This window comes from Vibrio rumoiensis 1S-45 (assembly GCF_000286955.2).
GTDB classification, from domain to species: domain Bacteria; phylum Pseudomonadota; class Gammaproteobacteria; order Enterobacterales; family Vibrionaceae; genus Vibrio; species Vibrio rumoiensis_A.
Genome location: NZ_AJYK02000020.1, coordinates 1 through 89,011, shown reverse-complemented (window position 1 = coordinate 89,011; position 89,011 = coordinate 1). Strand labels below are relative to the sequence as shown.

The window sequence follows — 89,011 nt, the reverse complement described above, 5'->3', positions numbered from 1 at the left end:
GGCCGTCGGCGCTTTTTGACTGCCACAACAGCAGTTGTTGGTGGGATTGGAGCAGTGGCAGTAGCCGTGCCTTTTATTAAATCTTGGAATCCAAGTGAAAGAGCGAAAGCTGCTGGTGCACCTGTAGAAGTGGATATTAGTAAGTTAGAAGAGGGCCAACTGGTTCGCGTTGAATGGCGTGGTAAACCAGTGTGGGTCGTTCGTCGTTCTAAATCTACTTTAGCTGAATTGGACTCTTTAGCTGATAAATTACGAGATCCTCAATCAGAACAAGAGCAGCAACCAGAATATGCTCATAATGTTTATCGTTCGATAAAACCTGAATATTTTGTTGCTGTTGGTATTTGTACTCACCTTGGTTGTTCACCAACCTACTTACCAGACACTTTTAGTGAACAAGTACAAGGTGTGCAATCCGGTTTCTTCTGTCCATGTCACGGTTCTAAATTTGATTTAGCCGGTCGCGTTTTCCAAGGCGTACCAGCACCTCTGAACCTTGTTGTGCCAGAGCACGGATATCTGACGGATACGCGTATTATCATTGGTGAGAGCCGTGGAGGGGAAGCCTGATGCAAGCCTTACTTGATTGGGTAGAAAAACGTCTACCTGTGATGGATGCTTATAAAAAGCATCTTTCTGAATACCCTATGCCTAAGAACTTCAACTTTTGGTACCTTTTTGGTTCTTTAGCTATGTTGGTATTGGTGAATCAGATCTTAACTGGGATCTGGTTAACTATGAATTACGTACCATCTGGTGATGGTGCATTTGCCTCTGTAGAATACATCATGCGTGATGTGGAATACGGCTGGTTATTACGTTATATGCATTCAACTGGTGCTTCTGCATTCTTTGTTGTGGTGTATTTACATATGTTCCGTGGATTGATCTACGGTTCATACCAAAAGCCACGTGAACTACTGTGGATCTTCGGCATGCTTATCTTCTTAGTGTTGATGGCTGAAGCTTTCATGGGTTACTTATTACCTTGGGGGCAAATGTCTTACTGGGGTGCACAGGTAATTATCTCACTGTTTGGCGCTATTCCAGTTATTGGTGATGATCTAACTTTGTGGATTCGTGGTGACTATGTTATCTCTGGCGCAACGTTAAACCGTTTCTTTGCTTTGCACGTCATAGCATTACCTATCGTATTATTACTATTAGTGGTACTGCATGTACTGGCCTTGCATGAAGTGGGCTCAAATAACCCAGATGGTATTGAAACTAAAATACCAAAAAAACCGGATGATAACGGCGAACATAAAACGCAGTTTGCATTCCACAAGCAATTTACAACGAAGTACAACATCCAAGACTCAGTACCGTTCCATCCATACGGAACCGTCAAAGATATGGTGGGTGTTGCTGGTTTCTTAATCCTTTTCTGTTATGTGCTGTTCTTTAACCCTGAGATGGGTGGGTACTTCCTTGAGCCGCCTAACTTTGAAGCTGCAAACCCGCTGAAAACTCCTGAGCATATTGCTCCGGTATGGTACTTCACACCGTTTTACGCCATCTTGCGTGCGGTTCCTGATAAGCTATTGGGCGTGGCAGCAATGGGCGCATCTATCGTGTTCTTGTTCCTATTACCTTGGTTTGACCGTTGTAAAGTTCGTTCATATCGTTACCGTAGCAAGTGGCACTTAGTGAATATTATTCAGTTTGTAATTTGCTTTATTGCTCTTGGTGTACTGGGTACCTTACCTGCAACTGCGCTCTACACATTGTTGGCACAGATTTTCAGCTTAGGTTATTTCATGTTCTTTATTTTGCTGTTTTTCTACAGTAAAAATGAAGCAACGAAACCATTACCAGAGAGGGTAACATTCAAATGAAAAAGTGGATTGTAGGACTTTTTAGTTTCATGCTGCCGTTATCTGTAATGGCAGCAGGTGGTAACGTTCACCTTGATAAAGCCAATAATGACTTAACGGATCAAGCGTCTTTGCAACGTGGTGCAAAGACTTTTATGAACTACTGTTCAGCTTGTCACTCAACCCAGTACCAGCGTTATCAGCGTGTTGCAACAGACTTAGGCATTCCAGATGATTTGATGAAAGAAAATCTGATGTTTGATCCTAAAGCAAAAATTGGTGATCTCATGACAAATGCGATCCCAGCCGATAGTGCTGCAAAATGGTTTGGTGCTCCACCACCTGATTTAACTTTGGTGGCTCGAGTTCGTGGTGTTGATTGGTTATATACTTATCTTCGTTCTTTCTATGCGGATCCTTCACGTCCATTTGGTGTGAATAACGTTACTTTCCCTAACGTTGGTATGCCGCATGTGTTAGAAGGATTACAAGGTATTCCTCAACCTGTGTACACCACCACGACTGTTGATGGTAAAGAACACCAAGCCGTGACAAGTACCAAAGTTGAGAAGCTTGGAGAGTTAACAGCAGAAGAGTATGACAATACGGTTCGCGACCTTGTTAACTTCTTAGAGTACTCTGGTGACCCAGTTAAATTAGAGCGTCATTCGCTTGGTTGGTGGGTTATGGCATTCTTAGCAATCTTCACTGTTATCGTGGTATTGCTGAAGAAAGAATACTGGCGCGACGTTCATTAATCGGGCTAAGAATAAAAATTAGCCTGAATGTGAACAGTTGTGGTAAAATTTCTTGCTAATTTTTGTGTAATGGAGGCATTAGCCTCCATTCTTTTTTATTTAAAGTATGCTGGAGGGCTTCTCAATGGCTGTAGCTGCCAATAAACGTTCTGTGATGACTCTATTTTCAAGTGCTTCAGACATGTATAGCCATCAGGTGCGTATTGTTTTAGCTGAAAAAGGCGTAAGTGTTGAAGTTGAACTTGTCGATGAAGATAACTTACCTGCTGAATTGATCGAACTGAACCCATACAAGTCTGTCCCAACGTTGATTGATCGTGAGCTTGCTCTTTACAATTCAAACATCATTATGGAATACCTTGATGAGCGTTTCCCTCATCCACCATTAATGCCTGTTTACCCGGTTGCCCGTGGTAACAGCCGTTTGATGATGTATCGTATTGAGCGTAATTGGTATTCACAAGCTGAGAAGATCGTTAAAGGTTCTCCTGAAGAAGCAGAAGCAGCACGTAATAAATTACGTAATGACTTACTGACACTTGCGCCTATTTTTGCTGAATATGAGCACTTCATGAGTGAAGAATTTAGCTTAATCGATTGCTACTTAGCTCCATTATTGTGGCGTTTACCTGCACTTGGCATTGAATTGTCAGGCCAAGGTTCAAAAGAATTGAAAATCTACATGAGCCGTGTATTTGAGCGTGATTCATTCCTTGCTTCTTTAACTGAAGCAGAACGAGAAATGCGATTGGTTCGATAGAAATGGATATAGATAAGATGACACCAAGGCGTCCCTATTTGGTACGTGCTTTTTATGAATGGTTAGTCGATAACGAATTGACGCCTCATCTTGTGGTTGAAGCTAATCTTCCAGGTGTACGTGTCCCGTTAGAGTTTGTACAAGATGGCCAAATTATTTTAAATGTTGCACCACGTGCAGTGGGTAATTTGGAAATCAGTAATGACACCATTATGTTCAATGCTCGTTTTAGTGGTCGTCCACATTCAGTTATTGTTCCAATGTATGCTGTACAAGCTATTTATGCGCGTGAAAATGGCGCAGGGACAATGTTTGAACCTGAAGACGGTTACGCTGCCGATATGGAAGCGAACATGGAAGAAGAACAAATATCTTCTTTAGCAAGTGTCGATACACAAGAAACGGAAGATGTTTCAGCAAAAGCATCTTCTGAAGAAGCGAAGCCAAAAGGTCGTCCTAGTCTTAAGATCGTTAAATAACGAATCCATAACAGTAAATAAGCAGCGCTATCAATGCGCTGCTTTTTTTTGTGTAAAAATCCTATCCTACGCCGAGAATATACGAATATTCTTTCTCGACTTTCGTTTTTTGATTGATATACTCATAGGTGTTTAGACGTCTAGATTGCTTATGGAGAGAGCGCAATGCCTATTAAGATTCCCGATCAGCTACCAGCCTCCGACATTTTAAGTCAGGAGCGTATCTTTATTATGTCGGAAAGCCGGGCGACAACTCAGATGATTCGTCCTCTCAAAGTGTTAATCCTTAATTTGATGCCTAAGAAGATTGAAACTGAAACTCAATTCCTTCGATTGCTTTCTAATAGCCCACTGCAAGTGGATATTGAACTATTACGCATTGATGACAGACCAAGTAAAAACACGCCTGAAGAGCATTTAAATAATTTCTATCGCCAATTTGATATGGTGAAAAATCGAAATTTTGATGGTCTGATTATTACCGGAGCACCATTGGGGTTAGTACAGTTTGAAGATGTTGCCTACTGGGATCATTTACAAACCATCATGGAATGGGCGAAAGATCATGTTACTTCCACTCTTTATGTTTGTTGGGCTGCTCAAGCAGGATTAAAACTGCTGTATAACCTACCTAAGCGTACACGCAAAGAAAAGTTGTCTGGTGTGTATTACCATAAAGTAATGAGTGAGTTTCATCCGGTAATGAGAGGGTTTGATGACAGCTTTCTTGCGCCTCATTCTCGTTATGCTGATTTTACAGCCGAGTACTTAAATCAACATACAGACTTGGATATTCTGGCAGTTTCTGATGATGCCGGTGTTTATCTCGCGAGTACCAAAGATAAACGGAATGTATTTGTCACCGGGCACCCTGAATACGATGCACACACCTTACACAATGAATATGTAAGGGATCTGGCGGAAGGGATGGATCCAACGATTCCAGTAAACTATTATCCGAATGACAATCCAGACAATCCACCGATTGCCAGTTGGAGAAGTCATGGGCATTTGTTGTTTGCTAACTGGTTAAATTATTGTGTTTACCAACAAACGCCATACGATCTGGAGCATTTTTCTGTCGATAATTTTACCAAAGATGATTGATTAGAAAGTGGTATGTAGCAGATACAAAAAAAGCAGCGAATTTCAAACTTCGCTGCTTTTTTAGATTTTAGCGTAGCTAAGTATTACGCTTCTTTATTTGTAGTCTCTTCGGAAACTTTCACTTGAGCCTGTAATTTTTCAGCTTCTTCCATCTGAGTTTGAACAACTTTGGCTTTATTGATCATTGGTGTAATCGTGGAGCCTTGTACTAAAATGGAGAACACCACTACAGCATAAGTCATCACCATGATGATTTCTTTTACATCAATATTTAAGTCTGTAACGAAGTATTGGCCTTGTGGGATCGATAATGCCATCGCTAAAGCCAAGCCACCACGTAATCCGCCCCAAGTTAAGATCTTAACAGACCAAGGGTTATACTTTCTATAACGCTTAAACCCAACATAAGGTATCCAAACACTTAAGAAACGGCTTAGTAATACTAATGGAACCGCAATTGCCATCATAATCCAATCTTCTGAGTGGAATTGGAATAACAACATAGAAAGGCCGATGAGTAAGAACAAAATACCATTTAAGAATTCATCGACCAGCTCCCAAAAGTGATCCATGTGCTCGGTACTTTCTTTTGAAAAGCCAACATAACGGGTCCAGTTACCAATCATAATACTCGATACCACCATCGCAAGAGGACCAGAAACTTCGAGTGTTTCAGCAAAAGCATAACCTGCGGTTGGAATACAGATCATCAAAAGTAGTTCCATTGAATGATCATTGGTGGAGCTGATGAGGTAATGGAATATTAATCCTAAAACAAAACCATAAGCAATACCGCCAACGGCTTCTTGCAAGAAGAGGGTGATAACACCACCAACGGTTGGAGCATGACCGCTAAATGCGACGGTGAATATGGTGACGAAAATTACTAAGCCAAAGCCATCATTAAACAATGACTCACCTTCAATTTGGGTTGAGATACGTTGAGGGGCGTGAAGCTTCTTAACGATAGCCAGTACAGCGATAGGATCGGTTGGGGAGATTAATGCGCCAAATAATAAACAGAAAACGAGGTCGATACGGATATTGATAAGGTCACAGATGCCGTAAAGAGCAAAGCCAATAAAGAAGGTAGAAAACAGTGTGGAGCCAAGGGCTAATATCGTAATTTCCCATTTTTGATCAGCAAAATGTGGAAGTTTAATTCCGAGTCCACCAGCAAATAATAAGAAGCCTAAAATACCATTTAATAAAAAGCTTTCGAAATTGATTTCAGCCATTGTCTTAGAGGCGATATCCACTAAGTTAAACCAACCACTATGGCCTGCAATTAAAATAAACAGTGACAGCACCATAGCACCGGCGGTAATTGCAATAGTGGTTTGCATGCGACCAAACTTACTATTGATTAAAGCAATGACCATCGCGGCAAACGATAGGAAACACAGGGTATTATAAACCGACATAATTAAACCTTGGCTAATGTAACAAATTGTAATGCAGTGATTTTCATGTCCCTGCGGTTAAAGATCAACACTTTTTATATATTATGAGAGGTTATTTTTTATGTTTGGGACATATCATGATGAAATGAGTTTTCTCATGTGATTTAAAGCGATTGAAGCGTATGGCTAATGATAGAGTAAATTGTCAGTAAAATAGGCATAAATCAGAAATAAAACTTATTTTAGACGTCTAGATTTCTATGGTAGGATGTGTAAAACAGTATGGAAAGAGGTTGCATTGTGGCTGGAAGCACTTTAAATAAACAAAAACATAATATTGAAGCGTTGCTCCAAGAGCGCATTTTATTGATTGATGGTGGCATGGGCACCATGATCCAATCTTATCAGTTAGAAGAAGCGGACTACCGTGGTGAGCGTTTTGCCGACTGGCACAGTGACCTTAAAGGTAATAACGACTTATTAGTTCTGACCAAGCCTCAGCTGATTAAAAAGATTCATTCTGATTATCTGGCAGCGGGCGCAGATATTTTAGAAACCAACACCTTCAATGCCACCACGATTGCCATGGCCGATTACGACATGGAAAGCTTAAGTGCTGAGATTAACTTTGCTGCTGCGAAATTGGCGCGTGAAGCGGCGGATGAGTGGACGGCGAAAACCCCAGATAAGCCTCGTTTTGTGGCTGGTGTATTAGGCCCAACCAACCGCACTTGTTCTATCTCTCCTGATGTGAACGACCCTGGCTTTCGTAACGTCAGCTTTGATGAGTTAGTGACTGCTTACTCCGAATCAACCAAAGCGTTAATCGATGGTGGTGCAGACATCATTATGATTGAAACCATCTTTGATACCTTAAATGCCAAAGCTTGTGCGTTTGCAGTATTGAGTGTCTTTGATGAGCTTGGTTTCAAATTACCCGTTATGATTTCAGGCACGATTACCGATGCCTCTGGCCGTACTCTCTCAGGCCAAACTACCGAAGCATTTTATAATGCGATGCGCCATATTGAGCCAATTTCGTTTGGTTTGAACTGTGCCTTAGGCCCTGATGAGCTTCGCCAATATGTGGCTGAACTTTCCCGTGTTTCTGAAACCTTTGTTTCGGCTCACCCCAATGCTGGTTTACCGAATGCTTTTGGTGAATACGATCTTGAGCCTCGTGAAATGGCAGGCCATATTCAAGAATGGGCGCAAAGTGGCTTTTTAAACTTAGTCGGCGGCTGCTGTGGTACAACGCCTGAGCATATTCGCCAAATGGCGCGAGTGGTCGAAGGGGTGAAACCTCGACAACTGCCTGATATTCCAAAAGCCTGTCGTCTATCTGGCTTAGAGCCCGTTACCATTGATACAGACTCGTTATTTGTCAATGTGGGTGAGCGTACAAACGTAACCGGTTCTGCGAAGTTCAAGCGTTTAATTGTCGATGAATTATACGATGAAGCATTAGATGTCGCGCGTGAGCAAGTCGAGAACGGCGCTCAGATTATCGATATCAACATGGATGAAGGCATGCTCGATGCCAAAGCATGCATGGAGCGATTCCTAAAGTTGTGTGCCTCTGAGCCTGAAATCTCTAAAGTGCCAATCATGGTCGATTCCTCTAAATGGGATGTGATTGAAGCGGGCTTAAAATGTATTCAAGGTAAAGGCATCGTTAACTCCATCTCAATGAAAGAAGGTCTTGAGCCTTTTATTGAGCAAGCTAAATTGATTCGTCGTTATGGCGCGGCGGTTATCGTTATGGCGTTTGATGAACAAGGCCAAGCCGATACGCGTGAGCGTAAAGTAGAGATCTGTACCAAGGCTTATCATATCTTGGTTGATGAGCTTGGCTTCCCACCAGAAGATGTCATTTTTGATCCGAACATTTTTGCGATTGCCACGGGGATTGATGAGCATAATAACTATGCAGTCGATTTCATTGAAGCGGTGGGCGAAATTAAAGAAACATTACCGTATGCCATGATCTCTGGTGGTGTATCGAACGTGTCATTCTCATTTCGTGGTAACAACTATGTGCGTGAAGCGATTCATGCGGTGTTCTTATATCACTGCTTTAAGCGTGGTATGGACATGGGGATTGTCAACGCCGGCCAGCTTGAGATTTACGATAACATTCCCGAAAAACTGCGTGATGCGGTTGAAGATGTGGTGCTAAACCGTCATTCAGACGCGACAGAAAATTTACTGGAATTGGCCGAAGAGTATCGTTCTAACGGTGTGGGTAAAGTTGAAGATCCCAATGCGTTAATTTGGCGGACTTGGGAAGTTGAAAAACGTATTGAACACGCCTTAGTGAAAGGTATTACTGAATTCATTATTGAAGATACCGAAGAAGCTCGCACGAAATTCGAGAAGCCGATTGATGTGATTGAAGGTCCATTGATGGACGGCATGAACGTGGTGGGTGACTTATTCGGTGAAGGTAAAATGTTCCTGCCGCAAGTGGTGAAATCTGCTCGGGTGATGAAGCAAGCGGTAGCTTATCTTGAACCTTTCATTAATGCCTTAAAAGAAGAAGGGCAAAGAAGTAACGGTAAGATATTGCTGGCGACCGTGAAAGGCGATGTACACGATATCGGTAAAAATATTGTGGGTGTGGTACTGCAATGCAATAACTACGACATTATTGACCTAGGTGTGATGGTGTCATGTGATACCATTTTTAAAGTTGCGCGTGAAGAAAACGTCGACATCATTGGCTTGTCAGGGCTTATTACACCATCGCTTGATGAAATGGTCTATGTTGCCAAAGAGATGGAGCGTCAAGGATTTGATATACCGTTATTGATTGGTGGTGCAACTACATCTAAAGCGCATACTGCGGTTAAGATTGAACAAAACTACAACCAACCTGTGGTATATGTAAATAATGCCTCACGTGCGGTAGGGGTGTGTTCAGCGTTGCTTTCTGATGAGTTGAAGCCTGCTTTTGTTGAAAAACTGAATTTAGATTATGATCGCACCCGCGATCAACATGCTCGTAAGCGTCCGCGAACCAAACCAATTACTTTAGAAGCGGCTCGCGCCAATAAAGTGGCGATTGATTGGCAAGCCTACACTCCACCGGCACCAGTCATGTCGGGCGTACAGGTTTTTGAAGATATTGATGTCTCACTGCTGCGTAACTACATTGATTGGACACCATTCTTCTTAACTTGGGGCTTGATGGGTAAATACCCTTCCATCTTTGAACATGAAGAAGTGGGTGAAGAAGCGAAACGTATTTTTGATGATGCGATTGCTTTGCTTGAAAAAGTGGAACAAGAAGGCATTTTAAAAGCCAGCGGCATGTGTGCTATGTTCCCAGCCAACAGCGTTGGGGATGACATTGAAGTGTACGCCGATGAATCACGCAGTGAAGTGATTAAGGTACTGCATAATTTACGCCAACAAACCGATAAGCCGAAAGGGCCAAATTACTGCCTATCGGATTACATTGCACCGAAAGACAGTGGTAAAGCAGACTGGATTGGTGGATTTGCGGTCACTGGTGGTATTGGTGAGCGCGATTTAGCTGATGCTTATAAAGCAGCGGGTGATGATTACAATGCGATTATGATCCAAGCGGTGGCTGATCGCTTAGCCGAAGCGTTTGCGGAATACATGCATGAGAAAGTGCGTAAGGAAATCTGGGGTTATGCGCCAGAAGAAAACCTAACCAACAATGATCTTATTCGCGAAAAATATCAAGGTACACGCCCAGCACCGGGTTACCCAGCTTGTCCTGAGCATACTGAAAAAGGCAGCTTATGGGAGCTTCTAAAAGTGGAAGAGACCATCGGCATGTCACTCACCACCAGCTATGCAATGTGGCCGGGCGCATCGGTGTCGGGATGGTATTTCTCACATCCAGAATCTAAATATTTTGCAATTGCTCAGATCCAACAAGATCAAGCGGAAGAATACGCAAAACGTAAAGGTTGGGATGAAGTGGAAATGGAGAAATGGCTAGGACCGAATTTGAGTTGATCATCGGTTTTCGAGCGCTTTGCTTCTAGAGCGCTCTGCCCTCGTTATACAAAAAATGTTATAAGAAAAAGAAAAGCGCTATCAGACTTCACTCTGCTAGCACTTTTTTATGTTCGAGTTACGAGAAATGCAGTTATCGAGTTTCAGCTTTATTCAAACAACTCTTGATGCAATACTTGAATCGCTCGTTTTGCTTCATCGGAGTCCACTAAAAAGCATAGGTTGTGTGGGCTTGCACCGTAACAGATCATGCGTAAGTTGAAATCTTCTAATGCGCTGAAAACTTGTTTTGCATAGCCTTTCTTAGCACTCATCTTATTACCGATAAGCGCGACCAAGCTTAGGTTGTGTTCTACTTCTACGATACATAACTCTTCAAGCTCTATACGAGCATCTAATGGAAGCTCTGGTGCTTTGCCTGATGTGTTGGTTTGATCAAGCGTTAACGACACACTGACTTCCGAAGTCGTGATTAAATCGACCGAAATTTGGTGCTTGGCTAAAATAGCAAAGACTTGTGCTAAGAAACCGTAAGCTTGGAACATGTTCGGGCTACGCAGTGTCACCATGGTTTGGTTGCCACGCAGTGCTAAAGCGCGATAAAGCGGCGCGCTCTCCACTTGTTTTCTTATCCAAGTGCCACCGAGTTCAGGTGCTTTTGATGAACCAACAAATACCGGGATCTGATGACGTAAAGCGGGAAGCAAAGTGGAAGGGTGCAGGATTTTTGCGCCAAAGTTGGCCATTTCCGAGGCTTCGCTGAAACTGATTTCTGGGATCGGAGTGGCTTTTGGTGCAATGCGAGGATCGGTGGTATAAATGCCAGGAACATCGGTCCAGATCTCAAGCCCACTGGCTTTTACTGATTCAGCAATCAATGCAGCGCTATAATCACTACCACCACGACCAAGTGTTGTGGTGTTACCTTCATCATCACTGCCAATAAAACCTTGGGTTATCACCACAAAATCTTGGCAAAGCGGTGCCAGTTTTTGCTCGGCTAATTGAGCTATTTTTTCCACATTCGGTTCAGCTTGGCCAAACTCAGAACTGGTACGTAGTACTTCACGAATATCAAAACGTACCGCATTAATTCTGCGCTCAATCATCAGTTGAGTTAAAATATGTGTCGACATCAACTCACCACACGCAACGATGTGATCCGTTAATTTATCACTGGACTGGAATGAAGCAGCTTCAGCCATGCTAGATAACGTATCTAAGATGCTATCAACAGCTTGTTTAGTTTTTTCTTGTTCAGCAAATTGTTCAATAATGCGGTAATGAATGACACGTAAATCATCTAGAATGGCATCACGATCATTGGGGTTTTGTACGCCAAGCGCAAGATCAACTAAAAGGTTGGTTACACCAGAACAAGCACTGCTCACAACTAATTTTGTTGATGGATTGTTTTCAATGATGGCGGCACAACGGCTCATGGCTTCAAAATCAGCCACACTGGTTCCACCAAACTTTGCTACATTAAATGCGCTCACGGCACAGTCTCCCATAATACTTTCATATAAGGTTTATCAAATGATAAACAAACGTCCATTGTTGAAGAGAGATTTCTTAGAGCAGGGCAATACATGAAGGTTACCGCTGAATAGCGTAACCATGCAAACCTTAGAAGCTCTTCATTAATACCATCAGGCTTTAATGACAGTTGTTAGGATTCAACCTAATATCAGTGCTCAGCATTGATATAACAACCGATGTGATAAATTCCCGGAAACTTACCCATCTCGGCATAACTCCCCCTGAATCATTCGTTTTGGATTACGGGATCCACGAATAATCTACCTGGGTTATGCTCCTCTTCTTAAATGCGAAGGTTTGATGGTTCAATGGCATGTTGAATATGATATTGAGCACGAAAACAAACCAACGCAGAGGTCACATTGAACGTTTTTGTTATAGAAAAGTCAATAACACTAAGTACCTCAATGAATAACTTTTTTAAACTTGTTATAACTAATCTATTATTTACGAGCTGAATCTATTATTTCTGTGCTGAATAGAACCCGATAGCTTTTGGTGAGGGAGTTCACAGCTTTGATTCTTGACTCTAAGGTCGATTGCTGAAAAGCGACAATTTGATTAGAGTGTAATTAATTAAATGTATACATTATTGTTCATAGTTAAGGATTGATATGAAAATACAACGTTTTTTCCCACCTCGTCGAATTTTAATGGGGCCAGGGCCTTCTGATATCTCATCGGATGTTTTACAGGCATTAAGCCGTCCAACCATCGGTCATTTAGACCCTCTTTTTATTGGCATGATGGATGAAGTAAAAGCGTTGCTTAAATATGCTTTTCAAACCGAAAATGAATTTACCATCCCGATTTCTGCTCCGGGAAGCGCCGGTATGGAAGCCTGTTTTGTTAATCTGATTGAAGCCGGTGATAAAGTTATAGTGTGTCGCAACGGTGTTTTTGGCGAACGTATGCGTGAAAATGCAATACGCAGCGGCGCTGAAGTGGTGCTGGTGGATGACGAATGGGGGCAACCGGTGAGTGTTTCTAAAGTCGAAGCTGCCTTTAAAGCCAACCCAGATGCTAAAATTTTAGCTTTTGTGCACGCTGAAACCTCAACCGGTGCATTGAGCGATGCTGAAGCGTTATCAAAAATCGCCAAGCAATATGATGCGTTAACGATTGTCGATGCCGTGACCTCATTAGGTGGCGTACCACTTAAAGTGGATGAGTGGAAATTGGACGCGGTTTATTCCGGTAGCCAAAAATGCTTATCTTGTGTACCGGGTTTATCACCCGTGACGTTCTCTGCGAAAGCCATTGAAAAGATCCAAGCGCGTCAATCTCCGATCCAAAGTTGGTTCCTTGATCAAAGTTTAGTGCTTGGCTACTGGAGCGGTGAAGGTAAGCGTAGCTATCACCATACCGCACCAGTAAACAGTTTATATGCTTTGCATGAAGCGCTTCTGGCACTTTATGAAGAAGGGCTAGAAAACGCGTGGAAACGCCATGCTGATATGCATCAGAAACTAAAAGTAGGTCTAGAAGGGATGGGCTTTAAGTATGTAGTGGATGAAGCTTATCGTTTACCACAACTGAACTCTGTTTATTTACCGGAAGGTGTTGATGATGCAGCCACACGTCAGCACTTATTGAATGAATATAACTTGGAAGTAGGTGGCGGTTTAGGCGCACTTGCGGGTAAGGTTTGGCGTATTGGGCTTATGGGCTACAGTGCGAAATCTGAAAATGTGGCTTTGTGCTTAAAAGCCTTAGAAGAAACGATTAAGCGTTGATTGTTTAAGTAAAAAATCTGACTTGATAGCAAATCAGATTTAATAACAGCTTTGATTAGATATGGATAAAGGCGACCAAGTGGTCGCCTTTGTTTTTTGGTTGTTTCTCATTCCGTTTATGTGAGGATCAATGAAACGTTATTTTGTAACTGCTGCACTACTTGCCTGAGCGGATGATAGTGCTTTAGACGCCCTTTCTTCTGGCGAAATAAAACGTACTTTTGAAAAATCTTGATCTGGGAATAAGAAGCTCGCTTCTTTTCTAATGTCTTCGGCTTTTTCCATTTTGCCTATTCCTTGATAGGCGACGATCAAGCTTGAATAAAATGCAGGCCTTGGTTTTCGTTTTATGATGCTGGTGGCCCAATCAATGTAAGGTTGTATGTATTCAGGCTTATTCATGTGTAGACCAATATTGAGTTGAGTGCTGTACACATCCCAGTCAAACCTATCTTTCCATACACTTGGGTTGGTCACTTTATTGAGTAATTCTGGATTCATTGGGCGCTGATATTCAAAACGGCTAAGCACAGAGTTGGTATGTAAGGCTGTGATCATAAAAAATGCAGTGATAATAGGCATCACTAATGAAAGCACACTGAGCAGACTTTTTGATATGTGGCTAAATGAGACGGTTTGATACTGCGACGTAAGCTGATCGATCCAATAAATGAAAACAATAAAAATCACCCAGTGAATTGAAGAGTGATAAAAAGGGTATTCCAGCTGAGTATGTAACACTATCGGGAAGAATAATGCAGATAACGCCAATCGCGTTCCAGACTGGGCTTTTAGGATCTTACGCAGCACAACTAAAGCGGCGAGTAGCAGCCCTAACAAAGGAACAATACCGCCTTCCACCGCCCAATATAATATTTCATTATGTGGGTGATCCATGGAAGCCAATCCTGCATGGTAGCTTGGGTTTAATTGATGCTGCCTTGCAGTATAAACAATATAAGCGGGTTCAAAGCGACCATAGCCATAACCAGACCATGGCTTTTCAATCACCATATCTAAAGTTTGCGGAAAGGTGTAGCGGCGAGGGCTTTCTAAATTTGATTTTTCTGTAATTAATTGATTACCACCAGTGCTAGAGGCTAACGTATAGCCGCCACCTAAGCCAATAATCAGCGCCAAGCACCATAGATAAAATGAACGTTTAGAGAGAAAGGTTTTTAGATAAGGCAAGATCAAAACGCTAGCGACAGCGGCACCTAACCAACCAGTACGCGAAGCCAACACCCAAAGCAAAGGGATCACTAAAATTGGAACAAGGTATAAAGCCTTGGTCATTATTGGGTGATGTTGGACATTAGTTTGCTTTTGCCTTGCCAGTAAATAAGCTGCAACTACTAATCCGGTAGCAAGAAAACTGGCCATGACATTCGGTTGTTGAAAAATGCCGTATGGGCGATTTTGCGCTGTGTTGTAGCCTAAAATATTGCCCGGTTGCAGTATTAAGTATTGAACGTAACCAAGAATGACCTCGATTAAGACAGCACCAATGATGAACCACAATAAGGTCTGTTTTTGTTTTATGGTGAAGTTATATTGTTGTAATACCAGCAGCAATAGCCATCCGCCCCACAAACCAATTAAGCGTAGCCAGGAATCTTCTAGATTGGAGTCATGGTAAAAGACCGGAATCGTTAAAATTACGCAGGCAAGCAGTAATGTAAGGGTTAAGCTAGAAAAGCGTAAAGTATGGCGATTGGCGGTGGCGTAAAGCCCTAATCCAAGTGTAAAGCTTAAGGCTAGCCAAGTTGTTGAATTAAAAGAAAGTGATAAACCAGCCCCACCGGGATTGGCTTGAAAAAAGTGCATGGCAATGAGAAAAACCACCCCAAAAGACCATAAAAAAGGCTTGGTAAGTGAGCTAGGCTCTGGTGCATCTTCAAGCTGTGTGCCTTGGGTGTGTAATATTGCCATGTGAACGAGACATCCTTGTTAAATGATATAAAGGCACCGAAAGCCAGAAACTTAACGGATACCTTTTTCAAAATCAATTACTTTAATAGTGGCTTTAGGAAATGGGCAGTATGCGATCCTTTTACTTTTGCTACCTGTTCTGGTGTGCCACAAGCAATGATTTCACCCCCGCCACTGCCACCTTCAGGGCCAAGATCAACAATCCAATCGGCTGTTTTAATGACATCTAAATTGTGTTCAATCACCACCACGGTATTGCCATGATCACGCAAGCGATGCAACACATTGAGCAATTGTTGAATGTCATGGAAATGAAGACCAGTCGTCGGCTCATCCAAAATATACAATGTCTTACCGGTATCACGTTTAGATAGCTCTTTCGCCAGTTTCACTCGTTGAGCCTCGCCACCCGATAACGTGGTCGCCGCTTGTCCTAAGCGAATGTAGGATAAACCAACATCCATTAAGGTTTTCAATTTACGAGCAATTACCGGAACTGGTTCAAAGAATTGGTGCGCATCTTCTACCGTCATGTCCAATACTTCATCAATGCTCTTGCCTTTATAGCGAACATCTAAAGTTTCACGGTTGTAGCGTTTACCTTTACACGCATCACAAGGTACATAGACATCAGGCAAAAAGTGCATTTCAACTTTGATGACACCATCTCCTTGGCAAGCTTCACAACGACCACCGCGAACGTTAAAGCTGAATCGTCCAGGCTTATAACCACGAGAACGCGACTCTTGAGTACCGGCAAATAATTCACGAATCGGGGTAAAGATCCCGGTGTAAGTGGCAGGGTTTGAACGAGGAGTTCGGCCAATCGGGCTTTGGTTGATATCGATGACTTTATCGAAATGCTCTAGACCGACAATCTTTTTGTATGGCGCTGCTTCTGCTGTGGTCGCGCCATTTAATCGAGCATGGGCGATCTTAAAGAAAGTATCGTTAATTAAGGTCGATTTACCAGAGCCAGAAACACCGGTCACACAAGTGAATAAGCCGACCGGAATCGAGAGATTTACATTTTGTAAGTTATTGCTGGTTGCCCCAATCAGTTCGACGGTTTTCTTTTTATCAACAGGAGTGCGCTTTTCGGGAATGGCAATTTGTTTCGCGCCGCTCAGGTATTGCCCTGTGAGTGAATCTGGGTTGGCAAGGATGTCTTCCATTGTGCCTTCGGCAATAATATTACCGCCATGCACACCAGCGCCTGGGCCGATATCAATGACATAATCAGCCGCGCGGATGGCATCTTCATCATGTTCAACCACAATCACGGTATTACCAAGGTCACGTAGATGCACTAAGGTTTTAAGTAAGCGTTCATTATCGCGTTGGTGCAAGCCGATAGAAGGTTCATCGAGAACATACATCACGCCCACAAGACCGGCGCCAATTTGGCTAGCAAGGCGAATACGTTGAGCCTCACCACCTGATAAAGTCTCTGCGCTGCGTGAAAGGTTTAAGTAATTTAACCCCACGTTGATTAAGAAATTTAATCGGTCACCGATTTCTTTTAATATTTTCTCAGCAATTTGCGCGCGTTGACCGGTCAGGTTCAATGATTGGAAAAACTCCATTGAACCAAAAATACTCATTTCGACAATCTCGGGTAAAGAAGTATCGTTGATGAAGACATGACGCGCTTCGGTTTTCAGACGAGCGCCACCACAACTTGAACAACACTTATTTGAAATGTATTTAGAAAGCTCTTCACGAACAGAGTTTGAATCGGTTTCATGGTAACGGCGGTTGAGGTTATTCAAAATGCCTTCAAATGCGTGGCGTTTTACTCGCATGTCACCACGGTCATTGACGTATTTAAACTCAATTTCCTCGCGTTTCGATCCATTAAGTACAATATCGCGAACCTTTTTCGGTAACTTATTGAAAGGCAGTTGTAAGTCGAAATTGTAATGGTCTGCTAATGCTGTGAGCATTTGAAAGTAATAGAAGTTCTTTTTATCCCAGCCTCGAATCGCGCCATTAGCAAGGCTTAAGCTTTCATCTTGGATCACACGTTCCGCATCGAAAAATTGCTGTACACCCAAGCCATCACAGGTTTCACAGGCTCCAGCCGGGTTATTAAATGAGAATAACCTAGGCTCAAGTTCCCGAACACTGTAGCCACAATGAGAACAAGCAAAGTTGGCAGAGAAAATAATGTCGTCTTGGGAGGCATCATCCATCCAAGTAATGGTTGCCGTACCGCCCGAAAGCTCTAAAGCGGTTTCAAATGATTCGGCTAAACGTTGCTGAATTCCATCACGGACTTTAAAGCGATCCACCACCACTTCAATGGTGTGCTTTTTATGAAGCTCTAATGTTGGTGGATCGGAGAGATCACAAGTTTCACCGTCAATTCGAGCGCGAATAAACCCTTGAGCCGCTAAGTTTTGCAGAGTCTTTACATGCTCACCTTTGCGCTCTTTGATGATAGGGGCAAGTAACATGAGCTTGCTATTTTCCGGCATCTCTAAGACTTTATCGACCATTTGAGAAATGGTTTGTGCTGCCAAAGGCGTGTTGTGATCCGGGCAACGAGGCTCGCCCACGCGAGCGTATAACAAGCGTAAGTAATCGTAGATTTCTGTAATGGTTCCCACGGTTGAGCGAGGGTTGTGTGAAGTAGACTTTTGCTCAATGGAAATCGCTGGTGATAATCCTTCAATATGGTCAACGTCAGGTTTTTCCATTAAGGATAAAAACTGGCGCGCATAAGCTGATAATGATTCAACATAACGGCGTTGCCCTTCGGCATAGAGCGTATCAAAAGCCAATGAGGATTTGCCTGAACCTGATAACCCGGTGATGACAATTAATTTGTCTCGAGGAATAGTGAGATTGATGTTTTTTAGGTTATGGGTTCTGGCTCCGCGAACTTCGATGGTTTCCATGCTTCACGCTCTCATAGTTAAGAAGGGGATAGAGTTTGTTTGCTTGTGGTGTTTTTTCCACGACCAAAGGTAAGCAAAAGCTAAGTATTACACACGTAATAAAAAGTGAAAATAGATTACTGTATAAAAAAACAGTCAAAGAAAAAAAAGAAAAGCCGCAATAAATAGACTTATTGCGGCTTAGGTTTGGTTATCGTTGTGATTGAATCATTTTTTACTTGTTTTGGTGTCATCTGACTTTAAGTAAAGATTTTCATAACAATAGTTTGTGGCTTCTATATAGCCTTCAACGCTACCACAGTCAAAGCGCTTACCTTTAAATTTATAAGCTAATACACAACCAGCTTTCGCTTGTTTTAGTAGTGCATCAGTAATCTGGATTTCGCCACCTTTACCCGGTTCTGTATTTTCAATAAGCTCGAAAATATCAGGCGTTAAGATGTAGCGTCCGATGATGGCTAGGTTACTTGGCTCGGTGCCCGGTTCTGGTTTTTCTACCATGTCATCAACGCGATAAAGATCATCTTTAATCATTTCCCCAGCAATCACACCATATTTATGAACGTCTTCACGAGGAACTTCTTGAACGGCAACGATAGAACAACGGAATTGCTTGTACAAAGCAACCATTTGAGATAATACGCCTTGGTCTGGATTGACGCATAAGTCATCGGCTAATACTACGGCAAAAGGTTCATCACCCACTAGTTCACGGCCGGTTAAGATTGCGTGTCCTAAGCCTTTCATCTCACGTTGACGAATATAAGTAAAATGAGCGCTATCAATGGTGTCACGAATATTAACTAATAAGTCTTCTTTATTCGTCCCGCTGATTTGGTGTTCAAGTTCGTAGTTTTTATCAAAGTGATCCGTTAACGAGTGCTTTCCACGACCCGTAACAATACACATGCCAGTCATGCCTGCTTGAATCGCTTCTTCAACACCGTATTCAATTAAAGGCTTGTTAACAACGGGCATCATTTCTTTTGGCATAGACTTCGTCGCAGGTAGAAAACGTGTACCGTAACCTGCAGCTGGGAAGAGACATTTCTTGATCATGGCTAAAACCTAATTGGATAATTAAATAGTTGATATTGATAAAATAGCACTTTTTATAAGAGAAAAACAAATATCACAGCTTTTAAATATCAAACTCTTGACCGTCATTTGATCTGAATATTTTTCAAATAACGATTAAAGATAAAGCTGCGCCCAATTGATGGCTTGTCTTCTATTGTTGACGCTAATTTTTCTAAATATACGATAAAGGTGTGACTTGATTGTGTGCTCACTGACAAATAAATTATCGGCAATGTCTAAGTTAGAATGACCGATTTGTAAATGCTCCAGAATTTCTAACTCTCTGCGCGTTAATGATAATTTTGCCTTCATGACCGTATTATGACTTTGACGACTAATGGTTTGCCAATGTTCAAACAGTTCGATGAGTAAAGCTCTTGGGAGGCGATTTTTCCCACTGATCATAGCTTTTGTATCAAGAAGGACTTTATCCATAGTATCGTCTTGATAAAAGTACCCAGCTAAATGGTACCACTGTGATAGCAACATTAAATTTGGGATAGCAGGGGCATTAAATAAAGCGGTCGCGCGAGATTGCTTTAGTAAAGGGTGAGTTTGTAATTCAAATAATTCATTCTCAGAAAACTGAGCATCAACTAACACTAAATAAGGGTGTGGGGATTGTCGAATAAAAGCAATGGTTGCAATGTTTAACGGTTTTACGCTGATTCCGAGATGACTTTGTAAATGAGATATGAGGGGATCTTGCTCAGAGAGTAAAGGCGACAAAAAATAAACCATGACTCTTTGATGCGTGCTTCTCATACCCTTTAATCCTGAATAAATAATAGTTAGCTGAACTTTTCAAACGATTGATTGAAAAATAACAGGGTGGCCTTTTGTTTTAATTATATGACTTTATTGGTTTTTTGGTGATTCAGATAGCTTCTTAATGATGGTTGTTTAAACGATTCTTAGGGTTGAGAATAACTTCATAGTGTGCAGGAGATAATGAATTGTGGATTGTAATTTTTTAACAAAATGAGTGACAAATAAGAGCTTTGCTATCGAACATGGATTCCTATCTCGTAAGAAAACATGATATCATCAAGCGCTATTTATAAATGCATAGAGACGGAGCAGAGCATGGCTAGCCGCGGAATAAATAAAGTAATATTAGTTGGAAATCTTGGTAATGATCCTGAAATCCGTTACCTACCGAGCGGTGGTGCTGTCGCAAACATTACCATTGCAACCTCTGAATCTTGGAGAGACAAAGCCACTGGTGAGCAACGTGAAAAAACAGAATGGCATCGTGTGTCTTTGTTTGGCAAGTTAGCTGAAGTGGCTGGTGAGTATTTACGTAAAGGTTCTCAAGTTTATGTTGAGGGTCAATTACAAACGCGTAAGTGGCAAGATCAAAGTGGTCAAGACCGCTTTACTACAGAAGTGGTTGTTCAAGGCTTTAATGGCGTGATGCAAATGCTAGGTGGTCGCGCTCAAGGCGGAGCTCAAGCTCCTGCAGGCAACCAAGGTGGAAATTGGGGACAGCCTCAGCAACCTCAAGCGCAACAATCGGCTCCTCGTGCACCACAGCAGCAAGCTCCTCAACAGCAGGCGCCGCAACAGCAAGCACCACAATACAATGAGCCACCAATGGATTTTGATGACGACATTCCGTTCTAGAAAGCAAAAAGGTGACGAGAGTCAGTAAAAGCCTTGGTGTTTTGTCAGATTAACCTTGAAAGTCGCATGATTATTGCGGCTTTTTGCTGTTATAATGCCTGTTAATTATACAAATATGCTGCCAGAAGCCTCTTTGGTGTTATTTGAGTCTGCTCTAAATGAGCATTGCTTTTAAAAATAGCAAGTAACTAAACGGAATTTAGTTTACATGAGATATACCCCAACCCTTAAACTTAGCACTCGACTGGTTTCTTTTGTCACAATGATTGTCGTCAGCGCCATGTTTATTCTTTTTGTTGGTGGTGTATTTACGTTTAAAAAAATGGGTGGGCAATACGTTGATCAAAACCTTGAGCGTATAACTGAAATCATTGATAACGAATTAGCGACCCCGCAAGACTTCGATGAGATACGACGTTGGTTACCGAAATTATTACAATCGAGTAATGTTGTTGAATTGCAATTAACCTCACCCGCCGGTGTGGTTTATTTATTTAAAGACGATGCATTAAAGCAACAGCAGCAAGATAAACTTTTACTGTATAAAAAAACGTATCCACTGCAGAGGAATGTTGACTATTTCGCTGAATTTCAAGCTGTGCCTCCATATACCAATAATAGTTATTCTTTTGAAGCTTTCTTCTCGTTAACGCTTGCCGTTCTATTGGTTGTATTTTGCTTAATGAAAGGCCTGCATTGGCTTAGATTGCAGCTATACGGTTCTGAATTACTGGAAGAGCGAGGGAGAATGATCCTTGCGGGCCAAGTGGAGAAATATGCCAAAGGTGATGAAAGAGAGTGGCCTTATACGGCAAGTGAAGCGTTAAATCGATTGATCATAGAGCTTAACGATGCAAGGCAAGAGCGAAGCCGCTTTGATACTTTTATTCGAACTCATACTTTCCTAGACCAACTGACTGGTGCAGCGAACCGAGTTTTGTTTGATAGTAGGCTAGAATCAGTATTACAAGAAACAGGGGCTTCGGGAGGAGTGCTTCTGGTTGATATTAATGGTTGGGATACATTAACTGAAGAAGTCAGCAAAAATGTCTATGAATCGTTTTTGGTTTCAGTTGGGCAAGTTTTAAATAATCTAACTCAAAAATACCCCAATGCGGTCTTTGCTCGTTATTATGATTCACAATTTGCCTTAATGATCCCACACCAATCGGAAAAAGAAATATCTCAATTTTGTCACCAATGTATTAATCAATTAGAAAAACTTGAACCACCCAAGCCGCTTGATATCGATAATTGGTGTCATTTAGGCGTCAGTATTTTTTCGCAAGGTGAAGGGTTGATTCGTATTATTGATGAAACGGAATCAGCGCTTAAAACCGCAAAATTAGAACGAGTGAATAATTGGGCTAAATATAAAAAGAAAGTGGATAATAGAATCGAATATCGCGGTGGAGTTCGTTGGCGTAATTTATTTGATTTGAGACTCAATGATAAGAATCTGTTTATTTATGAGCAGCCTTGTTATTTAATAGATAGTATTACTGAGAAAATTGTGCATTTTGAATTGTTTAGCCGAATCCAAGAAGAGAGTGGTATCGTCGTTAAAGCGTCACGTTTTTTAACCGCGATACAACAAGTAGGCTACGAACGTAAGATGGATCAAACCACACTTAAAATGGTTTTTGATCATTTAAAGCGTAATCAGCCTCAGCGGAATTATTCAATTAACTTATTTACTGTGCCGTTTAAAAAGAAAGAGTACTTGCGCTGGTTCCGTAATGAACTCTTACAATTGCCTAAAGCATTAAGACAACAGCTTAGTTTTGAATTCGTTGAAGGTAGCTTAATTAATGATCTTGACGTGATGAGGCCAATAATAAAAATGCTATCTGGTTTAGGTTGTACCATTATTGTGAATCAAGTTGGTAGAACGATTGTTAGCACTCACTATATAAAAGATTTGCCGATAACATTTTTGAAACTCCATCGTAGTTTGGTGAAACAGATTGATCGACGGAATGAAAATCAGCTATTTATACGTAGTCTCTTGGGTTCATGTGTGGATAGTGGTACTGCAGTGATTGCAGTTGGTGTAGAAACAAAAAATGAATGGGATATTCTGGCTCATTTAGGGTTAAGCGGTGGGCAAGGGCGTTATTTTGAAGAAGAAAAACAATTATTACCGAATATTGAAATAACGGCATCAATAAAGCCTGGTCGCAGAAATCGCTGGCGTAAATAAAGGAAAGAATTCACTTTATGAGTATGAACTCATTAATACAGAGGCTGACCTCAAAAGCTCCAACTCAATCTTCTCTTAGTATTGTCGTGCTGAGTGATGGTGTGTATTTGTCCAAAGTTGAGAGCGAATCAGGAATACAGGCTACCACGTATCACGAATTAAAAGAAAGTAGTTGGGACTTTGTACTTGATACGGCATTAGAGGCTGAATCGTGCACTAATCTGAATGCAACGGTCACTTTTGGTTCTCATTTTTATCAGAGCTATCAGATAGACAAACCCGCTATACCTGAAGATGAGTGGTCAGTAGCCTTACCATTTTTGCTGAAAGATCTTATTACTGATCGGGTGACCGAAATTGTCGCCGATGGTATTGCGGTTCCTCATAGCTCAAAAATTCAAGCGTATGTTCTAACTAAACGTTTGATTGAACAATTAAAAGAAGTATTAGAACGTCACCAGATCCAGCTACTACAAATTTTACCTGAAGATGAAGTGTGGTCACAAACACGCACCGATACTTCGGCGTTTATGTTGTTACATCGCTCGGCGAGTAGTGAATTTAAGATTGGCGCTTTTGTTGAAGAAAGTTCAGTCTTTCAAAGAACCGTTCGAGGTATTCACTCACCGATCACTGGTGAATATTCTAATACCATACAGCTAGATGGTTTAGCGCTGGAACTGCAGCGCTCGATGGACTATTTATCTTCACAATTAAAACAGGTTCAGATTAATAAGCTCTTCTTGTGTTGTGATGGTGAGCAAGAACATGAATTACAAGCCGCCTTACAAGAACGGTTAAATGTTTCGGTTGAACCTTTATTGCTTGGCGTTTTACCACAAAAGAGTGGCAATATTTTAGCGCTGGAAGCTTATCGACGCCAGTTACAAGGGGTTAACCTTTACCCTGCACACCTTAAGCCTAAAAAAGAAGCATTTAACTTGGGTTTAGTGGCAATAAGTTGGCTTGTGATTGCAGTGTTTATGCTTGGTATTTATGGCTTTTACAACTATAAGAATTACACCTTAGATAAACAAGTGGCAGAGCAGAAAAAGCAAGCGCAGCAACTGTCTGTACAAGTGAAATCGCTGCAGACAAAACTATCAGCCCATCAACCTTCGCCTGCAAAAGTGGCTTCTGTTGAGCGATTGAAAGCCGATGTTAAAACCAAGCAAGATTCCTTGAAAGTGATCAATAGTTTTGATGCCAAGCAACAAGTGGGTTACTCCGGTATTATGCATGGGCTTTCGACTATTGGGCGCAACGATATCTCTCTCACCAGTATTCAAATTGATAACGACAGAATGAATGTTCAAGGTCTCGCCAAGTCACCAGCAGTTGTGCCTAAATGGGTGCAACACTTTAAAACTGAAATGAACTTAGTTGGACGAACATTTGAAAGCTTGTCCATTGGGCGTAATGAAGATGACGTGGTTATTTTCTCTCTACGTTCCCATTCAGGAGATAAGTAATGGATGGTCTAAAAAGAAATTGGACAATATTGTGTGACAGGTTTGCTCAATTATCAGAAAGAGAGAAATGGCTAACCACTATTGCCGGATGGATAGCGGTTATTTTCTTACTATTTAGTTTTGTTATTGAGCCTGCTCAACTGGAAAATAATACACAAAAAGTACGTCTTGCCTCTCTGCAAGGTCAAGTTGGTGAGTTGCATGGGCAAATTGCCGAGATGAACCGCAAGCTGAAGCAAGATCCTAATGCTGAAATCGATAAAGAATATAAAGCGTTATTACAAACGAGCCAAGATTTATCCCAGCGTTTATCCAATGTCGTAGACAGTTTAGTCACGCCAACGGCAATGGCGGCGTTATTGGAGAAAGTATTAGATCAAACCCATAAACTGAAATTGGTTTCGTTAGTGTCGATGCCGAGTGAACCAATTACGCTGGAAAATTCATCAGACAACATTGGTTATTACATACACCCAGTAAAAATTGTGCTGACCGGTAATTATTTCGATATAGAAGAATACTTATCGCAATTAGAACAAATGTCGGTGAAATATTATTGGCGTAGTTTTAATTATGAAGTAGAAGAATACCCTCAAGCTAAGTTGGTATTGATTGTATATACACTTGGAGCAAAAGAGGAGTTTATCGGTGGATAGAGCGTTATTGTTCAGCCTTCTCGTGATGGTTTCGAGTAGTGTATTTGCAGAAAAAGATCCAACGGCTCCATTAGATTGGATGACGGGTCAATCTGCTAAACCAAGCAAACAAGTTTATTATAAAGTGCCCACTTTGCAGAGCATAGTATGTGACGCTGGTACTGATTGCCATGCCGTAGTGGATAATAAAATAGTGAGTAAAGGGCAGGTAGTAAGCGGCTATAAAGTGACTGATATTAACAGTCAACATGTCGCCTTAACTCGAGGTTCTAAAACGTGGAATTTAGAGCTCTTTTCTCAAGTGAAAAAAAACTAAGGTTTCAAGGTTAATATGCGCAAAATAATATTAAGTATCATGATTGCCTCATTAATGGGTTGCTCAATGGGACATCGTGATCCTGTTGAAATGAAGCGAGCTTTAAATGAAGCGGCGAACGATAACGCCAATAGTTCTATTGATGATTTACCTGATTCTGTTCAAGCGGATTTAATGCCTGATGTCGAAGGGGCGAAAAGCGGCAGTGAATCTTCAGTGAAGCGCTTTCGAGTTCAAGCACAGGCGGTGAACGCTAAAGTGTTTTTTGCCAGCTTAGTTCAAGGCACCGATTACAGTGTGATTGTACACCCAGATGTTGCAGGGCAAGTTACCTTAAACCTTTCTGATGTCACTTTAGAACAGGTACTTGATTCGGTGAGCGATATTTATGGCTACGACATTGTCAAAACAGGCAAAGTAATTCAAGTGTATCCAGCAGGGTTAAGAACAGAGACGATACCTGTCGATTACTTACAATTTAAGCGTCAAGGTTTGTCTTTAACGACGATTACAACAGGTTCAATTACTTCTGAATACGATAATGACAATGATAGTAGTAGCAGTAGCAGCAGTAGTAATTCAGGGAGTGATGATAGTGGCGATTCAACCTCAAGCGAAACAACCGCTACCGGTGGCACACGTATAGAAACAACCAATAAGAGTGACTTTTGGCCGCAGCTACAAAAAGCGGTGAGCGCTATGGTAGGTAAAGGCAATGGCCGTAGTGTGATTGTTTCACCACAAGCCGGGGTTATTACAGTTCGCGCTTACCCTAATGAGCTTCGTGAAATTAAAACCTTTTTAGGTATTTCAGAGAAACGCTTACACCGCCAAGTGGTACTGGAAGCTAAAATCATGGAAGTAACTCTTAGTGATGGTTACCAACAAGGTATCAATTGGTCGAATTTAAGTGGCTCTATTGGTGGTACGACGATTACTGGTGGCACATCTGGTGGTGGCATTATTTCAGGGTTAAATCCTATTGGTGACTTGCTTGGTGGTGGCACTAACATGGTTATTAGTGATGGTAACTTTAGTGCTGTGTTGAACTTCATGGCAACACAAGGTGACTTGAATGTGCTTTCTAGCCCACGCGTGACCGCTGCGAATAACCAAAAAGCAGTGATTAAAGTTGGTGAAGATCAGTATTTTGTTACTGGTGTTGATGGTGAGGTCGGCAGTGGTGATAACGCCAATGTAGCTCAAAATGTTGAATTAACGCCATTTTTCTCTGGTATTTCATTGGATGTCACTCCGCAAATTGATGATAAAGGTAATGTGCTGTTGCATGTTCACCCTGCAGTTATTGAAGTATCGACTGACAATCGTGTGATTGACCTTGGGGAAACTGGTGGCGTGCTTGACTTGCCATTAGCGAAAAGTTCAATTCGTGAGTCTGATTCTGTCGTACGTGCGAGAGATGGTGACGTAGTGGTTATTGGTGGCTTGATGAGCAGCAGCACGGTTGATCAAACCACTAAGGTTCCTTTGTTGGGAGATATTCCTGGAATTGGACATCTATTTAGAAATACCAATAAGCTAACGAGAAAAACCGAGTTGGTTATTTTGCTTAAACCAACCGTGGTTGGGGTGAATACGTGGTCACAAGAAGTCGAGAAATCTCGCGATCTCTTGCAAGAATGGTTCCCTGATTCTAAGTAATGGTTTATCAATCTTACTTTGGTTTGAGTCAGGCACCTTTTAGCCTGACTCCGACAACCGCACTCTTTCATGGCCTTGAACCTCATTTTGAGGCGATTCAAACAGTGCTAAGTGCGATTGATATGGGGGAGGGTATTATCAAAGTGACAGGTGAAGTCGGCACAGGCAAAACACTGGTGTGCCGAATGCTGATTAATCACTTAAAAGATAAAGTTCATTTGGTGTATTTGCCTAACCCTATTTTAAATGGTGTGGAATTAAAGCAAGCCGTGGCTCATGAATTGTCGTTAGCTTCCTCATTGGACTCAGTGAGTTTGGTCGATGCTATCCACACTCGTTTGTTGGAAATACATCAAAGTGGCAAAACAGTGGTCGCTTTGATTGATGAGGCTCAAGCGTTAAGTGATGAAGCGGTAGAGACGTTGCGTTTATTTGGCAATTTGGAGACCGAGCATCGAAAACTATTACAAATGGTGATTCTTGGGCAACCCGAATTAGATGAAAGATTGGCGCAACATAGCTTAAGACAGTTTCGTCAACGCATTACATTTAGTGCCAAACTACGTCCATTAACCTTAGCTGAAACGGTTGCTTATATTGATCATCGAATTGAAAAGAGTGGTGGTGATACTGCTATTTTCAGTTTGCGTTTAAAAAAGTCGATATGGAAAGCGACACAAGGTATTCCCAGAATGATTAATCAAGTGTGTCATAAGTCATTGCTAATGGCATTTATGGGGCAACAAAAACAAGTACAAACACAGCATTTGTTCAGCGCATTGCATGATACGTTTGATGTTAAAAAACCTAAATATAAGACGCCATATTTATGGGGTTGGAGTTGAAATGAGTACGATTAATAACGCTTTATCAAAATTAGCGGAACAGCAATCATCAACCGCTGATGCGCAAGAAAAATTAGTGCGAGCGAATATTACTCCAGTGAAATCATCTCGTTTAGTGTGGGCGATTGGTGGTTTTACATTAAGTTTAGGTATTGGTGCGTGGGCTGTGACGAGCACGCCAAATCCAATACAAACATCGATTGTTGATTTAACGCCAGCAGCAGATGCGCCTTTACATGCCACATCGTTGCAACCGGCCTCACCAAGTAACACCAGTAAAATTGTTCATCAATCCAATGCAATGATTTACGACGCACCTAAGGTGAAAGCACCACAAGTTCAATCTACGAATATTGCCTCTGTTGCTACAAATAAAGCTCAGGTTAGCTCTAGAAAAGAAAGTAACCAAACTCAAAATGCACAGCAAAAAACAGCCGTGAATCACTCAACAACAGTGGCCCAGGTTCAAACGGCCAAACCTGTCTATCAACCGATTAATTTGGCAGCCACCAGCAATAATACCGCCACTGGCTCCTCAATGAATGTTCAGCATGTGGAGTTAACACATCGACAAATGGCGGATCAAGCGATTGATCGAGCCAGTAAAGCATTAGAAGCCAATGACTTTGATACCGCCACGATGGAATATCAAAATGCGTTACGTTATGTGCCTCAAGATGAAACCACGCGTCGAAAATTAGCGGCATTGTATTATGGGAATCGTGAAGTTCGTAAGTCTGCTGAGTTATTAGAAGCCGGTATTAAAATCGATAAAAACAGTAATGAACTTCGCATGTCTTTAGCGACAATTTTAATAAAAGAAGATCAACCAGAAGCAGCGTTGAGCGCGTTGGGGTATCTGCCTGATCAGGTGTCAGATAAGTATTTAGCCATGCGCGCAGCTTTAGCTCAGCAAGTGAAAAATAACCAAGTGTCTCTACAAAGTTATCAAATGCTTACTAAGCGAGATCCTGAAAATGGCCGCTGGTGGTTAGGGCTTGGTATTCAACAAGAGCGGTTAGCTCAAACTAGCGATGCACTTAATTCGTACAACAAAGCGTTAACTATGGTTGGGCTGTCATCCCAATCCCAATCTTTCATTCGTGATCGTATTACGTTGTTGGCATCTCTTGAGCAAGGAGCGAAGTAAATATGGCGCAAGTTAAGTTACGCAAACGCCTAGGCGACTTGTTAGTTGAAGAGAGTGTGATATCTCAAGAACAACTCGATACTGCGTTAGAAAATCAAAAGTCGACCGGTCGAAAATTAGGTGACACATTAATTCGCTTAGGCTTTTTGACTGAGCAAAAGATGCTGACCTTCTTGTCACAGCAACTTGGTTTACCACTCATCGATCTGAGCCGTGCGCAAATTGATGTAGAAGCGGTTCAAGTGCTACCAGAAGTGCACGCAAGACGTTTACGGGCTCTGGTGATTGGTCGTAATGGTAATACGTTACGTGTAGCGATGAGTGATCCTGCAGATCTTGCTGCGCAAGAATCATTACTGACTCAATTGAACAATTACAGCTTAGAGTTTGTGGTTGCATCTGAAAAACAGTTAATCAGTTGCTTTGACCGTTTTTATCGCCGAACCAAAGAAATCGCCACTTTTGCTGAGCAGTTGCATGCTGAACACCAAGGCACGAATGCGTTTGATTTTGCTTTTCAAGAAGAAGACAGCGATGAAGTTACGGTTGTTAAGCTGATCAATTCTTTATTTGAAGATGCTATTCAAGTCGGCGCTTCGGATATTCACATTGAACCTGATTCAGACGTGTTGCGTTTACGTCAACGTATTGATGGCGTGCTACATGAAACTTTACTTAACGAAGTTAATGTTGCCTCAGCATTAGTGTTGCGTTTGAAATTGATGTCGAATATGGACATCTCAGAGAAACGTTTACCACAAGATGGTCGTTTTAACGTTCGAATTCGTGGCAGCTCCATCGATGTACGTATTTCAACCATGCCAGTTCAACATGGTGAATCGGTGGTGATGCGTTTGTTAAACCAGTCAAACGGCATTCAATCGTTAGACGAGTCTGGCTTGTCACCCGAATTATTAGCACGCTTTCGTAAACAGTTACATCGCCCGCATGGCATGATCTTAGTCACAGGGCCGACTGGTTCAGGTAAAACAACGACATTGTACGGCGCATTATCTGAACTGAATGAACCTGGCAAAAAAATCATTACTGCCGAAGATCCGGTTGAATATCGTTTGCCACGAGTGAATCAGGTTCAAGTAAATTCAAAAATTAATTTAGAATTTTCAACGATTTTAAGAACCTTCTTACGACAAGACCCCGATATTATTTTAGTCGGGGAAATGCGTGATCAAGAAACCGTTGAAATTGGGTTGCGTGCAGCCTTAACCGGTCACCTTGTGTTATCTACCTTACATACAAATGATGCGGTCGATAGTGCTCTGCGTATGATGGACATGGGGGCGCCGGGTTACCTGGTGGCGAGTGCTGTTCGAGCGGTGCTTGCTCAACGATTAATACGTAAAATATGCCCCGACTGTGGTGATGAGCACCATCTTGATGATTCAGCTAAACAATGGCTCGTAAGCCGCTTTCCTAATCAAGTAAATGCACAATTTAACAAAGGCCTAGGTTGCCAAAACTGTAACTTAACAGGCTATCGTGGGCGTGTGGGTGTGTTTGAATTTTTAGAGTTAAACCAACCAATGATGGATGCACTTCGTTGTAACGATGCGGTTGGTTTTTCGACTAAAGCACGACAAGCGGAAGGTTATAAGCCTCTTCTAGCCTCTGCAATGGAGCTTGCTCTGTCTGGCATGGTGAGTCTTGATGAAGTCATGGCGTTAGGCGAAGGGGATTTATCCTCTAACGTTGAACCGATCTTGATATAAGGGATAGTAAATGCCGACTTATCAATATCAAGGTAGAAACGCTCAAGGAAGCCAAGTCAGCGGTAAGGTGGATGCACCAACCGAAGAACTGGCGGCGGAATCTCTTTTTTCAAAAGGCGTTATACCGACTTCAATTACGAAAGGTTCAAGTAAGAATACCAAAGAGTTTGATCTGTCTGACTGGTTTACACCGGCAGTGCCATTGGAAGTTTTGGTGATTTTTTGTCGTCAATTATATAGCTTAACCAAAGCAGGCGTGCCGTTATTAAGAGCCATTAAAGGTTTGATTCAAAATTGCACCAATAAACAGTTAAAACAAGCGTTGGAAGATGTAAGCGCAGAGCTGACCAATGGCCGGAGTTTATCGGCTTCATTGCAGTTGTATCCTAATGTTTTTAGCCCGTTATTTGTGTCGATGATAAACGTAGGTGAGAATACGGGGCGTTTAGACGAAGCCTTGCTGCAACTTGCGCATTATTATGAAAAAGAACTAGAAACTCGCAAGCGTATTAAAGAAGCGATGCGTTACCCAATGTTTGTTATTGGGTTTATTAGTGTGGCTATGGTGATCTTAAACACCATGGTAATCCCTAAGTTTGCTTCTATGTTTGCGCGTTTTGGTGTGGATCTTCCTCTACCCACTCGCATGTTGATCGCGACATCGAATTTCTTTGTGGATTATTGGGCGTTATTGATCGCCATTGTCTTTGCGCTTATCTTTGCGTTTAAAGCTTGGGTGAGTCGTGCCGCCGGTCGTGAAAAGTGGGATAAGTTTCGCCTTCGCATGCCATTAGTTGGCAGTATTGTTAACCGAGCGCAAATGGCACGTTTTTCTCGCACCTTTGCTTTAATGCTTAGAGCCGGTGTGCCAATTAACCAATCCCTAGCTTTGTCAGCAGAAGCTTTAGGTAACCGGTTTTTAGAAGTTCGATTATTAGAAATGAAAGCGGCGATTGAAGCGGGCGGAAGTATTTCTAATGCTGCGATCAGTAGTGATGTTTTTACCCCACTAGTGATTCAAATGATCGCAGTTGGTGAAGAGACGGGTCGAATTGATGAACTGTTGATTGAAGTGGCTGATTTTTATGAGCGTGAAGTCGATTATGATCTGAAAACACTGACTGCACGCATAGAGCCTATTTTATTGGTAATTGTTGCTGGCATGGTATTAATACTGGCTCTTGGTATCTTCCTACCAATGTGGAACATGCTTGATGTAATTAAAGGCGCTGCATAAGAATGGATACCCGTAAGCGGTTACGTTTCTTTATATGGTGTACGGTAGTTTTCATTATTATGGCCAGTTGGTTGTATGTGTGGAAAGAAAAAACAGAGCCAGCTTCTGAACGAGCCGCTTTTGTTGTAGCTAAGCGCCAAATATTAAACAGTGCTAATACTTACCGACAAAATTGGTTGCTTAACAAACAACCTTCGATGATGGGTGTCGATGGTGTTGATATTCAATTTACCAAACAAGGTTGGCCAGTGATGTTGAAAAATGACCGCATTGACTGTGCTAAATGGTTATCTTTATTGTGGCCAGATGAAAACGTATTTGGAAAGAAATATAGCGTAATTGATATGCGTGATGATTCTAAATTAACATCGTGTGAATATATTTTTACCGGAGGTGTTGTGTTAGATTTACATCTAATTAACATGGCATTCGGTGCTGAGGTGAATTATCCTTAACTATCCGTTTTCTTTTGATTTTTTGCAACAAATAATAAACAAACTATGTATAATATCTAGTCGATTAATGCAAAGGTATAGGCAGAACATAATGAAAAAACAATGTGGGTTCTCTTTGCTAGAATTGATCATTGTGATTGTCGTTATTAGTTTGATTGCAATTATTGCATTACCTAAATACATTCATATTGTTGAAGAAGCGAAAAAAAGCAGTGTTGAGGGCGTTGCTGCTGGTTATAGCGCCGCGGTCATTTCGGCACGTTCTCAATGGGAAGTTGCTCGTCGCCCTAAGCAACTATCGGGAAAATATTACTATAATCATATAGAGTTAGATGGCTCGCAATTATGGTTAACAGATCGTTCGGCGAGCGGTTTTAAACAATACATTGAAGGCTACCCGATTTCGGTTAGCTCAGGTTCAAAAGGGTATACAACTTCAGTATCCAATGAAGATTGTGTGCGCCTTATGGAGAATCTACTACAAAATCCACCACTCACGCAAAGTGTGGATGTAGCAGAAAAAGACAAGAATCCGGATGTGCGCTATTTAGCAAAAGCACAATCTAATTCCTGTGTCTATTTTCAACAGGAAGGCGCTAATCACTCCTTTACCTATGAAATAAAAACTGGTCGTGTGACCGTAAATTTACAGCAGTAACGCTGCAGTATTGTTAACTTTAAAACATAGAGAGACGAAACTATGAAAAAACAAGGCGGTTTTACCCTAATCGAATTAGTGGTTGTAATTGTTATTCTAGGTATTTTGGCAGTAACAGCTGCACCTAAATTCCTAAACCTTCAAGATGATGCAAAAGTAAGTGCGGTTAAAGGCCTTGCGGGTGCAATGAAAGGCGCGGCTGGTATTACTTATGGTAAAGCTGCGGTAGCTGGTAAAGATGCTGTTTCATCAGCAAATCTGTCTATCCCAAGTGTATCTGGTGGTGTTGATATCATTTATGGCTATCCTACTGCTGATGAAAAAGGTATTGCAAAAGTGGTTGATGGTTTAGATACAGACTGGACTAAGGTTTCTTCTGCCGATGATTCAATTTCTTATGGCTATGAAGGCTTTGGTTGTATTGCTACTTATACTGAAGCATCTGATGCTTATAGCCCAGCAACTGTAACTGTTAGCACTACTGATGATAATATTCAAAACTGTACTTTAAGCACAGCTACAGGTAACTAATACATTGAGTTATCGACGGTTGTAAATGAAGGCCAGCCAGTCTGGCCTTTTTTGCTTTTAAATTAAAAGTATTTACATATATAAGCTTATGTCTATTCTTAAATAAGTAGTTTTAATCGCCAAGTTGATATTGTTAAGGTAGGTCAATCATGAACACAAAAAATGGTTTTACCCTTATTGAATTAGTTGTTGTGATTGTCATCCTCGGTATTCTTGCTGTGACAGCGGCACCTAAATTTTTGAACCTTCAAGATGATGCAAAAGTCAGTGCTGTTAAAGGCTTAGCTGGTGCTATTAAAGGGGCAGCAAGTGTTGCTTATGGTAAATCTGCGATAGCTGGAGTGGAATCGCTAGAAAAAGCAAGTGTTTCTATGGCTGGCGGTACTAGCGTCAATGTGGTCTATGGGTATCCAGCTGCTACACCATCGGATTTGGAAGCAGTAGTGGATGGGTTAAGTTCTGATTGGGTTATGCTCGATTCAGGAGTAGAAGAAGTTTTTGGCCTTTTTGAGAGCTCCGGCACTGTGACATATGGATATATTAACTTTGCTTGTGTTGTAAAATACAGTCAAGCGACAGAAAATCAGCCAGCGATTGTAACTATCGAAAATGACACTAAATATGGTATTGCTATTGATAATTGTAGCTTCCTACCATCAGTGGATTGATGAATAAATAATACGAGATATTATCCTCTATATACGATGTAGCGGTTATATTTTTAAGGTTAGTGTATGGCTCATAAGTTTAAAGGTCAGCGTGGATTTACTCTAGTTGAGCTCACCATCGTTATTGTTATTCTAGGTATCTTGTCGGTGTATGCGGCAAGCCGTTTTCAAGGCCCGTCTTCTTTTTCGCCTTATGCTGCGCAAGCACAATCAATCTCTATCATTCGTCAAATCCAACTTGCACGTATGCAATCTAATATCCAATCTGGCGCAACCAATACCAACTATACTTTAACGGTTAACAATCATTGCTTAGGCTCTAAGCCCGCTTGTGACGATCAAGCTGATCCCGGTATTGGACTGAGTAGTAAGGTGGCGTTTGATAATCAGCAAATGCAATTTCAAGTGGAAGCACCGGCTTCTGCCGATTTATCTAATATTACCTTTGATCTTTTTGGTCGGCCTGAAGGGCTTTGTGATGCCGATGGCAGCCACTGCGCGGGTCAATATAAGATCACCATCAAAGATGTTACCAATACAGTAGAGAGCACTTACGTGTGCATTAACTCTCAAGGCTTCGTTTATCAACCGGATGTCGGGAGTGATATTTGTGATAAGTAATCGAACAGTATCAAAACCTTTTGCCCGTTCAAACGGTTTCACCTTAATCGAAAGCATTGTGGCGATGGTGGTGATGGGGATCGCCATGACCGTTCTTTTTTCTTTATTTTTTCCTCGAGTAGAAAATTCCGGTTTACCTCAATACCAAGTTCGAGCTTCTGCTTTGGGGCAAAGTATGATGAATACGATATTGTCTCGTGGCTTTGATGATAATAGCGATCCTAGTGGTGGAATTTATCGCTGTGATGAAAATGATGTGAATAATAAACCTAATCCGTGTACGACCAAATTAGGCGCAGAGACGGATAAAGGCGAAACTGATGCCAGCTTTTTTAATGATGTCGATGATTATATTGGCTGTTGGTACACCAGTGAATTTAGTAAAACTTTATGCCAATCGGATCCGGTGGGGACGTTAACCGATATATTGGGCCAAGATATTGCAGACCAATATCCAAACTTTGCTGTTGATGTCACTGTGACGAATATGCAAAGTGCCGCACCTCATGTGATGCGTGAAATTCAATTAAAAGTGGCGGCGAGTAAATTTGAAGCATTCAAGTTAACTGCTTATAGAGGCAACTACTAATGAGCAGGTTAAACCGTAAACATCAAGGTTTTACTCTTATCGAGCTGGTTGTCACCATGGTCGTTATGGGGATTATGGTGATGGGGATTGCTGGGTTTATTGAATTAGGTACGAAAGGCTACGCAGATACTGTCGATAGACAAGCACTGCAAAACCAAGCGAGGTTTGTGGTTGAAAGAATGACCAGAGAGATTCGACATTCTGTCCCTAATAGCTTTACCGTCAGTGATGATGGCCATTGCGTATCGTTTTACCCTATTAAATATGCGGGTGCTTATGTGGTGCTTCCTGTTTCTGGTGGCGATCCATTTCGTTTTGTCACTGTGAGCGCAGAACCGACAGTCGGAAGTTTAAATGGGTTAAACTTAGTGATTAATCCAAGCGCGCCTGATGACTTAGATACAGCAAATAGCAAAAGCATACCTTTAAGTGGTGTGGTGAAATTAAACGACAGCTCTGGTAACGAGACGCCCATTTACAGCACAGAAACAGAGTCAGATTTTGATGCCGGCAATGTAACGAATTCAGTGGGTAACCGCTTATATATTTACAAAGAAAAAGTTCAGTATTGCATTTCCGGCCCGATCATTACCCGCCAAGAAGATAATGGAAATCCTGCTCAGATTGGACAAGATGTTGCCTCTGGCTCTTTTAATGATGGTACTGACAGTGGCAGTGCTTCGCTTTCTCGTAGTGGATTAGTGCATATGTCATTTTTATTCCAACGTGGCGATGAGCAAAGTCAATATGATGATGATGTTCAAGTGCTTAACGTGCCCTAAGTTTGAGTGAAAAAATGAAGCGTAAGATGAATCAAGGAAACCTCAACACTTATGGCTATGCGCCTGTTAAAGCCAAACAATCGGGCAGTGTACTGATCGTCGTGATTTTGGTAGTGGTCGTCATGGGAATGCTTGCCGGTGTAATGGCACGTCTAGAATGGTCAAATCAAGATGCGCAAAGCCGTGAATTATTAGGAACACAAGCGTGGTTTATGGCGCATTCTGCTAACGAATGGGCATTGACGGAATTATTTCCTTTAAATGAGTCTGGTGCCAGCGCCAACATTAAACCCCGTTGTGATGATATTAAGAATGAATGGCCATCTGCTGCGGTGGCTACTTTTTCGGATCATGGCAGTTGCAAAATTACCTCGGTAACGTGTTCGTATCAAAACATTCCAGATGAATATGAAAAATACCGTTATTACACGGTTGAATCGATTGCAAGTTGTGGTGGTGATGGTTTGTTTCAGGTAGAACGAGCGCAACAAGTCGTTGTGAAAGGGGTTAAGTGATGAAGTTTGTTCGGGCTTTTTTTACCATGGTCACATTGTTGATTTCGTTGGGAGCTTATGCAGCAGAACAATGTGAAGTGAACCCTTCTGGTGATTTTAGCGTGTCAGCAAACATTGAAAATTATGATTCATCTGAAACGTATAATATTTATGCTAAAAAGGCGAATCAAAATATTTTAATGTGGTCGAATAGAGACAACTCTGCTTATATTGTCGATTCGACTTTAGAGGCTGGGAAAAACTACGATTTACGCTTTAATTTTGAGATGACCAGCAAAAGCGGTAATGATGTCATAGGACAATTAAGCTACTACCGTAAATTTGAAGATGATTCTTATTGGGTGTTAGTGAGCGTGCAAACCTCTACTTTTCATTCAGGGGATAACACTGAGGTCAGCTTTAGTTATGGGACTCTAGATTGTCAAGATGGTGTGCCTGATACCCCTGTTGAGCCAACGCCCATACCGGATATTTGTACCTATGTACCGAATACTTTGCAGACTAACTATTTCACCAATGGTGATGAGGGCACTCCATACGGTAATTTATCAATAGCCATCGCTCATACTGGAGAAGAGAATAAAGTTATCTTGCCAAAAGATGATTCATTAATGTCATTTTTTACCGCCGGAGCAGATTATTGTTATTACCCTTCAACGACAGGACCTCAAAAATGTAAGCTTGATAGCACCTTACACACCGAAGGTTATCCTCTACATTTACAAGATAAGTTTATTGGCGATTCACTTAATATCACGGCGGGCACTACTCAAACGTTATCCTCTGGCGAATATTGGTATGACAGTATTAAATTTGGTAATGGCAGTAAATTATCCATAGATGGTACTGTTGTTATTCACTATAAAATATTCGATTTATCTGCAACAAAAGCAGGAGATAAAATTCACATCAATGATGGTGGTGATAGTCAGGATTTACTTTTTATTGGACATGGTTCTACAGCCAGTATTACGACCAATGATAATACTGCATCCATTACTGCTTATGCACACTTTTATGTTGATAACGCAACATCGCAAGGATTGAGCTTAGGTGGGGAGAATAACTCGCTCAATGGTGGTTTTTCTGGTAATGCCATCTCCATTTCGGGTCGAAACAATGTAATTAATGGCGCTGGTGGGTGTGGTGACGACCCTACTCCACCTGATCCAGATCCGACACCAGATGATTTTTGTGAATATTTTCCAGAGCCAGCACAAAGTTGGGTGACAGTGGGAAGTAGTGACTATTCAAGCTACCCTGCAAGCCAGCTTATCATGAGCAACGGCAAGAGTGGGCAAGATATTGTAGGTTGGACTGCTGGGTATATTGACGCTAATTTCATCAAAGATGGTTACACCGATGGTGAGTACGGCACAATTGATGTGCTAAAAGTCGGGTTTGATACCACTACGGATAATAGTAATTTACATGCTCCTGGAACCTGTGATACAGCACCATGTGATACTGGCGGAGCTGATGTGGATACTAGAAAGATAGCACCACCACCGTTATTAAATGCCACGTTTCCTGCGGATGGCAGTGCCGATGTGGATATTAGCCCGCCATATAGCCCAGGGCAGGGGTATGAAATGTGTGATACCTCTGATTTGTGTACTCGTACAACCGATAGTACTGGCACCACTGTAACAATTGAGGGTGATATCAGTAAGTTATCAGTGGCTAGTAATAATGGTGAGCATTACACAATAGTCATCGATGGTGAGCATACGATTAAAACCCTTGATGTGAATTCAAATAATGTGGAAGTTATTTTTAAAGCTAACAGTGTTACTACAGTTGATACAGCTACATTTACACAAGCTCCAAGTATTACTTTTGAAGATAATGTTCAAATAAAAATACAAAGCAGTTGGCAGTTAAATAATAGTGTTGCATTTAGTTATGCTAGTGGTGCCCAAAGTAGTTTGCTATATGGCCCTGAAGCAACAATTACCATTACAAATCCTAATATGGCATTTTATGGTTATATATTGGCAAAAAACCTTATTTTAAGTAATAACATAACTATTTATGGTGCAGTTTCTGCAAACAAACTTCAGATGGATACCGCTGACTCACATATTATTTCATCAGGAAAATGTTTTAGCCCTAGCCCTGATGATTCATACACTCTAAAAGTTACCCCAGATTATCAGTTTGCATTGCTCTGCCAAGCGCCTGAAATGACTTATACAGTTTATAACGATGATGGTTCGGTAGCGACGGATTATGATGGCACGATCACGGCAAGCTATCCTGAAAAATTAACGCCAGCCGATCCAAGTGTTGGAACGAAAAATAGTGATTATGTTTATACACCAAACCAAGGTGTCGTCACTGTGCCTGTTTCCTCTGATACGCTTGGTGAGTACACCGTAAAGGCTGAATTAACCGATGATTCTGAAGCAAATGATTCCGGTAATGTGTTATTTGGTCCTTATAAATTTGATATCGATCCAGTCAAAGCGGTGGCTGCACATCCGAGAGTATTTAATGTACAAGTCTTGGCATGTAAAGACGATAAAGTGACGCCAGTTAAAGGCTATAGTGGAGAAAAAGATTTAACGGTTTCTAATGTGAATTTAACCAAACCGACGATTGGAGAAGGTGCGGTAGATGGCACTTTGCAAGTCAGTAATGATGAAAATGGCGTATATAGCACTAGCCAAGTCAAACTGAACTTTAGTGATGACGCGAAATCAAGCGGATACTTAAAGTATGCTGAATCGGGCTCGTTAAATTTCTTACTGAGCGATCCTAATTTTGTTTGTCCTGATGATTATGACGGTTGTGAAGTAACCAATGACGATGGTTTTACAGAAAACGTCACAACGTTACAAGGCATCGCGAATGTGGATGTGCGTCCGTGGACGTTTGCTATTTGTGAGCCAAATGATCGTGATATGAGTGGAGATTCAAACGGTGGTGTTGGGTTTATGCCAGCAGGTGAAGCATTCGCTTTACAAGTGAAGCCGATAATCTGGCAAGCCGGAGGCTCGGTGGATGAAACTGATGACATTGATGTGAGTAATTATTGTAATGCAGCGGTGACACAAAACTTCTTCATTACAGAGGCGCCGACGGCAACGGTTGAAGTAGGTAGTGAATTAGCCACGCCAGAAAATGGCCGTTTAGGTTCTGGGTTAACATCGGATGATGGCAACGATCGAGAACATGATAATGTTGCCAATAGTGGTGATAAATATTACAGCTATAACAGTTTAAAATGGCAAGAAGTAGGCAGCATTAAAGTAACGGCGGATACATTAGCCAATTACTTAGATATGAATATCAACCTTGGTTATCGTGATATTGGTCGTTTTTATCCGCACCACCTAGTGCGAGTATCTAATGATTGGGACTATGCGTCTGGTCATAACGGCTTTGCTTACATGAATCAACCGATAGGCATGGATTATACGCTTGAAGCGCAAAGTGAAGACAATTCAGCCACCTGGAACTACGGTCTATTTGATTCAAGTTTACAAGATGAACTCGCCTTAACGGCAATCAATAACGATAATGGTCAAAGCTTGTTAAGTCGCTTGATCTATACCAATCAATCTACAAATGGTTGGAGTGACTTATTAACCAGCGGTGAAACAACGCAACGCAACGCTCAATATGTAGTTAATTATGATGATTTTGAGTTTTTGAAAAAGCTAGGCAGTAACCCGAATAATTCAGAATACACGTCAACTCCGGATGGCCCTTATGATTCCAATAATTCAAGATTTGGTATCGCGGTGACCAACAAGGTGGATGATTTGGATTTTGATTTCACCGATGTGGACTCTAACGACAAAATCACTTTAGATGCTGATGGTAATGGAACGGTTGATACTGGGTTGGCATTTGCGCTTCAGCCAGATTTTCGTTACGGTCGAATGACATTAGATAGTGTTAGTGGTTCTATTGGTGGGCCGGTGCAAGTTCCTCTTCGCACTGAGTTTTGGGATGGTGAAAGTTACATTCCTAATTCTGACGATAGCGGCAGTCAATTTATGACCCAAGAATATTGTCGTTTAAGTAATATTAGCGGCAGTGATGCGTATTTGACGGACACAGTCGATACTAATGCCAAACAAACCGTGAGTTCAGGTAAATCGGATATTGTTCGCGCCGCTCAAATCACAGCGCAGCGTGAGACGGTTCGTTTATTCTTACGACAAGGGATCACTCAACCTGATGGAACCAATTGTGGTTGGTCAAATGGTACACAACCTTGGCTGCAATTTAATTGGCGAGATTTTGGCGATGAAGACCCTTCTACTGTGGTGATGTTTGGGGCTTATCGTGGGAATGATCGCATTATTTATCGCGGTGAACCTAACTTGGTGGCAGACTAATGCGCGGTTCATCACAAAGCAATAATGAAATATACTGTCGGCTGAGTTAACTTTCTGTAAGAATCCGCACTATTCTTTAGTGGTTGGCGGTTAAAGCTTGCCGACAGTGCGGTGCATTGGTACATTTAGCACAATTTTATTTCCTTCTATCTCTCTTAGGATAACGAAGAATATGTTTAAGAAACTTCGTGGCATGTTTTCAAACGATCTTTCAATAGATCTCGGTACAGCCAACACACTTATTTATGTTAAAGGCCAAGGCATTGTTCTTGATGAGCCTTCTGTTGTCGCTATTCGACAAGATCGCGCGAGTTCGGCGAAAAGTGTCGCAGCCGTTGGGCATGAGGCAAAACAAATGCTAGGTCGTACGCCTGGTAATATTTCGGCTATTCGCCCAATGAAAGATGGTGTGATTGCTGATTTTTATGTAACAGAAAAAATGCTGCAGCACTTTATCAAACAAGTGCACGACAACAGCGTTTTAAAACCAAGCCCACGAGTCTTAGTGTGCGTACCTTGTGGTTCTACTCAAGTTGAACGCCGAGCGATTCGTGAGTCTGCTTTAGGGGCTGGTGCTCGTGAAGTTTATTTGATTGATGAGCCTATGGCTGCTGCTATTGGTGCTGGTCTTCGCGTTTCTGAACCAACCGGTTCAATGGTTGTTGATATTGGTGGTGGTACAACAGAAGTAGCTGTTATTTCATTAAATGGTGTGGTGTATTCTTCTTCTGTACGTATCGGTGGTGACCGTTTTGATGAAGCGATTATTAATTATGTTCGTCGTAACTACGGCAGCCTAATTGGTGAAGCGACCGCTGAAAAAATCAAGCACGAGATTGGTTCTGCTTATCCTGGCGATGAAGTGATGGAAATTGAAGTTCGTGGTCGTAACCTTGCGGAAGGTGTACCTCGTAGCTTTACGTTAAATTCCAATGAAATTTTAGAAGCCCTGCAAGAGCCACTTTCGGGTATTGTTTCTGCTGTTATGGTTGCGCTTGAGCAGTGCCCACCAGAGTTAGCTTCTGATATTTCAGAAAATGGTATGGTATTAACGGGCGGTGGCGCATTACTAAAAGATATCGATCGCCTTCTTACCGAAGAAACTGGCATTCCAGTTGTTGTTGCTGATGAGCCGTTAACGTGTGTTGCGCTTGGTGGTGGTAAAGCATTAGAAATGATTGATATGCATGGTGGTGATCTTTTCAGTGAAGAGTAATCTTCATCATACGAAAGATAACGGTTTGTTTGCATGAAATTGATTTTTGGCCGAGGGCCATCGTTACAACTGCGTTTATTTTTCGCTTTGATCGTATCAGCCAGCTTAATGCTGGCTGATAGTCGTTTAGATACATTTTCAAGCGTTCGATACTTGCTCAACAGCACGGTTGCACCTTTGCAATATGCTGCCAATTTACCTCGTAGTATGTTTGATGGCATGTACGAGCGTCTTAATGGTATGAAAACCCTAGTCGGCGATAACAACACGTTAAAAAATGAAGTGTTGGGTCTAAAAAGCGATTTATTGCTGCTTGATCAATATAAAGAAGAAAATAACCGACTTCGCCAATTATTAGGTTCTCCTTATATTCGAGATGAACGTAAAGTCGTCACAGAAGTGATGGCCGTCGACTCTTCTCCTTATCGCCATGAAGTGGTGATCGATAAAGGTCATACCGATGGCGTTTATGAAGGGCAACCGGTTATTAATGAAAAAGGCATTGTCGGGCAGGTCGTTAATGTCTCTGCGCATAATAGTCGTGTTCTTCTTTTAACTGACAGTAACAACTCTATCCCAGTTCAAGTATTGCGTAATGACATTCGTGTGATTGCTGCTGGTAATGGGGATATTGATTCAATTCAACTAGAACACATACCGACTAGCACCGATATCCGCACTGGCGATTTATTGGTGACATCTGGTTTGGGTGGCCGTTACCCTGAAGGTTACCCAGTTGCTTATGTTACTAGTGTCAAGAATGATAACCGTCGTCCCTTTGCCGTGATTGCAGCTAAACCTGTTGTTGAATTTGAACGTTTACGATATTTATTATTGGTGTGGCCGGATCAAGAAAGACAAAAACAAGCACAAACAGTAGAAGAAGCAGAGCAGAAGCAGGCGGTTCAGCCATGAGAAATAATTTATTTCGTACCAAATTTGTTATCTGGGTATCCTTTGCTATTGCTTTGATTTTACAAGCGGTTCCTTGGCCGGGGCCATTAGAAATGATGCGTCCATCTTGGATTATCTTAATCTGCTGTTATTGGATTTTAGCCCTTCCTCACCGAGTGAACGTAGGGTCAGCATTGATTCTGGGTTTAATGTGGGACTTAGTGATTGGAACCACGTTAGGGATTCACGGCATCGTGATGTCGGTTGTGGCCTATATTGTGGGTCTTAACTTTCAGGTGCTTCGTAATATGGCCCTTTGGCAACAAGCTGTGTTAATTGGCTTGATCAGTGTCTTGGGTGAATTCTTAGAGTTTTGTGGAGAGTTCATGATAAAAGATATTGAATTCAATCCACACCTGCTTTGGGCTGGTGTCGTAAACTGCATATTATGGCCTTGGATCTTTTTGCTACTAAGAAAAGTTAGACGTCACTGGCACATGCGCTAGTTGATAAAATCAGATCTAAGCTTCAACTATTTGCATCGTAAAGTTATCGCTACGGAAGTTGTGAAAATGCTTCCGTAGCTTAATTCTTCAATAATCACTATTGCTCAATAGAGGCCTTATTATGCAACCTTCATTTTTTCTCGCATCAGGCTCTCCTCGTCGCAAAGAACTCCTCACCCAACTAGGCTATCAATTTCATATCATTATTCCGGATATAGAAGAGCAACAACTATTGGGTGAATCGCCACAAGATTATGTTGCTCGCCTGTCACGAGAAAAAGCGCAAGCCGGATTACAGTTAGCCCAAACACAATTTCCAGAACTATCACTTCCAGTATTAGGCTCTGACACTATCGTTGTGATAAACCAAGAAGTATTAGAAAAACCAATCAATTACACTGATTGCAAACGTATGTTGCAGTTATTATCAAACAGAAAGCATCAAGTCATGACATCAGTTACTGTGACAACATCGACTGAATATCAAACCAAAACCGTGATAACTGATGTGTGGTTTAAGCCGTTAACAGAACAAGAAATAGAAGCCTATTGGCGAACAGGTGAACCCTGTGATAAAGCGGGCAGTTATGGTATTCAAGGTATTGGCGGGCGCTTTGTTTCTAAAATTGAAGGCAGTTTCCATGCCGTTATGGGTCTACCCTTAATGGAGACTGATTTGTTGCTAAATGATTTCTTAGGTCAACCATCGTGAATGCGGTAGTTGTGCATAAATAGACAAAATTTAAGAGGCACAACCATGAGTGCAGAGTTATTAATTAATGTTACACCGAGTGAAACTCGTGTCGCTATGATCGAAGCAGGTTTACTGCAAGAAATTCATATCGAACGTGAAGCTCGACGCGGCATTGTTGGGAATATTTATAAAGGTAAAGTCAGCCGAGTGTTACCAGGAATGCAAGCGGCATTTGTGGATATTGGCTTAGATAAAGCTGCTTTCTTACATGCATCCGATATCGTTCCTCATACGGAGTGTGTGGCTGAAAATGAAAAGCAACAGTTTCAAGTTCGTGATATTGCAGAATTGGTGCGTCAAGGACAAGATATCGTGGTGCAAGTGGTGAAAGATCCGCTAGGAACAAAAGGCGCTCGCCTTACCACCGACATTACTTTGCCATCTCGTTACTTGGTTTTCATGCCAGGGGCAGCTCATGTTGGGGTGTCTCAGCGTATTGATGATGAATCCGAACGTGAACGTTTGAAGCAAACAGTGCTGCCATATTGTGATGAAAATGGTGGTTTTATTATTCGAACCGCTGCAGAAGGTGCCGACAGTGTTGAGTTGGCTCAAGATGCCGCTTTCTTAAAACGTTTATGGAATAAAATTAATGAGCGTCGTGGTAAATATAAAACCAAATCAATGCTCTATGGCGAAATTGGTTTGGCGCAGCGTATTTTACGTGACTTTGTTGGCACTGAGATCAGCCGTATTCAAGTCGATTCGCGTTTGGCATTTGAAACTTTATTAGAATTTACTTCTGAATTTGTACCAGAATTGACTGAGCGTTTAGAGCTCTATCATGGCGATAAGCCTATTTTTGATATGTACGATACCGAGAATGAAATTCAACGCTCTCTCGATCGTAAAGTGGAATTAAAGTCTGGCGGTTATTTGATTATTGATCAAACTGAAGCCATGACCACGGTGGATATCAATACCGGTGCTTTTGTTGGCCGCCGTAATCTAGAAGAAACGATTTTTAATACCAATATTGAAGCAACTCAAGCCATTGCTCGCCAGCTACGCTTAAGAAATTTAGGCGGCATTATCATTATTGATTTTATCGATATGTTAGAAGAAGAACACCGTCGTCGCGTTATTCAATCTTTAGAGATAGCGTTAGCTAATGATCGTGTTAAAACCAATATTAACGGCTTTACTCAATTAGGTCTAATTGAGATGACTCGTAAACGAACGCGCGAAAGTATTGAACATGTATTGTGTTCTGGTTGTCCTACTTGTGAAGGTCGAGGCTCAGTGAAAACGGTTGAGACAGTATGCTATGAAATTTTGCGTGAAATTACCCGAGTAAATCGAGCTTATGATGCCGACAAATTTGTCGTTTATGCCTCTGTTGCTGTGGCGGAAGCACTGCAAGGTGAAGAATCTCATGCTTTAGCTGAATTAGAACTGTTTATTGGTAAGCAAGTGAAAATTCACGCCGAAGCCTTGTATGTGCAAGAGCACTTTGATGTTGTGATGATGTAATGGAGTAAACGGTGACCTTTGCCACACGCCTTGGGCGACTTTTATTATGGACGGTATTAACCGCAGCGGTGTTGTTGGCAATTACGGTAACCGTATTACGACTATTTCTGCCTAACTTAAATCAATACCGTGGTGATATTGAAGCTCAGTTGCTTCAAACCACGGGTGTGCATTTTAAAGTTCAGGAGATAAAAGGCTATTGGGGGAATATTAGTCCTTCATTATCCCTAAAAAGCTTACAAGTTCTCTTACCTAACGAGAACACTCCAATAGTGACCGTCAGCCGAGTTGATGCTGAGTTGGATTTGTTTTCTTCTTTAATACATTTAAAGCCAAAATTGGCGAATGTAAAAATTCAAGATTTACATTCGGATATTAGTCGTTGGCCTTTGATCCCAAATGATGAACAATCAGAGCTTGAAACGATTGATTCGGATGCTTCCGATACCTTAAAAAATATTCAAAATATTTTCTTGAAGCAATTAGGTGAATTCTCACTGACGGATTCTAGTGTTCAATACTTGGCGCCGAATGGTGAAATTCGTTTATTAGAAATCGATCGTCTTCGTTGGAAAAATGATGGACATATCCATAAAGCGGAAGGCGTGGTCAGTATTGCTGGAGCGAATCTGAATAAAGTCTCTGTTATCGCAAACTTCCGAGAAAAAGGCAACTTGCGCTTTATGGATGGTGATTTCTTTATTTCAGGGCAAAATATACGTGTTACGCCTTGGATGACACAATATGTGAAAGAAGCAACGTCAATTCTCTCAGGAAGAGTGAGCTTAAATGGCTGGTTTAGTTTAAAGCAAGGAAAACCAACCGATGCCTTAGTTGAATTATCATCGTCACATTTGGTATGGGGGGAAGAGAGCGATCCTCATCAACTGAATATTCAACGTGGTGTCATTAAGCTAAAACCGAAAGGTAAAGGTTGGGTTATTCAGGGACAACAATTTGATATTGAAACCAACCAAGTAAAGTGGCCTCAATTTCGCTTCTCAATCGATCACCAACCTGATCGTCAAATCATTAATATTTCTCAATTACAACTGAAAAACTTAACGCCTTTGGTGAGTTTAGCCTCTAAAGATGATTCCGTGATTGATGCTTTACGGAATATAGAGCCAACTGGTTCAATTAAGGATATTAGGGTTGAGCTTCCTAAGAAGATTGAACAATTAACCTATTCGGCTTCTTTGGTTGATGGTGGACTGAAGCAATGGAAGCTCTTACCGGGAGTACATAAGTTATCGGCCAATATTACTGGGAACTTAAATACCGCATCGATTAAAGCGAGCTTAAATAACGATGAATTGCCTTATGGTGATGTATTCCAAGCACCTTTAGTGATTGATGATGGCAAAGTGAACTTGGTATGGCAAAGAGATGATAAAGGCTGGCGTATTTGGGCTGATAAAATTTATGTCAAAACACCAGATCTAAATGCCACAGGTGAATTTAGACTCGATTTTCCTAAAGATCAGTCCCCATTTTTATCTATGTACGCTGAGGCCGATGCGAAAAATGCAGGTGAAACGTGGCGCTATTTGCCTACTTTAGCATTAGGACGAGATTTAACCGATTACTTATCCTCTGCGATACAAGGCGGCAGTGCTAAAAACGCTCAAGTACTTTGGTATGGTTCACTTGAAGACTTTCCATACCATAACCATAAAGGTGTGTTTCAAGTGAAAGTTGGGATTGAGAATGGCCGTTTCAGCTTTGATAGCGCTTGGCCAACCATCACCGATCTGCAACTCAATTTGTTGTTCGATAATGACTCCATGTATTTGGATTCACGTTCAGCCACGTTAATGAATGTAAAAGCTCAGCATGTCTCAGGCAAAATATTAAGCCTCTCTTCCGGTGGTGATATCGAAATTACTGCTAAAGCTCAAGCAGAAGGCTCCGCCATACGAGACTATATGATGGCAACACCTCTTGTTGATTCTGTTGGAGCTGCGTTAACTGCGGTGAAAATATCTGGGCCTGTAGAATCTGAATTTACCGTTACTGTGCCTTTTAATGGCGATGATCCACAGGTTTCGGGGGACGCGACATTAAAAAATAATCCGATTGAAGTGCAAAGCCCGCCGATTCACCTTGAGGATGCAAGCGGTAAAATTACTTTTAATGATGATGTAGTGAAGGGCAGTAGTATTAAAGCAAACTTGCTTAAACAGCCTATATCACTGGATTTTAGTGGGCAAAATCAAAGTAAAGGCTATGCGGTTAATATTGATGTGTTAGGCAATGCTGATATGGCAACGTTAAGGCAAGAAGTCCCATCGCCTTGGTTAGACCCATTGGCGGGTAGTGCGCCTTGGAATCTTAATGTCGATTTACAATTAAATGATGTTGGTTTCACCTATCAACTTGATGGCGATGCAGATCTGGAATTTTTAACCAGCAGCTACCCTGAGCCCTTAGGTAAGGCGCTGGGGATAAAAGCAGAAGCTCGCTTGCAAGCCGCAGGTAACCAAGAAATGGTTAATGCGCGAGTGACTTTACCTAATGTGAAATATCAAGCGGATATCGATATACGCCCATTGACACCTGTTTTAACCGCAACCAACCTTATTGTCGGTCGGGGAGACTTCAAAGTAAGCCCAATAGGTGGGAATTTTGCATCGATTAATCGCCCCAAATTTGATGCCGATAAATGGATTGAGTTTATTTTTAGCCATGAAAACACCTTAAACGTTACTGATAATAACGAAGCTATAAAAGTCGAAACAGACACCGAAAGTGCCGCAAAACAAGCTACTGATATCGTGTTTAATTTTCCTGTGATCCCCATGCCGGATGTGATCGATATTAATACTCAAGCCTTGTTGTTGTGTGATTTAAAGTGGCATCAAGTGAAATTTAATGCAATTCATAAGCCTAATGACTGGCAAATGAAGGTATCGAGTAGTGAAATTGTTGGGGATGGCCATTTCCGTAATCAAAATGATTTAGAATTAAACCTGAAAAGTGCGCATATTTTTGTTCCTCAATGGGAAAAGAACAAAGATGGCAAGCTCATTAAAGGTAATGATAAAGAAGCGCCTTTAATTAGCGAGTTTGATCGTGAATTTCACCAAAATATGCCCAACTTAGCATTGAAAATCGATGATTTATGGTTACAGGGTTATAAAGTCGGTACGGTGGATATGCAACTTCAACGAGAGCAAGATAAACTGGTTTGGAGAAATTTGGATTTTCAAGCTGGTTCCAATCATTTAAAGGCCTCTGGCTGGTGGGAGTTATCTGGAGAGAAGAGCCATTCTGATTTTAATCTTAGCTTAACTGGAAAGAATAACTCGGAAGTGATGGAACGATTTGGAGTGAACTCTGGGATTCAAAAAGCAGCCTTTGATATTGGTATTAATGCTAATTGGGATGGTTCGCCTTGGTCTTTGAAAACAAATACATTAAATGGTGATGTTAAAACCGAGTTTAAAGATGGGGTGATTACCGATGTCAATGGTGCGGCTCGTTTATTAGGTTTGTTCAGTTTAGACTCCATTATTCGAAAAATGAAACTCGACTTTACTGGTGTGTTTGATGATGGAATGACCTTTAGCTCAATTAAAGGAACTGGAAAAATTGATAAAGGTGTGTTTATTACCAATGACTTAGATATGGATGGTTCGGCTGGTGATTTAAGTCTCCGAGGGAAAGCTGATTTAAATAGCCGTTTAGTGGATGCTGAAGTTACCTTTACACCTGATTTAACCTCGAGCATTCCATTGGTTGCCGCTTTTGCCGTTACGCCACAAACTGCACTCGCCGTGTTTGCTATTACCAAGGTATTATCTCCAGTTGTGGATGTATTTACTAAAATTCAGTACGAGATAAAAGGCCCACTTGATTCACCAGCGGTAAAAGAAATTTCTCGTAGTAAAGGTGAGTACAAACTGAACGATAGCGAATAAGCTCGGCGTTTGTCACTACCCACCACTTACATGAAGCATATAACCGGGCGATATTCATTAAGGAGTGATGATGTCGAAAGTTGGATTGATTCAAATGACATCAGGAGCTGATCCTGAAGATAACTTAGCGTATATAGAGCAACAACTGGGTGCGATGCAAGGAAAAGGCGTTGACTGGGTAATATTACCTGAAAATGCGATTATTTTTGGCAAGCGCAGTGATTATCACCAACATGCTGAAATATTGAATCAAGGGCGATTACAGTCGGCTTTAGCTGAAATGGCACGTCGCTTTCAAGTGTGGCTCGTAGTTGGATCTTTCCCGATTAAAAATGGCGATAACGTGACCACAACCTGCCTGGTTTTCTCTGATCAAGGTCAATTGTGTGCTGATTACGATAAATTGCACATGTTTGATGTTGAAGTCAGCGATAGTCATAAAAGTTATCGAGAATCGGATACTTTCCTTGCGGGTAACAGAGTGGTAGTGGCTGATACGCCATTGGCGAAAATTGGATTGTCTATTTGTTACGATGTTCGTTTTCCTGCGCTTTTTTCTCAATTACGTCAACTTGGCGCAGATATCATCACCGTTCCAGCGGCCTTTACTTATGTGACAGGTGAAGCTCATTGGGAAACCTTATTACGTTCTCGCGCAATAGAAACACAATGTTGGATTGTGGCGGTGGGGCAAACCGGAACTCACCCATGTGGCCGTCAAACTTGGGGGCATTCAATGGTGATTGACCCTTGGGGGCGAATCATTGACAGTTTATCCGAGACAGCAGGTCACTTAATCGTTACCATTGATACCAATATTAACCGAGAGATCCGAGTTAAGATGCCAGTGATGCAACATGCTCGTTTTTCCAGTCAGTTAAAATCCTAATTATTGATAGAGTACCTATGACACTTAGTACGGTAGAAAAAGAGCTATTAACCGCATCGGGCCTAACCGATAGCGATATTCAAAACACCCTTGCAAGTATTGCTACCAGACACATCGATTACGCCGACATCTACTTTCAATCGAGTTGGCATGAGTCATTAGTATTAGAAGATAGCATTATCAAAGATGGCTCTTTTAATATTGACCGTGGTGTTGGTATTCGAGCTATTGCCGGGGAGAAAACCGGTTTTGCTTATTCTGATCAAATCGATCTTAATGGCTTGCAACAAAGTGCTATTGCAGCGCGAGGTATTGCTCAGCAAGGGCAAAATGCCAGCGTAAAAGCCTTTACTCGTAAAGTGACGCCACAAACTTACCAAGCAGTGAACCCATTAGAAAGCTTAGATAAGCAGCAAAAAATTGAATTGCTGAAACAAATCGATGCTTACATTCGTAGTAAAGAGCCTTTAATTCAAGAAGTCTCGGTCAGTATTAGTGGCGTTTATGAACAAGTGCTTGTGGCGGCGACCGATGGGACGTATGCGGGCGATGTGCGCCCATTAGTACGTTTGTCTATAAGCGTGTTAGTGCAACGTGGCGATCGCCGTGAGCGTGGTAGTGCAGGTGGTGGTGGTCGTTATGGTTACCAAGCGTTTTTGCAAACAGCAGACGACGGAAAAACCCAAGCATTTCATTTTGCTGATGAAGCCATTCGTCAAGCTTTAGTTAATTTAGATGCGGATGAAGCACCCGCTGGGACTATGCCGGTTGTGCTTGGTTCTGGTTGGCCGGGCGTACTATTACATGAAGCCGTAGGCCATGGTTTAGAAGGGGACTTTAACCGTAAAGAGTCGTCGGTTTTCTCTGGCAAGCTTGGTCAAAAGGTGACTTCTGATCTTTGTACTATTGTTGATGACGGTACGCTAAAAGATTTACGCGGTTCATTGAATATTGATGATGAAGGTGTGGAAGGTCAATACAATACCTTAATTGAGAACGGTATTCTTAAGGGGTATATGCAAGATAAGCACAATGCTAGCTTAATGGGTGTTGCGCCAACCGGTAATGGTCGTCGTGAATCGTATGCTCACTTGCCAATGCCACGTATGACCAATACTTACATGTTGCCGGGTGAACATACGCCAGAAGAAATTATTTCAACCATTAAGAAAGGCTTATACGCGCCTAACTTTGGTGGTGGACAAGTGGATATTACATCTGGGAAATTTGTGTTTTCAGCCTCAGAAGCTTACCTGATTGAAGATGGTAAAATTACGCGACCAGTGAAAGGTGCGACATTAGTTGGTTCTGGTATTGAAGCTATGCAACAAGTGTCGATGGTTGGTAATGATTTATCCATTGATAAAGGCGTTGGTGTGTGTGGTAAGGCGGGTCAAAGTGTCCCTGTTGGGGTTGGTCAGCCAAGCTTAAAACTTGATGCAATTACGGTTGGTGGAACGCAGTAGTACCAGAAAAGAAAAAACGATCCCACTTAGTACCTATTGCTAGTTTCTAAGTGGGATCGCCTCGCTTAACGACTGAGATTAATCTTCTTTAGATTCTTTCAGTTCTTTCAATATTTGAAAAATTTCACGTGATGCTTTAGGTGGCTTATTGCCGCCTTTCTCTTTTTGAGCTTGACGGGCTAATTGACGTAAGCGTTGACGGTCAGCTTCAGGGTAAGTCTCCATCACGTCTTCAATTGCTGGATCAATCTCAGTTACGATACGATCACGCATTTCTTCAAGCTTATGCAGCTCTGCCGTTGCTTGTGAGTGCTTGTTACGTAACTTATCCAATTCAGCCTGAATAGGCGCAGGATCGATGTGACGCATCAACTTACCTATGTATTGTAATTGACGACGTTTCGCTTCGTTCTTAAAGCGCTGTGCGTTATCAATTGCTTGACGTAAGTCATCACTGATTGGGAACTTATCCAATGATGAAGGCTTTAATCCGACGAGTTCTTCACCCAGTTCCTGCAAGGCAGTCATGTCTTCTTTCATCTCGGTTTTACTTACCCAGATGATTTCCTCTTCTTCTTCCCAAGGCGCTTTTTGATTTTTACGAGCCATAATGTCTACTTATTCTTAATCTGAGAATGTTATTGCCCTATTTTAGCAAGAATTATGGGGAGAAAGCGAAATTCTTGTTATCCTAAGTGCAATATCGTTGAAATAAACCAAATTAAGAGTAGATATGGACGCAAAACAGCAAATTGCTCAGCAAAAAATCGAACTTGAAGCAGCCGTAGCGAAAGCTTTGGAGACTGCGAGTGTCAGTGCGGACGCTGTTGAAGTCGCCATCACCAAAACAACAGGCATCAGTGTGACTACACATGATTGCGAAGTTGAGAATGTTGAATTCAATAGTGATGGAGCTTTAGGGATCACCGTTTACCGCGGTCAATGTAAAGGCAGTGCTTCTACTTCAGATTTAAGTGATAAAGCTATCCAAAAAGCAGTCGCTGCGGCATTGGATATTGCCAAATATACGTCACCCGATCCGTATGCAGGGCCAGCACCAAAAGAATTGATGGTGAAAGAGATCCCAGACTTGGATCTGTTTCATCCCGATGAGCCAAACCCAGATTACGCTTCTGAAATGGCCATTCGAGCAGAACAAGCAGCATTAGAATATAGCGATAAAATTAAGCAAAGTGATGGTGCGAGTTACGATAGCCATTATGGTATTAAAGTTTATGGGAATAGCCATGGCTTACTCGTGAGTAATGCTTCGAGTCGTCATAGCTTGAGTTGTAGCGTGATTGGCGCGGGCAAAACAGGTGAAATGGAGCGTGATTACAGCTATACCATTGCTCGTCATAAAGATGATATGTGGACGCCAGAAACCGTTGGCTTGCAAGCTGCGAAGAAAACCATTGATCGCCTTGATGCTCGCCAAGTCAAAACAGGTCAGTACCCTGTGTTGTTCCAAGCCGATGTGGCTACTGGTTTATTAGGTCATTTAGTGATGGCGATCAGCGGCGGTAATTTATATCGTAAGTCATCATTCTTGTTGGATCGATTGAATACACAGGTTCTCCCTAGCTGGTTTAACGTGTCTGAGAAACCTCATGTACTACGTGGTTTAGCTTCGGGGGCGTTTGATAGCGAAGGGGTATTCACCAAAGATACACAGATCATTACTGATGGTGTGCTTTCCACTTACCTTTTGACCAGTTATGCAGCCCGTAAAATGGCCATGACACCAACCGGGCATGCTGGTGGTATACATAACTGGTTTGTTGGATCAACCGGACAAGATTTTTCTCAACTAGTTAAAGACATGGGCACAGGCCTGATTGTTACCGAATTAATGGGTCAAGGCGTGAATATGGTGACAGGGGATTACTCTCGTGGCGCAGCCGGTTTTTGGGTTGAAAACGGTGTGATTCAGTATCCGGTTTCTGAAATTACGATTGCTGGAAATTTAAAAGACATGTTTAACCATATTTCTGCAGTGGGTACGGATACAGAAACACGCTCACAAATTCAAACGGGCTCTATTTTAATTGATGGTATGAAAATCGCGGGCGAGTAAAAAATATGGGCACTTGAATTAGATTCGAGTGCCCATTACACAATATTTGAACAGCGCTTAAAGATAGTTCGGTTAGATCAAGTTCAAATTAATCATTAAGGTTGCGAGACCTAAAAATGCCGACAAGCCCACCATATCGGTCACGGTTGTCAGTGCCATTCCTCCAGCTAATGCTGGATCGATGTTCATTTTTTTCAGCATGATTGGAATGGTCACCCCAGCAATACCAGCGGCCAGTAAGTTAGCTAACATGGCAGCCGACATGATCATGCCCAAGATCAAACTGTCTTTCCAAATTACTACAATGCCACCAATAATGATTGCCCACAGAATACCGTTTAATAAGCCGATGGAGGCTTCTTTTAATAGTAGCGATCGTTGGTTGGTATTACCGATATGCCCAAGTGCTAAACCACGAATAACCAGTGCAACGGTTTGATTACCAGCGACGCCACCCATAGATGGAACAATGGTCATTAAAACGGCCACAGATGCCATTTGCGCTAAAGTGCCTTCAAACATGTTAGAAACGGAGGCGGCAGCTAAAGCCGCTAATACGTTAGCGCCTAACCAAATACTACGACGGCGCACCGACTTGATGACGGGTGCAAAAGTATCGGCGTCATCGTCTAGACCAGCCATACTCATCATTGAGTGTTCGGCATCTTCACGAATAACGTCAACCACATCATCGATGGTAATACGACCAACCAGTTGATTTTCATGGTTAACGACAGGTGCAGATACCCAGTTACGACGTTCGAATAAGCTGGCGACATCAGTGGCACTGGCATCGACAGAAATCGCCTCATCGGCATCATCCATTAACTCTGTAATCGATACATCGGTTTGGGCGGTGATTAAACTGGTTAAAGATAAGTGTCCAATTAGCTTATCGTCGCTATCAATTACATACAAAGCATCGGTTGCTTCAGGTAATTCACCCTTCATGCGCAGGTAACGTAGAACCACATCGACATCTACATCACTACGAATGGTGATCACATCGGTGTTCATCAAACCACCGGCACTATCCTCTGAATAAGAAAGTGCGATCTCGACACGTTCACGATCTTCTGAATCCATTTGATCCAGAACTTCACGAGATACATCGTCCGGTAAGCTACGCAAGACATAAGCGACATCATCGGTGTCCATGCCTTCGGTGGCTTCTGCCAGCTTTTCCGGAGCCATTTTAGAGACGATGCTATCTTTGATGTCTTCGGAAAGCTCATCAAGGATTTCACCATAATCTTCAGGATCGGTAAGTTGCCATAGAACATCACGGCTTCGATGGGGGGATGCTTCTAAAAGGTGTGCAATATCTTCAGGTTCCATGTCTTGCAGTTGTCTGCGGACATGGACAAAACGACCATTTTCAATTGCGTCACTGACTTCTTGGAGGGTCTGATGGGTGAGTTCAAACTCTAATTGTTCAGCCATACTCTCCTCCTAAATGAGCCATTAATATTGAGGCATGAATCTTAGCCTAATTTAAGGCAAATTGTCATTCGTTTACTAGGAGTGTAAAAAGAAATTTCTATGAAAAGTATGGGGATTATTCTTCTTCGTCGAATTTCTGTTCAATTAATGCACAAACTGCAGATAACGCTTGTTGCGCTTGAGCGCCTTTTGCACTGATATCAATATTTTGACCTTGAGATGATTCAAGCAATAATAATCCCATCACACTGTCGGCAGTCACTTCTTTTTCGCCATTACTGATGGTTAAAGTGGCATCAAAACTTTGGGCTAATTCGACTAATTTAATGGCAGCACGCGCATGTAAACCTAATCGATTTTGTATTAAAACGGTTTGTTGGCACTGATCCATTATAAGTTTTTCTCTAAGCTAGTATGACGGATTTGGACTTGATGACCTTTTTCTTTGAAATGATCACCTAATTTTTGAGTGAGATAGACTGAACGATGTTTACCACCAGTGCAACCAATCGCAACGGTTAAATAGCTGCGGTTATTTTTTTCAAGTAATGGCAACCATTTTTCAATAAATGCTTCAATGCTGTGATTAAGTTCGATGACATCGTCTTGAGCATCCAGAAAATCAACGATAAGCTGATCAAGTCCGGTTAGTGGACGAAGTTCTGGTACCCAGTGAGGGTTAGGTAAAAAGCGAACATCGAAGACGTAATCTGCATCATTAGGCAGGCCATATTTGAAGCCGAAAGATTCAAATACCATCACGAGATTTTTTGATTCTCTGCCTTGTACTCGAATTCGTACGGTTTCGCTTAATTCATGCAAAGATAAATTACTGCTGTCTAGGACAAGATCCGCTTCTTCTTTTAGGTTCAGCAAGAGGTTTTTCTCAAGTTCAATAGCTTGATCTAAAGAAAGCTTTTCTTTTAGCATCGAAAGGGGATGGATACGACGAGTTTCACTATAACGTTTCAGTAATGTGGTTTCGTCAGCATCTAAAAACAATACGTTAACATCGTAGATTTGCTTCAAGTTTTGCAGCGTAGTGGAAATGGCTGTTGGATCTTGAGGGAGATTTCTAATATCAATGCTAACGGCGACATTTTGTTTACTAGTACGAACAGAGGAAACAAAATCATCTAGGAGATTAACCGGTAAGTTATCAACACAGTAATAACCTAAATCTTCCAACACTCGTAATGCAACACTTTTTCCAGCGCCTGATTGGCCACTGACGACAATAATGCGCAATTTATTTGGATCGGACGGTGTCATTAGTTATTAACCATGATGTCGTAAAGTTCTTGATCGGATCCCGCATGACGAAGTTGTTTGAGTGTTGCTTTGTCATTGAGCTTTTCTGCCATCAATGACAGGGTTTTTAAATGCAGTTTACATTGCTCATCAGGCACAAAAAGGGCGAACATAATATCCACTGGGCGGCTATCGATGGCATCAAAATCAACGGGTTGTTCGCATTGAAGTAATACCGCAATCGCTTTATCGCTTTCCATCATACGGCCATGTGGAATGGCGATGCCATTACCGATGCCAGTCGTACCGACTTTTTCACGGTTGAGCATGCATTCAAAAAGCTTATTTGAATTGATGCCACTGTGCTCGGCTGCGATTTCACTAATGATTTCTAGTGCACGTTTTTTACTTGTACACTGGACTGCCGTTTTGGTGCAGTCCAGTGATAATACTTCATTTAAATGCATGGTTAATGGCTACTTAATTTTTCTTTGTGTTTACTTAATTGACGGGCGAGTTTATCGACCAAGTCATCAATTGAAGCATACATATTCTCATTTTGCGAGGAAGCGTGTATTTCCCCGTGATTTACATGTAGTGTTGCTTCGGCAATTTGCTGTAATTTTTCAACTCGCAAGACGACATGAGTATTGTTTATGTGCTCGAAGAAACGTTCTAGCTTTTGGAATTTGGTATTAACGTAGTCGTTAAGTGCATCAGTAAGCTCTACATGATGTCCAGTAATATTCATTTGCATAGACTTTCCTCTTTGGTTGTCGCTACTCCTTAGAGTAAGCGTTTACGTTGACTAGAAGGGGCGATGCCAAGTGACTCTCGATATTTGGCTATCGTGCGTCTGGCAACTTGTATTCCTTGATCAACTAAAAGCGCTGCAATCTTACTATCACTCAGTGGTTTTTTACTGTCTTCAGCAGCCACGAGTTTTTTAATTAGAGCCCGAATAGCGGTGGAAGAGCATTCTCCACCAGCATCGGTATTCACATGACTTGAGAAGAAATATTTCAACTCAAAAATCCCTCTTGGCGTGTGCATGTATTTCTGAGTAGTGACTCGTGAAATGGTTGATTCATGCATATCGACATCAAGGGCGATGTCATTTAATACCATCGGCTTCATCGCTTCTTCACCATGTTCAAAGAAACCTTGCTGATGTTCAACTATGCATCGAGCAACTTTGAGCAATGTCTCATTTCTGCTTTCAAGGCTTTTGATTAACCATTTGGCTTCTTGGACATGGGTGCGAATGTATTGACTGTCAGCGCTATTGCCTTTGCTAAAAGCGGCGTATTGTTGATTCACTTTTAAGCGTGGCACACTGTCGGGATTTATGGCAACTGTCCATTTGCCTTTATCTTTAAATACCGAGACATCAGGCACAATGTATTCAATTTCATCGACATTGACATTGTTTCCTGGGCGCGGATCAAGTTGTTGAATTAACGATAAAACCTGCTTCAACTCGTCTTCTTTTAACTTAGCTTCTTTACAAATTAGCTTGTAATCACGATTGCCTAGTTGGTCAATATGATTTTGTAACACCATTTTAGCTTCAGTGAGCCATGGAGTATCTTTAGGGTAAATGGCTAATTGTAATAACAAGCACTCTTGTAGATTTCTTGAGGCGACACCAAGAGGATCAAACTGCTGAATACGTTTTAATACCGCTTCTACTTCATCAATTTCTATTTCATCATTGCCTGTGCTTTGACGAATATCTTCTAATGTTTCGGTGAGGTAACCGTGTTGATCAAGCGCATCTAAAATGGCTCTAGCGATGGTTCTGTCGGTATCGGAAAAAGGCGTAAGTTCGAGCTGCCATTCGAGGTAATCTTGCAGTGTTTCTGTTGTTTCACCTTGATAAACTGGTAGTTCAGCATCTTGGCTAATACCTGTACTACCGGTATTTGAGCTATAGACATCCTCCCAACTGGCATCAATAGAAAGATCATCGCTGATGGTTGACTGTTCGATATGCTCAGAGCTATCGGCCATGTCATGTTCAGATTGCTCAGGTAAAGAAGGCTCTTCTGACTCAACTTTCGGCGAGCCATTACTTTCTTGTGCGGTGACTTCATCGACCGATTCATCGAGCTCTAAAAGCGGATTGGAATCGAGCGCTTCTTGAATTTCTTGTTGTAAATCCAAGGTAGACAGTTGCAAAAGGCGAATGGCCTGTTGCAATTGTGGGGTCATTGAAAGGTGTTGACCAAACTTAAGTTGTAATGATGACTTCATGCAATACTCATGCCTTGTAATATCCCTATCCATACTGCTTTAAACTAGCGATTGATGAATCCTTCATCAGCTAGAATTAAACTGGCTAAAACGAGCTATAAGCGGAATTGTTCACCTAAATAGACTTTCTTCACTTGTTCATTATTGAGCACTTCTTCAGGCGTGCCGTTGGCAATTAAATGACCTTGGCTTACGATGTAAGCATGTTCACATACGTCTAGCGTTTCACGTACGTTATGGTCGGTAATTAACACTCCTAAGCCACGATCACGTAAGTGTTCAATGATTTTCTTGATATCGATAACCGAAATTGGGTCAACCCCAGCAAAGGGTTCATCAAGTAAAATAAATTTAGGATTGGCAGCAAGCGCTCGGGCTATTTCTACTCGGCGACGTTCACCACCGGATAATGCCATTCCGTTACTTTTACGAATATGCTGAATATGAAATTCATCAAGCAATTCTTCTAAGCGATCTTGCTTATCCATTTTGGTTAGTTCATCACGGGTTTGCAGTACTGCCATGATGTTGTCTTCAACTGAGAGTTTACGGAAAATTGAGGCTTCCTGAGGTAAATAGCCAATTCCCATACGAGAACGCTGATGCATTGGAAGAATACTAATGTCTTCGTCATCAATGCTGATTGTGCCTTCATCGCGGCTAACTAACCCCACGATCATATAGAATGAGGTAGTTTTACCAGCTCCATTTGGCCCAAGCAACCCAACGATTTGCCCTGATTTTACTTCTAAGCCAACATCACTGACGACTTTTCGAGTGCCGTAGGTTTTGGCAAGTTTTTCTGCTTTTAGCGTTGCCATATTATTTTTGTTCCAATTGAGAAGGCTGTATAACGGTTGATACTCGCTCGCCACTTTTACCACCACCATCAGCCTTTAAATTCTGGCTTGAAATGTGGTAGGTGATGACTTTACCACGAATAACACTATCATCTTGATGCAGTTCTGCATTGGTGGTCATGACTAATTTATCGTCTTTGACCTTGTACACTAAAGTATTAGCTTGGCCTTTCAGTGTTTTGCCATCATCGGTCTTTTGCGAAAAGTGAGAAGGTTCACCATAACCTTGAAGCTCAGTTAGTTCTCCTGTCTTGGCATCGCGAAAGACAATTAGGGTATCAGCGGTAATATGAATGCTGCCTTGCTTTAAAGTCACATTACCAGTGAAAGTTACTTTATTGCTTTTCATATCGATATTTTGCTGATCAGAGTCGATATAAATCGGTTGTTCACGATCGCTCGTTAAAGCCCAAGATGCAGAAGGGGCAAGTAAACAAAGAAATAGACTAAGGTGTGAGAGTTTCATATTTACCTTGAACTTGGTTAAACAGAGTGGCGACATTGGCGTCGAAGTTGCCTTTCATCGCGTTCCCTATATTAATAAATTGTGGACCTGTCATGGTGACTTTCGTGTCACTTGAGAAATCTTTGGTCTTAAGGTTTAGCTGCATGGTATCGGTGGTAAGTTTATCAAAACTTGAATCCGGTAGCGTGTTTCTTGCCACAACATTACCATTGAGCGTTAATACATTTTCTTTATCTAGCACGCCTGTGTCGGAAGTAACGACCCACTCATCAATTGTACCTTCACGATAGACGATGAGCCTAGGTTGATAAAAAGTAGTCTTGCCTGTTTGGGCGTAATGTTCAAGTGATGTTGAATGGATTTTATAGTTTCTTAATCCATTAATATCATAACTGGTATTGTATAAGTCACTACCTGTGAACATTGGCGCTTCTGTGCTCGGGGCGACTTGATCAACATCGGTTGCTGATTTTTCGTATAAATAATACGCCGACCATGAAGCGATAAAAAAAAGTACGAGATACGTGAGTTTGGATAGGCTCATATACTTAAACCTTGGTAAGCCTCAAGCTCATCTCTGGCTTGTAATATCAAATCACAAACTTCACGTACTGCGCCATGACCACCTTTAATGTGAGTGACGTAATTGGCACGTTGAACCAAAAGAGGGTGCCCATCTGCTACGCTCACTTTAAGTGCGACTTTTTCCATAACAGGCCAATCAATGAGATCATCACCAATATAACCGACTTGTTCGGGGGATATTTTTAGTTTATTCAAAATATCTTGGTAGGCGATCAATTTATTGTCTTGACCTTGGTAAATTAAATTAATACCCAACGCTTTCATCCGGTTTTCGACTATTTTGGATTGACGACCGGTAATGATCGCAATTTCAATGCCTGCTTGCATTAACGATTTCACGCCATAGCCATCACGAGTATGGAAGGTCTTTAATTCTTCACCTTGATTACCCATGTACACCAATCCATCAGAAAACACGCCATCGACATCACAAATTAATAGTTTGATGTTTTTCGCTATTTTTAAAATAGCCGTTGGGGCTTGTCCGTAGGGGGTTGGTGTCATTCGGCTCATTACATTACTCCAGCTTTTAATAAGTCGTGCATATTCAGTGCGCCAACTAATTTACCATCTTGGCATAGCATTAAGCCATTGATACTTTTTTCTTGCATGATATTTAACCCTTCAACAGCCAATAGATTAGGATTGGCAACCGTTGGGTTTTTGGTCATCACTTGGTTGATCGGTGTGGTATGAACATCAATTCGTTGATCCAGTAAGCGGCGTAAATCACCATCGGTGAAGATGCCTAGCAGCGTCATATCGTTATCGACAACAGCGGTCATGCCTAGACCTTTTTGTGATACTTCTAATAGAGCATCACGAATCAAAGCATCTTGAGGAACCGTTGGCAGCGCAGCGCCTGAATGCATAATATCAGACAGTTTCAACAGTAATTTACGACCTAATGCACCACCCGGATGAGATAGGGCAAAATCTTCAGCGGTAAATCCGCGTGCTTTCATTAACGCTACTGCAAAAGCATCACCCATGACTAATGTTGCAGTGGTGCTTGATGTTGGAGCGAGATCAAGCGGACAAGCTTCTTCTGGAACGGTGATCTGTAGGTGGATATCTGCCAGTTTTGCCATGTTTGATTCAGGCTTGCCAGTCATGCCGATGATGCGAATGTTACGGCGTTTTAATACAGGGTAAAGCGATAATATTTCTGATGACTCGCCAGAATTTGAAATGGCTAAAACAATATCACCGGATTCAACCATACCAAGATCGCCATGGCTTGCTTCGCCAGGGTGTACAAAAAATGCCGAAGTACCTGTGCTAGCAAGCGTTGCCGCAATTTTTTTACCAATGTGTCCGGATTTACCCATTCCCATAACAACCACTTTTCCTTGGTTGTTCAGTACTAATTCACAAGCTTGAGTGAAGCTGTCATCAAAATATTGCGCGAGTTGTTGTAGCCCTTGCATTTCAATAGCAAGCACATCTTTTGCAGCAGCGCAGTAATCAAATGAAGTAGACATCAATGGTATTCCTAATGGTTTAAGACAAAAGTGATATGAATATTAAAGCAAAAGGGCGACATCATTGTCACCCTAATTATGCCTACGACTTCTGCATCTTGAAGTTGTTCAGGCTATAAAATGATCATCAGTTTTCTATTACGCACTGATATTATAAAACAGATAACCGATATAAGATAAGAAACATAGGAATAATATGCCGCCTTCAATGCGGTTGATACTGCGAGACTTACCGAGCGCCATCACCACCAATAAGAGTGATAAACCGAGCATGACCCAAAAGTCACGCCCCATCGCCTCTTCACTTAATACGGAAGGATGTAACAATGCTGGGATCCCCATTACCGCTAATATATTGAAAATGTTCGAACCAATGATATTACCCACTGCCATATCATCTTCACCTTTTAACACTCCGGCAAGTGAAGCGGCGAGTTCGGGTAGGCTGGTTCCAATAGCAATAATGGTTAAGCCTATAACAAGGTCACTCATGCCAAAGTATTTAGCAATAATGACCGCATTGTTCACCAGTAAATTGGCCGAGATTGGCAGTAAAATTAAGCCTACAACAACCCAAAATATTGCGTTTTTATTACTCACGCCAACGGGGATGTCTGACTCTTGTTGATCGAGTAATACATCTTGGTTATTTTTTTCTTGTTGGCTAATCTTGAGCATCACAATAATAAAAATTGCAAATAAAGCGATGAGCAGTAAGCCTTCAGCAAAACCAAGGTAATTATCCCAAAGTATGCCTCCTGCCACTAATGTGACAAGGAGCATCAGTGGGAGTTCACGGCGCAGAATAGTAGAACCAATAGACAGTGGTTTGATTAAAGCGGTGATACCTAAAATCAAAGCAATGTTGGCGATGTTAGAACCTAAGACATTTCCTATCGCAGTGTCGGTCTTTCCATCTAATGCTGCGGTTGCAGAAACCATCATTTCAGGCGCAGAAGATCCCATAGCAAGTATCGTCATACCGATGACTAATGGTGAAATACCCATATTCTTTGCTACAGCTGCTGAGCCATATACAAGCTTATCTGCACTCCAAACGAGTAAAGCGAGACCAACAACAAGTAAAACAACGGCGAGTAACATGAGCATTCCTGTATGAAATTAATAATCGATTAAATAAGCCAAACCAAGCTGTTATTAATGATTGTATTTTAAATAATGGGGCTTATTGTTCAGCATAATGGTTTGGGTAAGCGGAGGCAATTTTGACGCTTCAAATTCTAAAATGGAAGCGCTTGTACATATTTATTAATAATTTATCGTTATTAACCTGATATACATGGAAAAAATACAATCAAAAAGTATTATTGCACACATTATTTTGAACTCTAGAGTTATTGTGCTTATCATGCTTGTGTATTTCGGTTTTGTTATTACCTATAAAGAGGCTTTATGTCATCGGATTTGATATTGATTAAATCACTGACTTTTCGTCGTAATCAAAGAATGATTTTCGATGATATTGATTTGTCTATCCCGAAAGGCAAGATCACCGCCATTATGGGGCCTTCAGGGATAGGGAAAACCACATTACTTCGTTTGATCGGAGGACAGATTCCTCCTGAAAGTGGTGAGATTTGGTTTGACGGGGATAATGTTCCAGCTTTAAGTCGTAAAAAACTGTACCAAGTTAGAAAAAAGATGAGCATGTTGTTTCAATCTGGTGCGCTCTTTACCGATATGAATGTGTTCGATAACGTGGCATTCCCATTACGAGAGCATACTGACTTGAGCGAGTCTTTCATTGAGACATTAGTAAAGCTAAAACTGGAAGCAGTAGGGCTTCGTGGCGCGACAACATTGATGCCAAGTGAATTATCTGGCGGCATGGCTCGTCGTGCAGCGCTTGCTCGTGCGATTGCTTTAGATCCTGAACTCATCATGTATGACGAGCCTTTTGTTGGGCAAGATCCTATTACAATGGGGGTCTTAGTGAAGTTGATTAAAAATTTAAACCATGCACTTGGGGTCACCTCTGTTGTGGTATCACATGATGTGCCAGAAGTGATGAGCATTGCTGATTATGTTTATTTGCTTTCTGATGGCAAAGTCATTGGCCAAGGAACCCCCGCTGAATTAGAACAAATGAAAGATGAAAGGGTTCAACAATTCTTAACCGGAAAAGAAGATGGCCCAGTACCATTTCATTTTCCAGCGTCATCATTAGAAAAGGATTTATTTGGTTGTGAATGATCAACATCAGGCATCGAAATCCAAATTTGAATGGATCGCAAAAATAGGTTCACGAACCATTACGCTTTGTGAAGCATGGGGACGCGCTTCCCTTATGTTGTTTGGCGCTCTTATCGGTAAGCCACAATTTCGAAAAAACTTTCCTTTACTGATAAAGCAATTGTATACCGTTGGGGTTCAATCACTGGCGATTATCGTGGTGTCGGGGTTATTTATCGGCATGGTGTTAAGCTTGCAAGGTTACATCATTTTGGTCGATTACGGCGCAGAAGGCAGCTTAGGGCAAATGGTGGCGTTATCGTTATTAAGAGAGCTAGGCCCTGTTGTAACCGCATTATTATTCGCAGGACGTGCAGGTTCGGCTTTAACTGCTGAAATTGGTTTAATGAAAGCCACTGAGCAGCTATCGAGTTTAGAAATGATGGCAATCGATCCGTTACGTCGAGTCATTGCACCTCGTTTTTGGGCTGGCGTTATTTCCATGCCATTACTTGCCATGATCTTTATGGCGGTTGGTATTTGGGGTGGGCAAATTGTTGGCGTGGAATGGAAAGGCATTGATGCAGGCAGTTATTGGTCCGCAATGCAGTCTTCAGTGAGTTTGGGTTATGACATTGGTAATAGTGTCATCAAAAGTTTGGTATTTGCTATTACCATTATTTGGATTGCCTTATTTAATGGTTACGACTGTGTTCCGACTTCAGAAGGTATTAGCCAAGCGACTACCAGAACAGTAGTGCATTCTTCGTTAGCTGTGCTGGGAATTGACTTTATTCTTACCGCTTTAATGTTTGGTAATTAGTCGAGTACTCGCTTCCAACATTAAATTGAATACTATTTTTGGAAATTAAATCATGCAAAAAAATCGTCGTTTAGAGTTTATGGTAGGCAGTTTTGTGCTCGTAGGTGTGGTTGCCATTTTTATCATGATGTTTAAAGTCGCCAATGTGACAAGCATTGGGCCAAGTGATAATTACACCCTCAAAGCACGCTTTGATAATATCGGGAACCTTAAAGTTCGCTCTCCAGTCAAAGTAGGAGGAGTGGTGGTTGGTCAGGTGACTGGGATTCATCTTGATACTCAAGATTATGTTCCGGTTGTGAGCATGGCGATTGGTCGTCAATTTGGCGAGTATCCAGATACGTCTAGCGCTCAAATCTTAACGTCTGGTTTGATTGGTGAGCAATACATCAGTTTAGTTCCAGGTTTTGTTATGGATGGTATTGCTATGCTTGATAACGGTGATTACATTGAAGACACCAAATCTGCCTTAGTGTTAGAAGATTTAATTGGGCAGTTCTTATATAGCAGTAAAGATTCAGGTTCAGACACATCTTCAGTGAAGGAGTAGGGTATGTTGTGGTTTAAAAAAATAGCAATGCTGATTGTGCTTATTGGTGTGGTTTTTACTGTTCAAGCCGATGAAATTGATAGCACTAATCCATATAAAATGATGCATTCGGTTGCTGATCAAACTTTTAATCGTTTGAAGGCGGAACAACCTAAAGTTCAGAGTGATCCAAATTATTTAAAAACCATCGTTGATGAAGAAATGATGCCGTATGTGAATTATCAATACACCGCATTAAAATTATTGGGACCAAATTTACGTGGGGCCGATAAGAAAGAAGTCGCGGCCTTTATTGATGAATTTCGTGCTTACTTAATTACGTCTTACGCTCAAGTGTTAACTCAATACACAGATCAAAAAATTCAATTTTCACAAGAAAAAGCGATTCCAGATGATCGCCGAGTGATTTCTATTCCAGTTGAAATTATTGATAACGATAGACCTAATATTAAATTGGATTTCACCTTGTTAAAAAATAACAAAACAGGGGAATGGAAAGCTTACGATATGGTAGCGGAAGGTATTAGCTTGTTATCAAGTAAGCAATCAGAGTGGAATACAAAAATTCGTCAAGATGGTATACCTGCGGTGACTCAAGAATTGAAAGTCTTGGCGAAAAAAGACATTGTATTTGAAGGAAATAAGTAATGGCACAAGTTACGTGGCAAGAGGGCTCTGAGCATCTTGCCTCTATCATTGGGTATTTAACTCGTGATACTGTACCTGCCCTTTGGCGTCAATTACAAGATTGGCAGCCCAAAACAACTGAATTTGAAGTATGCTTAAAACAGCTTGAACGCGTTGATTCGGCTGGTATGGTGATGCTGATTCATTTATTACAGCATGCAAAAAATATGAATTGCCATATAATGCTGACCTTTATGCCAGATCAACTTCAAACATTATTTAAGCTCAGCAATATTGATGAGATTTTTCTCGATCATATTCAACCTACTGAGATATAGAGGGTTACGTGGACATTATCCAAGTAAAACAAATATTAGATGACGCACTGTCATTACAAGAAATTCATGTTAAAGGCGAAGGTAGCCACTACGAAGTAGTTGCGGTTGATTCTGCTTTTGATGGTATGAGCCGAGTAAAGAAACAACAATTAATTTACGCTCCTCTGATGGAATATATCCAAAGAAATGATATTCATGCAGTATCAATAAAAGCGTACACGCCTGAAGAATGGGCGCGTGATAAAAAATTAATGTCGTTGTAGCTTTTATCAAAGAATAAGAGCTTAGTTAAAGCAAGGTTTTTAATGGAAAAGTTTAAAGTACACGGCTCCGGCCCACTGAAAGGCGAAGTGACCATCTCTGGTGCGAAAAATGCAGCCTTACCAATTTTATTTGCTGCAATTTTATCTGAAGGTCCGGTAGAAGTGGCAAATGTTCCAGCATTGCGTGATATCGATACATCAATGGAATTACTTAAGCGTCTTGGTGCAGAAGTGTCTCGTGAAGATGATAGCATTCATGTTAATTCCGGCCCTATTCATGAATATTGCGCACCGTATGATTTAGTAAAAACTATGCGTGCATCCATTTGGGCACTTGGCCCATTAGTCGCACGTTTTGGTAAAGGACAAGTTTCTTTACCAGGCGGTTGTGCGATTGGTGCTCGACCGGTTGACCTTCATATTCATGGTCTTGAGCAATTAGGTGCCACCATCACATTAGAAGATGGTTATGTTAAAGCCGAAGTGGATGGCCGCTTAAAAGGCGCTCATATCGTGATGGATAAAGTTTCTGTTGGCGCCACGATCACTGTTATGTGCGCTGCCACATTAGCAGAAGGCAAAACCGTGTTAGAAAATGCGGCACGCGAACCTGAGATTGAAGATACGGCTGCTTTCTTAAATAGCATTGGTGCGAAAATTACAGGTGCAGGTTCTGGTACAATTACAATTGAAGGTGTTGAACACCTTGCTGGTGGTAAACATACGGTTGTGGCTGATCGCATTGAAACGGGGACTTTCTTAGTTGCTGCTGCGGTTTCTGGCGGTAAAGTTGTTTGCCGTAATACGAAAGCATCGTTACTTGAAGCAGTATTAGCTAAGCTTGAAGAAGCCGGTGCTAAGGTGGAATCTGGTGAAGACTGGATTAGCCTTGATATGGAAGGCCGTGAACTTAAATCGGTTAACATCCGCACTGCACCGCATCCAGGTTTCCCAACCGATATGCAAGCTCAATTCACCTTGTTGAATATGATGGCGAAAGGCAGTGGTGTTATTACTGAAACTATCTTTGAAAATCGCTTTATGCACGTTCCTGAATTATTACGAATGGGTGCTAAAGCCGAGATTGAAGGTAATACCGTCATTTGTGGTGATACTAATGGCTTAACTGGCGCACAAGTGATGGCAACCGATCTTCGAGCATCGGCAAGCCTTGTGATTGCTGGCTGCATCGCAAAAGGCGAGACAATTGTTGATCGTATTTACCATATCGATCGTGGTTATGATCGTATTGAAAACAAATTGAATGCACTTGGTGCTAATATTGAGCGTTTTCAATAATAATAGCGATAATTTACCTAAATTTTAGGTAAGGTTAACGCTGATACTGAAGCTGAAACCTTGTGGTTTCGGCTTTTTTATTGTGTACTGCGGTTGTTATATTTACGCTGTATGTGATTGGAGAATTGGAATGATTGCTTTACTGCGCATTATTGCTGTCGCGATATTTGCTGTATTCATGTTTATTTTTGGGTGTGGTTATTGTTTATTTAGCCCAAGAAACCCTCGTCATGTTTTCACTTTTGGTCGTATGTTTGGCCGTATGTCTAGAGTCTTTGGGATAAAGCTGACGCTTCGAATTCCTGATGATGCTTACAACCGTGGGCAACATATTTATTTAGGTAACCATCAAAATAATTGGGACCTATTTACGATATCTTCGGCAGTGACTCCTAATGTCGTAACCGTAGGCAAAAAAAGCTTAGTATGGTTACCGTTATTTGGTCAATTGTATTGGCTAACTGGCAATATTTTGATTGACCGTGCTAATCGCAGCAAGGCGATGGATACGATCAGCCAAGTTGCTGATCAAATTAAGAAAAATAAAGTATCGGTTTGGATGTTCCCAGAAGGAACACGTTCTCGTGGGCGTGGCTTATTGCCTTTTAAAACAGGGGCATTCCATGCTGCTATTGCCGCTCAAGTTCCGATCGTGCCGATCGTTTGTAGTAGCACTGATAAGATCAAGTTAAACCGTTGGAATAATGGCCACGTTATTGTTGAAATGTTACCTCCGATCAGTGTAGAAGGTTATGCGAAAGAAGATGTACGCCATTTATTAAAAGAATGTCGTAATCAAATGAAAGCAAAGCTTGAGCAACTTGATGAAGAAGTTGTTGGGTTGAATAAGCCGTAATTAAAGCTTTTCTTCCACCATAGAAAACCTTCTTGAAATAGTTTAAAAGCCAATGTGATCTTATCGATCACATTGGCTTTTTTTGTATCTGACTTTTTAAGTTATAAAAATATTTACTTACATTTTGAAATGTTTATTGACACACTACTTGCCTAGGCAGTAATATTTGCCATAAGTTACTTGCCTAGGCAAATAGTCTAATGCAATCCATTTCCGATTACCCCTTAATGATAACGTGGAGAATATGTATGACTAATGAATCTCAAGCCTTTCCATGTGGTATCCCTTTAGGAAAGCTTATTGGTTTGGTTAATCATCATAAAGAGCGCTTATTGCATCACTATTTAATGCCTTTAGATATGACGCCAGCACAATTTAAAGTCCTTGCTGCTATCGCGTTTGATGGGGCGAATTCTCCTGCCGAGATCAGTAAATTACTGTCTATTGATTGTGGTTCAATGACTCGCATGATTGAGCGTTTAGTTAAGAAATCATTAATTGAAAAACAACCCAATCCAGAAGATAAACGTGGAGTGCTGCTTCACCTGACAACAACAGGGCAATCTTTATTAGAAGAGTGTCTCGAAATCATTAATAACCATGTTTCTCCACTGTTAATTGGTGATTTATCTAGTGATGAAGTGGATCAATTAACTGGTTTATTAAAGCGACTATTGCCTTAATCAAACTGCCATACACCTTTGTTATTGATAGGCTGTCGTTTTAATTTTGTCAGCTTAACAATAACGGAAATAGACTTTCTATCTTAATGTTCAAATGGTTGAATCATGGAAAATACAGAAAAAAATATTGAAACATCGGTAAAACCAAAAAGTAAGCGCAAACTTTCATTCTTCATTTTATTTGTCTTACTGGTGATTGCTGCTGGTGGTGTTTTTACTTATTACGAAATGTATTCTAAGTATTACGAAGAAACGGATGATGCTTATGTGAATGGTAATTTGGTGGCACTTTCTCCGCAAATTTCAGGAACCGTTAGTCAAGTCGTGCCAGATGAGGGGGATTATGTTGAAAAGGGGCAAGTATTAGTGACCCTTGATTCGAATAACACTCAGATTGCCTTGCAGGTTGCAGAAGCTAAGCTTGCCAATAAAGTCAGGGAAGTTCGCAGTATGTACGCATCTGCGGATAATTTTAAAGCAAAAGTAGAAACCAGTAAGGTTGAATACCGTCAAGCGTTGAATGACTACAACCGTCGTAAAAACTTAGTGAAAACAGGTGCGATTTCAAAAGAAGATTTGATTCATTACCGTGATACTTTTGAAGCGGCTAAAAGCCAACTAGAAGCGGCTGAGCAATCCTTGCAAATGACGATTGCTTTAGTCGATAACACGGTATTAGAAACTCACCCTGAAGTGAAAACAGCCGTTGCTAATTTACGCCAAGCTTATTTGGATAATCTTCGCACCAAAATTGTATCGCCAGTCAGTGGCTATGTTGCTAAGCGTGCGGTTCAATTAGGTAGCCAAGTGCAACCGGGAAGCCAATTGATGGCGATTGTGCCTCTTCACCAAGTGTGGGTTGATGCAAACTTCAAAGAAAGCCAAATGAAAGACATGCGTATTGGGCAGCCTGTTACTTTGACTTCTGATTTATACGGCGAAGATGTTGAATATAAGGGTGTCATTGAAAGTTTAGGTATAGGAACCGGTAGTGCATTTTCTTTATTGCCCGCGCAAAATGCGAGTGGTAACTGGATCAAGATCGTTCAACGTTTAACCGTTAAGATCCGTTTGGATGATCAAAACCAAGATCAATATCCACTGCGCATTGGTTTGTCGATGCTCGCTAATGTGAATATTAAAGATACAAGCGGCAAGGTTTTAGCAAAAGAATCAACCAAAGTAGCTCGTTATGATACTGATGTTTATCAAAGTAGCTTAGCGGAAGCAGATAAACTCGTGACAAAAATTTTGCATGAAAATGTCGGCATAACGGTTTCTGCTCAATAACGAGGCTCTCATGAACGATCAAACTTATACGCCACCGAGTATGGTGTTAGCGACGATCGCATTGGCACTTGCAACCTTTATGCAAGTGCTTGATAGTACGATTGCTAACGTTGCCTTACCAACGATTGCCGGTAATTTAGGGGTGAGTTCCGAGCAAAGTACTTGGGTTATTACATCGTTTGCCGTGTGTAATGCGATTGCCTTGCCGTTGACAGGGTGGTTTTCTCGTCGAATTGGGCAGCTTAGATTATTCATTCTGTCGGTAGCTTTGTTTACCTTTGCTTCCTTTTTATGTGGTATTGCAACTAGCATGCCGGAGCTGATTGTATTTCGTGCGCTGCAAGGTTTTTTTGCAGGACCGATGTTTCCAATGTGTCAGACTTTATTGTTAGCCATTTTCCCCACAGTGAAACGTGGTACCGCATTAGCATTAATTTCAATGGTTACGGTTGTTGCGCCAATTGTAGGACCGATTACCGGTGGTTGGATCACTGATAATTATTCATGGCCATGGATTTTCTTTATTAATGTTCCTATTGGTATTTTTTGTTGCACTGTGGTTTGGCAGCAATTAAAAGGCCGAGTGGATGTAACCGCCAAAGTGCCGGTTGATTACATTGGTATTGCACTGTTGGTATTAGGGGTTGGGTTACTACAGGTTGTATTGGATTTAGGTAATGATGCGGATTGGTTTGAGTCCACCAATATCATCGTGATGACTTCTATTTCAGTAGTCGCATTAATTTCATTTGTGATTTGGGAACTGACCGAAAAGCATCCGATCGTTAATTTATATTTATTCAAAGATCGCAATTACGCTTTTGGTACGATTGCTTTAGTGCTGAGCTATTCAGCCTTCTTTGCTATTAATATTATCTTGCCTCAGTGGCTACAAATTTATATGGGATACACTTCGATTTGGGCAGGGCTAGCGTCTGCGCCAATGGGGATATTACCTTTATTGCTAACGCCATTTATTGGTAAATATGCAGGTAAATTTGATTTGCGTATTTTGGCTAGTATTTCATTTGTGGTTATTGGCACGTCGTGTTTCTTGCGCGCAAACTTTAACACTTTTGTCGATTTTGCATCGGTTGCTGAAGTGCAATTGTTTATGGGAATAGGCATTGCTTTCATGTTTATGCCATTGACTACTATATTTATGTCTAATTTACATGGACATGATATTGCAGAAGGTTCTGGTTTAACGACGTTTCTTCGCGTGTTGGGCGGCAGTTTTGCGTCATCGCTGACCACTTGGATTTGGAGTCGTCGTGCGGATTTTCATCATGCTACGCTTACAGAGCATGTCAGTAATTATGAACCAGCATCGGTCGATTATTTGCAAAAAATGGGTGGGCAAACTCAAGCTAATTTTGCAGCCGTCGATCATATTATTACTACACAGTCGTATATGATGTCGACTATCGATTACTTCTATATGCTCGGTTGGTTATTCTTTATTTTGATTATCTTTATTTGGTTTACTAAAGGGCCTTTTATTAAGTCTGGCGCTGGAACATCTGCCGCTGCTGCCGGCGGGCATTAAAGATTAAAATACAATTTAACCTCAGGTTTGAGTTGCTCTTGTTATGAAAACCTGAGGTTAATTAATCTCAATTCTTGTGAGTTGCCAAACCAGCATATTTAAAATCTCGTCCCCTCTTTTTATACCAGGGTGTTCAGAGAAGGGGATTAAAATCCACAAAGGACCATTGTTTCGAATATTCATTTCCTTGCCATTCTCTTTCATAGCCAAAATGAATTGATAATGCTTCAAGTCTTCTTTTGTGATGGTATAAGAATAGTCGTTGAGAGCATAAGTGGTGAAGGAATCGAACGGTTTAGGCGCAAGGTTGACGACAGCACTCAGTTTTGGGCCTTCATAGGTATTACTGCCTTTGGTCCAAGGCGTGGTTGTGGTAATGGTTTCTTGAGGAAGAGCTTCGAGATCTTGCTTGGTAAAGGTGCGCGTAAAGCCATTGGCATCGCTTAAGGTTAAAAGAATGCTTGAATTTGCCGACGCTGAAAATGAGAAGAAGGTACTTAGCACAATCAGTAGCATTGAAAGGTTTAATTTTGTATTCATATTTCTGGCTTAACACTTCATCGCAAGTTACTTGAGTATACAGCTTACTAAAGAGGTCGGTGATTTATCTCTTGTTTGATTTAAGTATACGAGGAAGGTTACTTAATAGGTGAGGTTGAGAAGACAATTTGATACTCAAGTGGCTTTTAAAAGACAATGTTATCTCCCCACCACTTGAATATCACTTGAAAGGTATTACTTACGAACTGCAATGGCTTCGATTTCAATACCAACATCTTTAGGCAGACGTGCCACTTCAACACATGAACGAGCTGGGTAATTTGCTACATTATGCTCATCAAAGAATGCACCGTAGACTTCATTCACAGCAACAAAGTCATTCAGGTCTTTTACAAAAACTGTCATTTTAACAATATCGCCAACAGTTAACCCCGAAGACTCAACGACCGCTTTCACATTGTCTAATGATTGACGTGCTTGTGCTGTAATTTCAGCAGGTACTTCACCGGTTACTGGGTTAACTGGGATCTGACCTGAAGTCATAACCATGCTACCAAGATCAACACCTTGAACGTATGGGCCAATTGCAGCAGGAGCAGATTCTGTATGAAGAACTTTAGTCATTATTAATATTCCATTGGTTATTCAAGTTATATTCGAATGTTATTGCGCTTGATATTGCATCCGATATTGATAGTAACGAATTTTAACGCGCTGTAAACCTTCAGTCGCGTTATTTCTCAGTCATGATTTCTCGTGAGAAACTCTTTTCACAGTATTTGCATTTTAAACGAATGTCACCTTTCTTTTCGACGACACTAAAGCTGCTTGCGACCGGTTCATTGTGAGTAATGCAATTGCTGTTCGCACAGTTAAATACATCGGTCACTTGTTTTGGCAGGGTTAACGCGATCTTTTTAACCACTGTATAGTTTTCAATTTGGTTAACCGTAGCATGAGGGGCGTACAACGCTAGTTTTTGTGCTTGCTCTTCTGAAATAAAGGTGTTCTCAATTTTAAGTAGATCTTTTGCTCCTAAAGCAGAAGAAGGTAGGTTGAGACCAATGGTGACGCGCTCATTCGAGTTATCCATCTTAAATAACTTCAGCACTTTTACACCGACATGCGCAGGAATATGGTCGATCACGGTACCGTTTTTAATTGCTTCAACTTGCAATTGATTTTGTTTAGACATGATTCGGTCTCCGTGATTACAGGGTAGGGTTAAGAACTAAAGCAAGCAATGCAGTACGCGCGTAAACACCGTTTTCTGCTTGCTCAAAATAATAGGCGTATGGCGTTTTATCGACATCTACCGTGATTTCATCAACACGCGGAAGAGGGTGCAGAACCTTTAAGTTATCTTTGGCTTCTTTTAATGACGCGGCCGTTAGCACGAAGGCTGATTTGATATGAGCGTATTCTGATTCATCAAAACGTTCTTTTTGTACGCGTGTCATGTATAGGATATCTAGCTCTGGAATCACTTCTTCTATTTCACTATGCAGGCTGTAGATAATGCCCGCATCGTCTAATTCTTCACAAATATAATCCGGCATGGCGAGTGCTTCTGGCGCGACAAAGTAGAAGCGAACATTATTAAACTTAGCCAGAGCTTGGGTTAATGAATGAACAGTACGTCCGTATTTTAAATCCCCCACAAAAGCGATACGGATATTGTCCAATGTGCCTTGTGTTTCATAGATGCTGTATAAATCGAGCAAAGTTTGCGTTGGATGTTGGTTAGAACCGTCACCTGCATTGATGATAGGCGTATCGTTTGAAAATTCAGACGCAAGTCTTGCTGCGCCTTCTTGTGGGTGACGCATAACAAACGCATCGACATAAGAGGAAATAATACGAATGGAATCGGCCAGTGTTTCCCCTTTTTTAGCGTGAGATGTATTGCCTGCGTTATCAAAGCCGATCACGCTGCCACCAATACGTTGGATAGCCGTTTCAAAAGAAAGGCGAGTACGAGTAGAAGGCTCAAAGAAACAGCTGGCGACAACTTTGCCTTTGATTAACTCAGGTTGTGGTTCCGCTTTTATTTGAGCGGCAGTGTGAATGATTAATTCAAGCTCTTCACGAGACAGTTCAGGGATGGAAATAATATGCTTTTGATAGAGCGAGTTCGCCATGATTTGTCCTTATTTACGCATACACAAGACAATGAATACCTGCCAATTTCATTACGGACAGGTACAAAAAAGCCTCCCTAAAAAAGGAGGCTAAATCGTTACGGAATGGAAGCAATAACAGAATCAAACAAGCCTATTTGCTTGACGCAAAATTTGGTGTTTTGACTCAACTGTCGCATTACTCACTCCTTTCGATAATTGGCGAAAATTATACTCCCAATTATTACGAGCGCAAGCGATTGCGTTGTTCTCACCTAGATTATATGCAAATCAATTAATGGCCAAGCGTCGCAACCATAACTGCTTTAATGGTGTGCATACGGTTTTCTGCTTGATCAAATACAATCGAGTAATCCGATTCAAAAACATCGTCTGTCACTTCTAAACCTTTCATGCCATATTTTTCTGCTACTTCTTTACCTACGGTGGTTTCATCATTGTGGAATGCAGGCAAACAGTGCATAAATTTCACTTGTGAATTCTCGGTCGCTTTAATCACATTCATGTTGATTTGGTAAGGTGTCATCAAGGCAACGCGCTCATCCCAAGCTTCGGCGGCTTCACCCATCGAAACCCACACATCGGTATATAAGAAATCGCAACCTTTAACCCCAGCGTTCACATCTTCGGTTAACGTTATATTGGCACCCGTTTGCTGAGCGATCTCTTGGCATTGAGCCACTAATGCGTCTTCTGGCCAGAACGCCTTAGGAGCCACTAAGCGAATGTCCATGCCCATTTTTGCTGCGCCAACCATTAAGGAGTTCCCCATATTGTTGCGAGCATCTCCAAGGTAGGCGAAAGTGATTTCATGCAATTGTTTACCACGGCTGTATTCTTGCATGGTTAAGAAATCAGCAAGAATTTGAGTTGGGTGAAATTCGTCGGTTAAACCATTCCAAACAGGAACACCAGCATGCTCACCGAGCTCTTCTACAATCGCTTGTCCATAGCCACGATATTCAATGCCATCATACATACGCCCTAAAACGCGGGCAGTATCTTTCATGGATTCTTTATGGCCTATTTGAGAGCCAGAAGGGCCAAGATATGAAACTTGCGCGCCTTGATCAAAAGCTGCGACTTCGAATGCACAACGAGTACGTGTCGATGACTTTTCAAAGATAAGTGCAATGTTCTTACCGACTAAGGTCTTTTTTTCACTACCCGCATATTTGGCTTTCTTCAAATCGTTGGATAACTCCAATAGAAATTGAATTTCTTTCGGGGTGAAATCAAGCAACTTGAGAAAATTACGATTACGGAGATTGAAAGCCATAGTGGTATCCTTGTTATACAAACTTAAAAAACAGTTATACATAAAAATGCCAATAAAGTGAATTTTTATCTACTTTTTAGTGCGTGATATGCAACATGGGTTTTAAGTTCTTATTATGAGGCTATGAGCTTTAAATTAAAGTGAAATCACTAAGATCAACTGAAATTGATGCGGTGTTGCGGTACTTAGTCTATTTTTATTATCAGCTGGCTGATTTGCTCTTACTTAGACTGTGATTTCATGGCAAAATACGCCTTCTAAAATTTAGCCCACATTGGAGCACTGATTATGTCTAACAATGATCAATCTATGCAAGACGATTACTTATCAGTTGAAGAGCTGATTGAATTTCAAAAAGAAGAAACTCGCGACATCATCGCAGCATTGATCGAAGATGGCAGTGATCCAGAAGCGTTATATGATATCGAGCACCACCTTTTCGCAGAAGATTTCGAAACACTAGAAAAAGCCGTTGTTGAAGCTTTCAAAATGGGCTTTGAGGTATTAGAAGCCGAAGAAACGGAAGATGAAGACGGTGACAAAGTATTGTGTTGCGATGCGATTATGCAATCAGCACTTGATCCAATTTTAATCGACGAGCAAGTTGAAAAACTGGTTAACTTAGCGGAAAAATACGACATTATTTATGATGGCTGGGGCACTTTCTATGAAGGTGAAGATGCCATTTATGATGAAGAAAATGACGATTACGAAAACGAATAAGTCATTTTATTGAGCAATAAAAGATACCAGCATAACGGCTGGTATTTTTATATGTGATTTTTACCTTAATCCGCACTTCAGCCTTGGCTATCTTAGAGGTTTCTGACTAGTACGAGTATTTTACGGACATTTATGCACTTTCCTCTTGATGGCTTATGGCAAATATCTCCTCTTACGGATTTATCTATCCCACAAAATGACATTGCTTTTCCGGCTAAGATTAGTTCGGTATTGCCCGATCATTTATCGGAGCAATATATTGCCGAGCAAGAATGGCATTTGATGCACGATATTGAAGTCGATGATGCCATGCTTGAACTTGCCGCTATTGATCTGGTTATTGAAGGTATTAACCATTACGCCGAAGTACGTGTTGGTGGGGGGGCGGTTTTTGATTGTGATGGTTCCCAATATCGTTATCAAAAAGATATTAAGGAATATTTGAATTTAGGTAAAAATAGAATAGAGATATTACTTTTAGAACCAGATGAAGATTTTTTAATTGAGGATGAATCGACGATTTGTCATTTAGGAAAACCTAGTAAGACAAAAGAAGCGACCTCTATCGGGATTGCACGAACCCCGTTCTTACGTTTGGTGCGTAATGTTCGCTTGCATCATGTGGTGACTGAGCAAATATGGCATCACGGTGGTGGTTGTGAGTTAAAAGTCGATGTCTATTATGCCACCTTAAAACCAGGCTTAGTGTCGACGCAAATTAAATACGAAGGGATGATGTACACCGTGCCTTTAGACATACGAAGTGATTATGTTAGCGCTATTTTCCAAATGGAAGCACCAAAGCAAGCGGTGATGAAGCAAGGAACAACAGAAGCGTTAGAAGGGACTACTCAGTTATATGTTCATTTAGACGGCTATCATTTTTACTTTGATGTTGCACTGTCTGATTGCCAAAGCGTTAGTCATTACCCGCTATAATCGGCTTTCTTGGTTATAGCGATCTCACCATGATCACTTCGCAATCACTGTGCCCTGTATCTCCCCAAGGTGCATCTAAGTGTATAAAACCTATTTTTTCATAAAGTCTGAGTGCTGCTTTTAATTCCGCTGTGGATTCTAAATAACATTGATTGAATCCCAATACTTTTGCTTTATCAAAACAAAGATGGAGTAACTCTTCTGCGTAGCCTTGGTTACGAGCTTGAGGTGAAAGATACATTTTCTGCAGTTCACATACTTCGGGTTTACCTGCTAAGGGAGCAATTCCGGCACCTCCGACAACATTTTCTTGCGCATCTACCAGTACCCAATATTGCGATTTTTTATGGTCGTATACTTCAAATAAACTATCTAATGTTGGATCAGCGACGCTATAGCCTTTGTCTGCCGTTAAACCAAACTCTGCCGATACTTCACGGATTACTTGAGCGATGTGAGGGTTATCTTGCGGTTGGATTGGGCGAATATAAAGCGTCATAACAGTATGAATCCAATAAAAATGAAGCTTTATTTATACCTAACTCGTATCAACATGTATAGGGTGTTTATTGGGAAAAACCCTAGCTTGGGTTATAAAAAAGAAAAGCACTCGCTGGGTAACAGTGAGCGCTTGGAAAGCCTTGATTCGGAGTTTTTGATTATACATCTTCAATGATGTGGGTTGAGATTAATACACTTTAGTTGGCGAATTCACTTCAGGTAATTCTGATATTTCACGGCTATGTTGATGTAAGTCGTGGTGGTGACAATGCAACGTGATCTTTGCTTTTTCATTACGCTGCCAAAAACGTTCGTGGAAATAAAACACGACGGTATTAATACTAGGTTCAATCGTTGCCATTAAACCACCAATCAATGCATCACCGGTTAATAGGTATGTGACTAAGAAAGCCACGCTAAAGTGGAAGATCGCAAAGCTTGCCGTTTTTTTACTTGGTGAAAGCAATGCAATCCGGTTGAATTTAAGTTGCTGCCATGCTTTTTCATGAAAGTAAAAGACGACGGTGTTCACCATAGGTTCCGTCATAGCAATTAAACTACCAAGAATGATATCGCCTGTTAACAAATACGCTAATGTAAATGCAACACTGAAGTGTAAGATGGCGAATGTGAATGTCTTTTTCATAGTAGCTCCGAAATGGCTGTTTGCTTTAGGTACAGTATTGCGAATAATTATCATTTCGTAAAGGGCGGATTTGATTATTTGTTTGATAGGTAAAAACGATGAAAGATGATTAGGTCGTTTTGCTTATGGATTATCGATAAACCGTTTTTCTTTTTCGAGGTATGAATCTTCAGTTACGATAGACGAAAAAAAAGAGACCGCAGCTCTCACTACGATCTCTTCATCTATTTAGGGGCTAGCAACCAGTAACGAATACTGGTTCTTACAGCGCTGCAATCGTTGCTTTCTGCTCTTCCAGTTTAACCAAGGTCTCTTGGTAGCCCTCAAGCTTAGCACGCTCAGCAGCTACCACGGCTTCCGGCGCTTTTGCGACAAAGCCTTGGTTGTTTAGCTTACCTTCAATGCGTTTGATTTCGCCTTGAATGCGTGCGTATTCTTTATCAAGACGAGCCAGTTCAGCATCTTTATCGATAAGGCCTGCCATTGGGATCATCAAGGTAGACTTTTGAACCAGTGAGGTCGCACAAGCTGGGATTTCTTGACCATCAATGGTGGTTTGTCCTTGGCTTAGCACTTGAACGCTATCTAGTTTTGCAAGCGATTGAAGTACGTTTAGATTCGCTTCAAGGCGAGCTACATCCGTTTCGTCTGCGGCTTTAAATATTACGTCTAAGCCTTGGCTTGGAGCGATGTCGTACTCTGCGCGCAGGTTACGGATACTGGTGATAAAGGCTTTTACCCACTCAATATCAGCGAGTGCTTTCTCATCAAAATTCTCTGCATTAAATTGCGGCAGAGCTTGAGTCATGATGGTTTCACCTTCCACACCATCCACCAAAGGTTTCACGCTTTGCCAGATCGATTCTGTGATGTATGGGATCACAGGATGAGCAAGACGCAGTGTTTTCTCAAGTACGGTAATAAGCGTACGACGAGTGGCACGTTGTTGCGCTTCATTGCCTTTCCAAAGAACCGGTTTTGTTAACTCTAAGTACCAGTCACAGAATTGGTTCCAGATGAATTCATATAGCGTGTTTGAAGCCATATCTAAACGGTAGTTTTCGATATGTGCGTTGAATTCTTTCGCAGCGATTTCAAACTGAGATTCAATCCATTTATCGGCCAGTGAATAGTCAAGTTCTGCGTCAGTAGCAAAGCCACAATCTTGATCTTCAGTATTCATTAACACGTAACGGCTGGCATTCCACAGCTTGTTACAGAAGTTACGGTAACCTTCAAGACGTTTCATATCCCAGTTGATATCACGGCCAGTAGAAGCCATCGCTGCTAGGGTGAAACGAAGTGCATCGGTGCCGTAAGGTTCGATACCGTTTTCAAATGTTTTACGTGTGTTTTTCTCAATTTTTGCCGCCAATTTAGGCTGCATCATATTGCCACAACGTTTTTCAACTAAAGATTCAAGGTCAATACCATCGATCATATCGATAGGATCAAGCACGTTACCTTTAGATTTTGACATTTTATCGCCATTTTCATCACGGATAAGACCTGTCATGTAAACGGTTTTAAATGGAACTTGTGGCTTGCCGTCGTCATCTTTAACAAAGTGCATGGTCATCATGATCATGCGGGCAACCCAGAAGAAAATAATATCAAAGCCTGATACCAACACCTCTGATGGGTGGAAGGTTTTCAATGCATCGGTATTCTCTGGCCAGCCTTGTGTGCCGAACGTCCAAAGCGCAGATGAGAACCAAGTATCCAATACATCGTCGTCTTGGCGAAGTACCACAACAGGCGCGAGGTTATGTTTAGCGCGAACTTCTTCTTCAGTGCGGCCAACATAAACATTACCTTCGTTGTCATACCATGCAGGGATACGGTGTCCCCACCAAAGTTGACGAGAAATACACCAATCTTGTACATCACGCATCCAAGCAAAGTACATGTTTTCATATTGCTTAGGTACGAATTGAATCTGACCATCTTCTACCGCTTTTACGGCAGGTTCAGCTAGGGGAGCGGTGCGGACATACCATTGGTCAGTTAGCATAGGTTCAATCACCACGCCGCCACGGTCACCGTAAGGCACGGTGAGATCGTGATCTTTGACTTCTTCAAGTAGACCAAGTGTTTCCATTTCAGCGACCAGTGCTTTACGCGCAGCAAAACGCTCTAAACCTTGGTATTGAGTCGGAACATCCGTGCTGTAAACATCACTGATTTCACCATTGGTGGTGAACACTTCCGCGGCGTCACGAATGTCGCCGTTAAAAGTTAAGATGTTGATCATTGGTAGGCTATGACGTTTGCCCACTTCATAGTCATTGAAATCGTGAGCAGGGGTGATCTTCACACAACCTGTGCCTTTTTCCATATCGGCGTGTTCGTCACCCACAATTGGGATCAAACGATTAACGATAGGAAGCACGATATTTTTACCGATTAGATCTTGATAACGAGGATCTTCTGGGTTGACTGCAACGCCAGTATCACCCAATACGGTTTCAGGACGAGTCGTCGCCACCACAATGTAATCTTTACCATCCGCGGTTAATGCGCCATCGGCTAATGGGTAACGAAAGTGCCACATGTGGCCTTTTTTGTCTTTGTTTTCAACTTCAAGATCTGAAATTGCCGTGTGCAGTTTTGGATCCCAGTTTACGAGGCGTTTGCCACGGTAAATTAAGTCTTCTTCATACAAACGAACAAACACTTCTTGTGTGGCGGCCGATAGGCCGTCATCCATGGTAAAGCGTTCACGATCCCAATCAACGGAAGCACCTAAGCGACGTAGTTGTTGGGTAATGTTACCGCCAGACTCAGCTTTCCATTCCCAAATCTTGTCGATGAAGGCTTCACGGCCGTAATCGTGCTTGGTTTTGTTCTCTTCTGCTGCGATCTTACGCTCAACCACCATTTGAGTCGCGATACCCGCATGATCCGTACCGACTTGCCAAAGGGTGTTTTTACCCTTCATACGTTCGCAACGGATCAAGGTATCCATAATGGTATCTTGGAAGGCATGGCCCATGTGAAGGCTACCCGTGACGTTCGGTGGCGGGATCATGATGCTATAAGCTTCTTTTGAAGTGTCACCGTGTGGCTTAAAGTAGCCTTTCTCTTCCCAAGTCTGATACAGAGCTTGTTCGATTGATGTTGGGTTATATGTCTTTTCCATAGTCTTCTTTTATCGATACTGTGAGCGTGAAAAATAATGGTTTGTAAACGTAAAACGTTATAGTTAAAACAACAAAGAATAGAGAGGTTGCTTTAACTATAATGTTTGACGGTTATTGAGCGCTTTGCTTCTCGTGGCTAGGGCGCTACGTTTTTTGATTTACGTGCTTTGCTCTTTCGAGCTACGAGTAACGTTTTCTATGTCTATCGTCTGCATCTCAAACCCTTTTTGTCGGTAGATTTTATACCTTTCTCGGGCGAGTTGCTTTGCTTTTTCTTCGCAAGGCACGAAGTCTACCACTTGTGTAAAGGTCTCGGCAAAATTTGTATCATCATTCGCCATGTTGATGACTAATTGTCGATTGCGATGCGGCTTGAGTTTACTAAAGCCAATTTCAATCGGTGTACCATATTGAGGGCCTTCTCCAACTAAGTTATGCGCTTGAAATTGTTCAGGATCTCTTTGCCATAAGCTTTCATCGATAGCTTCTGCTTGGCTTCTATCTTGGGCATTGATATACACTTTTGCGCCTTGTGAGGCAAAATAATCAGCAAGGTAGATGACATAATCGATATGTCCTTGCATATGATCTTGTGTGCTGTTTTGTTCAATGATGTAGAAGGTTGCTATTGCCATCAACAATGGTTATCCAAATTTGGGTGCAGACAAAAAATAAAGGGGCCAAATAGGCCCCCTGTATTGTAGCTAAATATGCTATCGAAAGAAGAATATTTACTCTTCGATGATTTGCGAACCCGATGAGCGGTTTAATAAGAACTGGACTAGCAAAGAAACGGGGCGGCCAGTTGAGCCTTTTTGTGCGCCTGATTTCCAAGCAGTACCTGCGATATCAAGGTGTGCCCAGTTGTACTTTTTAGTAAAGCGAGACAAGAAACAGCCTGCTGTAATAGTGCCACCCGGACGACCGCCAATGTTTGCCATATCAGCAAAAGGACTAGCCAGTTGCTCTTGGTATTCATCTGCCATCGGTAAGCGCCACGCGCGATCGCCAGCTTGCTCTGAAGCATTCACGATTTCATGTGCAAGAGGGTTGTGGTTGGCTATCACACCGCTGATGTGGTGACCTAATGCAATCACACAAGCACCGGTAAGAGTCGCAACATCAACCACACAATCAGGGTCGAAACGCTCGACATACGTTAAAGCATCACATAATACTAAACGGCCTTCAGCATCAGTATTTAATACTTCAACAGTTTGGCCTGACATCGTCGTTAGAATGTCACCAGGGCGGTAAGCATTACTACCTGGCATATTTTCACAACCTGCCAAAATACCCACAACGTTAATTGGTAGGTTCAGTTTTGCTAGTGCTTTCATCGCACCAAATACAGACGCTGCGCCACACATGTCATATTTCATTTCATCCATAGCTTCGCCAGGTTTTAATGAAATACCACCTGAATCGAAGGTTAATCCTTTACCAACCAATACAATCGGCTTGGCTTCTGGATCTGGGTTACCTTTATGGGTGATGATGGACATCATGGATTCATTGCGTGAACCACGACCAACGGCTAAGTAAGAATGCATGCCTAGCTTTTCCATCTCTTCTTCACCAATGATTTTGGTGGTGATGGATTCAAAGTCATCGGCAAGACGACGAGCTTGAGACGCAAGGTAAGCTGGGTTAGCAACGTTTGGTGGCATGTTGCCAAGATCTTTCGATGCTTTCACACCTGAAGATATAGCCAAGCCATGAGTAATCGCTTTTTCACCAAGGTTTAATTCACGGCGAGTAGGTACGTTAAATACTAATTTACGCAGTGGGCGACGGGTTTCAGGTTTGTTGCTTTTGAATTGATCAAAGGTATATAAGCTATCTTTGGTTGATTCAATTGCTTGGCGAACTTTCCAATATGTGTCACGACCTTTGACATGCAGTTCGGTTAAGAAGCATACTGCCTCCATTGAACCGGTATCGTTTAGTGTACCAATGGTTTTTTGGATGATATCTTTGTATTGGCGTTCACCCAGTTCACGTTCCTTGCCACAACCGACAAGTAGAACACGCTCTGATAAAATGCCCGGCACTTGGTGCAACAGTAACATTTGACCAGGTTTACCTTCGAGATCACCTCGACGTAATAATGAACTAATGTAGCCGTCGCTAATCTTATCTAGCTGCTCGGCGACAGGAGAAAGGCGACGTGGCTCAAACACACCAACGACAATACAGGCGCTGCGTTGTTTTTCTGGGCTGCCACTTTTTACACTGAACTCCATGCGTACTCCTACATCTTAAAGACAAGTAGGACTAAATGTTGGATAATGCATATTCTCTATCAATCAGTTAGTAAACTGTTCTAGAATTAAGCCAGCAACATTTAGTCTTCAAAAAGAAAAATCGAGTTTTGGTGAAAACTCACCCGATATTTACAAAATAATATAGTTAAAAATTATCAAAAATAATAGACTCATCGGAAAACTATAGTGATTCCGCCAAAAAAACAAGTTTTGTATAGGTAATGCTGCGTGATTATTGTTAGATATTTGATCCGCGAGACACTCAAAAGCCAGTTCGCCGTCTTCTTTGTGCTTTTTCTCGTGTTCTTGAGCCAAAAATTTATTAGTGTGCTTGCGGAAGCCTCCGATGGCGATATTCCCGCGAGCATGATCTTATCTATTGTCGGTTTGAATATGCCGTCAATGGGCTTACTCATGCTGCCTTTAAGTATCTATATCGGTATTCTACTGACGTTTGGTCGTCTGTACGCAGAAAGTGAAATTACCGTGATGAACGCTACCGGCATTGGTAATAAATTTCTGGTACATGCCGCGTTATACCTCGCTTTAATTACAGGGGTGATCGCAGGGTTCAACTCTTTATGGCTCTCACCTTGGAGCCAAGAAAAAGTCACTCAACTCTTAGAACAAGTGGCCTCTACGAGCAGTATCGATTTATTGAAAAAAGGCCAATTTCAATCCTCTCCTGATGGTAGTGCTGTTGTTTTCGTGGATGATATTAAGGATAAAAAGCTCACCAATGTTTTCGTTGCTCAAGCCGAACCAAGAGATTCAATTCGCCCAAGCGTGATGTTTGCCAACTCTGGTGTGGTAAAAGAGTTTTCTGATGGCCGACAAATCCTAACACTCAATGATGGTGTGCGTTATGAAGGTATACCGAATTCTCTGGATTATAGAAATACCAATTATGCCGAATATTCCGCATTAATTGGCCAGCGTGATGTGCAGAAAAAGAAACGTAAATGGGAAGCGATTCCAACCAAAGAATTGATAGGACAAAATGATCTTGAAGCCAAAGCAGAACTGCAATGGCGATTAACCCTCATTGTTTGTATTCCATTGCTCACCTTAGTTGTCGTGCCACTGTCGTCAGTGAACCCTAGACAAGGTCGCTTTGCTAAGTTAGGCCCTGCGGTATTGATTTATTTAGCGTACTTTTTATCGATCAGTGCAATGAAGTCTGCAGTTGAAGATGGAACCGTTCCTGCCGCCTTTGGTATGTGGTCAATTAATGCCGCTTTATTGTTGGCGGGCATTCTCTTAAATAGTTTAGACAGCTTGTTCGTTCGTCGTCTCAAGGACAAATTAAGAAAAAGGAAGTTGAGCCGTGTTTAAAATTCTTGATTGGTACATTGGCCGAACCATTATTGCGACTACATCGTTATGTCTTGCAACTTTAGTTGGCCTCTCTGCCATCATTAAATATGTGGAACAACTACGTAAAGTTGGCCGAGGCACTTTTGATCTAATGGAAGCTTTGTACTTTGTTGTATTAAGTATTCCACGTGATATCGAAATGTTTTTCCCGATGGCCGCATTACTCGGGGCATTGATTGGTCTGGGTATGTTAGCGGCAAGTTCAGAGCTTGTAGTTATGCAAGCCGCTGGATTTTCAAAATTAAACATTGGTATGTCGGTATTAAAAACAGCGATTCCATTGATGTTAATGGTGATGATTTTAGGGGAGTGGGGTTCGCCTCAAGCGCAAAAATTAGCACGAGACTCCCGAGCATTAGCGATTGCTGGTGGCAATATTGTGTCTGTCCGTGATGGCGTGTGGGCAAGGGATGGAAATAACTTCATCTATATTGGTCGTGTAAGCGGTGAGAATGAGCTACAAGGCGTCAGTATTTGGCAGTTTGATAACGATAAGAAGCTCAACGATATTCTAGTATCCAAAACCGTTCGTTATGAAAATGACAACCGTTGGATGATGAAAGATGTGCAAATTACCAAAATGGATAACGATATCCAGCTGTCGAAAACTCAAGTCGATAATTATGAATGGAAAACTACGCTTACCCCAGACAAATTGGCGGTCGTGACGGTGAAGCCAGAGGAGCTTCCTCTTACTGGTTTGTACAGTTATGTGAAGTATCTAAAAGATTCCGATCAAGATCCTTCTCGCTACGATTTAGCTTTCTGGCGTAAAGTATTTCAGCCATTATCCATTGCAGTCATGATGTTGATGGCGCTGTCATTCGTATTTGGGCCTTTGCGTAGCGTTACTATGGGGGCAAGGATTCTATCAGGGGTTATTGCCGGTTTTACGTTCTACATCTCAAGTGAAGTCTTTGGCCCTATGAGTTTAGTTTACAATATTCCCCCCATTGTTGGCGCATTGGCACCGAGCCTAATTTTCTTAGTTATAGCTATATTGTTGATGCGAAGAAAAGCGTAAGCCGTAGAGTGGAAAGCAGATAAAGAAGAAAGGGATGCGTTGGCATCCCTTTTTATGGTCTGTATCTATCCCTAATGACTTCTACATTTTGAAATCACTTGGCATAGAACAATCATTGAACATGAGGCAAATGAACGACTTCACACTTGGCACACATGTCTTGCAATGCTCGTTTTTTAGGGTCAAAGAGAACGGTTAAGTTTCCTAAACCAAATAAAGACATCACCATGCGAATCAAAGATTGAACAAAAGAAATATTACGCCCATCTTCATTTTGTACTCTTAATTTCCAAGCTCGCATACCGAGTGTTTGACCTTTCATCCAAAAGTAGCTTAGAAAGCCAACCCATACGAATACCACATAAGCATGAAATATTATGCTCCAAAGTGGGTGGTGATTGAGCAAGTCACTGGCATCAACATAAGAGCCATAGTTAATGGCCCCTTGTGAAAGCAATGCTTCCATTGTGGCAACGACAATACCTACCGCTATCATTTCTACCGCTATGATTATTAAGGCATCATAGATAATTGCAGCGAAACGGCGAAATAGCCCAGCAGGCTTAATTAAGTTGGTTGAATTCATAAGGCTTCTAGTTCACTAAATTTGTAAGCAGAATAGCCATTTGTTAGCTGCATTTAAAGGGTTAAAGTGTATCAAATAGGGATTAATGGCGAAATTATCAGCGGTTGAGCCAATTTGAAAATTTAACACTTGCACAGTCATCTTCCATCCGTATAATTCCAACCATTCCTGAGCAATAACCATTAGGTTGTTTCAAATATTGTTAAGGAAAATAAATTGGCGGTATGGTGAAATTGGTATACACGACGGATTCAAAATCCGTTGCCTTCGGGCGTGGCGGTTCAAGTCCGCC

At 41.5% G+C, this 89,011-nt stretch carries 81 protein-coding genes and 1 riboswitch; of the genes, 51 read left to right on the top strand and 30 right to left on the bottom strand.

Annotated features, from left to right (window positions below; translation table 11 throughout):
* From petA to metA, 6 genes are all read left to right on the top strand, one after another.
* A partial coding sequence (petA, locus tag A1QC_RS03210) for a ubiquinol-cytochrome c reductase iron-sulfur subunit (protein WP_017026478.1) occupies positions 1–570 on the top strand: 570 nt, incomplete at its 5' end.
* The gene (locus tag A1QC_RS03205) at positions 570–1,838 is read left to right on the top strand and encodes a cytochrome b (RefSeq protein ID WP_017026477.1); all 1,269 of its coding nucleotides are present in this window, start codon (positions 570–572) and stop codon (positions 1,836–1,838) included. The genes petA and A1QC_RS03205, both read left to right, overlap by 1 nt.
* Positions 1,835–2,575, top strand: a complete 741-nt coding sequence (locus A1QC_RS03200; protein ID WP_017026476.1) for a cytochrome c1 — start codon at positions 1,835–1,837, stop codon at positions 2,573–2,575. The genes A1QC_RS03205 and A1QC_RS03200 overlap by 4 nt, the downstream gene beginning before the upstream one ends.
* 124 nt (positions 2,576–2,699) lie before the next feature.
* Entirely contained in the window at positions 2,700–3,335 is a 636-nt protein-coding gene (sspA, locus tag A1QC_RS03195) for a stringent starvation protein SspA (RefSeq protein WP_017026475.1), read from the top strand.
* A 2-nt stretch (positions 3,336–3,337) separates the two neighbouring features.
* Entirely contained in the window at positions 3,338–3,814 is a 477-nt protein-coding gene (gene sspB, locus A1QC_RS03190) for a ClpXP protease specificity-enhancing factor (protein ID WP_026025997.1), read from the top strand.
* Positions 3,815–3,979: 165 nt separating this feature from the next.
* Positions 3,980–4,921, top strand: coding sequence for a homoserine O-acetyltransferase MetA (gene metA / locus A1QC_RS03185; protein ID WP_017026473.1), 942 nt, complete (start codon positions 3,980–3,982; stop codon positions 4,919–4,921).
* Between the two features lie 83 nt (positions 4,922–5,004).
* Here the strand turns inward: metA and A1QC_RS03180 are convergent, their stop codons facing one another.
* A complete protein-coding gene (locus A1QC_RS03180) occupies positions 5,005–6,345 on the bottom strand; it encodes a cation:proton antiporter (RefSeq protein ID WP_017026472.1) in 1,341 nt (446 codons plus the stop codon).
* Between the two features lie 261 nt (positions 6,346–6,606).
* Here A1QC_RS03180 and metH point away from each other — a divergent pair, with 261 nt between their 5' ends.
* Positions 6,607–10,317, top strand: coding sequence for a methionine synthase (metH, locus tag A1QC_RS03175; protein ID WP_017026471.1), 3,711 nt, complete (start codon positions 6,607–6,609; stop codon positions 10,315–10,317).
* A gap of 149 nt (positions 10,318–10,466) precedes the next feature.
* Here the strand turns inward: metH and lysC are convergent, their stop codons facing one another.
* Complete coding sequence (gene lysC / locus A1QC_RS03170; protein WP_017026470.1) at positions 10,467–11,831, bottom strand: lysine-sensitive aspartokinase 3; 1,365 nt, start codon at positions 11,829–11,831, stop codon at positions 10,467–10,469.
* Positions 11,832–11,942: 111 nt separating this feature from the next.
* A riboswitch (Lysine riboswitch) is annotated at positions 11,943–12,149 on the bottom strand.
* 324 nt (positions 12,150–12,473) lie between these two features.
* Between lysC and A1QC_RS03165 the strand changes: the two genes are divergently transcribed.
* A complete protein-coding gene (locus A1QC_RS03165) occupies positions 12,474–13,595 on the top strand; it encodes a pyridoxal-phosphate-dependent aminotransferase family protein (RefSeq protein ID WP_017026469.1) in 1,122 nt (373 codons plus the stop codon).
* Between the two features lie 138 nt (positions 13,596–13,733).
* On the opposite strand, the gene A1QC_RS03160 is transcribed toward A1QC_RS03165, so the two are convergent.
* The 4 genes from A1QC_RS03160 to A1QC_RS03145 form a co-directional block, all read right to left on the bottom strand.
* Complete coding sequence (locus A1QC_RS03160; RefSeq protein WP_017026468.1) at positions 13,734–15,527, bottom strand: PglL family O-oligosaccharyltransferase; 1,794 nt, start codon at positions 15,525–15,527, stop codon at positions 13,734–13,736.
* Between the two features lie 77 nt (positions 15,528–15,604).
* Positions 15,605–18,430, bottom strand: a complete 2,826-nt coding sequence (uvrA, locus tag A1QC_RS03155; protein WP_017026467.1) for an excinuclease ABC subunit UvrA — start codon at positions 18,428–18,430, stop codon at positions 15,605–15,607.
* A gap of 207 nt (positions 18,431–18,637) precedes the next feature.
* Positions 18,638–19,489 carry a UTP--glucose-1-phosphate uridylyltransferase GalU gene (gene galU, locus A1QC_RS03150; protein ID WP_017026466.1) on the bottom strand — a complete coding sequence of 284 codons (852 nt, stop codon included), beginning with the start codon at positions 19,487–19,489 and terminating at the stop codon, positions 18,638–18,640.
* Between the two features lie 135 nt (positions 19,490–19,624).
* The gene (locus A1QC_RS03145; RefSeq protein WP_084021840.1) at positions 19,625–20,275 is read right to left on the bottom strand and encodes a LuxR C-terminal-related transcriptional regulator; all 651 of its coding nucleotides are present in this window, start codon (positions 20,273–20,275) and stop codon (positions 19,625–19,627) included.
* 321 nt (positions 20,276–20,596) lie between these two features.
* Between A1QC_RS03145 and A1QC_RS03140 the strand changes: the two genes are divergently transcribed.
* The 27 genes from A1QC_RS03140 (at position 20,597) to tldD (ending at position 52,699) form a co-directional block, all read left to right on the top strand.
* The gene (locus A1QC_RS03140; protein ID WP_017026464.1) at positions 20,597–21,136 is read left to right on the top strand and encodes a single-stranded DNA-binding protein; all 540 of its coding nucleotides are present in this window, start codon (positions 20,597–20,599) and stop codon (positions 21,134–21,136) included.
* Positions 21,137–21,344: 208 nt separating this feature from the next.
* The gene (gene csrD, locus A1QC_RS03135) at positions 21,345–23,339 is read left to right on the top strand and encodes an RNase E specificity factor CsrD (RefSeq protein WP_017026462.1); all 1,995 of its coding nucleotides are present in this window, start codon (positions 21,345–21,347) and stop codon (positions 23,337–23,339) included.
* A 17-nt stretch (positions 23,340–23,356) separates the two neighbouring features.
* A complete protein-coding gene (locus A1QC_RS03130; RefSeq protein WP_017026461.1) occupies positions 23,357–24,811 on the top strand; it encodes a hypothetical protein in 1,455 nt (484 codons plus the stop codon).
* Complete coding sequence (gene gspM, locus A1QC_RS03125; protein ID WP_017026460.1) at positions 24,811–25,467, top strand: type II secretion system protein GspM; 657 nt, start codon at positions 24,811–24,813, stop codon at positions 25,465–25,467. The genes A1QC_RS03130 and gspM overlap by 1 nt, the downstream gene beginning before the upstream one ends.
* The gene (locus A1QC_RS03120; RefSeq protein ID WP_017026459.1) at positions 25,460–25,783 is read left to right on the top strand and encodes a hypothetical protein; all 324 of its coding nucleotides are present in this window, start codon (positions 25,460–25,462) and stop codon (positions 25,781–25,783) included. Before gspM ends, A1QC_RS03120 begins: the two co-directional genes overlap by 8 nt.
* A 15-nt stretch (positions 25,784–25,798) precedes the next feature.
* Complete coding sequence (gene mshL, locus A1QC_RS03115; protein WP_017026458.1) at positions 25,799–27,445, top strand: pilus (MSHA type) biogenesis protein MshL; 1,647 nt, start codon at positions 25,799–25,801, stop codon at positions 27,443–27,445.
* Entirely contained in the window at positions 27,445–28,290 is an 846-nt protein-coding gene (locus A1QC_RS03110) for an ExeA family protein (protein ID WP_017026457.1), read from the top strand. The genes mshL and A1QC_RS03110 overlap by 1 nt, the downstream gene beginning before the upstream one ends.
* A 1-nt stretch (position 28,291) precedes the next feature.
* Positions 28,292–29,440 (top strand): tetratricopeptide repeat protein, encoded by a 1,149-nt coding sequence (locus A1QC_RS03105; protein WP_017026456.1) that lies wholly within the window; start codon positions 28,292–28,294, stop codon positions 29,438–29,440.
* Positions 29,441–29,442: 2 nt separating this feature from the next.
* Complete coding sequence (locus A1QC_RS03100; protein ID WP_017026455.1) at positions 29,443–31,170, top strand: GspE/PulE family protein; 1,728 nt, start codon at positions 29,443–29,445, stop codon at positions 31,168–31,170.
* Between the two features lie 10 nt (positions 31,171–31,180).
* Positions 31,181–32,407 (top strand): type II secretion system F family protein, encoded by a 1,227-nt coding sequence (locus tag A1QC_RS03095; RefSeq protein WP_017026454.1) that lies wholly within the window; start codon positions 31,181–31,183, stop codon positions 32,405–32,407.
* Positions 32,408–32,409: 2 nt separating this feature from the next.
* The gene (locus A1QC_RS03090) at positions 32,410–32,862 is read left to right on the top strand and encodes a hypothetical protein (RefSeq protein ID WP_017026453.1); all 453 of its coding nucleotides are present in this window, start codon (positions 32,410–32,412) and stop codon (positions 32,860–32,862) included.
* Positions 32,863–32,953: 91 nt separating this feature from the next.
* Entirely contained in the window at positions 32,954–33,520 is a 567-nt protein-coding gene (locus A1QC_RS03085) for a prepilin-type N-terminal cleavage/methylation domain-containing protein (protein ID WP_017026452.1), read from the top strand.
* Positions 33,521–33,562: 42 nt separating this feature from the next.
* Complete coding sequence (locus A1QC_RS03080; RefSeq protein WP_017026451.1) at positions 33,563–34,051, top strand: type II secretion system protein; 489 nt, start codon at positions 33,563–33,565, stop codon at positions 34,049–34,051.
* A gap of 149 nt (positions 34,052–34,200) precedes the next feature.
* On the top strand, positions 34,201–34,719 hold the full coding sequence (locus A1QC_RS03075; RefSeq protein ID WP_017026450.1) for a type II secretion system protein: 519 nt from the start codon (positions 34,201–34,203) through the stop codon (positions 34,717–34,719).
* A gap of 66 nt (positions 34,720–34,785) precedes the next feature.
* Positions 34,786–35,340 carry a pilus assembly FimT family protein gene (locus A1QC_RS15745; protein WP_017026449.1) on the top strand — a complete coding sequence of 185 codons (555 nt, stop codon included), beginning with the start codon at positions 34,786–34,788 and terminating at the stop codon, positions 35,338–35,340.
* A complete protein-coding gene (locus tag A1QC_RS03065) occupies positions 35,330–35,929 on the top strand; it encodes a type II secretion system protein (protein WP_017026448.1) in 600 nt (199 codons plus the stop codon). Before A1QC_RS15745 ends, A1QC_RS03065 begins: the two co-directional genes overlap by 11 nt.
* The gene (locus A1QC_RS03060; RefSeq protein ID WP_017026447.1) at positions 35,929–36,711 is read left to right on the top strand and encodes a prepilin-type N-terminal cleavage/methylation domain-containing protein; all 783 of its coding nucleotides are present in this window, start codon (positions 35,929–35,931) and stop codon (positions 36,709–36,711) included. The genes A1QC_RS03065 and A1QC_RS03060 overlap by 1 nt, the downstream gene beginning before the upstream one ends.
* A gap of 26 nt (positions 36,712–36,737) precedes the next feature.
* The gene (locus tag A1QC_RS03055) at positions 36,738–37,226 is read left to right on the top strand and encodes a hypothetical protein (RefSeq protein WP_017026446.1); all 489 of its coding nucleotides are present in this window, start codon (positions 36,738–36,740) and stop codon (positions 37,224–37,226) included.
* Complete coding sequence (locus A1QC_RS03050) at positions 37,226–41,578, top strand: DUF6701 domain-containing protein (RefSeq protein WP_017026445.1); 4,353 nt, start codon at positions 37,226–37,228, stop codon at positions 41,576–41,578. The genes A1QC_RS03055 and A1QC_RS03050 overlap by 1 nt, the downstream gene beginning before the upstream one ends.
* 172 nt (positions 41,579–41,750) lie before the next feature.
* The gene (locus A1QC_RS03045) at positions 41,751–42,794 is read left to right on the top strand and encodes a rod shape-determining protein (protein WP_017026444.1); all 1,044 of its coding nucleotides are present in this window, start codon (positions 41,751–41,753) and stop codon (positions 42,792–42,794) included.
* A 33-nt stretch (positions 42,795–42,827) separates the two neighbouring features.
* A complete protein-coding gene (mreC, locus tag A1QC_RS03040) occupies positions 42,828–43,709 on the top strand; it encodes a rod shape-determining protein MreC (RefSeq protein ID WP_017026443.1) in 882 nt (293 codons plus the stop codon).
* Positions 43,706–44,194 carry a rod shape-determining protein MreD gene (gene mreD / locus A1QC_RS03035; protein WP_017026442.1) on the top strand — a complete coding sequence of 163 codons (489 nt, stop codon included), beginning with the start codon at positions 43,706–43,708 and terminating at the stop codon, positions 44,192–44,194. The genes mreC and mreD overlap by 4 nt, the downstream gene beginning before the upstream one ends.
* Before the next feature lie 121 nt (positions 44,195–44,315).
* The gene (locus A1QC_RS03030) at positions 44,316–44,906 is read left to right on the top strand and encodes a Maf family protein (protein WP_017026441.1); all 591 of its coding nucleotides are present in this window, start codon (positions 44,316–44,318) and stop codon (positions 44,904–44,906) included.
* A gap of 45 nt (positions 44,907–44,951) precedes the next feature.
* Positions 44,952–46,421, top strand: coding sequence for a ribonuclease G (gene rng / locus A1QC_RS03025; RefSeq protein ID WP_017026440.1), 1,470 nt, complete (start codon positions 44,952–44,954; stop codon positions 46,419–46,421).
* An 11-nt stretch (positions 46,422–46,432) separates the two neighbouring features.
* Positions 46,433–50,344, top strand: coding sequence for a YhdP family protein (locus A1QC_RS03020; protein ID WP_017026439.1), 3,912 nt, complete (start codon positions 46,433–46,435; stop codon positions 50,342–50,344).
* 70 nt (positions 50,345–50,414) lie between these two features.
* Positions 50,415–51,233: a carbon-nitrogen hydrolase family protein gene (locus A1QC_RS03015; RefSeq protein ID WP_017026438.1), complete on the top strand. Its 819-nt coding sequence runs from the start codon at positions 50,415–50,417 to the stop codon at positions 51,231–51,233.
* A 17-nt stretch (positions 51,234–51,250) separates the two neighbouring features.
* A complete protein-coding gene (tldD, locus tag A1QC_RS03010; RefSeq protein WP_017026437.1) occupies positions 51,251–52,699 on the top strand; it encodes a metalloprotease TldD in 1,449 nt (482 codons plus the stop codon).
* A 78-nt stretch (positions 52,700–52,777) separates the two neighbouring features.
* Here the strand turns inward: tldD and yjgA are convergent, their stop codons facing one another.
* Positions 52,778–53,308, bottom strand: a complete 531-nt coding sequence (gene yjgA / locus A1QC_RS03005) for a ribosome biogenesis factor YjgA (protein WP_017026436.1) — start codon at positions 53,306–53,308, stop codon at positions 52,778–52,780.
* A 124-nt stretch (positions 53,309–53,432) separates the two neighbouring features.
* Between yjgA and pmbA the strand changes: the two genes are divergently transcribed.
* Positions 53,433–54,776 (top strand): metalloprotease PmbA, encoded by a 1,344-nt coding sequence (gene pmbA / locus A1QC_RS03000; protein ID WP_017026435.1) that lies wholly within the window; start codon positions 53,433–53,435, stop codon positions 54,774–54,776.
* Between the two features lie 72 nt (positions 54,777–54,848).
* On the opposite strand, the gene mgtE is transcribed toward pmbA, so the two are convergent.
* The 12 genes from mgtE to A1QC_RS02940 all read right to left on the bottom strand — a co-directional run bounded on the left by mgtE (position 54,849) and on the right by A1QC_RS02940 (position 64,225).
* Positions 54,849–56,219, bottom strand: coding sequence for a magnesium transporter (gene mgtE, locus A1QC_RS02995; RefSeq protein ID WP_017026434.1), 1,371 nt, complete (start codon positions 56,217–56,219; stop codon positions 54,849–54,851).
* 115 nt (positions 56,220–56,334) lie between these two features.
* Positions 56,335–56,610, bottom strand: coding sequence for an HPr family phosphocarrier protein (locus A1QC_RS02990; RefSeq protein WP_017026433.1), 276 nt, complete (start codon positions 56,608–56,610; stop codon positions 56,335–56,337).
* The gene (gene rapZ, locus A1QC_RS02985; protein ID WP_026025992.1) at positions 56,610–57,467 is read right to left on the bottom strand and encodes an RNase adapter RapZ; all 858 of its coding nucleotides are present in this window, start codon (positions 57,465–57,467) and stop codon (positions 56,610–56,612) included. The genes A1QC_RS02990 and rapZ overlap by 1 nt, the downstream gene beginning before the upstream one ends.
* A 23-nt stretch (positions 57,468–57,490) precedes the next feature.
* Positions 57,491–57,937 (bottom strand): PTS IIA-like nitrogen regulatory protein PtsN, encoded by a 447-nt coding sequence (gene ptsN / locus A1QC_RS02980; protein ID WP_017026431.1) that lies wholly within the window; start codon positions 57,935–57,937, stop codon positions 57,491–57,493.
* A gap of 2 nt (positions 57,938–57,939) precedes the next feature.
* On the bottom strand, positions 57,940–58,227 hold the full coding sequence (gene hpf / locus A1QC_RS02975; protein WP_017026430.1) for a ribosome hibernation promoting factor: 288 nt from the start codon (positions 58,225–58,227) through the stop codon (positions 57,940–57,942).
* Positions 58,228–58,256: 29 nt separating this feature from the next.
* Positions 58,257–59,684, bottom strand: coding sequence for an RNA polymerase factor sigma-54 (locus tag A1QC_RS02970; protein WP_431305835.1), 1,428 nt, complete (start codon positions 59,682–59,684; stop codon positions 58,257–58,259).
* Positions 59,685–59,821: 137 nt separating this feature from the next.
* Positions 59,822–60,547, bottom strand: coding sequence for an LPS export ABC transporter ATP-binding protein (gene lptB, locus A1QC_RS02965; protein WP_017026428.1), 726 nt, complete (start codon positions 60,545–60,547; stop codon positions 59,822–59,824).
* A gap of 1 nt (position 60,548) precedes the next feature.
* Positions 60,549–61,052: a lipopolysaccharide transport periplasmic protein LptA gene (gene lptA / locus A1QC_RS02960; RefSeq protein WP_017026427.1), complete on the bottom strand. Its 504-nt coding sequence runs from the start codon at positions 61,050–61,052 to the stop codon at positions 60,549–60,551.
* Entirely contained in the window at positions 61,033–61,596 is a 564-nt protein-coding gene (lptC, locus tag A1QC_RS02955; protein ID WP_017026426.1) for an LPS export ABC transporter periplasmic protein LptC, read from the bottom strand. The genes lptA and lptC overlap by 20 nt, the downstream gene beginning before the upstream one ends.
* Positions 61,593–62,150: a 3-deoxy-manno-octulosonate-8-phosphatase KdsC gene (gene kdsC, locus A1QC_RS02950; RefSeq protein WP_017026425.1), complete on the bottom strand. Its 558-nt coding sequence runs from the start codon at positions 62,148–62,150 to the stop codon at positions 61,593–61,595. The genes lptC and kdsC overlap by 4 nt, the downstream gene beginning before the upstream one ends.
* The gene (gene kdsD / locus A1QC_RS02945) at positions 62,150–63,121 is read right to left on the bottom strand and encodes an arabinose-5-phosphate isomerase KdsD (protein WP_017026424.1); all 972 of its coding nucleotides are present in this window, start codon (positions 63,119–63,121) and stop codon (positions 62,150–62,152) included. The genes kdsC and kdsD overlap by 1 nt, the downstream gene beginning before the upstream one ends.
* A gap of 138 nt (positions 63,122–63,259) precedes the next feature.
* Positions 63,260–64,225 (bottom strand): calcium/sodium antiporter, encoded by a 966-nt coding sequence (locus A1QC_RS02940; protein ID WP_017026423.1) that lies wholly within the window; start codon positions 64,223–64,225, stop codon positions 63,260–63,262.
* A 309-nt stretch (positions 64,226–64,534) separates the two neighbouring features.
* On the opposite strand from A1QC_RS02940, the gene mlaF reads away from it, so the two are divergent.
* From mlaF to A1QC_RS02885, 11 genes are all read left to right on the top strand, one after another.
* Positions 64,535–65,335, top strand: coding sequence for a phospholipid ABC transporter ATP-binding protein MlaF (mlaF, locus tag A1QC_RS02935; RefSeq protein ID WP_017026422.1), 801 nt, complete (start codon positions 64,535–64,537; stop codon positions 65,333–65,335).
* Positions 65,336–65,369: 34 nt separating this feature from the next.
* Positions 65,370–66,137 (top strand): lipid asymmetry maintenance ABC transporter permease subunit MlaE, encoded by a 768-nt coding sequence (gene mlaE, locus A1QC_RS02930; RefSeq protein WP_026025991.1) that lies wholly within the window; start codon positions 65,370–65,372, stop codon positions 66,135–66,137.
* A 52-nt stretch (positions 66,138–66,189) separates the two neighbouring features.
* Complete coding sequence (mlaD, locus tag A1QC_RS02925) at positions 66,190–66,687, top strand: outer membrane lipid asymmetry maintenance protein MlaD (protein ID WP_017026420.1); 498 nt, start codon at positions 66,190–66,192, stop codon at positions 66,685–66,687.
* A 3-nt stretch (positions 66,688–66,690) separates the two neighbouring features.
* The gene (gene mlaC, locus A1QC_RS02920) at positions 66,691–67,335 is read left to right on the top strand and encodes a phospholipid-binding protein MlaC (protein ID WP_017026419.1); all 645 of its coding nucleotides are present in this window, start codon (positions 66,691–66,693) and stop codon (positions 67,333–67,335) included.
* Positions 67,335–67,652 carry an STAS domain-containing protein gene (locus tag A1QC_RS02915; RefSeq protein WP_017026418.1) on the top strand — a complete coding sequence of 106 codons (318 nt, stop codon included), beginning with the start codon at positions 67,335–67,337 and terminating at the stop codon, positions 67,650–67,652. Before mlaC ends, A1QC_RS02915 begins: the two co-directional genes overlap by 1 nt.
* 8 nt (positions 67,653–67,660) lie before the next feature.
* Entirely contained in the window at positions 67,661–67,915 is a 255-nt protein-coding gene (gene ibaG, locus A1QC_RS02910; RefSeq protein ID WP_017026417.1) for a BolA family iron metabolism protein IbaG, read from the top strand.
* A 42-nt stretch (positions 67,916–67,957) separates the two neighbouring features.
* Positions 67,958–69,214, top strand: coding sequence for a UDP-N-acetylglucosamine 1-carboxyvinyltransferase (murA, locus tag A1QC_RS02905; protein ID WP_017026416.1), 1,257 nt, complete (start codon positions 67,958–67,960; stop codon positions 69,212–69,214).
* A gap of 130 nt (positions 69,215–69,344) precedes the next feature.
* On the top strand, positions 69,345–70,070 hold the full coding sequence (locus A1QC_RS02900) for a 1-acylglycerol-3-phosphate O-acyltransferase (RefSeq protein ID WP_017026415.1): 726 nt from the start codon (positions 69,345–69,347) through the stop codon (positions 70,068–70,070).
* 248 nt (positions 70,071–70,318) lie between these two features.
* Entirely contained in the window at positions 70,319–70,753 is a 435-nt protein-coding gene (locus A1QC_RS02895; RefSeq protein ID WP_017026414.1) for a MarR family transcriptional regulator, read from the top strand.
* 105 nt (positions 70,754–70,858) lie between these two features.
* Positions 70,859–72,043 carry an efflux RND transporter periplasmic adaptor subunit gene (locus A1QC_RS02890; RefSeq protein WP_017026413.1) on the top strand — a complete coding sequence of 395 codons (1,185 nt, stop codon included), beginning with the start codon at positions 70,859–70,861 and terminating at the stop codon, positions 72,041–72,043.
* Positions 72,044–72,053: 10 nt separating this feature from the next.
* The gene (locus A1QC_RS02885; protein WP_017026412.1) at positions 72,054–73,592 is read left to right on the top strand and encodes a DHA2 family efflux MFS transporter permease subunit; all 1,539 of its coding nucleotides are present in this window, start codon (positions 72,054–72,056) and stop codon (positions 73,590–73,592) included.
* Positions 73,593–73,649: 57 nt separating this feature from the next.
* Here A1QC_RS02885 and A1QC_RS02880 read toward each other — a convergent pair whose 3' ends face one another.
* The 5 genes from A1QC_RS02880 to argF form a co-directional block, all read right to left on the bottom strand.
* Positions 73,650–74,132: a hypothetical protein gene (locus A1QC_RS02880; RefSeq protein ID WP_017026411.1), complete on the bottom strand. Its 483-nt coding sequence runs from the start codon at positions 74,130–74,132 to the stop codon at positions 73,650–73,652.
* Between the two features lie 195 nt (positions 74,133–74,327).
* The gene (locus tag A1QC_RS02875) at positions 74,328–74,717 is read right to left on the bottom strand and encodes a Rid family detoxifying hydrolase (RefSeq protein ID WP_017026410.1); all 390 of its coding nucleotides are present in this window, start codon (positions 74,715–74,717) and stop codon (positions 74,328–74,330) included.
* Positions 74,718–74,826: 109 nt separating this feature from the next.
* Positions 74,827–75,288, bottom strand: a complete 462-nt coding sequence (gene pyrI, locus A1QC_RS02870) for an aspartate carbamoyltransferase regulatory subunit (protein ID WP_017026409.1) — start codon at positions 75,286–75,288, stop codon at positions 74,827–74,829.
* Positions 75,289–75,304: 16 nt separating this feature from the next.
* Positions 75,305–76,234, bottom strand: a complete 930-nt coding sequence (pyrB, locus tag A1QC_RS02865) for an aspartate carbamoyltransferase (RefSeq protein WP_017026408.1) — start codon at positions 76,232–76,234, stop codon at positions 75,305–75,307.
* Between the two features lie 274 nt (positions 76,235–76,508).
* The gene (gene argF / locus A1QC_RS02860; RefSeq protein WP_017026407.1) at positions 76,509–77,513 is read right to left on the bottom strand and encodes an ornithine carbamoyltransferase; all 1,005 of its coding nucleotides are present in this window, start codon (positions 77,511–77,513) and stop codon (positions 76,509–76,511) included.
* 288 nt (positions 77,514–77,801) lie between these two features.
* Between argF and rraB the strand changes: the two genes are divergently transcribed.
* A complete protein-coding gene (gene rraB, locus A1QC_RS02855) occupies positions 77,802–78,236 on the top strand; it encodes a ribonuclease E inhibitor RraB (protein WP_017026406.1) in 435 nt (144 codons plus the stop codon).
* Between the two features lie 132 nt (positions 78,237–78,368).
* Positions 78,369–79,175, top strand: a complete 807-nt coding sequence (locus A1QC_RS02850; RefSeq protein ID WP_017026405.1) for a glycosyl hydrolase 2 galactose-binding domain-containing protein — start codon at positions 78,369–78,371, stop codon at positions 79,173–79,175.
* Positions 79,176–79,188: 13 nt separating this feature from the next.
* Here A1QC_RS02850 and A1QC_RS02845 read toward each other — a convergent pair whose 3' ends face one another.
* From A1QC_RS02845 to pepA, 5 genes are all read right to left on the bottom strand, one after another.
* On the bottom strand, positions 79,189–79,686 hold the full coding sequence (locus A1QC_RS02845; RefSeq protein ID WP_431305834.1) for a GNAT family N-acetyltransferase: 498 nt from the start codon (positions 79,684–79,686) through the stop codon (positions 79,189–79,191).
* A 177-nt stretch (positions 79,687–79,863) separates the two neighbouring features.
* Positions 79,864–80,322: a DUF2061 domain-containing protein gene (locus tag A1QC_RS02840; protein ID WP_017026403.1), complete on the bottom strand. Its 459-nt coding sequence runs from the start codon at positions 80,320–80,322 to the stop codon at positions 79,864–79,866.
* A 262-nt stretch (positions 80,323–80,584) separates the two neighbouring features.
* Complete coding sequence (locus A1QC_RS02835) at positions 80,585–83,464, bottom strand: valine--tRNA ligase (protein WP_017026402.1); 2,880 nt, start codon at positions 83,462–83,464, stop codon at positions 80,585–80,587.
* Positions 83,465–83,623: 159 nt separating this feature from the next.
* Positions 83,624–84,100: a DNA polymerase III subunit chi gene (locus A1QC_RS02830; RefSeq protein WP_017026401.1), complete on the bottom strand. Its 477-nt coding sequence runs from the start codon at positions 84,098–84,100 to the stop codon at positions 83,624–83,626.
* 96 nt (positions 84,101–84,196) lie between these two features.
* Positions 84,197–85,711, bottom strand: a complete 1,515-nt coding sequence (gene pepA, locus A1QC_RS02825) for a leucyl aminopeptidase (protein WP_017026400.1) — start codon at positions 85,709–85,711, stop codon at positions 84,197–84,199.
* Between the two features lie 249 nt (positions 85,712–85,960).
* On the opposite strand from pepA, the gene lptF reads away from it, so the two are divergent.
* Positions 85,961–87,067, top strand: coding sequence for an LPS export ABC transporter permease LptF (lptF, locus tag A1QC_RS02820; RefSeq protein ID WP_017026399.1), 1,107 nt, complete (start codon positions 85,961–85,963; stop codon positions 87,065–87,067).
* Positions 87,060–88,133, top strand: a complete 1,074-nt coding sequence (lptG, locus tag A1QC_RS02815; RefSeq protein WP_017026398.1) for an LPS export ABC transporter permease LptG — start codon at positions 87,060–87,062, stop codon at positions 88,131–88,133. The genes lptF and lptG overlap by 8 nt, the downstream gene beginning before the upstream one ends.
* 112 nt (positions 88,134–88,245) lie before the next feature.
* Here lptG and A1QC_RS02810 read toward each other — a convergent pair whose 3' ends face one another.
* Positions 88,246–88,719: an RDD family protein gene (locus A1QC_RS02810; RefSeq protein ID WP_017026397.1), complete on the bottom strand. Its 474-nt coding sequence runs from the start codon at positions 88,717–88,719 to the stop codon at positions 88,246–88,248.
* Positions 88,720–89,011: the final 292 nt, after the last annotated feature.

What these genes read in the sequence shown, in the direction of transcription:
- A1QC_RS03205 (WP_017026477.1), top strand. Translation starts at nt 570, where the DNA reads ATGCAAGCCTTACTTGATTGGGTAGAAAAACGTCTACCTGTGATGGAT.
- A1QC_RS03200 (WP_017026476.1), top strand. Translation starts at nt 1,835, where the DNA reads ATGAAAAAGTGGATTGTAGGACTTTTTAGTTTCATGCTGCCGTTATCT.
- sspA (WP_017026475.1), top strand. Translation starts at nt 2,700, where the DNA reads ATGGCTGTAGCTGCCAATAAACGTTCTGTGATGACTCTATTTTCAAGT.
- sspB (WP_026025997.1), top strand. Translation starts at nt 3,338, where the DNA reads ATGGATATAGATAAGATGACACCAAGGCGTCCCTATTTGGTACGTGCT.
- metA (WP_017026473.1), top strand. Translation starts at nt 3,980, where the DNA reads ATGCCTATTAAGATTCCCGATCAGCTACCAGCCTCCGACATTTTAAGT.
- A1QC_RS03180 (WP_017026472.1), bottom strand. Translation starts at nt 6,345, where the DNA reads ATGTCGGTTTATAATACCCTGTGTTTCCTATCGTTTGCCGCGATGGTC.
- metH (WP_017026471.1), top strand. Translation starts at nt 6,607, where the DNA reads ATGGAAAGAGGTTGCATTGTGGCTGGAAGCACTTTAAATAAACAAAAA.
- lysC (WP_017026470.1), bottom strand. Translation starts at nt 11,831, where the DNA reads ATGGGAGACTGTGCCGTGAGCGCATTTAATGTAGCAAAGTTTGGTGGA.
- A1QC_RS03165 (WP_017026469.1), top strand. Translation starts at nt 12,474, where the DNA reads ATGAAAATACAACGTTTTTTCCCACCTCGTCGAATTTTAATGGGGCCA.
- A1QC_RS03160 (WP_017026468.1), bottom strand. Translation starts at nt 15,527, where the DNA reads ATGGCAATATTACACACCCAAGGCACACAGCTTGAAGATGCACCAGAG.
- uvrA (WP_017026467.1), bottom strand. Translation starts at nt 18,430, where the DNA reads ATGGAAACCATCGAAGTTCGCGGAGCCAGAACCCATAACCTAAAAAAC.
- galU (WP_017026466.1), bottom strand. Translation starts at nt 19,489, where the DNA reads ATGATCAAGAAATGTCTCTTCCCAGCTGCAGGTTACGGTACACGTTTT.
- A1QC_RS03145 (WP_084021840.1), bottom strand. Translation starts at nt 20,275, where the DNA reads ATGAGAAGCACGCATCAAAGAGTCATGGTTTATTTTTTGTCGCCTTTA.
- A1QC_RS03140 (WP_017026464.1), top strand. Translation starts at nt 20,597, where the DNA reads ATGGCTAGCCGCGGAATAAATAAAGTAATATTAGTTGGAAATCTTGGT.
- csrD (WP_017026462.1), top strand. Translation starts at nt 21,345, where the DNA reads ATGAGATATACCCCAACCCTTAAACTTAGCACTCGACTGGTTTCTTTT.
- A1QC_RS03130 (WP_017026461.1), top strand. Translation starts at nt 23,357, where the DNA reads ATGAGTATGAACTCATTAATACAGAGGCTGACCTCAAAAGCTCCAACT.
- gspM (WP_017026460.1), top strand. Translation starts at nt 24,811, where the DNA reads ATGGATGGTCTAAAAAGAAATTGGACAATATTGTGTGACAGGTTTGCT.
- mshL (WP_017026458.1), top strand. Translation starts at nt 25,799, where the DNA reads ATGCGCAAAATAATATTAAGTATCATGATTGCCTCATTAATGGGTTGC.
- A1QC_RS03110 (WP_017026457.1), top strand. Translation starts at nt 27,445, where the DNA reads ATGGTTTATCAATCTTACTTTGGTTTGAGTCAGGCACCTTTTAGCCTG.
- A1QC_RS03105 (WP_017026456.1), top strand. Translation starts at nt 28,292, where the DNA reads ATGAGTACGATTAATAACGCTTTATCAAAATTAGCGGAACAGCAATCA.
- A1QC_RS03100 (WP_017026455.1), top strand. Translation starts at nt 29,443, where the DNA reads ATGGCGCAAGTTAAGTTACGCAAACGCCTAGGCGACTTGTTAGTTGAA.
- A1QC_RS03095 (WP_017026454.1), top strand. Translation starts at nt 31,181, where the DNA reads ATGCCGACTTATCAATATCAAGGTAGAAACGCTCAAGGAAGCCAAGTC.
- A1QC_RS03090 (WP_017026453.1), top strand. Translation starts at nt 32,410, where the DNA reads ATGGATACCCGTAAGCGGTTACGTTTCTTTATATGGTGTACGGTAGTT.
- A1QC_RS03085 (WP_017026452.1), top strand. Translation starts at nt 32,954, where the DNA reads ATGAAAAAACAATGTGGGTTCTCTTTGCTAGAATTGATCATTGTGATT.
- A1QC_RS03080 (WP_017026451.1), top strand. Translation starts at nt 33,563, where the DNA reads ATGAAAAAACAAGGCGGTTTTACCCTAATCGAATTAGTGGTTGTAATT.
- A1QC_RS03075 (WP_017026450.1), top strand. Translation starts at nt 34,201, where the DNA reads ATGAACACAAAAAATGGTTTTACCCTTATTGAATTAGTTGTTGTGATT.
- A1QC_RS15745 (WP_017026449.1), top strand. Translation starts at nt 34,786, where the DNA reads ATGGCTCATAAGTTTAAAGGTCAGCGTGGATTTACTCTAGTTGAGCTC.
- A1QC_RS03060 (WP_017026447.1), top strand. Translation starts at nt 35,929, where the DNA reads ATGAGCAGGTTAAACCGTAAACATCAAGGTTTTACTCTTATCGAGCTG.
- A1QC_RS03055 (WP_017026446.1), top strand. Translation starts at nt 36,738, where the DNA reads ATGAATCAAGGAAACCTCAACACTTATGGCTATGCGCCTGTTAAAGCC.
- A1QC_RS03050 (WP_017026445.1), top strand. Translation starts at nt 37,226, where the DNA reads ATGAAGTTTGTTCGGGCTTTTTTTACCATGGTCACATTGTTGATTTCG.
- A1QC_RS03045 (WP_017026444.1), top strand. Translation starts at nt 41,751, where the DNA reads ATGTTTAAGAAACTTCGTGGCATGTTTTCAAACGATCTTTCAATAGAT.
- mreC (WP_017026443.1), top strand. Translation starts at nt 42,828, where the DNA reads ATGAAATTGATTTTTGGCCGAGGGCCATCGTTACAACTGCGTTTATTT.
- mreD (WP_017026442.1), top strand. Translation starts at nt 43,706, where the DNA reads ATGAGAAATAATTTATTTCGTACCAAATTTGTTATCTGGGTATCCTTT.
- A1QC_RS03030 (WP_017026441.1), top strand. Translation starts at nt 44,316, where the DNA reads ATGCAACCTTCATTTTTTCTCGCATCAGGCTCTCCTCGTCGCAAAGAA.
- rng (WP_017026440.1), top strand. Translation starts at nt 44,952, where the DNA reads ATGAGTGCAGAGTTATTAATTAATGTTACACCGAGTGAAACTCGTGTC.
- A1QC_RS03015 (WP_017026438.1), top strand. Translation starts at nt 50,415, where the DNA reads ATGTCGAAAGTTGGATTGATTCAAATGACATCAGGAGCTGATCCTGAA.
- tldD (WP_017026437.1), top strand. Translation starts at nt 51,251, where the DNA reads ATGACACTTAGTACGGTAGAAAAAGAGCTATTAACCGCATCGGGCCTA.
- yjgA (WP_017026436.1), bottom strand. Translation starts at nt 53,308, where the DNA reads ATGGCTCGTAAAAATCAAAAAGCGCCTTGGGAAGAAGAAGAGGAAATC.
- pmbA (WP_017026435.1), top strand. Translation starts at nt 53,433, where the DNA reads ATGGACGCAAAACAGCAAATTGCTCAGCAAAAAATCGAACTTGAAGCA.
- mgtE (WP_017026434.1), bottom strand. Translation starts at nt 56,219, where the DNA reads ATGGCTGAACAATTAGAGTTTGAACTCACCCATCAGACCCTCCAAGAA.
- A1QC_RS02990 (WP_017026433.1), bottom strand. Translation starts at nt 56,610, where the DNA reads ATGGATCAGTGCCAACAAACCGTTTTAATACAAAATCGATTAGGTTTA.
- ptsN (WP_017026431.1), bottom strand. Translation starts at nt 57,937, where the DNA reads ATGCATTTAAATGAAGTATTATCACTGGACTGCACCAAAACGGCAGTC.
- hpf (WP_017026430.1), bottom strand. Translation starts at nt 58,227, where the DNA reads ATGCAAATGAATATTACTGGACATCATGTAGAGCTTACTGATGCACTT.
- A1QC_RS02970 (WP_431305835.1), bottom strand. Translation starts at nt 59,684, where the DNA reads ATGACCCCACAATTGCAACAGGCCATTCGCCTTTTGCAACTGTCTACC.
- lptB (WP_017026428.1), bottom strand. Translation starts at nt 60,547, where the DNA reads ATGGCAACGCTAAAAGCAGAAAAACTTGCCAAAACCTACGGCACTCGA.
- lptA (WP_017026427.1), bottom strand. Translation starts at nt 61,052, where the DNA reads ATGAAACTCTCACACCTTAGTCTATTTCTTTGTTTACTTGCCCCTTCT.
- lptC (WP_017026426.1), bottom strand. Translation starts at nt 61,596, where the DNA reads ATGAGCCTATCCAAACTCACGTATCTCGTACTTTTTTTTATCGCTTCA.
- kdsC (WP_017026425.1), bottom strand. Translation starts at nt 62,150, where the DNA reads ATGAGCCGAATGACACCAACCCCCTACGGACAAGCCCCAACGGCTATT.
- kdsD (WP_017026424.1), bottom strand. Translation starts at nt 63,121, where the DNA reads ATGTCTACTTCATTTGATTACTGCGCTGCTGCAAAAGATGTGCTTGCT.
- A1QC_RS02940 (WP_017026423.1), bottom strand. Translation starts at nt 64,225, where the DNA reads ATGTTACTCGCCGTTGTTTTACTTGTTGTTGGTCTCGCTTTACTCGTT.
- mlaF (WP_017026422.1), top strand. Translation starts at nt 64,535, where the DNA reads ATGTCATCGGATTTGATATTGATTAAATCACTGACTTTTCGTCGTAAT.
- mlaD (WP_017026420.1), top strand. Translation starts at nt 66,190, where the DNA reads ATGCAAAAAAATCGTCGTTTAGAGTTTATGGTAGGCAGTTTTGTGCTC.
- mlaC (WP_017026419.1), top strand. Translation starts at nt 66,691, where the DNA reads ATGTTGTGGTTTAAAAAAATAGCAATGCTGATTGTGCTTATTGGTGTG.
- A1QC_RS02915 (WP_017026418.1), top strand. Translation starts at nt 67,335, where the DNA reads ATGGCACAAGTTACGTGGCAAGAGGGCTCTGAGCATCTTGCCTCTATC.
- murA (WP_017026416.1), top strand. Translation starts at nt 67,958, where the DNA reads ATGGAAAAGTTTAAAGTACACGGCTCCGGCCCACTGAAAGGCGAAGTG.
- A1QC_RS02900 (WP_017026415.1), top strand. Translation starts at nt 69,345, where the DNA reads ATGATTGCTTTACTGCGCATTATTGCTGTCGCGATATTTGCTGTATTC.
- A1QC_RS02895 (WP_017026414.1), top strand. Translation starts at nt 70,319, where the DNA reads ATGACTAATGAATCTCAAGCCTTTCCATGTGGTATCCCTTTAGGAAAG.
- A1QC_RS02890 (WP_017026413.1), top strand. Translation starts at nt 70,859, where the DNA reads ATGGAAAATACAGAAAAAAATATTGAAACATCGGTAAAACCAAAAAGT.
- A1QC_RS02885 (WP_017026412.1), top strand. Translation starts at nt 72,054, where the DNA reads ATGAACGATCAAACTTATACGCCACCGAGTATGGTGTTAGCGACGATC.
- A1QC_RS02880 (WP_017026411.1), bottom strand. Translation starts at nt 74,132, where the DNA reads ATGAATACAAAATTAAACCTTTCAATGCTACTGATTGTGCTAAGTACC.
- A1QC_RS02875 (WP_017026410.1), bottom strand. Translation starts at nt 74,717, where the DNA reads ATGACTAAAGTTCTTCATACAGAATCTGCTCCTGCTGCAATTGGCCCA.
- pyrI (WP_017026409.1), bottom strand. Translation starts at nt 75,288, where the DNA reads ATGTCTAAACAAAATCAATTGCAAGTTGAAGCAATTAAAAACGGTACC.
- pyrB (WP_017026408.1), bottom strand. Translation starts at nt 76,234, where the DNA reads ATGGCGAACTCGCTCTATCAAAAGCATATTATTTCCATCCCTGAACTG.
- argF (WP_017026407.1), bottom strand. Translation starts at nt 77,513, where the DNA reads ATGGCTTTCAATCTCCGTAATCGTAATTTTCTCAAGTTGCTTGATTTC.
- rraB (WP_017026406.1), top strand. Translation starts at nt 77,802, where the DNA reads ATGTCTAACAATGATCAATCTATGCAAGACGATTACTTATCAGTTGAA.
- A1QC_RS02850 (WP_017026405.1), top strand. Translation starts at nt 78,369, where the DNA reads ATGCACTTTCCTCTTGATGGCTTATGGCAAATATCTCCTCTTACGGAT.
- A1QC_RS02840 (WP_017026403.1), bottom strand. Translation starts at nt 80,322, where the DNA reads ATGAAAAAGACATTCACATTCGCCATCTTACACTTCAGTGTTGCATTT.
- A1QC_RS02835 (WP_017026402.1), bottom strand. Translation starts at nt 83,464, where the DNA reads ATGGAAAAGACATATAACCCAACATCAATCGAACAAGCTCTGTATCAG.
- A1QC_RS02830 (WP_017026401.1), bottom strand. Translation starts at nt 84,100, where the DNA reads ATGGCAATAGCAACCTTCTACATCATTGAACAAAACAGCACACAAGAT.
- pepA (WP_017026400.1), bottom strand. Translation starts at nt 85,711, where the DNA reads ATGGAGTTCAGTGTAAAAAGTGGCAGCCCAGAAAAACAACGCAGCGCC.
- A1QC_RS02810 (WP_017026397.1), bottom strand. Translation starts at nt 88,719, where the DNA reads ATGAATTCAACCAACTTAATTAAGCCTGCTGGGCTATTTCGCCGTTTC.